Source organism: Nguyenibacter vanlangensis (assembly GCF_038719015.1).
In the GTDB taxonomy this organism is placed as follows: domain Bacteria; phylum Pseudomonadota; class Alphaproteobacteria; order Acetobacterales; family Acetobacteraceae; genus Gluconacetobacter; species Gluconacetobacter vanlangensis.
Map to the genome: position 1 here is coordinate 53,773 of NZ_CP152276.1, position 113,752 is coordinate 167,524.

The 113,752-nt window shown below is 65.5% G+C and carries 102 protein-coding genes, 1 pseudogene, 2 riboswitches and 1 other annotated feature (2 of these 106 running past the window's edge); of the genes and pseudogenes, 56 read left to right on the forward strand and 47 right to left on the reverse strand.

Features of this window, described 5'->3' with window-relative positions; all coding sequences use genetic code 11:
* The 3 genes from AAC691_RS00290 to AAC691_RS00300 all read right to left on the reverse strand — a co-directional run.
* Window positions 1-628: the 5' portion of a ParB/RepB/Spo0J family partition protein gene (locus AAC691_RS00290; RefSeq protein ID WP_342628567.1), read on the reverse strand. The gene continues 1,463 nt to the left of window position 1, outside the view; only the first 628 of its 2,091 coding nucleotides appear in the window; the start codon lies at window positions 626-628; the stop codon falls past the left edge of the window.
* A 172-nt stretch (window positions 629-800) separates the two neighbouring features.
* Window positions 801-1,997, reverse strand: a complete 1,197-nt coding sequence (locus tag AAC691_RS00295; protein WP_342628568.1) for a DUF932 domain-containing protein — start codon at window positions 1,995-1,997, stop codon at window positions 801-803.
* 224 nt (window positions 1,998-2,221) lie between these two features.
* Window positions 2,222-2,425 carry a hypothetical protein gene (locus AAC691_RS00300; RefSeq protein ID WP_342628569.1) on the reverse strand — a complete coding sequence of 68 codons (204 nt, stop codon included), beginning with the start codon at window positions 2,423-2,425 and terminating at the stop codon, window positions 2,222-2,224.
* A 218-nt stretch (window positions 2,426-2,643) separates the two neighbouring features.
* Here AAC691_RS00300 and AAC691_RS00305 point away from each other — a divergent pair, with 218 nt between their 5' ends.
* The 4 genes from AAC691_RS00305 to AAC691_RS00320 are packed head-to-tail and all read left to right on the forward strand — an operon-like array spanning window position 2,644 to window position 7,859.
* Window positions 2,644-3,237: a DUF6088 family protein gene (locus AAC691_RS00305; protein WP_342628570.1), complete on the forward strand. Its 594-nt coding sequence runs from the start codon at window positions 2,644-2,646 to the stop codon at window positions 3,235-3,237.
* Complete coding sequence (locus AAC691_RS00310) at window positions 3,230-4,246, forward strand: nucleotidyl transferase AbiEii/AbiGii toxin family protein (protein ID WP_342628571.1); 1,017 nt, start codon at window positions 3,230-3,232, stop codon at window positions 4,244-4,246. The genes AAC691_RS00305 and AAC691_RS00310 overlap by 8 nt, the downstream gene beginning before the upstream one ends.
* Window positions 4,247-4,270: 24 nt before the next feature.
* The gene (locus AAC691_RS00315) at window positions 4,271-6,055 is read left to right on the forward strand and encodes an AAA family ATPase (RefSeq protein ID WP_342628572.1); all 1,785 of its coding nucleotides are present in this window, start codon (window positions 4,271-4,273) and stop codon (window positions 6,053-6,055) included.
* The gene (locus tag AAC691_RS00320) at window positions 6,042-7,859 is read left to right on the forward strand and encodes an ATP-dependent helicase (protein ID WP_342628573.1); all 1,818 of its coding nucleotides are present in this window, start codon (window positions 6,042-6,044) and stop codon (window positions 7,857-7,859) included. Before AAC691_RS00315 ends, AAC691_RS00320 begins: the two co-directional genes overlap by 14 nt.
* A gap of 258 nt (window positions 7,860-8,117) precedes the next feature.
* Here the strand turns inward: AAC691_RS00320 and AAC691_RS00325 are convergent, their stop codons facing one another.
* Entirely contained in the window at window positions 8,118-9,038 is a 921-nt protein-coding gene (locus AAC691_RS00325) for a WYL domain-containing protein (RefSeq protein ID WP_342628574.1), read from the reverse strand.
* A 98-nt stretch (window positions 9,039-9,136) separates the two neighbouring features.
* Between AAC691_RS00325 and AAC691_RS00330 the strand changes: the two genes are divergently transcribed.
* The 9 genes from AAC691_RS00330 (at window position 9,137) to AAC691_RS00370 (ending at window position 20,986) form a co-directional block, all read left to right on the forward strand.
* Entirely contained in the window at window positions 9,137-9,580 is a 444-nt protein-coding gene (locus AAC691_RS00330; RefSeq protein ID WP_342628575.1) for a DUF2604 domain-containing protein, read from the forward strand.
* Window positions 9,577-10,122: a putative metal-binding protein gene (locus AAC691_RS00335; protein WP_287994646.1), complete on the forward strand. Its 546-nt coding sequence runs from the start codon at window positions 9,577-9,579 to the stop codon at window positions 10,120-10,122. The genes AAC691_RS00330 and AAC691_RS00335 overlap by 4 nt, the downstream gene beginning before the upstream one ends.
* Window positions 10,119-10,634, forward strand: coding sequence for a Mov34/MPN/PAD-1 family protein (locus AAC691_RS00340; protein ID WP_342628576.1), 516 nt, complete (start codon window positions 10,119-10,121; stop codon window positions 10,632-10,634). The genes AAC691_RS00335 and AAC691_RS00340 overlap by 4 nt, the downstream gene beginning before the upstream one ends.
* A 3-nt stretch (window positions 10,635-10,637) precedes the next feature.
* Window positions 10,638-12,248 (forward strand): E2 ligase fold family C protein, encoded by a 1,611-nt coding sequence (locus AAC691_RS00345; protein ID WP_342628577.1) that lies wholly within the window; start codon window positions 10,638-10,640, stop codon window positions 12,246-12,248.
* Between the two features lie 115 nt (window positions 12,249-12,363).
* Window positions 12,364-15,048: a PD-(D/E)XK nuclease family protein gene (locus AAC691_RS00350; protein ID WP_342628578.1), complete on the forward strand. Its 2,685-nt coding sequence runs from the start codon at window positions 12,364-12,366 to the stop codon at window positions 15,046-15,048.
* Window positions 15,048-18,215: a UvrD-helicase domain-containing protein gene (locus AAC691_RS00355; RefSeq protein ID WP_342628579.1), complete on the forward strand. Its 3,168-nt coding sequence runs from the start codon at window positions 15,048-15,050 to the stop codon at window positions 18,213-18,215. Before AAC691_RS00350 ends, AAC691_RS00355 begins: the two co-directional genes overlap by 1 nt.
* Entirely contained in the window at window positions 18,212-18,709 is a 498-nt protein-coding gene (locus AAC691_RS00360; protein WP_342628580.1) for a phosphatase, read from the forward strand. Before AAC691_RS00355 ends, AAC691_RS00360 begins: the two co-directional genes overlap by 4 nt.
* Before the next feature lie 355 nt (window positions 18,710-19,064).
* Entirely contained in the window at window positions 19,065-19,568 is a 504-nt protein-coding gene (locus AAC691_RS00365) for a hypothetical protein (protein WP_342628581.1), read from the forward strand.
* 189 nt (window positions 19,569-19,757) lie between these two features.
* Window positions 19,758-20,986, forward strand: a protein-coding gene (locus AAC691_RS00370) for an IS3 family transposase (protein WP_408906035.1) whose coding sequence is annotated in 2 segments (ribosomal slippage) — window positions 19,758-20,049 and window positions 20,049-20,986 — 1,230 coding nt in all. Because the reading frame shifts where the segments join, the coding sequence is not laid out codon by codon here.
* Window positions 20,039-20,155, forward strand: a sequence feature (AL1L pseudoknot). It overlaps the preceding gene by 117 nt.
* Before the next feature lie 36 nt (window positions 20,987-21,022).
* On the opposite strand, the gene AAC691_RS00375 is transcribed toward AAC691_RS00370, so the two are convergent.
* The 15 genes from AAC691_RS00375 to AAC691_RS00445 form a co-directional block, all read right to left on the reverse strand.
* Window positions 21,023-21,979 (reverse strand): hypothetical protein, encoded by a 957-nt coding sequence (locus AAC691_RS00375; protein WP_342628583.1) that lies wholly within the window; start codon window positions 21,977-21,979, stop codon window positions 21,023-21,025.
* A 46-nt stretch (window positions 21,980-22,025) separates the two neighbouring features.
* A complete protein-coding gene (locus AAC691_RS00380; RefSeq protein WP_342628584.1) occupies window positions 22,026-24,650 on the reverse strand; it encodes an AAA family ATPase in 2,625 nt (874 codons plus the stop codon).
* A 74-nt stretch (window positions 24,651-24,724) separates the two neighbouring features.
* Window positions 24,725-25,852: a hypothetical protein gene (locus tag AAC691_RS00385; protein ID WP_342628585.1), complete on the reverse strand. Its 1,128-nt coding sequence runs from the start codon at window positions 25,850-25,852 to the stop codon at window positions 24,725-24,727.
* Window positions 25,849-27,096, reverse strand: coding sequence for a HipA domain-containing protein (locus AAC691_RS00390; RefSeq protein WP_342628586.1), 1,248 nt, complete (start codon window positions 27,094-27,096; stop codon window positions 25,849-25,851). The genes AAC691_RS00385 and AAC691_RS00390 overlap by 4 nt, the downstream gene beginning before the upstream one ends.
* Complete coding sequence (locus AAC691_RS00395) at window positions 27,089-27,424, reverse strand: helix-turn-helix transcriptional regulator (RefSeq protein WP_342628587.1); 336 nt, start codon at window positions 27,422-27,424, stop codon at window positions 27,089-27,091. Before AAC691_RS00395 ends, AAC691_RS00390 begins: the two co-directional genes overlap by 8 nt.
* Before the next feature lie 1,138 nt (window positions 27,425-28,562).
* Complete coding sequence (locus tag AAC691_RS00400) at window positions 28,563-29,531, reverse strand: YncE family protein (RefSeq protein WP_342628588.1); 969 nt, start codon at window positions 29,529-29,531, stop codon at window positions 28,563-28,565.
* A gap of 58 nt (window positions 29,532-29,589) precedes the next feature.
* Window positions 29,590-32,100, reverse strand: a complete 2,511-nt coding sequence (locus tag AAC691_RS00405; RefSeq protein ID WP_342628589.1) for a TonB-dependent receptor domain-containing protein — start codon at window positions 32,098-32,100, stop codon at window positions 29,590-29,592.
* A gap of 280 nt (window positions 32,101-32,380) precedes the next feature.
* Window positions 32,381-32,719: a hypothetical protein gene (locus tag AAC691_RS00410; protein ID WP_342628590.1), complete on the reverse strand. Its 339-nt coding sequence runs from the start codon at window positions 32,717-32,719 to the stop codon at window positions 32,381-32,383.
* Window positions 32,720-32,888: 169 nt separating this feature from the next.
* Window positions 32,889-33,299, reverse strand: coding sequence for a DUF1636 domain-containing protein (locus tag AAC691_RS00415; RefSeq protein ID WP_342628591.1), 411 nt, complete (start codon window positions 33,297-33,299; stop codon window positions 32,889-32,891).
* A gap of 113 nt (window positions 33,300-33,412) precedes the next feature.
* Window positions 33,413-35,044, reverse strand: coding sequence for a sulfotransferase (locus AAC691_RS00420; protein ID WP_342628592.1), 1,632 nt, complete (start codon window positions 35,042-35,044; stop codon window positions 33,413-33,415).
* 6 nt (window positions 35,045-35,050) lie between these two features.
* On the reverse strand, window positions 35,051-36,055 hold the full coding sequence (locus AAC691_RS00425) for a LuxR C-terminal-related transcriptional regulator (protein ID WP_342628593.1): 1,005 nt from the start codon (window positions 36,053-36,055) through the stop codon (window positions 35,051-35,053).
* A 121-nt stretch (window positions 36,056-36,176) separates the two neighbouring features.
* Window positions 36,177-38,003: an allophanate hydrolase gene (gene atzF, locus AAC691_RS00430; protein WP_342628594.1), complete on the reverse strand. Its 1,827-nt coding sequence runs from the start codon at window positions 38,001-38,003 to the stop codon at window positions 36,177-36,179.
* Between the two features lie 27 nt (window positions 38,004-38,030).
* Window positions 38,031-38,666, reverse strand: a complete 636-nt coding sequence (locus AAC691_RS00435; protein WP_342628595.1) for an urea amidolyase associated protein UAAP2 — start codon at window positions 38,664-38,666, stop codon at window positions 38,031-38,033.
* A 12-nt stretch (window positions 38,667-38,678) separates the two neighbouring features.
* Window positions 38,679-39,416 carry an urea amidolyase associated protein UAAP1 gene (locus tag AAC691_RS00440; RefSeq protein ID WP_342628596.1) on the reverse strand — a complete coding sequence of 246 codons (738 nt, stop codon included), beginning with the start codon at window positions 39,414-39,416 and terminating at the stop codon, window positions 38,679-38,681.
* Between the two features lie 51 nt (window positions 39,417-39,467).
* Window positions 39,468-40,994 carry an amino acid permease gene (locus tag AAC691_RS00445; protein WP_342628597.1) on the reverse strand — a complete coding sequence of 509 codons (1,527 nt, stop codon included), beginning with the start codon at window positions 40,992-40,994 and terminating at the stop codon, window positions 39,468-39,470.
* Window positions 40,995-41,164: 170 nt separating this feature from the next.
* Window positions 41,165-41,267: riboswitch (guanidine-I (ykkC/yxkD leader) on the reverse strand.
* Between the two features lie 127 nt (window positions 41,268-41,394).
* Window positions 41,395-41,498, forward strand: a riboswitch (guanidine-I (ykkC/yxkD leader).
* A 106-nt stretch (window positions 41,499-41,604) separates the two neighbouring features.
* On the opposite strand from AAC691_RS00445, the gene uca reads away from it, so the two are divergent.
* From uca to AAC691_RS00465, 4 genes and pseudogenes are all read left to right on the forward strand, one after another.
* Window positions 41,605-45,201, forward strand: a complete 3,597-nt coding sequence (uca, locus tag AAC691_RS00450; RefSeq protein ID WP_342628598.1) for an urea carboxylase — start codon at window positions 41,605-41,607, stop codon at window positions 45,199-45,201.
* Between the two features lie 171 nt (window positions 45,202-45,372).
* Window positions 45,373-46,410 carry a sterol desaturase family protein gene (locus AAC691_RS00455; RefSeq protein WP_342628599.1) on the forward strand — a complete coding sequence of 346 codons (1,038 nt, stop codon included), beginning with the start codon at window positions 45,373-45,375 and terminating at the stop codon, window positions 46,408-46,410.
* A 48-nt stretch (window positions 46,411-46,458) separates the two neighbouring features.
* Window positions 46,459-47,133: a hypothetical protein gene (locus AAC691_RS00460; protein ID WP_342628600.1), complete on the forward strand. Its 675-nt coding sequence runs from the start codon at window positions 46,459-46,461 to the stop codon at window positions 47,131-47,133.
* Window positions 47,134-47,375: 242 nt separating this feature from the next.
* Window positions 47,376-47,782 (forward strand): annotated as a pseudogene (locus tag AAC691_RS00465) (IS5 family transposase); the annotation flags it as partial.
* 9 nt (window positions 47,783-47,791) lie between these two features.
* Here AAC691_RS00465 and AAC691_RS00470 read toward each other — a convergent pair.
* The 8 genes from AAC691_RS00470 to AAC691_RS00505 form a co-directional block, all read right to left on the reverse strand.
* Window positions 47,792-48,861, reverse strand: a protein-coding gene (locus AAC691_RS00470) for an IS630 family transposase (RefSeq protein WP_342627110.1) whose coding sequence is annotated in 2 segments (ribosomal slippage) — window positions 47,792-48,375 and window positions 48,375-48,861 — 1,071 coding nt in all. Because the reading frame shifts where the segments join, the coding sequence is not laid out codon by codon here.
* A 300-nt stretch (window positions 48,862-49,161) separates the two neighbouring features.
* Window positions 49,162-49,434 (reverse strand): hypothetical protein, encoded by a 273-nt coding sequence (locus AAC691_RS00475; RefSeq protein WP_342628601.1) that lies wholly within the window; start codon window positions 49,432-49,434, stop codon window positions 49,162-49,164.
* 40 nt (window positions 49,435-49,474) lie between these two features.
* Complete coding sequence (locus tag AAC691_RS00480) at window positions 49,475-51,859, reverse strand: TonB-dependent receptor domain-containing protein (RefSeq protein WP_342628602.1); 2,385 nt, start codon at window positions 51,857-51,859, stop codon at window positions 49,475-49,477.
* A gap of 332 nt (window positions 51,860-52,191) precedes the next feature.
* The gene (locus tag AAC691_RS00485; RefSeq protein WP_342628603.1) at window positions 52,192-53,583 is read right to left on the reverse strand and encodes a cytosine permease; all 1,392 of its coding nucleotides are present in this window, start codon (window positions 53,581-53,583) and stop codon (window positions 52,192-52,194) included.
* A 139-nt stretch (window positions 53,584-53,722) separates the two neighbouring features.
* Window positions 53,723-55,063, reverse strand: coding sequence for a hypothetical protein (locus AAC691_RS00490; protein WP_342628604.1), 1,341 nt, complete (start codon window positions 55,061-55,063; stop codon window positions 53,723-53,725).
* Window positions 55,060-56,388, reverse strand: a complete 1,329-nt coding sequence (gene hisD, locus AAC691_RS00495) for a histidinol dehydrogenase (protein WP_342628605.1) — start codon at window positions 56,386-56,388, stop codon at window positions 55,060-55,062. The genes AAC691_RS00490 and hisD overlap by 4 nt, the downstream gene beginning before the upstream one ends.
* Before the next feature lie 34 nt (window positions 56,389-56,422).
* Window positions 56,423-57,190: an SDR family oxidoreductase gene (locus AAC691_RS00500; RefSeq protein ID WP_342628606.1), complete on the reverse strand. Its 768-nt coding sequence runs from the start codon at window positions 57,188-57,190 to the stop codon at window positions 56,423-56,425.
* Complete coding sequence (locus AAC691_RS00505) at window positions 57,184-58,293, reverse strand: alcohol dehydrogenase catalytic domain-containing protein (protein WP_342628607.1); 1,110 nt, start codon at window positions 58,291-58,293, stop codon at window positions 57,184-57,186. The genes AAC691_RS00500 and AAC691_RS00505 overlap by 7 nt, the downstream gene beginning before the upstream one ends.
* A 204-nt stretch (window positions 58,294-58,497) precedes the next feature.
* On the opposite strand from AAC691_RS00505, the gene AAC691_RS00510 reads away from it, so the two are divergent.
* The 6 genes from AAC691_RS00510 (at window position 58,498) to AAC691_RS00535 (ending at window position 62,570) form a co-directional block, all read left to right on the forward strand.
* Window positions 58,498-59,766 (forward strand): alpha-hydroxy acid oxidase, encoded by a 1,269-nt coding sequence (locus AAC691_RS00510; RefSeq protein WP_342628608.1) that lies wholly within the window; start codon window positions 58,498-58,500, stop codon window positions 59,764-59,766.
* 12 nt (window positions 59,767-59,778) lie between these two features.
* Window positions 59,779-60,018: an aldehyde dehydrogenase family protein gene (locus AAC691_RS00515; protein WP_342628609.1), complete on the forward strand. Its 240-nt coding sequence runs from the start codon at window positions 59,779-59,781 to the stop codon at window positions 60,016-60,018.
* A gap of 115 nt (window positions 60,019-60,133) precedes the next feature.
* Window positions 60,134-60,880 (forward strand): glucose 1-dehydrogenase, encoded by a 747-nt coding sequence (locus AAC691_RS00520; protein WP_176638789.1) that lies wholly within the window; start codon window positions 60,134-60,136, stop codon window positions 60,878-60,880.
* Window positions 60,881-60,930: 50 nt separating this feature from the next.
* Entirely contained in the window at window positions 60,931-61,764 is an 834-nt protein-coding gene (locus AAC691_RS00525; protein WP_342628610.1) for an alpha/beta hydrolase, read from the forward strand.
* 64 nt (window positions 61,765-61,828) lie between these two features.
* Entirely contained in the window at window positions 61,829-62,179 is a 351-nt protein-coding gene (locus AAC691_RS00530) for a hypothetical protein (RefSeq protein WP_342628611.1), read from the forward strand.
* Between the two features lie 16 nt (window positions 62,180-62,195).
* Window positions 62,196-62,570 carry a DUF427 domain-containing protein gene (locus tag AAC691_RS00535; protein WP_342628612.1) on the forward strand — a complete coding sequence of 125 codons (375 nt, stop codon included), beginning with the start codon at window positions 62,196-62,198 and terminating at the stop codon, window positions 62,568-62,570.
* Window positions 62,571-62,573: 3 nt separating this feature from the next.
* Here the strand turns inward: AAC691_RS00535 and AAC691_RS00540 are convergent, their stop codons facing one another.
* The 3 genes from AAC691_RS00540 to AAC691_RS00550 form a co-directional block, all read right to left on the reverse strand.
* Window positions 62,574-63,473 (reverse strand): LysR family transcriptional regulator, encoded by a 900-nt coding sequence (locus AAC691_RS00540; protein ID WP_342628613.1) that lies wholly within the window; start codon window positions 63,471-63,473, stop codon window positions 62,574-62,576.
* A gap of 347 nt (window positions 63,474-63,820) precedes the next feature.
* Complete coding sequence (gene chrA / locus AAC691_RS00545) at window positions 63,821-65,260, reverse strand: chromate efflux transporter (protein WP_342628614.1); 1,440 nt, start codon at window positions 65,258-65,260, stop codon at window positions 63,821-63,823.
* On the reverse strand, window positions 65,257-66,237 hold the full coding sequence (locus AAC691_RS00550) for a chromate resistance protein ChrB domain-containing protein (RefSeq protein ID WP_342628615.1): 981 nt from the start codon (window positions 66,235-66,237) through the stop codon (window positions 65,257-65,259). The genes chrA and AAC691_RS00550 overlap by 4 nt, the downstream gene beginning before the upstream one ends.
* A 193-nt stretch (window positions 66,238-66,430) precedes the next feature.
* Here AAC691_RS00550 and AAC691_RS22240 point away from each other — a divergent pair, with 193 nt between their 5' ends.
* The 4 genes from AAC691_RS22240 to AAC691_RS00570 all read left to right on the forward strand — a co-directional run bounded on the left by AAC691_RS22240 (window position 66,431) and on the right by AAC691_RS00570 (window position 69,501).
* On the forward strand, window positions 66,431-66,877 hold the full coding sequence (locus AAC691_RS22240) for a DUF1259 domain-containing protein (RefSeq protein WP_408906084.1): 447 nt from the start codon (window positions 66,431-66,433) through the stop codon (window positions 66,875-66,877).
* A gap of 43 nt (window positions 66,878-66,920) precedes the next feature.
* A complete protein-coding gene (locus tag AAC691_RS00560; protein ID WP_342628617.1) occupies window positions 66,921-68,150 on the forward strand; it encodes an IucA/IucC family protein in 1,230 nt (409 codons plus the stop codon).
* Between the two features lie 132 nt (window positions 68,151-68,282).
* Complete coding sequence (locus AAC691_RS00565) at window positions 68,283-69,008, forward strand: SDR family NAD(P)-dependent oxidoreductase (RefSeq protein WP_176638782.1); 726 nt, start codon at window positions 68,283-68,285, stop codon at window positions 69,006-69,008.
* Between the two features lie 139 nt (window positions 69,009-69,147).
* Window positions 69,148-69,501 (forward strand): ArsC family reductase, encoded by a 354-nt coding sequence (locus AAC691_RS00570; RefSeq protein ID WP_323990804.1) that lies wholly within the window; start codon window positions 69,148-69,150, stop codon window positions 69,499-69,501.
* A gap of 29 nt (window positions 69,502-69,530) precedes the next feature.
* On the opposite strand, the gene AAC691_RS00575 is transcribed toward AAC691_RS00570, so the two are convergent.
* Both AAC691_RS00575 and AAC691_RS00580 read right to left on the reverse strand, forming a co-directional pair.
* Complete coding sequence (locus AAC691_RS00575; protein ID WP_342628618.1) at window positions 69,531-69,740, reverse strand: heavy metal-associated domain-containing protein; 210 nt, start codon at window positions 69,738-69,740, stop codon at window positions 69,531-69,533.
* Window positions 69,737-72,190 (reverse strand): heavy metal translocating P-type ATPase, encoded by a 2,454-nt coding sequence (locus AAC691_RS00580; protein ID WP_342628619.1) that lies wholly within the window; start codon window positions 72,188-72,190, stop codon window positions 69,737-69,739. The genes AAC691_RS00575 and AAC691_RS00580 overlap by 4 nt, the downstream gene beginning before the upstream one ends.
* A gap of 250 nt (window positions 72,191-72,440) precedes the next feature.
* On the opposite strand from AAC691_RS00580, the gene AAC691_RS00585 reads away from it, so the two are divergent.
* Entirely contained in the window at window positions 72,441-72,752 is a 312-nt protein-coding gene (locus AAC691_RS00585) for a hypothetical protein (RefSeq protein ID WP_342630096.1), read from the forward strand.
* A gap of 21 nt (window positions 72,753-72,773) precedes the next feature.
* On the opposite strand, the gene AAC691_RS00590 is transcribed toward AAC691_RS00585, so the two are convergent.
* A complete protein-coding gene (locus tag AAC691_RS00590) occupies window positions 72,774-73,343 on the reverse strand; it encodes an HNH endonuclease (protein ID WP_176641278.1) in 570 nt (189 codons plus the stop codon).
* Between the two features lie 174 nt (window positions 73,344-73,517).
* Between AAC691_RS00590 and gluQRS the strand changes: the two genes are divergently transcribed.
* From gluQRS to AAC691_RS00605, 3 genes are all read left to right on the forward strand, one after another.
* Window positions 73,518-74,462: a tRNA glutamyl-Q(34) synthetase GluQRS gene (gluQRS, locus tag AAC691_RS00595; RefSeq protein WP_342628620.1), complete on the forward strand. Its 945-nt coding sequence runs from the start codon at window positions 73,518-73,520 to the stop codon at window positions 74,460-74,462.
* 156 nt (window positions 74,463-74,618) lie between these two features.
* Window positions 74,619-75,821: a pyridoxal phosphate-dependent aminotransferase gene (locus tag AAC691_RS00600; protein WP_342628621.1), complete on the forward strand. Its 1,203-nt coding sequence runs from the start codon at window positions 74,619-74,621 to the stop codon at window positions 75,819-75,821.
* 17 nt (window positions 75,822-75,838) lie between these two features.
* Window positions 75,839-77,056 (forward strand): pyridoxal phosphate-dependent aminotransferase, encoded by a 1,218-nt coding sequence (locus AAC691_RS00605; RefSeq protein ID WP_342628622.1) that lies wholly within the window; start codon window positions 75,839-75,841, stop codon window positions 77,054-77,056.
* A 114-nt stretch (window positions 77,057-77,170) separates the two neighbouring features.
* Here the strand turns inward: AAC691_RS00605 and AAC691_RS00610 are convergent, their stop codons facing one another.
* The 5 genes from AAC691_RS00610 to AAC691_RS00630 all read right to left on the reverse strand — a co-directional run bounded on the left by AAC691_RS00610 (window position 77,171) and on the right by AAC691_RS00630 (window position 81,947).
* Window positions 77,171-77,716: a Dps family protein gene (locus tag AAC691_RS00610; RefSeq protein WP_176641635.1), complete on the reverse strand. Its 546-nt coding sequence runs from the start codon at window positions 77,714-77,716 to the stop codon at window positions 77,171-77,173.
* A gap of 83 nt (window positions 77,717-77,799) precedes the next feature.
* Window positions 77,800-79,095 (reverse strand): S-methyl-5-thioribose kinase, encoded by a 1,296-nt coding sequence (mtnK, locus tag AAC691_RS00615; protein ID WP_342628623.1) that lies wholly within the window; start codon window positions 79,093-79,095, stop codon window positions 77,800-77,802.
* 39 nt (window positions 79,096-79,134) lie between these two features.
* Window positions 79,135-80,598, reverse strand: a complete 1,464-nt coding sequence (locus AAC691_RS00620) for an MFS transporter (RefSeq protein WP_342628624.1) — start codon at window positions 80,596-80,598, stop codon at window positions 79,135-79,137.
* A 120-nt stretch (window positions 80,599-80,718) separates the two neighbouring features.
* A complete protein-coding gene (locus AAC691_RS00625; protein WP_342628625.1) occupies window positions 80,719-81,183 on the reverse strand; it encodes a hypothetical protein in 465 nt (154 codons plus the stop codon).
* A 17-nt stretch (window positions 81,184-81,200) separates the two neighbouring features.
* Window positions 81,201-81,947: a hypothetical protein gene (locus AAC691_RS00630; protein ID WP_342628626.1), complete on the reverse strand. Its 747-nt coding sequence runs from the start codon at window positions 81,945-81,947 to the stop codon at window positions 81,201-81,203.
* Between the two features lie 918 nt (window positions 81,948-82,865).
* Here AAC691_RS00630 and AAC691_RS00635 point away from each other — a divergent pair.
* On the forward strand, window positions 82,866-83,534 hold the full coding sequence (locus tag AAC691_RS00635) for a gluconokinase, GntK/IdnK-type (protein ID WP_342628627.1): 669 nt from the start codon (window positions 82,866-82,868) through the stop codon (window positions 83,532-83,534).
* 140 nt (window positions 83,535-83,674) lie between these two features.
* On the opposite strand, the gene AAC691_RS00640 is transcribed toward AAC691_RS00635, so the two are convergent.
* The 3 genes from AAC691_RS00640 to pip all read right to left on the reverse strand — a co-directional run bounded on the left by AAC691_RS00640 (window position 83,675) and on the right by pip (window position 86,072).
* Window positions 83,675-84,274: a cob(I)yrinic acid a,c-diamide adenosyltransferase gene (locus AAC691_RS00640; RefSeq protein WP_342628628.1), complete on the reverse strand. Its 600-nt coding sequence runs from the start codon at window positions 84,272-84,274 to the stop codon at window positions 83,675-83,677.
* 116 nt (window positions 84,275-84,390) lie between these two features.
* Window positions 84,391-85,005: a DUF4142 domain-containing protein gene (locus AAC691_RS00645; protein ID WP_342628629.1), complete on the reverse strand. Its 615-nt coding sequence runs from the start codon at window positions 85,003-85,005 to the stop codon at window positions 84,391-84,393.
* Between the two features lie 119 nt (window positions 85,006-85,124).
* Window positions 85,125-86,072 carry a prolyl aminopeptidase gene (gene pip / locus AAC691_RS00650; protein ID WP_323993635.1) on the reverse strand — a complete coding sequence of 316 codons (948 nt, stop codon included), beginning with the start codon at window positions 86,070-86,072 and terminating at the stop codon, window positions 85,125-85,127.
* Window positions 86,073-86,116: 44 nt separating this feature from the next.
* Between pip and AAC691_RS00655 the strand changes: the two genes are divergently transcribed.
* Window positions 86,117-86,551: a DUF423 domain-containing protein gene (locus AAC691_RS00655; protein ID WP_323990815.1), complete on the forward strand. Its 435-nt coding sequence runs from the start codon at window positions 86,117-86,119 to the stop codon at window positions 86,549-86,551.
* The gene (locus AAC691_RS00660) at window positions 86,548-87,600 is read left to right on the forward strand and encodes an SAM-dependent methyltransferase (RefSeq protein ID WP_342628630.1); all 1,053 of its coding nucleotides are present in this window, start codon (window positions 86,548-86,550) and stop codon (window positions 87,598-87,600) included. Before AAC691_RS00655 ends, AAC691_RS00660 begins: the two co-directional genes overlap by 4 nt.
* Here AAC691_RS00660 and AAC691_RS00665 read toward each other — a convergent pair.
* Window positions 87,583-87,897, reverse strand: coding sequence for a hypothetical protein (locus AAC691_RS00665; RefSeq protein WP_342628631.1), 315 nt, complete (start codon window positions 87,895-87,897; stop codon window positions 87,583-87,585). The genes AAC691_RS00660 and AAC691_RS00665 overlap by 18 nt on opposite strands.
* A gap of 160 nt (window positions 87,898-88,057) precedes the next feature.
* Here AAC691_RS00665 and AAC691_RS00670 point away from each other — a divergent pair, with 160 nt between their 5' ends.
* Entirely contained in the window at window positions 88,058-88,579 is a 522-nt protein-coding gene (locus tag AAC691_RS00670) for a thioredoxin family protein (RefSeq protein WP_176640587.1), read from the forward strand.
* A 58-nt stretch (window positions 88,580-88,637) separates the two neighbouring features.
* On the opposite strand, the gene AAC691_RS00675 is transcribed toward AAC691_RS00670, so the two are convergent.
* The 4 genes from AAC691_RS00675 to AAC691_RS00690 all read right to left on the reverse strand — a co-directional run bounded on the left by AAC691_RS00675 (window position 88,638) and on the right by AAC691_RS00690 (window position 93,980).
* Window positions 88,638-90,326 (reverse strand): M3 family oligoendopeptidase, encoded by a 1,689-nt coding sequence (locus AAC691_RS00675; protein ID WP_342628632.1) that lies wholly within the window; start codon window positions 90,324-90,326, stop codon window positions 88,638-88,640.
* 55 nt (window positions 90,327-90,381) lie between these two features.
* Complete coding sequence (locus AAC691_RS00680) at window positions 90,382-91,380, reverse strand: LLM class flavin-dependent oxidoreductase (RefSeq protein WP_342628633.1); 999 nt, start codon at window positions 91,378-91,380, stop codon at window positions 90,382-90,384.
* A 22-nt stretch (window positions 91,381-91,402) separates the two neighbouring features.
* A complete protein-coding gene (locus tag AAC691_RS00685; RefSeq protein ID WP_342628634.1) occupies window positions 91,403-93,322 on the reverse strand; it encodes an OPT family oligopeptide transporter in 1,920 nt (639 codons plus the stop codon).
* 67 nt (window positions 93,323-93,389) lie between these two features.
* Window positions 93,390-93,980 carry a hypothetical protein gene (locus tag AAC691_RS00690; RefSeq protein ID WP_342628635.1) on the reverse strand — a complete coding sequence of 197 codons (591 nt, stop codon included), beginning with the start codon at window positions 93,978-93,980 and terminating at the stop codon, window positions 93,390-93,392.
* 257 nt (window positions 93,981-94,237) lie between these two features.
* Here AAC691_RS00690 and ispH point away from each other — a divergent pair, with 257 nt between their 5' ends.
* The 18 genes from ispH (at window position 94,238) to AAC691_RS00780 (ending at window position 111,595) form a co-directional block, all read left to right on the forward strand.
* A complete protein-coding gene (gene ispH, locus AAC691_RS00695; RefSeq protein ID WP_342630097.1) occupies window positions 94,238-95,236 on the forward strand; it encodes a 4-hydroxy-3-methylbut-2-enyl diphosphate reductase in 999 nt (332 codons plus the stop codon).
* Between the two features lie 15 nt (window positions 95,237-95,251).
* On the forward strand, window positions 95,252-96,280 hold the full coding sequence (locus AAC691_RS00700; protein ID WP_342628636.1) for a homoserine kinase: 1,029 nt from the start codon (window positions 95,252-95,254) through the stop codon (window positions 96,278-96,280).
* Window positions 96,270-96,776 (forward strand): ribonuclease HI, encoded by a 507-nt coding sequence (rnhA, locus tag AAC691_RS00705; RefSeq protein ID WP_342628637.1) that lies wholly within the window; start codon window positions 96,270-96,272, stop codon window positions 96,774-96,776. Before AAC691_RS00700 ends, rnhA begins: the two co-directional genes overlap by 11 nt.
* Before the next feature lie 23 nt (window positions 96,777-96,799).
* Window positions 96,800-97,747: a nucleoside hydrolase gene (locus tag AAC691_RS00710; protein WP_342628638.1), complete on the forward strand. Its 948-nt coding sequence runs from the start codon at window positions 96,800-96,802 to the stop codon at window positions 97,745-97,747.
* Between the two features lie 193 nt (window positions 97,748-97,940).
* Window positions 97,941-98,906 (forward strand): phosphate ABC transporter permease subunit PstC, encoded by a 966-nt coding sequence (gene pstC / locus AAC691_RS00715; RefSeq protein WP_408906036.1) that lies wholly within the window; start codon window positions 97,941-97,943, stop codon window positions 98,904-98,906.
* Window positions 98,907-98,991: 85 nt separating this feature from the next.
* On the forward strand, window positions 98,992-99,894 hold the full coding sequence (pstA, locus tag AAC691_RS00720) for a phosphate ABC transporter permease PstA (RefSeq protein ID WP_323993639.1): 903 nt from the start codon (window positions 98,992-98,994) through the stop codon (window positions 99,892-99,894).
* Between the two features lie 34 nt (window positions 99,895-99,928).
* Window positions 99,929-100,726 carry a phosphate ABC transporter ATP-binding protein PstB gene (pstB, locus tag AAC691_RS00725; protein WP_342630099.1) on the forward strand — a complete coding sequence of 266 codons (798 nt, stop codon included), beginning with the start codon at window positions 99,929-99,931 and terminating at the stop codon, window positions 100,724-100,726.
* 19 nt (window positions 100,727-100,745) lie between these two features.
* Window positions 100,746-101,447 (forward strand): phosphate signaling complex protein PhoU, encoded by a 702-nt coding sequence (gene phoU / locus AAC691_RS00730; RefSeq protein ID WP_342628639.1) that lies wholly within the window; start codon window positions 100,746-100,748, stop codon window positions 101,445-101,447.
* A 180-nt stretch (window positions 101,448-101,627) separates the two neighbouring features.
* A complete protein-coding gene (locus AAC691_RS00735) occupies window positions 101,628-102,170 on the forward strand; it encodes a Spy/CpxP family protein refolding chaperone (RefSeq protein WP_342628640.1) in 543 nt (180 codons plus the stop codon).
* Window positions 102,171-102,354: 184 nt separating this feature from the next.
* Entirely contained in the window at window positions 102,355-103,740 is a 1,386-nt protein-coding gene (gene ffh / locus AAC691_RS00740) for a signal recognition particle protein (protein ID WP_323990826.1), read from the forward strand.
* Between the two features lie 65 nt (window positions 103,741-103,805).
* A complete protein-coding gene (gene rpsP, locus AAC691_RS00745) occupies window positions 103,806-104,150 on the forward strand; it encodes a 30S ribosomal protein S16 (protein WP_176641433.1) in 345 nt (114 codons plus the stop codon).
* 40 nt (window positions 104,151-104,190) lie between these two features.
* Window positions 104,191-104,799, forward strand: coding sequence for a ribosome maturation factor RimM (rimM, locus tag AAC691_RS00750; protein ID WP_342628641.1), 609 nt, complete (start codon window positions 104,191-104,193; stop codon window positions 104,797-104,799).
* A complete protein-coding gene (gene trmD / locus AAC691_RS00755) occupies window positions 104,796-105,542 on the forward strand; it encodes a tRNA (guanosine(37)-N1)-methyltransferase TrmD (RefSeq protein WP_176639966.1) in 747 nt (248 codons plus the stop codon). Before rimM ends, trmD begins: the two co-directional genes overlap by 4 nt.
* A 25-nt stretch (window positions 105,543-105,567) precedes the next feature.
* Window positions 105,568-105,948, forward strand: a complete 381-nt coding sequence (gene rplS, locus AAC691_RS00760) for a 50S ribosomal protein L19 (protein WP_176639967.1) — start codon at window positions 105,568-105,570, stop codon at window positions 105,946-105,948.
* A gap of 240 nt (window positions 105,949-106,188) precedes the next feature.
* Window positions 106,189-107,592: a 3-isopropylmalate dehydratase large subunit gene (gene leuC / locus AAC691_RS00765; protein WP_323990828.1), complete on the forward strand. Its 1,404-nt coding sequence runs from the start codon at window positions 106,189-106,191 to the stop codon at window positions 107,590-107,592.
* Window positions 107,593-107,595: 3 nt separating this feature from the next.
* Window positions 107,596-108,219 (forward strand): 3-isopropylmalate dehydratase small subunit, encoded by a 624-nt coding sequence (gene leuD / locus AAC691_RS00770; RefSeq protein WP_176639969.1) that lies wholly within the window; start codon window positions 107,596-107,598, stop codon window positions 108,217-108,219.
* A 61-nt stretch (window positions 108,220-108,280) separates the two neighbouring features.
* Entirely contained in the window at window positions 108,281-109,393 is a 1,113-nt protein-coding gene (leuB, locus tag AAC691_RS00775; RefSeq protein WP_176639970.1) for a 3-isopropylmalate dehydrogenase, read from the forward strand.
* Between the two features lie 93 nt (window positions 109,394-109,486).
* Window positions 109,487-111,595, forward strand: a complete 2,109-nt coding sequence (locus AAC691_RS00780; protein WP_342628642.1) for a prolyl oligopeptidase family serine peptidase — start codon at window positions 109,487-109,489, stop codon at window positions 111,593-111,595.
* 93 nt (window positions 111,596-111,688) lie between these two features.
* On the opposite strand, the gene rpsU is transcribed toward AAC691_RS00780, so the two are convergent.
* Window positions 111,689-111,892 (reverse strand): 30S ribosomal protein S21, encoded by a 204-nt coding sequence (gene rpsU, locus AAC691_RS00785; RefSeq protein ID WP_010506446.1) that lies wholly within the window; start codon window positions 111,890-111,892, stop codon window positions 111,689-111,691.
* 235 nt (window positions 111,893-112,127) lie between these two features.
* On the opposite strand from rpsU, the gene def reads away from it, so the two are divergent.
* The 3 genes in view from def to AAC691_RS00800 are tightly spaced (at most 51 nt apart) and all read left to right on the forward strand, a layout consistent with a single transcriptional unit that may run on beyond the window.
* Complete coding sequence (gene def / locus AAC691_RS00790) at window positions 112,128-112,658, forward strand: peptide deformylase (RefSeq protein ID WP_342628643.1); 531 nt, start codon at window positions 112,128-112,130, stop codon at window positions 112,656-112,658.
* Window positions 112,655-113,272, forward strand: a complete 618-nt coding sequence (locus AAC691_RS00795; RefSeq protein ID WP_342628644.1) for a COQ9 family protein — start codon at window positions 112,655-112,657, stop codon at window positions 113,270-113,272. Before def ends, AAC691_RS00795 begins: the two co-directional genes overlap by 4 nt.
* Window positions 113,273-113,323: 51 nt before the next feature.
* Window positions 113,324-113,752: the 5' portion of a helix-turn-helix domain-containing protein gene (locus AAC691_RS00800; RefSeq protein ID WP_323990831.1), read on the forward strand. 123 nt of this gene lie beyond the right edge of the window; the window shows 429 of its 552 coding nt (coding positions 1-429); its start codon is at window positions 113,324-113,326; the stop codon falls past the right edge of the window.

The following is a 113,752-nucleotide window of genomic DNA, read 5'->3' on the forward strand; positions in this document are numbered from 1 at the left end:
TGACATAGGGCTGCTTGTCGTAGGAGACCTTCAGGCGCTCGAACACCTGCTCCTGGCGCTCATGGTCGCCGGAGACGGTGAAGGCCATGAGCTGGTCGAGCGTCATGCCGTCCTCGGCGTAGACGTCGAGCAACGCCGGCGAGACCGACGCGAGCTTCAGCCGCTGCTTCACCACGTTGACCGAGACGAAGAACGCGGCGGCGATCTCCTCCTCGGACTGGCCCTTCTCGCGAAGCGCCAGGAAGGCGCGGAACTGGTCGAGCGGATGCAGCGGCGCGCGCTGGACGTTCTCGGCGAGCGAGTCCTCTTCGGCGATGCCGCTGTCGCGGACGATACAAGGCACCGGCGCGGTCTTGGCGAGGCGCTTCTGCTTCACCAGCAGCTCCAGCGCCCGGTAGCGCCGGCCGCCGGCCGGAATCTCGAACATGCCGGTCTCGACGCCGGCCTGGTCGACGACCGCGCGCACGCTGAGGCCCTGCAGCAGACCGCGGCGGGCAATATCGTCGGCCAGCTCTTCGACCGAGACGCCGGCCTTTACGCGTCGGACGTTCGACTGCGAGAGCAAGAGCTTGTTGAAGGGGATGTCGCGCGAGGGCGAGAGGGTGATCTTCTGAACGGTGGTAGCCATCGGGATGTACTCCGCGACGAGCGCCGAAAGCCTCTCTCTCGGCATCAACTCGTCACGAAGCGCAGCGCCGCCCTCTCACTCTGGAGGGCAGCGCCGCAGGACCGACGATCAGGAAAGACTGAAAGGCACGAAGCCGGAGACACGCCTTTCCGTATCTCCGGCTTTCCGGGACTCAGGCCGCCCGGTCGAGTAGCTTCTTGGCCCGCGCCTCCAGGTCGAGCCGCGCGTCCTGCTGAGTCTTATCCCGCGCGACCGCGGTGATGCCCTGCACGAAGTCGAAGACGCTCTCGGGCTTGCGACCTTCTTCGGCGAGCACCGTCTCGATGATCTTCGCCGTCTCCGTCTTGGAGAAGCCACGCTTGCGCAGGAAGTCGCTGCGGTCCTCGTCGCTGCGCGCCACGATCTTCTCGCGCGCCGCCTTGATGCCGTTGACGAAAGGGAGCGGTGAGGAGTTGGCAAAGCGGGTCAGTGCTGGCGCCGCCTCATGCGCGAAGCGGGAAGCGGCGTATTTCGAGTGACGGATGGTGATCTCCTCGAAATCTTCGACGCCCCACAAATTCCGGTTCTGACAGACCGCCCGGAGATAGAAGCTCGCCATGCCGAGCGTCTTCGCGCCGACCTCGGAATTCCAGCAGTAGAAACCGCGGAAATAGAGGTCGGGCGAACCGTCGGGCAGCCGGCCGGCTTCGATGGGGTTGAGGTCGTCGACCAGGAAGAGGAAGACGTCGCGATCGGACGCGTAGAGCGTGGTCGTGTCCTGGGTGATGCCGACACGCGGATTGTAGATCCCCGTCGACCAGTCGAGTACACCCGGCACCTTCCAACGAGTATCGCCCGTGCCGTTGCCGGCGATGCGCTGCACGGCCGCGACCAGTTCATGGTCGAAGATGCGGCCGTAGTCGGGGCCGGTGACGGCGCGCAGCTCGACGCGACCGTCTTCGATCTCCAGCGTCTTCACCTGCTCGGCGCGATGGGAGGTCAGCCCGTATTGCAGGTTGATACCGGCGAGTGGCGCCGGAAGCTGGCGCAGATAGGCCGCGGGCGCTCCGACCAGGCCGGCGAGCTGAGCGAAGCTCCAATGGCTCGGCGCGATCGGTGCATCCGAGCCGGGCAGCATCAGCGCCAGGCGTTCGGCATCGTCGCGGCTGGCGTCTACCCGGATCGCCGCGCTCTCGACGGTTCGGGTGCGGCTCCGCTCGGTCCGGCCACGGACGGCGGCATAGAGGTCCGACAGGGACAGGTAACGCTCGTCCGCCGGCCGCGAGAACCATTCCGACGATACCCGGCCGATCCGCTCGCCGCGGCTCACATCCACTTTGTAGCCGTCAGCGCGATCGCGAGCGGCGTCCAGAATCTCCACATGGGTCATGGCTAGTCTCCATGACGGGCGCCGGAGGCCTCTCCTCCAACCCTCAACCCGTCACGGCGAAGCCGGGCCGTCCTCTCACTCTCAAGGGGCGTTGCGGGGATCTCCCAGCAGAAGGGGTGCGTCGGCGACCGCGGCGCCGACCAGGGGGAAGGCTTTCCCCTCCAGTGATCCGTCGTCCTGTATCGGCGGGTTTCCGGCTTTCAGGGTGAGCGGTCAGCCTCGATTTACCGAGTTGCCACGGGCTCCGGGCGATCCATCGCCTCCAGGCGTTCGGGCATGTCGAGCAGTTTGAGCGCAGCGGCGGTCAAGGCTTCAGCGATCGTCGGATAGGTTTCGGCTGAGCTGATCGAAACGCCTTCGCCCGGGAAGGTCACCGTTGCTTGGAAGCCGTTGCCTTTGGGCGTGGCGGAGAGGGTGATCGTCGGCATGTCAGGGCCTCCACCTGTCTCGTTCCTCGCCGCCAGGCTCGGCGAAGGGGGCCCGCAACCTTAGCGCAACCCTCGGATCTGAGACAGCGTCGTCAAAGCTGCCCAAGCCCAGGGTGCGATCGGTCCCTATGACTCCCAAATTCCGGAGCCTTCGGTGTCCAGGGCATCAGGTTGCAAACTGTCAGAAAACCGCTTATCTTTCTAACAGGAGAATGGCCATGTCGCGTCTGAGCGAACAGATTCTGGCATATGCGGAGAGGCAGTCCGAAGGGGTGCCCATATCTGCTAAGAGCTTGCTTCACCTTGGCAATCGCGCTGCGGTGGATCAGTCCTTGTCGCGTCTGGCCGAGCGCGGGCAGCTCATCCGCGCCGGGCGGGGGGTCTACCTTCGCCCAATCACGTCCCGGTTCGGCACACGAGCGCCTTCGGTCGAACAGGCTGTTGAGGCGCTTGCCGCCCAGCGAGGCGAGGTCATTGTCTCGAATGGGGCGGCTGCGGCCAACGCCCTTGGCCTGACGACGCAGGTGCCAGTTCGGTCTGTCTATCTGACTTCGGGCCGCAGCCGGAAGATGAGCCTTGGCAAGCAGGTCGTGGAGCTGCGCCACGCGCCGCGCTGGCAGTTGACCTTAGGAAGCCGGCCGGCGGGCGAAGCGGTCCGCGCGCTCGCATGGCTGGGTCCCGACAAAGCCGAGGAAGCGCTCATGACGCTGAAGCGGAGGATGCCGCCAGGCGTCTTCGGCGAGCTGGTGGCCGCCGCGCCGCAGCTTCCGACGTGGCTCGCGCGGAGCGTGGGAAAGGCCGCCTATGGCTGACGCCTTTCTCTCCCTGCCGGTGGAGGACCGCCGTGAGGCCCTGCGCGTCGCCGCCGATCGATCCGGCCGCCCGGCGCATCTTCTCGAAAAGGATGTGTGGGTCGTCTGGGCGCTGGCGACCTTGTTCGGATCGCCCGTCGGCGCGCAGCTGGTGTTCAAGGGCGGCACCTCCCTGTCCAAGGCTTATGGCGTCATTCGGCGCTTTTCCGAGGACGTGGACCTGACCTATGACATTCGCGCCATCGCGCCCGACCTTGTCGGCGAGAACGGCGAAGCGCTGCCAAAAAACCGCAGCGAGGAGAAGCGGTGGTCGAAGGCGGTGCGCCACCGCCTTCCCGAATGGATAGCCGGCACGGTCCAGCCTCTCGTCGCCAACGCGATCGACGCGCAATCGCTTGCAGCAACCCTCAAGGTGGAAGGCGATCGGCTCTACATCGACTACGAGGCCACGTCGGCGGGCTCCGGCTATGTGGCTCCCAGCGTAATGCTGGAATTTGGGGCCCGGTCGACGGGAGAGCCGGCAAGCCTGCGCGACGTGACCTGCGACGCCGCCGGATTGATCGATGGCGTCGAATTCCCATCGGCCCGCCCCCGCGTGATGCACGCCGAGCGGACGTTCTGGGAGAAGGCCACGGCGATCCACGTCTTCTGCCTGCAAGAGAGGCTTCGCGGCGAACGCTTCGCGCGGCACTGGCACGATGTCGTTCGGCTCGACGAGGCCGGAATCGCCGCCGCCGCCCTGGCGGATCGGCAGCTTGGGGGCGCCGTCGCGCGCCACAAGAGCATGTTCTTCGCCGAGAAGGGGGCGGATGGAACGCCGGTCGACTATGACGCCGCCGTGAACGGGGGACTGCGCCTTGTCCCGGCGGGCGAAGGGCTGGCGGCGCTGGGCAAGGACTACGAGCAGATGGTCGCTGACGGGCTTCTGCTGGAGGATGCCGAGCCCTTCGAGGGGCTGATCAAGCGATGCGTCGACATTGAAGCGCGGGCCAATCGCGCGGCGCAATAGAGAAGAAAAACGGGGGAGAGAAATGTGCGCATCTCGCGGGTAAAAATCAGCAACTTCGCAAATTTCTCGGAGATTGACGTCGAAACTGGCGAAAGCATCGTCATTGTCGGCGAGAACAAGGTCGGGAAGAGCAACTTTGTCCGGGCTCTGCAGCTGATCCTCGACCCTGGCCTCTCTGAACGTGATCGGCAGCTCGGGCTTGAGCATTTCTGGGATGGCCTGGGAGAAGACAAGCTCGGCGAAACGATCGAGGTCGCAGTCGAGCTGACCGACTTCACCAGCGATCCACGGTTGATGGCGCACCTCAACGACTGCGTGGTCGATCCCGGGCCGCCGATGGTTGCGCGTCTTACCTACCGTTTTCAGCCAAAGGCCAATCTCGGGCGGGACCCTCAGAGCCTCTCTGACTATGAGTACATCGTTTTCGGCGGCGACGATCCCGAGATGTCCATTGGGCCGTCGCTGCGGCGGATGCTTCCGCTCGACGTGCAGGTCGCACTGCGCGATGCCGAAAAGGATCTGTCGAGTTGGCGCAATTCGCCGCTGAGGCCATTGATTGAGGAATTAGCGACGTCGCTCGATGAAGACGCTCGGGCTGAAATCCAGGAGCAGGTCAACGAGGCGCAAGCCGAGCTGGTCAGCCACGATGAAGTAGTCGCAACCGCCGAGCGGATCAGCGAGCGGCTGATCGCGATCGCTGGCGAGCAGCATGCGGTGCCGTTGACGCTCGGCCTGGCGCCCACGCGGGTCGATGCTCTGCTGCGCAGCCTGCGTCTGCTGATCGACAATGGTGCGCGCGGCATTCCCGATGCCAGCCTTGGGACCGCAAACCTGATCTTCCTGGCGCTCAAGAGCCTGGAGCTTGATCGGCTCGTGACGGATGGCGAGCGCGACCACACCTTCTTCGTGGTCGAGGAGCCGGAAGCGCACCTTCACCCGCACGTTCAGCGTCTGGTTTACCGCTATTTCCTCGGTAGCGGCGGAGATGGCGAGGAGCAAACGCCGCCACTCACAACCATCCTGACTACGCATTCACCGCATATCGCGAGCGTCACCCCGATCCGGTCGATCGTGCTGCTTCGTCAAGACGCGGCAGCCAATGCGACGATCGCCGTCTCGACGGCTAAAGCGCCGCTAGACGAGCGCGACGAGGCGGACCTCCAGCGCTATATCGACGTAAGCCGTGGCGAGATCTTCTTCGCTCGCGGGGTCGTCCTGGTGGAGGGCGACGCGGAGCGGTTTCTCGTGCCTGCGTTTGCGGAGGCGCTGGACATTCCGCTCGACATGCTGGGCATCACCGTATGCTCGGTCAGCGGTACGAACTTTACTCCCTACGTCAAGCTGTTGGGTCCCGAGGGCCTCGACATTCCGCACGTCATTCTTACCGATCGTGACCCGAACGGAACGAAACCCCCGCTGGTCCGGCGCCGCCTGATCAACGTCCTGCGCCTGGTGGAAGACGGTGTAAACTACACCCCTCTGGACGCCGACGCCGTCATCGCGCGTGCGGAGGCGGTCGGATATTTCGTGAACAGCAACACGCTCGAGCCAGAACTGTTCGCCGGCGGGCTTGCTGAGGCGATGCAGGAGGTCATCGAACAGGAGCTGTCGATCGGCCAGGCGACGCGAGATCTGATCCAGGGATGGGTCGATGACACCGACACCCTCGACGAGGAGCAACTGATCAAGCTCATCGAGCGGATTGGCAAAGGGCGCTTCGCGCAGGCGCTGGCGCCGCACGTGGATGAGGATACGTGCCCGGATTACATCCGGCAGGCGCTGGAGCATATCCGCGATGCCATTGCGTAGTGTCAGCGCAGCGTATCTCGCCCAAGCAGCCGATCTTGCAGGCAATCCGGGTCAGCAGGCGGCTTACGACTCCACGGGCAACTGCGTGGTGCTCGCCGGCCCCGGCAGCGGCAAGACGAAGACGCTGGTGCTCAAACTCGCCCGGATCATGGCGGAGGATGTGCGCGCACCCCGAGGAGCGGCATGCATCACCTATAGCCAGGAATGCGCTCGCGAACTGACGCGCCGACTAGAGCGGCTGGGCCTGCGCGAGGCCCCCAATCTCTTCATAGGCACGGTGCATGGGTTCTGCCTGAGGCATCTCCTCATGCCCTATGGTCGGCTTGCGGGCCTCCCGGTGCCGTTCCCGCTCACTGTCGCCACGCAACGGCAGAGCGACCAGGCGATGAAGCGCATCGGCGACCGGCTGTTCGGCGTCGGCCATCCCAACAAGCCCATGGACCTTGGGCGGCATCGACGGTCTGTCCTCGACCGGACGTCGGTCGCATGGACGAGTGAAGGAGAGCTCGCGACGTGGGCGGAGGGATATGAGGCCGAACTGCGTCGGTTAGGTCTGATCGACTTCGATGATCTTGTGATCTTCGGGCAGCGCCTGGTTTCGGAGCACGACTGGGTGCTCCCGCTGCTTCAGGCGAAATTTCCGGTACTCGCGGTCGATGAATATCAAGACCTCGGCGTGGCCTTGCATCGGATCGTCAAGCGCGTCGCCTTCGATGGCGGCGTTCGGCTCTTTGCGGTGGGAGACCCCGACCAGTCGATTTACGGCTTCACCGGCGCGGACGGAGCGCTGTTGCAGGAGCTTGCCGAACGGGACGATGTCGAGCGTGTTCAGTTGCAGCTCAACTATCGTTCAGCGTCGCGCATCGTCAGCGCCTCCGAGATGGCGCTCGGGGAAGTCCGTGGCTACCAGTCCAACGACCCGGACCGTCAGGCGGTCATAGAATTCGTTCGGTGCGACGATGGCCTTGAAGGGCAGGCCGCGCACGCGGTCGCTGAAATCATTCCGGCAGCCCTCGCGGCCAAGCCCGGACGCGCCGTGGGTGACATTGCCATCCTCTATCGTGACTACCGGGCCGGCGACGTGGTGGCGGAAGCAGTTGCTGCTGCGGGGATCGATTTCGTTCGCGTCGACACCGCGGCGCCCTATCGCAAAGTCGCGCTCACGAGCTGGATTGAGGATTGCGCCGCGTGGTGCGCCGATGGCTGGCGAGAGGCCCGGCCGCAGTTGCGTGGACTGCTCGATCGCTGGCTCGGATTTCATCGCACTCGGATCTCAGAGGTGCAGGCCCGAGATGAGTCGCAGCGCCTGACGCAGCTTCTATGGTCGCTTCGCGTCGAGGAGGGGCTCGCCCGGGATTTTGTGACGGCTGTGCGGGCTGGAATACTCGATGCGCTAATGGCGGCCGAGCCGGGTCTCGCCGATCAGCGTGAGCAGGTGGATCGCATGTCGGCCGCACTAGCGGTCGGGGGACCGCTCGCCGATCTCGACCTTGCAAGCCTTGGCGGTCGCGACGGCTCTCCGCTGCATCTGAACTTGCTCACGCTGCACTCAGCAAAGGGGTGTGAGTACGACGTTGTGATCATGGTCGGTCTCGACCTCGGAAGTTTGCCGTGGCGCAATGAATTGGCCGCCGCTCGCCGCGAGAGCCGGCGGCTGTTCTACGTCGGTCTCACGCGCGCCCGTGACGAAATCCATATGCTCTATTCCGGCTACGTCGATACTGGACGCGGCCGGATGCGTTGGGGGCGCTCGCCATTTCTCGATGAACTTGAAGCGCGGATGGACGAGGCGGAAATCGGTTGATCCCGATACTGAAGTTCTCACCAACTTCAATCGTTCGAGGCGGGTCGCGGCAAGTTGAGGAACCTCAGATAAACCACAGGGTGTGTGCCAAAACCATCGTGCAGGAGGTGGAGGCCGCCGTGTCGCGATGGCCGTCGTTCGTTGACCCGGCCGGGGTGTCGGACCCGTGGCGCGCTTCCATCGATCCAACCCTGCGGATCGGCGGGGGCGGCGCCGCGGTAGGCCCGTCGACCTGAATGCCCGTTCCGGCCGACGGCGTTAGCTTGCGATAGCCGTCAGGCCAGCGGCGGCGACAAGGGCGGCAGTCCCCGCCTTCGCAGCCGTGCGGGCTTCCGTTAGTTCCTCTCGGTTGAGCAGCACCAGCTGTTGGCGACGCACAGGGATGTGTTCGGGGTCCAGGTCGAGATTGAGTTGGCTCTCCAGATAGTAGGACGAGCAGACGCTCAGCGGGACCTCGACCTTGCCGTCCTGCATGCCGTGGTCATGTTCGACTGCCGCGCGCATGTTCTTTGGCAGACGGGGGTTCGCCGTCAGGCAAAGGTTCACCTGCACCGACCACTCCAGATCCCATTCCGGCCGCGCCGCCGTTGGCTGCGGCTCGCCCAGCTGTTCCAGGCGGCCGATCACGAACTCCCGAAAGCTCACGGTGCGAAAGCAGAAGGCGCGCACGTGCCAGCGCTGACCGTCGAAGCCCAGGGCATGGGGGGCGATACGGCGAATGGACGGCGTGTCGTCGGTGAAGGAGAGGTAGAGGGCATCAAGCTCCAGGCGATCCTGGATGCAATGCACGAGACGCCTCAGGACCTCCCGGTCGTAGACCCGGCGCAGCCTGGGCGCGCCGACGAATGAAGGGGGACGGCCGATCCACGATTCGCCAGCGGCGAGCCCGCCTGTGGCCAGCGAGCGCAACTGCGCCAGATAGCCGTCCGCCGATGGCGCTGAAATCACGGGCGCGAAGTCAGGCCCCGCGACATAGGTCTTGGCGTTCTTGTCGTAGCTCAGGTTGCCGGGCGCCAGCTCGTCATATCGCGCCAGGTCCTGAGAGGCCTGGGGCACGCTGATTCCGAAGAAATCGACTAGGTCGGCGCGATTGATGCGCCCCTCCCAATAGAGCCGCAGCTCGATGAAATTCAGCCGCCGTTCGACGTTCCACCGCAAGGCCGTCCGTTCGTCATTCATCTGTGCGTCTCCCATGGTCAGTATAGTTTCTTGACTCAGCGGAAAAATCAATCAATATAGTTTCTATACCCGTCCTGGCGGGCTGGATGGAGGCCATCATGAGCATTTCGGACGACACGGCGGATGCCGGGCATATGGAAGACGAGCGCGAACGCCTGGAGCGCGAGAAGGCGCTGCTGGAGCGTGAAGAGGAGCGCATGGAGCGGGAGCGTGAGCGACTGGATGAGGAGCAGGCCCGCATCGACCGCGAAGAAGAGCGCATCGAGCGGGAGGAAGAGCGTCTCGACCGCGACCGCAAGATCGACCTCGTGGTCCTGGTCAGCGGCGTCGAGGTGAAAATCAAGGCGCCGCATGACGAGCTGCTGCGCAAGGTCGCCGAACGGGCGCTGAAGAAGAGCGAGGACGTCGGCCAGCCGCTGGAAAACTGGGACCTGCGCAATGAGGCGGGCGAGATCCTCGATCTGGATCGCACCGTCGGTTCCTACCATCTGAAGGACGGTGCCTTGCTCTCCCTGACTCTGAAGGCGGGGATCGCCGGATGAGCGGCCAAGTGGTGGACCCCGCAGTCTCGCGCATCAAATTCGATCGCGAGGTCGAACAGTTTCGCCGCCTGGACACGATGCATCGCCAGCGCGGCTGGTGGTTGATGTCGGCGACGTTTCCGGTGGTGCAGATCGGGTTCATCACGCCAAACGTCCGGCCGGCCGCCTTGGCGGTGTGCGCGCAGATCGACTTCACGAACTTCGACCTCTGGCCGCCGTCGGTGAAATTCGTCGATCCGTTTAACGGCAAGGTGCTGAGCCTCGAAGGGGTCGGGCTGCCGTTCATCCGCAATACGCCCAGCGGCCCGCAGTCCATCCTCCAGGGCCATGGCGACGCGCCGGCGTTCCTATGCCTCCCGGGCGTGCGCGAGTATCACGACCACCCGGCGCATACGGGCGACAACTGGCTCCTGCACCGCGGCCACGGTGAAGGCGGCCTGCTCTTCATCGCCGACAAGATCTCTACCTATGGGGTGGAGACCATTACCGCCTGGCAGATCCAGATGCGCAATACGCTGCATCAGGGGCTGATGGCGGCATGACCGCGAGTCTCTCGCTCCTGGCGACCGTGCGGACGCCGCTCGCTGTGGCGGACGCGACCCAGCGCCACCTGCGCGCTAGCGGGCGCCAGGGCCTGGAAGGCATGGCGCTGTGGGCCGGGCATGTGGACGGTGACCAATTCCGGGTCAGCGAATTGATCGTTCCCCAGCAGCAGGGACACCGGACGGAGCACGGCCTCGCAGTGTCCGTCCCGGGTGATGAGCTGCATCGCATCAACATCTACCTGCACCGCCAGGGTCTGCGGCTCATCGCGCAGATCCATAGCCATCCGACCGAGGCCTATCACAGCGACACCGACGACCGTTACGCCATCGCCACGGCCTTGGGATCGTTGTCTATCGTGGTGCCGGATTTCGCGGTCCGGCCCTTCGCCCTGAACGATTGCGCGGTGTTCCGCCTGAGCAAGCGACCCTGGTGGCATGGCTCCAAGTGCGCCTGGTGGCGCGAACTGCCGCCGGCCGAGCTCACCCGCACCCTTATGCTGGAAGGCTGATCCATGGCGCTCGCCAATTTTTTCGATCGGGCGCTGCTGAGCGCCGCCCAGGCGCTGAACGGCGCCGACCTGGAGGTCATCCGTGAGCGGCTCGAAAGCCAGGTCATCGAGCTAGCGTTCGATCGCGCCGCTTTCTCCGCCGTTGAAGGCCGAGCCATCTTGGACCTGTCGGTCCGGCTGCTGGCCCGGCTCTATCCGATCTTGATCTTGAAGCCGCTCGATGAGGCCGCCGCGACCGCTCTGCCGGGGCTGCAGGCTTTGGCGCTGGCGATCAATCCCGACATCGCCTTGTCGACCACCGATCCCGCCACCGTTCGATTGGTGGTGGGGCGCACCGCGGCGCCGGCCGGCACGATAACGATCTACATCGGGTCGGATCGGTGGCTGGCCAAGGTCTCGACCCGCTCGCCGCGCGGGGTCGGCGCCAGCCGACTGTCGTTTGGGGCGGGGGCGGCGGCCTGTCAGGGGGCGGCCAATGTCTTCCGCGCGGTGTTTGCGGATCTTCTGCCTGCCGGGCGGCTCGACAGCAACACGGTGCTCTCGCTGTTCGATTTCTCCACCGGCAAGGACGCCCTGCAAGGGCCCGATCTCGAGGCGGTAAATCTGGAGTCAACCGCTCTGGTGGGCCTGGGGGCGATCGGGAATGGCGCGATCTGGGCCCTGGCGCGGGTCCCCGGGCTAACCGGCGACCTGCATCTGATCGATCACGAGCGGGTCGAGCTCTCCAACCTGCAGCGGTATGTGCTGGCCACCCAGGACGATGTGGGGAGAGTCAAGGTCGAGTTGTCCCGCCAGGTGCTGTGCGCCACGGGCTCCTTCCGCGCCACGGCGTTTGTAACGCACTGGGATGAATATGTTCAGGGCCGCGGGCACTGCGTTCTGCCGCGTGTGGTTGCGGCGCTGGACAGCGCGGAGGACCGCATCGCCGTCCAAGCCGCCTTGCCCAAGCGGGTACTCAACGCCTGGACCCAGGCTGGTGACCTTGGGGTCTCACGCCACGACTTCCTGGGCGACCACGCCTGCTTGGCCTGCCTCTATCTTCCGGACGGCGTGGTGCCCCATGAAGATCAGTTGATCGCCCGGGCGCTCGGCTTGCCTGAGGATCCCGCTAACCTTCTGCCGTTGCGCGACCTCCTGGTGTTGGGCAAGCCGGTGGGTGAAGCTTTCGTCCAGGACGCCGCTGACCGTCTGGGCCTGTCGCCCGGAAGCCTGCTGAAATTCGCCGGCGAGCCCCTGCGCCAATTTTACGCAAAGGCGATCTGTGGGGGTGGTCTCGCTCCCACGGGCGCGGGACGCCCGCCGCTAGAGGCGCCGCTGGCGTTCCAGTCGGCGATGGCCGGGGTGATGCTGGCCGCCGATGTCGTCGCGGAGGCCGCGGGGCTGCGCGCCATCGCCTTGCCAACCAAGACCGTGCTCGACCTGACCCGGGCGGCCGGAAAGCGCTTGAGCCTCAATGTCCGCAAGCCCCCCGCCGGGGCGGCCACGCCCTGCATCTGCCAAGACCCAGATTTCATCGGCGCATACCGAGCCAAACACGGGCTTCCCGCCCTGCCGCCGCCCGCGCACCAAGATGATGATCCTGTCGAAGCCGCAGGTCTTGAGGCTGTCAAATAGGGTATTCGCAGGTCGAAGCGAGGCCTCAGTGTCGGCCGGCAGGTGAAGTTGTCGCAACACGCGTAGATTGTGTCTTCCCAAGCGCCTATGATGTCGTCCCAGGGGAGGGGCCAGGATGCAGCTTTTCTTTGGCATGGCGGCGGACGGGCGAACGTTCCCTGACCACCCCGGCGGCGGCGCGGGCGCGTTGGACTGTGCGGTCGTAGGGCCTGCAGGGTTGGTCGACGCACTCGAAGCCCAACTAGGCCTGCTTGGCCCACCGGTCCCCAAGGCGATTCGCATCGCAGCCTATGTGGCGAAGCTGCGCGCCGCCGGCGACAGCCGGTTCTGGTCGGCCTCTTTCAGCAAAGACCCGTGGTCGACCGCCGTCCAGTTGCTCGGTTGGCGGGACACCCTGGCGGCTGGGGGGTGGACTGGGGCCGCGCTTGGGTCTGTCCGGCTAGATGATTTGGCTGCGGCGGAGTCGGCCGGTGCGCCAATGCCCGCCGGACTTGCCGATCGTCTGGCCGCCTTGGTCACGGCGGTGGGCGTGCGGCCGGGCCTGCGCCTCAAGAAGCTTCGCCTCCTGGAACCGCGGGCTCGCTTTGCCCCGGCCTGGGGGCGCCTCCTAGACGCCCTGCAGGGCGCCGGCGTGGTGCTGGAGGACGGGGTTGCCGAACCCGCCGCTGGCCCTTCGACGGATCTTGGCCGAGTGCAGGCCACCCTTCGTGGCGAACCGTCCGAGGCCTTGGTGGGCGACGGCTCGTTCACCCTGGTCGAGGCGGACACTGCGCTGATGGCGGCCGAGGCGGTCGCTGACTGGCTGGCGGCCGGTGACCAAGCCTCGTTGGCGGGCACGGTGGTGCTGGCGCCGGATGGCGACACGGCGCTGTTGGACCACGCCCTGGCGGCCCGCGGCCTTCCGGCGCTGGGCCTCTCCAAGCCCTCGCCCTGGCGGGGTGCCTTGCAGGTCCTGCCCCTGGCCTTCGCGGTTGCCTGGCGCCCGTTTGATCCCAAAGCGCTCCTGAATCTGCTGATGCTGCCGCGCCCGCCCATCGGACGGTTCGCGGCGGGCCGGCTTGCCCGTGTTCTTGTCGCCGAGCCCGGGCTCGGTGGCCCGGCGTGGCTGCAGGCGTGGAAAGATATCGCGGCGACCCTGCTGGAGCGCGAGGACGAGCCCGACCCAGCCGCGGCCGCGCGCAAGGTGGCGCGCCAGGTGGAGCAGTGGCGGGCCTGGACCCAGGGCGGCCAGTTTGGCCGCGCCGAAGGCATGAGCGTCGCCAATGCGCGCCAGATTGCCGGCCGCGTGGCCGCATGGGCCGTGGCGACCGACGCGGGGCGCGGCGACGCCCTGTTTTTGGCCGTCGGCGCCGCGGCGGGCGCCTTTGTCCGCGCCATCGACGCCCTGGAGCTCGAGGTCTTGCCGGCGCTGCTGATCGAACGGGTGTTGGCCGAAGTCCTGGCCGAGGGCGTCGCCAACCCAGGTCATGCCGCGGAGGCTGGGGGACTGCGCGCGATCCATACGCCAGGCGCCCTATGGGCGCCGGCCCTGCGGCTTGTCTGGTGGAGTTTCGTCGGACCCGGCGAGAAGGTGGCGCCCACCACCTGGAGCCGCGCGGAACAGGCGGTGCTGGCGGCCGCCGGCGTGGGGTTGGAGTCGGCTCCTGAGGCGGCGGCGCGGATCAGTGGCGGCTACGCCGACGCAGTGCTGCGGGCCGGCGAGCAGGCGCTGTTTGTCCGGCCGGCCCTGTCCGGCGCCGACGAGACGGTTGCTCACCCGCTAGAGCATCAGCTCCACCTCATGATCGAGCAAGCCGGCGAGCTTGTCCGCTGGAGGGCCGAGCGCCTTCTGGCGGAGCCGGCCGCGCAACTGGCTCAGCGAGTGCTGCCTCGGGCGGCCGTGGACATCATGGATGCACCGGCGCCGCGGGCCAGGTGGCGGGTCCCAGCAGCCGGGCTGGCCCGTCTGGCGAACCGCCGCGAGAGCGCCACCACCTTGGGCCGGCTGTTGAATTGCCAGTTGAGCTGGTTCGCTCAGGACGTCCTGCGCCTGCGGGCGGGCCGGTTTGCGGAAATTCCGGAGGCAAACCAGCTATTCGGCAACCTGGCCCATGAGATCGCCAACCGCCTCCTACCGCCTGGTCCGCCGCCTGCGGTCGCCGATATCCGAAGCCGGGCCACCGCGCTATTCGAGGAACTGTTGCCCAGGATGGCCGCCCCTCTTCAGCAGCCGGAGTTCGCTGGCGAGCTCGCCGCGGCGCGCGAACGAGTCCCGGCGGCCCTGGAGGCGCTGGTGCGGACCCTGCACGCGCGCGGCCTTGAGGTGGTCGGCGCTGAGTTGGATCGCGAAGGCGAGGTGGGCGGCTTGGCCTTGCAGGGCCGTTTGGATCTGCTGGTGCGCCAGGGGGCGACGCCGGCCGTGATCGACCTGAAGTGGACCCGCTCGGCACGGCGATATCGCGAGGAGATCGCCGAAGGTCGCGCCGTGCAGTTGGCGGTATACGGAGCTATCGCCGAGCCCGGCACCGCCGCGACCGGCGCCTACTACCTATTGCGACAACGGCGGCTCTTCGCACCTCGCGGATCCTTGCTGGCGGAGGAGGATATCGAGGCGGTCCGCAGGCTCGACGAGACCTTGCATGGGGTGATCGACGACGTGGCGCTCTGGCGCTCCCAACTCGATGGCGGCAACCTCTTGGCGACGGGGGTGGGTGAAGCGGCGGATCACCGGCCGGCGGAGCTGATGTTCGAAGCGTCGAAGGAGCCGTGTCGGTTCTGTGATCTGACCGGCCTTTGCCGGGTTGGCGTGGAGGCGCTCTGATGGCTGGAACGATCCAGGTGGTCACCGCCGCTGCCGGCGCCGGCAAGACCACGCGCATCGTGGGCGACATCGCCGTGGATGTGGCCACGCGACCGCCTGAGGAGGTCGTGGCCACTACCTTCACCATCCGCGCCGCCGACGAGTTGGTGCAACGGGCGCGCACCGCTCTGTTCGGTCAGGGTCGGGTGGACCTGGCTGGCCGGTTGTTGGGCGCACGCTTTGGCACGGTCAACGCCGTCTGCGGCCAGATCGTGGGCGAATTCGCCCTGGAGCTTGGCCGCTCGACCGCCACCAATGTCATCGCCGACACCCAGGAGCCGCTGATCTTCGCCATTGCCGCTGACGGGGCGATCGGGACCCATGCGGCGATCCTCAATGAGCTGGCGGAAGCCTTCGGTCATGATGATCCGCAACCGCCGGGCCGCGATCCGCCGGACTGGCGAAAGACGGTGCGGTCTATCCTGACCTTGGCCCGCGCCAACGGCCTGTCCGCTGACGCCTTGGCGGCTTCGGCGGAACGCTCAGTGGCCAGCTATTTGGAGCTGTTCACCCCGCCAGCGGCAGACGCCGCGCCGCTGGATGCGGCCTTGGCCGCCGCCCTGGCCGAGGCCGTCGCCCACGCCCCTGCGACACCGAGCGCTTCCGCGGTCAAAGGCGGGATCGACCGGGTGCGGGCCGCCCACATTCGCACGTCCCGTGGCGAAGCGCTGACCTGGTCGGTCTGGGCCGGCCTTTGCAAGGTCAGTTGCGCGCCCACCAAGGACGGCCGGGACTATGACCGGGCTTTGCAAAGCGTGGCCGCGGCCGCCGGCCGGCACGGTGAGCATCCCCGGCTGAGGGCCGATGGGGTGCGCTTTATCCGCGAAATCTTCAGCTGCGCGGCCCAGGCACTGCAGGCCTACGAGGCGCACAAGGCGGAGCGCGGCCTGGTCGACTTCACCGATCAGGAGGCCTTGGCGCTTCAGGTCCTGAGCGATCCTGAGCTAGCCGGCCGGTTGCAGGAGCGGATCAGCCGGGTCTTTGTGGATGAGTTTCAGGACTCCAGCCCGCTGCAGTTGGCGGTGTTCACGGCCCTAGCCGAGATCGCCGACGCCAGCACCTGGGTGGGCGATCCGAAGCAGGCGATCTATGCGTTCCGCGGCGCCGATACAGAACTAACCCAAGCGGCTTTTGCCGGCGCGGCCGCGGCGGCAGAAGGTGATGTGTTGTCGGTGTCCTGGCGCAGCCGGCCTGACATTGTGCGCCTCGCCAACACCGCCTTCGGTCCAGCCTTTGAGCGCATGGGCCTGCCGCCGGAGCGGCATGCCTTTTCCCGAGCGGCCCGCAGCGACGTCGGCTTCGACAAGGAGGCGCTGGCCTACTGGCCCCTGATCGGCAAGGTCGAAGAACAGGCGGCCGGCCTGGCCCGCGGCGTGCGCCGCGCGCTTGACGACGCGAGGACCTGGACGGTCGAAGAACCGACGGGCGTTTTCCGGCCACTCCGGGTCGGCGACATCGCCGTGCTTTGTCGCACCAATACCGATGTGAGGCGGTTCGCGGCGGCGCTGAGTCGGGAAGGCCTGCCGGTGGCGGTCGAGCGTCAGGGTTTGGCGCGCACGCCGCACGTTGAGCTGGCGTTGGCCGCCTATCGCTGGATCGCCGATCCCTCCGATCGCCTGGCTTTGGCCGAGATGGCGCGCTTCTTCGGCGACGACCCGGAGTCCGACGCCTGGCTGCACGCCGCTGCGGAGGAGGGCGAGGAGCAATTGCTTGCCGAGGTGCCGATTGCGTCGGCGCTGACTGCGTTGCGGTCTGACATCCTCGCCCTAACCCCGGCCGAGGCGCTCGATGCGATCCTGGCGCTGCCGCAGGTCATCGCCAAGGTCGAGGGATGGGGCGACCACGCGATCCGGCTTGACGATCTGGAGGCCCTGCGGGGGTTCGCGCGGACCTATGAGGCCGAATGTCTGTCGTCCGGCGCGCCGGCGACCCCATCGGGCTTCCTGCTGGCGCTGAAAGCCGCCGATCCGGAGCGGCCGCCAAGCCTTGCCGCCGACGCGATCCAGGTGATGACCTACCATGGCGCCAAGGGCCTTGAATGGCCGATGGTGGTGCTGGCCAGCCTGTCTTGGGATCCCAAGGCACGGCTGTTCGAGCCGGCCGCGGAGGTGGATGGTGAGCTCGATTGGCGCCGGCCCTTGGCGAACCGGTGGATCCGCTACTGGCCCTGGCCTTACGGGCTCTCCGGTTCAGGAAGCGATCTTGAGGTCAGCGCTGTGGGGTCAGTCATGGGCCAGGCCGCCTCGCGTAGGGCCGTGCAGGAAGACACCCGCCTACTCTATGTCGGGGTGACCCGGGCGCGCGACTATTTGGTGTTTGCTCCCCCGGCTAAGGGGACTCTGAACTGGCTGAAAGTTCTCGATGCGCCAGACGGGCCGCCGCGGCTGACGTTCCCGCCCGAAGGTGACAACCTGATCCAGGTGGGCGACGAGACCTTCGTCGCGGATGTGCAGCCCCTTGCCGCCGGCGATGACGCCGCAGATCGGGCTATCCAACAGACCTTTGTTCGGCCGGCAGCCCCAGAGCGGCCGGCAGCGGTGCTGCTGCATCTGCGGCCAAGTGCTGCTCAGGGGGAGGCGGGCTGGCGTATCGTTGAGACGCTGGATCTTGGCCCGCGGCTTCGGCTCGACGGCGTCAGCGACATGGCGAGCCTTGGCGAAGCCGTTCATGCCATCCTGGCCTACGACAGTCCGGCCCGCACCCTTGCCGTGCGCGAGGCGGACGCCCAGGCCATCCTCGATCGGTGGGGTGTCGCCGGGTTCTCTGCGCGTAACGCACTCGAAGCGTCTGATCGTCTTCACGAGGCGCTGAACCAAAGATGGCCGACGGCACAGCGCAGGCCGGAAGTTCCGGTGACCGCGACCCTGGGCGAGCAACTCGCGACCGGGCGGATCGACTTGCTTATTGAGACGGCCACGGGGTTCGCCATCATCGATCACAAAAGCTTCCCGGGGTCTCCCGATCAGTGGGCGGACCGGGCGATCCACTATGCCCCGCAGCTCGCCGTCTACGCTGAGGCGGTGCGGGCGGCCACCGGCCGGCCCTGTGAGGAACTCTTCATTCACATGCCGATTGTCGGCGCTCTTCTGCGGGTGGCCAGATCGGGGAATGACGGGGGCGCGCCATGATCGAGGTATATCCCAACCTCTTCGTCGGATCTCAGGACGATGAGGCGGCCATTCGCGGGCAGGCCGGGTGGTTTGTGGTGCACGCTTGCAAGGAGCCTTATCACCGCCATGCGCTCGGCTACACCGGCCAGGGGGCGCCGAAGCAGCACCCGGAATATCTGCTGGCGGAGCGCCCGGGGCGATTGATCCTCAACCTGGTCGATGTTGCGCAGGTCTCCTTCATCGCGCCGATCATCGTGGACACGGCGCTGGGCGCTGTCGACCGCCATATCGCAAGCGCCAAGGTCCTGATCCACTGCAACCAGGGCTTTTCGCGGTCGCCGTCGATCGCCTTGCTCTATCTGCTGAAGCACACCAATGCACTGGGCTCTCAAGAGCCCGCAGCGGCTCTGGCCGCCTTTCGCAGACTTTACCCGCCCTATGCGCCCGCACAGGGTATGGCGGACTATGTGCGGCTGAACTGGGCGAATTACCTGCCGCCAGCTAAATCCTAATCGCACGCTTGCTCTGGTCAGGGACGGGGTAGAGTGTCCTCCAGCTTCATTGAGATGGGCGAAGGGGGCTCCCGAAGCTTGTTTGCGATCGGAGCGCGCTTAGGGCGGGTAGCAATGCTGTAGAGAATTCGGAAATCCAGTTCCTTGACCCTGGTGGTATCGCAGTTGGATGGGTTCGGAACCTGACTTGGAAGTTGAATAGTTACAATGCGAAATTCGACCTGTTGACCATCGAGTGATGGGGATCGCCCGGAAACCCTACCACCGCTACCAATCGCTTGGGCTCAAGGTTCTCGGGAAGAGGGTCGTAAGCGTCAGCCGCAGTGGGAGATAAGAAGGAAAACGGGAGGGCCGCATGGCTGATTCAAGCGAAGCGCACCGCGCGAAAAGGAAAAAACCGTACAACGAACGATCCGACCTCGAAAAACTGCAGTCCCAATGGAACAAGTTGTCCGGACTTCACCTGCGTGAAGAACCGTCGGCGGCGATCGTGAGATGCTCGACGGCTGCGGAGATCGCCGCCAACTACGCCATAAGGCACGAATGGGCGCGGCAAACGGAGTTCGATGCCGCCATCGTTGATCAATTCCTTCTCTGGGCGAATGGGCTGCGCGGCAAGATCGATAGGCTATTCGTGCCGATCTACTTTGCCCATCCGAAGAAGAGCAAAACTGCCAAAGCGTTGATTGCTTCGGCGGAAAAGATCAATAAAGTTCGCAACGAGGTTGTGCATCAGGGTCGTTTCAGTAATCAAGGCGAGGCTGAGGAAATTATCGCTGAGGCAAAGCGCTTCATTGATATGATCGTGAGCCTATCGGTGCCCGGCTTCGATATTCGGGACCGCAAGCGGAGCGAATGAAAGAGGGGTCCCTCCTATATCATTCGTAAGGTAGTTCGCCAAACAGCCCGATCATCAGATCTCCGTCATAAAGCGAGAAGGGAATCTCGACATAGTGGTCACGATGGCGCGGCAGGGCACGCCCGTCGTTCGGGCCGTTTGAACCGCGCCGGGATTGGCGGAGACCTTTTCTCCTGAGAAGAAGGTCTGATGAGCAATTCTGTGAAGAAGTTTTCCCCTGAGGTCCGTGCCCGGGCGGTGCGGCTGGTTCTGGAGCATGAGGGCGAGCATCCGTCGCGCTGGACGGCGATGGTGTCGATTGCGGGCAAGATCGGCTGTTCGGCGCATACGCTGAACGAATGGGTCAAGAAAGCCGAGGTCGAAACTGGTAAGCGGGCCGGCGTTCCAGCCGAGACCGCGGATCGGCTCAAGGCACTGGAGCGCGAGAACCGCGAGCTGCGTCAGGCCAACGAGATCTTGCGGAAAGCGTCAGCGTATTTCGCCCAGGCGGAGCTCGACCGCCCCTTTCGGAAATGACGGCATTCGTCGACGCGCACCGCGCGGCATACGGGGTCGAGCCGATCTGCAGGATGCTGCAGATCGCCCCGTCAGCCTACTATGAGCGGCTGCGCAAACGGCGTGAGCCCGATCGGCGATCCGCTCAAAGCAAGCGCGACGAGGTCTTGAAGCCAGAAATCCTGCGGGTTTTCTCGGAGCATTTCGGGGTTTATGGCGTGCGGAAGGTCTGGCGTCAGTTGGGCCGGGAAAAGATTGAAGTCGCCCGCTGCACGGTCGCGCGGCTGATGCGTGATCTCGGGCTGCAGGGCGTGATCCGCGGCAAGCCGAAGCGCACGACGATCAGCGACAAGGGCGCGCCCTGTCCGCTCGATCGCGTCAACCGGCAGTTCAGGGCACCGGCGCCGAACCGGCTCTGGGTCTCGGATTTCACCTATGTCGCGACCTGGGCCGGATTCGTCTACGTGGCGTTCGTCATCGACGTGTTCGCCCGGTATATCGTCGGCTGGCGCGTCAGCCGGACCGCCCATGCGAGCTTCGTGCTCGATGCCCTGGAGCAGGCGATCCATGCGCGCTGCCCGTCAGGAACAGGCAACCTCGTGCATCATTCGGACCGCGGATCCCAATACGTCGCCATTCGCTACACCGAGCGCCTGGCCGAAGCCGGGATCGAGCCCTCGGTCGGCAGTGTCGGTGACAGTTACGACAACGCCCTGGCCGAGACGATCAACGGCCTGTTCAAGGCCGAGGTGATCCACAGGCGCGGGCCATGGCGATCGTTCGATGCCGTGGAGTATGCCACCCTCGAATGGGTCGACTGGTTCAACAATCGCCGCATCCTCGAACCCATCGGCAACATCACGCCGGCCGAGGCGGAGCAACGGTTCCACGCCGCTATGGCCCCCATCCCCATGGCTGCGTAACTTGTGCAAACCGGTCTCCGTCGATCCCGGGGCGGTTCAGTTCTTGGTGTGCCCACGAACCTGCTCACCACCTTCCTTGATGTAGGGCAGCACGACCAAGCGGCCGTGGTTTGTGGAGAGAATCGTCCCTTCCTTCCAGATCGTCGCGCCTTCGGACTCGCGCGTCGACGAGGTCTCTTTGACTTGCCAGCCGATACCGCCATCCGGCTCGTGCCAGAAGACGATCCCGTTTGAGACCAATACTCGTTCACCACGTGCAAGAGCTTCGGCCAGCATTCGTTGTACGCTCGCGAGCTGGAGCAGTTGATTAGCGCGGGGCAGAAGGATTTGTCGGATTGCGGCCTTCGTCTTCCCCCAATGGGCGCTGGCGCTCAGTCCGAATCCGTTGGCGATCTTGGCGCGTTCAGCCATCAATGCGGCCTTCTCGCCGGCGTGGTAGGGTTTCGACCAAACACCGTCCGGCCCAAGGTAGAGGAGGGCGTGGGTCCAACGGTTGTTCGAGCGGCCGACCTTGGCCACCCTCAGATACGGCATTGCAGCCAGTTGTTCGGCGAGATCCTGACGATAGCGTTCGGAGTCCGTCGCGAGCTTCAAGGCGTCGGCTTCCGGCCGCTCGTCGTCGGCATGACGGCGCAAGGCTTCCGCCAACATCAGCCCTTCTTCGTCTTGTAACCGCTGCTTGGCCTGCAAGGCTTTGTCGATCTTGAGTGCGAGCGAGCGCTTGACGACGAGGTCAATGTCGCGCGCGAAGAGCGTCTGCCGCAAGGAGGGGTTGAGTGCATTCGCGGCCGCGACGGCAGTTTCGCGATCGGGATAGTGGTCGGCAAAGACCGTGTCATTATCACCCGGCACCATGCGCTCGCGCCAAATCGGCGCGAGTTCTCCCTTGTCGACAAGCTCTTGCATAAACCAGCGCTCGAACAGGGGGCGGTAGTGGGGCCAGACCGCTAGGTTAACATCGGACGCCCGTTTCATCTCGGACCATTTGACCATGACAGGGCGCCTCCAGCGCGAGGCCGGGCGGCCTGAGGTTTCATCATCATGCGGCCTTCTCCTGCCGCGAACGGATATCGGCGATCCACTTTTCAAGTGCGTCGATTTCAGCCTCGATCACCGATGGCGCGGGCAGCCGGGGATTGATCTCACCGGGCTGACTGTGAAGGAGCGCCGAGCAACGGCCAAACGCTTCCCGCATGGCCGTGCAATCGACATCGGTGAGGACGGTAAGCTTGATGAGGCCCGTCGTGTCCACCTTGCGCGATAGGCGGCGGATCACAGGCCCGACAATCTCCTCGACGGCGCGTTCCCAAGTCGTGCGAAGTTGATCCTGAAAGGACGTAACTTCGCGTAGCCATTTCGCCTGGTCGCCGCGTTCGTGATGAATTTTCACGTTGCCCAGATGCGTCTTCATTCCGTCGATCACCTTGTCGAGCGGCATGACGTTGGCCGGCGGGTCCTGGTGACAATAGCCGGCGTTCTCCGTCCCGCGGCTGATCAGGCGATATGCAACGGGCGTCGCCTCACGGTCTTTGGTCGCTCGGCAGGCCTCATCGAGGAGAAGCAGGAACGCCATGTCGTGGGTGAAGACGATGACTTGGCGCGTCTGGCCGGCCTCGGCCAACCGGGCCGCCACCCTGTCGCGATGTAAGTGGTCGAGCGAGGAGACGGGATCGTCGAACACGATCGCGGATTGCGCATCGATGGTCGACAACTCGGCAAGAAAAGCGGCGAGCGCGACGCAGCGATGTTCACCTTCGCTCAGGACCTTGCCGACCGGTTCGCTTGGCTTGTTGATCAGTCGGACCTGGAAAAAGGGGACGCCAGCCGTGGTCTTGGCCTGCTGAAGCTCGATAGCGAGGCCGGCGACGCCGAGCTTGTCCACCTCGATCGCGAACCTCCCGCGCAGGCGGTTGGTGACCAACGCTTGGGCGATACGGGAGCTCTGAGTGGTGATCTTAGTCGTCGCGGTGTCCTTGCTGGCTTTCTCGACCGCCTCGATGACCTTGAGGCGATCAATCTGGGCCAGTACATCGGATTTCACCACGCCGAGCCATTTGCGATCGGCGAGGCCATCACGCTCGGCGACAAGCGCGGCGCGCTGCGGGGAGCTGGCTTCCGACTGCAGGCCTTCGATGCGCGTGGCGATGCCGCTGAGCGCCGTGCGCAGGGGATCGAGCGAGATGGCGCCTGGCGGCGGAAGATCAGGCAGGACCGCAAGGCCGTGGGTTCTCAGGATGGCGCGCAGTCGCCACGCCAACTGGAGAATCTCGCGGCGAAGAGCGCTGGCGGCTTCCTCCTGGCCGACATCATCGCGGATCGTCGCAACGATCACCATGAGATCCTTCATGGAGATGGCGTGCGCCGAGATCTCGTCGAGCTTTTCGGCATATGCGGTTGCAGCTTCCTCTTCGCGGCGCTTGCTCTCGTCCTGCACGAAAGTCTCGAAACTGCTGAGCCGCTTGGAGGCTTCCTCGCTGAGCGGCTGCTGACACAGGACGCAATGGGTGCCAATCTTGGTTACGGGGAACGGGCGATCGGGATAGGCGGAGGCGCGCGAATAATCCCGGGCCGCCTCCCACAGGGCCTTCCAGACGTCCGAGCCGATGTCGGGCAGAGGCTCGTCGGCGAACAGATTGGCTGAGGCGGCCGCGGCGGCAGAGCGTGCCGTTGCAAGTTGCGTATGGGCCCCGCGTAGCGCCGCCCGGCTTTCGTCGGTCGCGGCGGCGATCAGCCGTTCGAGCTGCTCGATCGCTGATTTGATCCGGGTTTCCTGGCCCTGGAGTTGGCGAACGGTGCGCGCCGGGTCACTGGCCAGGTCGGTGTTGAGCGTTTGAAGTCGGGTTTCTTCCTCGGCTGCCAGGCCGGCAAGTTTCTCGATGGTTTCCGGTTTAGTCTTGCCTGACAGGCCGGAGATCAGCTTGCCGACTATGGTCTCCGGCTTGCATTCGGGTTTGGAAAGAACCGCCGGGGTCTGTTCCTGGAATGCCTTTACTTCGGCAGCCAGTTTGGCTTTGACGTCCTGACAGGCCTGCGCCAGGCCCGCGAGGATGCGGAGTGGCAGCGGCGTGTAGGCGAGGTCGTTGGTGTTCTCGACATGGACGTTGGCAGTCCGCGAGTCGAACACGCTCACTGCGGAGAGCATGGCGTCGGGCGGGCTACCCTGGGTCCATGATGCACTTCGCTTCTGGGCGCCGATGAAGAAGTCGATGCTGGCGGCCGGAGTGCCCGAGCCGGCCGCATAGATGTTGGGAAGGATCGCGTCGCCCTTCGGGGATCGCGCGCGGCAGAGCTGCTTGAGGACCCGGGCGTAGCCGGACTTGCCGGCGCCATTATCGCCATAAATGACGGTGAGGCCGGATTTGCCGAAGCTCAGCCGCTCTCCAGGCGCAAGGGCATTGACGTGCGAGAGGCCATGGAGAGCGCCGAGGCTCACGACGGCGTGGCTGGCTGCAGGATCCCTGACGTGGTTCGCATCGAGCGGACTGCCGGCATCAGCGCCTTTGCAGATCGCGACGAGCGCCGTGATGTCGGCAGTCTCCAGCTTGGACTGACCGCACAGCCGCCTGAGCGCATCGCGCTGCCAGGCGGGTAGATTCGCCGACCATTTGAGAATGTCGGCAAGTGCCGCGGCTTCGTTCGAGAGGTCATTCTCCTGCGCGTCCATGTCTTCTGCCCCGATCCTGCCCGCATGGTCTGGCGGGCCGTTTCCCATGATGCTTGTCTTCCGCAGTCGTTGTCTCAGGTGCCGCCTATGATGCGCCGCTCTTGGCCAAGCGGAATGATCCAGCCGCCGGCACGGTCTGGTCGTGCAAACTCGTCCGGACTCCCTTTTTCGGCGAGACGGCTGCGAATGGCTTGCGGCTCGGCGTCGATAGCGGCGCGAATGAGCTCGTGCTCGACCCCGACGAAGACGGGCCGGAGATTAAGGCGGGAGAGTGCTTCTTGATCGGCAGGCTCAACGCCGGTGTCGGTGAGCGGTCCCGCGCGGGTGACGATTCCGCCGATCAGACCGTCCATGGCGGCGCTCGCCCTGTCCACATCCCGCACCGGGGATGCGTCGAGCAGCGAACGCGCCCGCTGGGTCTCACCTTCGACCCTTCGCGGAAATGATTGGAGTGTGAGGCCGCGGAGCGCGTCTGCCAGTTCGGCATGCCCGAGCGGTTTGATGAGATTGGCGATGTGGAGTCGAAGCATGCCGATAAAGAGCGCGTCCTTCTCCTCCTGGGTATGCGGCTCGCCTTCCTCGACGGGATCCCGAACCGAAAGGCGGGCATCGGCTGGACCGGCCGTCGCCATTCCCCAGCGCGTGGCGATCGCAATACGCTTCACCGTGACCTTGCGGCCTCGGGCGGTGACGTCGATCCGCCGTGCCTGCGCCCATGCCCGGTCCAGCGCTTTGGCTGGACCGCCGACATCGTGGCATCCCTTTGCTTCGGCGACGGTCAGCGAAGACAGGTCGGATGCGCAGGCGATCCAGTCAGGCAGGTCGCCGCGGGACAGGCGCGTGATCTTGACCTGACGGCGGCGATCGAGGTCGATCATGCGGCTGCCGAGATGGGCGAAGATCGAGAGGTTGAAGTAGCGCTCGAGGTAGGCACGCGCGACGAACCGTCCGAATAGGCCGGAGAGCGCGACCTTGACCTCCCGTGCTTGACCGAGCGGCTCCCTGAATACGAACGGCGTGCCTGCGCCGGTCGGGGTCAGCAGCGCATCGAGGATCGACCAGGCGCCATAGGCCGCGCCTGGCGTCTGCAGCACCTCCCGGATCCCGGCATCCTCGATCTCGGAGACTTCCAGATCGACGGTGGCCCCGGAGACCGGGCTTGCGGCTGGCGGATCGAAGCTATGAAAGAAGGTCCTGGTCATAGTGCCAGCGCCCGCGTGAGATCGTCATGCTCGAAGGCGCTGGCCATGCGGGTGATCTCGGCCGACCGGGCGCCGATGGCCTTGGCAGTCTCGCGCCATGTCGCGGTCACGGTCGCGACCTCTTTGATGATCGCTCGAGCCTGCGCCAGCGTGAGTGCGAAATATTCCGACGCCTGTTCGAGCAGATCGAGGGAGCAGGTGCCCTCGTCGAGGTCGATGTTCGTCGTCAGCACGCGCGCCTTGAGATCGGTGGGCACCGGATTGAGGTCATAGGCGGGCGAGAGGGTCCACCCCGCCTTGCCGAGCCAGAGTAAGCCGTGGTTGCGCAGATGATCGTCGACATTGGAGATCAGCACATTGAAGGCAACACGGCGATAAAGTGCGTGGGCGTCCGTCTTTCCCTGCGCGCCATGCTGGGCTAGGGCGTCGACGATCTCGGGATAGCTGCCACGTTCGCCGTCCCTCGCGCCCATCATCGCCATGGCGGACAGGAACGGGATGCGGATCGCGCCATCGCGATCGAAGCGTCGCGATAGCATCACCGACTTGCCGGCCACTTCGACAAGTTCGTGTTGTGGGGTGGCGATGCCGGCTTGGCCGGCCAGCCGCAGCGCGATCTCCTCCCAGGTTTCCATGCTGTAGTCGTCGGTCTCCTTCGGAAACTTGGCGATTGAGAGATGGCCATGTTGGTCGATGACGGAGGCCTTCGGCCGCGCACCACCGAGGGAGGAGCCGGGCGCGAAGATGAGTTGAAGGTCTTCGTCCGTTTCCTCGTTCCGGAGAATCCGCTCGGTGATCTGAAGCAGACGGCCAAGCTCGATCAGGGCCGGCACGCCGGCCCTGATCGGCGCCTGGAAGGTCTCTTCGCCGACCCAGCGAAACCGTAGCGCGCCGAGCCGCGTCTCATCTGCGACCCCGAGCAGGTAGTCGCTTTCCGCGAGCGTGCGGACTGCGCGGCCCTCGCGGTCGGCGAAGCGACGCTCGGCGCGCTGCATGAGGCGGCGGCCCCAGGTATCTGGGGCTGAATCGCCGATCGAGCCGAAGGTCGCGAGGCCAGCAGGAGGAGCGAACGCGCCACGCGTCAATGCTAGTGCCGGCTCTAGCGAGAAGCGGTCTGGATCTGCAAGCCATGCACCTTCGTACTCGAAGAGAATTGTTTCTGCGCCGCGGACGCGATTGCTCCTCGCCAATCCGATCGGGCGCGTGCGACCGTGCAGATCGATATGCACCTCGAAGTCAGCCATCGCGGGACGATCCGGTTGGCCGCTTGAGATGAACGTGCTTGGGCAGATCGGCACTGGCCAGCGCCTGTCCAACGCTGTCGTTGCTGATGTCGGCGATTTGGCCCAGCGCTTCGAGCAGACCGAGGGCTTGAAGAACGCTGGCATAGATGCCGATGCTCACATTGGTGTCGCCAGCCTCGACCCTCTGCAGGGTCGAGCGCGACGTGAAAGCACGCTCCGCCACGACCGCCATAGGCAGCTTGCGGCGGCGGCGGGCGTCGTGGATATCCGCGCCGAGCTTCCGCAGGGCGCGGCGCACGGCCGCTGGAGGGGTGTGTGGAGTAGGCATTTGCTACCTTTGCACTACAGATCGGCTAGATATGTAGCACGAAGATCACATTTTTTCCAGCCCCAACTGGGGCAGCCAAACGGCCCGTGTCAACCCAGCAAGGCCCTGTGTTGAGGCAGGCAAGCCCCGCCTGCGGCGGCCATCTTCCCGACGCTTGTTTGCGATACACGCACGCTTATGACAGGAGCTGCCGCCATATAGATCCGCAAATCCAGCCTCCTTGGCTTGATGGTATCGCGGTTGTTATCGGCTTGATTTTACGGTGAAAAGTTCAATGATTACAATTTCATATCAAACCAGTTGACCATCGAGTGGGAATGATTTTAGCCGATCCGAACGCCGCCGGTTTTACGTCAAAGTTCGATGTAACGGACTGAAATAAAAAACTTTCACGATGTGACCTATCGGCGTCTATCGGTAGGCATAGATCGCTTGTACCGCCATCATCGACGGCCCTCGCCCATTATGATCGCCGATGATTTTGAAAGTGCCGTCACGGGAAATGAGGCTCGTGACGGTACTTATTTGGATTGACCCCTTGGTAATGCGCGTATTTTTTCGTCGTGAGCCTCCCAAAACGTAAGCATCCGGGGATTGCGGCATGCGTGTTGGTGGCATGGGTATGTTGCCCAGACGCTGAAGTTCTCCGCGTGTACGCGCCGGATGTCGTCACGCAGCCTGGCATCGCGCTGCTCGCAGGACGGCAACCGCTGCGGATCACACGCACGCGCGGCAGGCTTGGCGCACCCAACTGCGCAGCGTCTCGCTCGATCAGCCAGTCTTGGCCGCCACCGAACAGATCGCCGCCCATTGCGGCGCATGCTCGCCTGTTGCTCCAACACCAGGCGCATCGCGCGCTCGCGGAACTCTCGTGGAAAATGGTCGATCCGCCTTCCTCGTCGTGACCCCACTCTCTCAAGAGTTGAGGTCTCCGGAAATCCCGGCGCGGTTCAATGGGGTGAATCCGGGGCTCACCCGGATGGAGGGCACTTGGTTGGCAAATATGATTCCGACCGAGCGGGAACGTGCCGTGAGCGCGCAGACTCCTCTTGGCGCATGGGCGAAATGTCGGATATCGCGCCGATCGCCGTCTTCCTTGCGTCCGACGACGCCCGCTGGCTGACGGGTGGCACTCTTATCACGGCTGGCGCGCTTCGCTGAGCGACACGACAGTTGGGGACCACCACGATAGCGTATGGATGTCGTGGGAGGTCGTCCACACCCCCGCGTTCGTATAGCGCAAGGCGCCACTCCCCGTTTGTTTTCCCGTTCGTGCAAGGATTTCGAGCGTTTCAGGATCGATCACGACATAGGTCTGGCCGTCCGTCGTCCGAAGCCAGATCCTGCCGCCACCTGCGTCGATATCTCCGTATTTCAGCGTTTCGGAGACCTTGACCCGGCCGGTCACTCGTCCCGTGTCGGGAGCGATGCGCGCTACGGTCCCGTCGCCCTGCTCCTGCACCCAGACCGCACCTTCACCGGCGACGAGAAATCCCGGATCCGCGCCAAGAGGCGTTCTCAGCGCCAGCCTGTTCGTCCTGGGATCGATCTTCTCAAGCTCCTGGAGCGTTGGTGTCGTCGCCCAGAGAGACCCCAGGCCAAACGATAGGTAGAAGCTGTCGGCATCAACGGGGATGATCGCTGAGATGCTGTTGTTGGCAGGGTCCACGCGCGTGATCGTCCCACTTCTATCGCTTGCGATCCAGATTGATCCATCGCCAATGACGACGTTCGTCTCGCCCTTGGGATTCGCAATCCCGGTCTTGACGACAGTCGAGATCTTCGCGGTCTTCAGGTCGATGCGATTGAGTGTCCCGTCGGCGCAGTCGGCCACCCAGAGCGACCCGAAGCCGACCGCCATCGCGCCGCAGGGATGATGCATCGGGACTTCAGCGAGTTTGCCGTTGCGCGACCAGTGTTCGACCCGTCCCCTGTTCGTTAGCCAGACGGTTGCATCTTCCACCGCGATGAAATCGGCAAATCCCGGAACCGACTGGACATGCTCTTCCGGCTTTTGCGGACCGTGTGCGGCGCAGGCCGCGAGCAGAAGAGAAAAGCTACCAGTAAGAGCGATCAATCTTGCCCGGCAAAACAGGCGCATTGTCATCTTTCTTTTACCCCATTCGACGAATGATCAGCCAGGGGAAAGCGCTCCTGAAGATCGGTCAGAAATTGACTGTCACTTCTGCACCGATGGCCCGCGGAGGCAGGATGCTCTCCGCGTAATAACGCTCGGTTATGCCAGTCACCTGCGCGTTGAGTGTGTTGCTCTGATTGCTGACCGCCGTGATGGCGCGCTGATTGAAGATATTGTTCACGAAGAACGATGCGTTCCATTTGCCCGCACGATAGGATACGGAGGCGCGATGGGTCACGTAGCTGGGAATGCGCGTTCCGTAGTCACGAAGGCCGACAGTCGAGTAGATCGAGCCCGAATAGGCGGCCATCCAGTTGAAACGCAGGCTGTTGTTGTCATTGATCGGCAGAATGTAGATTGCTGTAATAGCGCCGGAATTTTTCATTGAACCGGGCAGGCGATCCCCAGAATAGGCGGTTGCGACGCCGTTGACGAGGTTGGCGACACCTTCGGTCAGGTGCGCGTCGACATAGGCGTAATTGGCGGTGATGTTGAATCGGCGCGTGATGCGAAGCGATCCGGAGAACTCAAAGCCGTTCGATACCGCGCGACCGCCATTCGTGGTGATTCCCACGGCGCCATAAACTGTCTGGCTCGGTACCTGCACGTTGAGCCAGTCGATATGATAGCCGTCGATCGAGAAAACGAACCTGTTGTGAAACAGGTTTCCACGGACGCCGAGTTCGATGTTGCGGGTCCTGTCGGGCTTGTAGCTGATTTCGTTGGGCAGGGCGCAGATATTCTGAACGGACGTGTTGAGAGGCAGAATACATGGCGCAACACGGTTGTATCCCCCGACCCGATAGCCGGTGCTGTAGGTGAAGTATGTCATCAACTGCCGGCTGAATCTATAGGACGCGTTCGCTTTCCAGACGATGCCGTTCGAGCCGGTTCCACCACCGGCATTCGACAATTTGATTTCGGGATAGGGCTGGTAGAGAGGCAGACCGGACCCGCCGCTATCCGACGCGTCGTAGTCGAAATAGCGGATTCCTCCTGTAATCTGAAGGTTTTTTATCAGGTGCAGCGTGCCTTCGCTGTACAGGGCGCGCTCGGCCGTCTCCGTTTCGACGCGCGATGCATATTCGAGTTCGTCGGGCCGGTACAGATTGCCGAAGCCGTTTGCGACACCCCATTCCGAGAAGCCCGGAACGTGCTCGCGATAGACCGTGTTGGTGTTGAACTTGTTGTAGAACCCGCCTACGACCCAGCTGAAGGGGCCCTTGTGTGTCGAGACAAGTCGCAATTCCTGATTGAATTGCCGGTAATCGTCACGCGACGTGTTCCAGGAGGAGAACTGGGGAAAAGCCTGATACCCGTAGTCGAGATCCAGCAGGAGGTCAGTATTGTCATATTTCGTGTCGATGACCTGGTGCGTGAATGCCGTTGTGCTTACGAACTGCGCGATATGAAAGAGGTTCGCGTAGACTTCCGCGCTGAAAAGATCGCCGTTTCTGTTCACCGGCTCGAGGTAACGCCAGGGGCCGTCCCAGTTCCCCGTTCCCATAACGCCCGAGCCGGTGGCCGAGCGCCCGTCGGTCTTTGTCTGCTGATGGGCATAGGTCAGATACATCTTCAGATCGTCATTGTATCGCAGCAGCAGCTGGTTACGCGTCGTCAGGGTGTGATTGAAGTTCACACCGCTATGACGACTGAAGTTCTCCGCCTGCTGCGCGGAGGTGCCGAAATTGTTCGGACCGGCAGGTTGCGGGTTGGAGATACCGGGATGACGAAGAACGTAATCGTAGTCGATATAGCCGGGATCGTCATAATATCCCGTAACGGAGCGGAAGGCGATATAATCCTTCCAGATTGGCATGTTGATCGTCACGTCTTCATCGCCGCCAGGGGCTGTGGAATGATACTGGCCGAAGGCGCGTCCGTGAATTGAAATGGAATATTTGCCCGCGTTCGGACGATTGGGCATGTAGCGGATGGTTCCGCCGAGCGTTCCCAGGCCGAACAGCGTTCCCTGTGGTCCCTGCAGGGACTCGACACGGTTGATGTCGAGAAGCATGAAATCGAGATACATCGGCACTTCGCCAAGATAGACGCCGACGGCGTTGTTCTTGAAGACGCCGTTGGTGCTCGTTCCGCTTGTGGAAATGCCGCGCATGACGATGGTGCCCGCGCCATTCGGACCGGAATTGACGACAGTCACGCCCGGTAGAAGCGCGGCCAGAGACTTGATGTCGTCCAGTCGTTCGCTCTTGATCGTCTCGGCGCTGATGGCCGTGATGTTCGTCGGAGCGTTTTGCACGCTTGTCGCCCGGCGGCTTGAGGTCACGACGATCGATTCGTCGGAGGTGAATTCGATCGATTTTGCCTTGTTTGTCGTCTGGCCGCCCGGAGCGGTCGTTCCGGGCAGTTTTTGCTGGGGCTTTGTCCTGGCGTCGGTCGATTGCTTTTTCTTCAGGCCGGTTTGAGACAGAGACCGAACGGCGGCAGCTTCCGTATGTTCCGAAATAGTAACGATAGCGAAACCAACGAGGGCGGTGGCGCAAAGCAGACGCATTTTTTGCGGATAGATCACTGCCATGTTGGCTCCTTGAGGCATCGGGAGAACGCTTTGTATCACGTTTTTCAATGTGAGGGTTTCATTTTGATATGGATATATGTTGTTTGACGTATCTGGAAGAAAATATTGCAGATTATTCCATTGAATGTGCTTTCCGGCACTGCGCGAGTACCGTGGTGGAACAGGCGCCAGCAAGCTTTCGGTCGAACGGGTCCCCATATTTCGGTTCAGCGTCAGTGAAGCGTCTTTGGACGGCTCCGGCACATGCGCCACTGGTGCCCCGGAGAGGACGCGATTTCTCCTAGGAAAATGCGGAGATCATGTCTTGGAGAGGCCGGAATGGGTAGAAGCGGTATCGTCGTCTGGCGGCGTGAGACAGGGCATTGCCGAGAGACGGAGAGGCCGCGGTGGTTCCCACCTCGCCGATGCCGCCCGGCTCTTCGGAGCTATTAATGATGAACGTATCCATTCTGTGTGTTTCATTGATGCGCATGGCGCTGAAATCATGAAAATTACTTTGCTCGATGCCACCGTTTTCGAAAATGATTTTTCCATGAAGCGCGGCTGAAAGACCGAAGAGAATTCCGCCTTCGATCTGCGCCGTGAGCCCGGTCCCGGTTGAGTGCGACGCCGCAGTCAACCACTGTCGTAACCCTGCGTACGGCGATCGCCTGTCGTGGTTTCGCGCTGATTTCAGTTACGATCGTACAATACGTTTCGAACCTATTATGAAGAGTGATGCCGCATCCGCAGTGCGGCGTTGGCGATGTCGGTCCGTCGAATCGGGGATTTGACATCGGACCCGCTCCTCAGGTGTTGGCGATATCGGCCGGAAGCCGCGCGATCACCATTTCCGAAAGGGACGGAGGACGCTTGGATGCGGGCACCATGCCGATTTTCGACGCGCTGTAGAGTTTGAGCCATTCCCTGAAATCGTCCAGTTTCTCGATTCCGAGGCCGCCGAGGACCAACGTCCACTTGCCGGGCATCGACACGGTCGCGGCGCTCCCCCGAGCACAGAGCGACATGCACTCGACAGTCCGGATCACGATGGCGCCTTCGTCGGCATCTTTCATGAGAGCGTCGCGGAACTGTCGGCCCGGCACAGGCGCATCGCCGAGTTCGGCCGAAGAAAGGCCGCGACGGCATGTCACGCATATGGTCAGTACGGGTTTCGAGATAGGCTCGCTCAGAATCGGCGAGGGGGCGTTATCGGACATGGTATGCTTTCCTTCGATTGTCTGTTGTTTGCGTGGACACCGCGCAGGACGGAAGGGCTGAAGGCGGTTTTTCGGATTGTCGCCATGACGTTGAGGTTGGAGAAAATTCCAGGTCAGCCCGTCTGCCGTTCGCGGATGTCCGGGTGACCCGGACATCCGATCTGGTATGCGGTTTCGATCGAAATCCCCGCGGCGTCGAACACGTCCCGGGCGTCCGTCAGCGCCGCTTCATGTCGACGCCAGCGGGCGAGCGCGTCCCGGTAGATCGGGCGTCTGACCTGCGCCGCGCTCGGCGTGGAGACCGGAGATGCGTTCTCATGGAACGTCAGGCAGCTTTCGGACCAGGGCAGCACGCAGTGTTCGAGAATCCGACGCGTCGTTTTTTCCTGCGCCTCGACAAGATCCTCATAGCGGACCTCGAGAATCCGACCCGGGAGCGCTCGTTTCCAGAAGGCCATGAGTCGGTCGAAACGGACGTAATACTGTGCGATTTCACGAAGATCGTAGCTATACTGATAGTAACGGGACGTCGTTGCGAACAGATTCTTGAAGTTGCTCACGACCGTACCCATCGGATGACGTCGCAGACAGATGATCGTCGCGTCTGGAATGGCGCGCGCGATCAGTCCTGCGTACTGGAAATTTCCCGGAAACTTGTCGATGAAACGTGTTCGTGGTGTCGGGACGTGGGACGCGGCGCGTTCCATATAGGACCGGCCGATTTGTCCGAGGTCCTTTCCCGCCGCGTGCAGAAGCGTTTCGACGTCAAGGACGTTACGCGTTCGCGTTCCGGACGCGGCCTTGACTGCCAGCGGGAAGGCCTGCAACTCCCCCGCGCTGACGACGTCCGGGTGTGACGACAGGATGCGGTCGACGAGCGTCGTTCCGGTTCGCGGCATCCCGACGATAAAGATCGGTGCGTTCGTCGGCGGCTTCGCCACGGGGGCCGAGGCGAATTGGGGCCAGCTGGTTTCGATGGCGTCGAAGATTGCGGCATCGTGCGCGAAATCATACGAAATCCGGCTGCGGTATTCGCTGTTGGTCTTGAGAAGGCATCGAAAAGAGTCCTGTGCCTCGCCGATGTCCTCGAGTTCCTTAGCGAGGGCGTATCCGAGCAGGAGGCGCGCATCCTGATCCCGCGTTCCGGCCCTGACTTTGCGCAGACGGGCGACGTGGTTGCGGTTGGTCGTCTGGCGACGGACGCCGGCAAGGCCGTGATGGGCGCGTGCGTTGTGTGGGTCGAGGGCCAGAAGCGTTTCGAATGCCTTTTCGGAGGCGTCAGTATCGCCGACGAAACTCAGGGCAATGGCCTGATTGTAGCGGAACTGCCTGTTGCCGGGCTCGGCGCGGACGGCCGCAGCGAAATGAGGGAGGGAATCGGTATGGGAGCCCAGCCTGGCATAAGCGCATCCCATTGTGTCGTGAGTCAGCGCATCCGCCTTTTCGCCACCGGCAAGACAATCTTCCGCCTCGCGGAGTGCATCGCGGGCGTCGCCATCCTTTCGTATCATGAGCAGGCAGCGCGCGAGATGCGCGTAATATTCCGTCGACCGCGCCAGGGAAATGGCGTCGTGCAGATGGGCGATGCCTTCGCGGATCCGCCCCAGTGCAACCTGGCTGACTCCGAGAAGAAACCGGGCTTCCGCGGATGCAGGATCGCGGATCGTTTCGGACATCGCCATCGAGCGCGCATCCATCGGACGTCCGGCCTGAAGCAACGATCGCGTGCGTCGGTTATTCGGCATGTCGGGTTACTCCGTCGAGGTCTTGACGGCGATTGCCGCGGCCGAGGCACGATTTTCCACGCCAAGCTTTGCGAAGATCTGTTCGAGATGCTTGTTGACGGTCCGGTAACTGATGCCAAGAACCTCGCTGATGTCCCGATTCGATTTGCCGCGGCTGATCCAGAACAGGACCTGGGCTTCGCGGGTAGTGAGGCTGTGGCGCGCTGCAAGACGTCGCTCTTCCTCTCCGGGGCGGCGCAGCAGGAGCGTGACGCCGATCGTGCCGTCCGCCTTTGCGCCTGTGGTGAGACATTCGAGGCTGCCGTCTTCGATTGTGCTTCCCATCGTGCCATTCAGCTCGACGGTCCCGTGTCCGGCGAAGGCACCCCGTTTCGCCAGTTCGGTGCAGACCTCCCGAAGGGCGGCAGGCAGGGGCGTGTTCGGTTGCCATGACAGGAAAATTCCCGACAGCAGTGACGCGGCGGCAGGCGTATACCACGAGAGGCACCCGTCTTCGGTTACGCCGATCGTCGGTCTGTGGCAGGCATCGAGCGCCAGACGGAGCGTGCGGGCCTCGATAGCCATTCGAAGATGCGTCTTGATGCGGGCGACCATTTCCTCGACGGGGCGGGATTTGGAGATGTAATCGACCCCGCCCACTGCCAGTCCGCGAAGAATGTCTTGTGTATCCATCTGTTCGGTGCGAAAAATGAGCGGGATATGGCTGAAGGTGGGGTCGTGCCTGATCCGGCTTGCGACTTCGAACCCCCCCAGACCCGGCAGGGCGACTTCCATGACCACAAGATCGGGCGAGAGGGCCTTCAGCCTGTCGAGCATGGCGTTGCCGTTCGGCTCCGTCATGGCGGTCATTCCAGCATGCTCCAGGGCATCGGCCAGCACCCGCAGCGATGGAGAAGGCGTGTCAGCGACCAGAATACGGGGAAGTCCGGACGTCGTCCGCTCGTCTGTTCCTCCGCCTGTTCGCCTTTCTGTCTGGCCGTTGGAGGGCCTGTCGGTTGAAGCCTGAGACATTGCGCTCTCCCTGTTCGCCGCCCCCACAGATTGTCTGTTCGTGTTGCTGTGGGACTGTCGCCGGACGGATCTGCCCCGTTACCCTGGGCAGGGTTCAGAATTTACTGGACTGTGACAAGCCTCAGGCCGGTGTCGTTGAAAGGTCTTCCGAAGCGAGCCACGCGCGCCATCCGCCGGTGGCGGTGATGTCCCTTGCCGAGGACAGCACGAAACCTTCGCAGATGAAGCCGGTTTCGAAGGTGCCATCAGCCAGTTCGACCTTGCCCAGACCGAGCGGCGCTGGAATCTGTGTCAGGAACGATCCGAGTTCGGAGGACGGCAACTCCCAGACCTCGACTTCGATAGCCTGACCTCCGTCCTCACAGCGCACGAGACCCGGTCGCAGAGGAGGGTCTCCGGCAAGGGCATAGAAGCAATAGCAGGGAGCGGTCCTGGTGACGCTGACGAGGCGACCTCCCCGGTCGAGCAACTGCCAGTTGAGCGTGAGGCCGTCGAGATGGGCCCCACAGACCACGATCCGCGCGCGGTCGTTCGTGGCCACGCGTCCTGTGACGGCGGGCTCGAGCGTCTGTCCTCCCACGAGCGGTAGGCCGGATGTCCGCTGAAACGCGTCGGCGATGCTCAGCAAATACTGATCCGTGAATGCACGCCCGAAAATGGTTACGCCCCACGGCAGGCCATTTGCTATGAACGCTGACGGCACGGCGACGGCGGCATAGTCGAGCAGGTTCATGAAATTGGTATAGACGCCCAGGAGGGAGTTCGCCGCGACCGGCTGTTCCTGAAGTTCGGCAAGTGTGACGGGGCGTGGCATGGCGGGCGTCAACACGCAGTCCAGCCCGTTCATCACGGCATCGCATTCGGCCTTGATGTGCTGGAGCCTGTAGACGGCGGAGAACATGTCGGCGGCACTGTATTCCGGCGCCGCGTCGAGGACGGCGCGGATCACGGGCAGGATCGCTTCGGGATCACGCGTCAGCAGGTCCTGGACGACGAGATGCCGCTCCGCGATCCATGGTCCTTCATAGAGGAGTTTTGCGGCATCCAGAAAGGGAGAAAGGTCGATCGGAACCGCGAGGCCGCCCATTGTTTCCAGACGTGCGACAGCCTGCGCGAACAGGGCTTCGTCTTCGGAACGCCCGGCGAAATCCAGAGTTTGCGGAACGCCGAACCGAAAGCCCGGTCTGATGCGTCCGAACGCCGTTGATCCGTTCCATTGCGGGTTCTTGCGGCTGTAATCATCGGCAGGATCGAACCGGGCGAGCAGTGAGAACAGCATGCTGGCCTGACTGGCCGAGGCCGTCAGAAGGGTCGTGCAATCGAGCGTGCGGCAGGCCGGAACCACGCCATGCGTCGAAATCAGTCCGCGCGTGGCCTTGAGCCCGACGAGATTGTTGTAGGCGGCCGGGATGCGCCCGCTGCCCGCTGTATCGGTGCCGAGGGCAAAGCTCGCCACGCCCAGCGCGACTGCCACGGCGGAGCCGGAACTCGAACCACCCGAAGGATAGTCGGGCAGGACGCTGTTGCGGCACACGCCGTAGGGAGACCGGGTGCCGTTCAGGCCGGTCGCGAACTGGTCCAGATTCGTCTTGGCGACGGGAATGCCGCCGAGTTCGATGATCCGACGGACCACGGTCGCGCTTTCGTCCGGCGTGTAGGCGAATGCCGGACAGGCGGCGGTCGTCGGGATTCCGGCGAGGTCGATATTGTCCTTGACGGCGAACGGAATGCCGTAGAGTGGAAGCGTCCTGTCGTCCGTTGCGCCCAGCCGAAGGAGATAAGGCTCGGTTTCCTCCGCGTCGAGGATGTGAATGAACGCGCGATATTGTTCGTTGAGCGCTTTTGCCTTCTCGCGCAGCGCGTCGATCAACTCTCGGGGCGCGAGCGTTCCATCGCGATAGGAAGCCAGCAGAGTCTTCGGGGCGAGGTCGGGCAGGGTGGTCAACATCGTCCAGTCCTTCGTTTGTTGTGGGATTCAGTCCCAGATGAGCACTTCCACCGGGGTGGGATTCCACGCGTTGCAGGGGTTGTTGAGCTGGGGGCAATTGGAGATCACGACGATCAGATCGATGTCGGCTTTCATCTCCACGTATTTCAGCGGAGCCGAGACGCCATCCGCGAAGACCAGCGTGCCGTCCGGCGTTACGGGAACGTTCATGAAGAAATTGATATTAGGGGCGAGATCACGCTTCGTCAGACGACCATCCTGAAGGCAGCCGCATAGGAAGTTGTTGCGGCAGCTGTGCATGTAATAGCGATCCGTCGCGTAGCGGACCGTGTTGCTCTCCTGCGAGCATGCTCCGCCGAGTGTGTCGTGCTGCCCGCAGGTGTCGGCGGTGATCGTCGCTAGCGCATTCCCGAGATTGGAATACAGAACGGTGCCGGTGGTCAGGAACAGCGCCTTCTGCCGCCGGATCGTGCGCTGTACATCATAGCGTTCCCGTGTGTTCGTGGCATTGTAGAACAGGGTATCGATGGCTTGATTGCCTTCGAGGTCGAGCAGGCGGAGGGTCTGCCCTTTTTTGACATCAAAGACATAGGGCTCGCCCGCTCCGATGACGTGGCGGGAGAGGGCGTCCGCCGGGTCGAGCGTGCTGGAAATGATCGACATCGTTCCGGGTCCTTACAGGCAGAAGAGTTCCGTGTTGTAGAAGGCGCGTCCGTTCTCAGCGCATGACAGGCGGCAGGCCGCGGTGATGCTGGTGTCCCGTACGTCTTCCACCGAGAATTCAATGGGTCTGGGCGCGTAATGCGGGGCCGGATCCATCGGATGCTGAAGGGCGGTCATGACGATGAGCGTGTTCATCGGGGCATAGAGATCGACGTAATTCCCCGGCGCCGAGTTGTCGGGGACGTAGGAGAGATATCCGCCGTCGGCGACCGCGATCTTGCTGAAGAAATTGACGATCATCTGGATGTCGGGCGCATCCAGATCCCATTTCCCCATCTCGATGAGAAGGTTTTCGAAACCGTTGCGATGAAAGCCGTTGCGCAGGTCTTCGAAGCGCCCAGCGCCGTATTTCTCCTGTACCTCCACCGCGTTCAGAACGCCGCCGAAGCAGTCGTGCCAGCCGCAGGTATCCTCGGTGATGGCGAGGAGCACTCGCCCCATATCCGAATACAGGCAATGGCCTTCCGTCACGAACGCGGTGTGTTGCGCCTTCAGGGAATCCGGCAGGTTCAGCCGCTCGGTCATCTGTTCCGGATTCAGAGCCATGAGAGACAGATTCGCGCCACCCTCGATGTCCGTGAGGCGAAGTTTCTGCCCGGCGCGCAAAATGAGCGAGCGATGTCCTCCGCCGGGAATGGTTTCCCTGTAGAGGGTGGAGGAGAGTGTCGGAAATTCGGCGGAACTAATCACGGAATGGTTTCCTTATCGGTGGCGACCGCTCTGACGGCGCTGGAAAGAGGCCTAGGATGCGGACTTCGTTTTCTGGAATTTTCTTACGATGAACCCGCTCGCGAGGGCGATCGTCAGGAAGGCGGCGGGGAACGCCACCATGTACGGCCGTTCTCCACCCGGATCGAAGACTTCCTTGCGTGGCCAGAGCGTGTTGAGGAGAAACAGTGCTCCGCACACCACGGCGCAGAGATTGACCGTCGCGCGGCGGATGCGTCCTTTCGTCTCGAAGCCGAACGGCGACGGTCCGGGCGATTTCAGCCACTGCCAGCGCCGGAGCAGGAGCGGGACGGTCACGAGGAGATAGGCGAAATATGTCACGCCGACAGCCGAGGAGGTGATGGCGCCGAAGAGGGATGAGTCGCCGTAGTTGACGCCGAGAAACGCCGCGCTGAGCACGCCCACGAAAACCGTCGCGGCGACTGGGGTGCCTGTACGCTGAGAAATCCGCGCGAGCGCGCTGCATGCGGGAATGACGCCGTCCCGCGCCATCGAGAAGAGCACGCGGGAGGCCGAGGTCTGGATCGCGATGGTTGCCGAAAAGACCGAAACGGCGACCGTGGCCAGCAGGAGATGTCCGGTGACCCCCGATGTCATGGCATTGATGACGTAGGGTACGCCGATGGTGGTGAGCTCGCCGGACGACAGGGAGGGCGCGGCCATCAACGTGCCGAGAATGACCAGCCCGCCCGCGACGAAGGAGAGCAGAAGGCACCGCACGATCGCGCGGGGTGCCGTGCGCGCCGGATTATGGGTCTCTTCCGACAGTTCGGCCGCGCTGTCGAAACCGTACATCACGTAGACGGCCATGAGCATCGAGGCGAGGAAAGCGGCTGAACCGGATATCCCTGGAGCCATATGCGTGGTGTCGAGGGTAACCGCGAAGCCGCGTTGGGCATGCAGGAAGAGCGTCGCGACGAGCAGGCACAAACCGACGATTTCCGCGTAGACCCCGGCGACTGTGACGAACGCGGAAATGCGGACGCCCGCGCAGGAGATGAGCGTGCTTGCAAGGATCGTCGCCGTACCCAAAATGACCGCGTTTTCCGCGCCGGTGAGCGTCGTGACGTCGGGGTTCGCGCCGATGACCTGAAAGCCGCTCCACAGGCTGGGAAGGATCGACTGCATGGCGATGGCGATCGCGGAAACGCTGACAATATATCCGATGAGCGTCAGCCAGCCCGCGATCCAGCCCACATCGCGCACGGAGAGCCGCGAAGACCACTGATAGATCGCCCCTGCTACCGGAATATGCGCTGCGAGTTCTGCAAAGCAGAGCGCCACGCAGAATTGTCCGACGAAAACGAGGGGCCACGTCCAGAAAAATGCCGGACCGCCAAAGGCATAGCCGACGGGAAACATTTCGAAGACGGTTGTCAGGACCGAGACGAACGAGAAACCGGCCGCAAAGGAGGCGAAGGGCCCGAGGTCGCGCCGTAGTTCCTGTCGATAGCCAAGGCGCGCGAGCTGTTCGCTATCCACGCCGGGACAGATGGGCGCCTGAAACGTTGCCCCGACAGTCGGACCGGAGGGGTTCATGGCGCGTTACGCGTCATGAACGGACAAATCACCGGAGCCCGATTACGCCGGGCATAGGCGTTTGCGAGAAGACAGAGATATCGTTTCAATGTCGTTCTTCTCCGGTCTGTTCAGACGGAGATGGCGCACACACCTCAAGAGATATGTGACGCCATTTCCGGCATCTCATTATCTCCCGGGCTTTTGTCCCGCCGTGTAACCTCGAAGCCGAGGTCGCGCGCTCTCGGACCAGTCATCCAGCAAAAACTGGATCGGAACCCTAGCGGCTTTGAAAGTTTCATATTTGTTATGGTGCGAATGTGCAAGGATTATATTGCGAAAAAAACAGACTCCGATGCAGGTTCGGAATGTGATTGTCGATTTTCCCTTGACCCGTTTTTAGATCGGAACAAGATTGATGCCAATGGCGCGCTAGGGTTCCGCCCCGACGTATGTCGGGAGTCTGGTCCGAGAGCACGCGGCCTCGGCTTCGAGGTTACACGGCGGGACAAAAGCCCGGGAGATAACGCCGCAACGGTTCGAAAGACCGCTCGGCTTATGTGTAATCGGAGTTGCAGGGCCATGACTCATTCCTTTTCCGCTACCCGCGTGTCATCTGGATTGTCGTGCCATGTTTGATCGTGTTCTCATCGCCAATCGTGGTGCAATTGCGTGTAGAATCATCAAAACGTTACGAAAAATGGGGATCGGTTCGGTCACCATTTATATGGAGGCGGATGCTGCGAGTCTGCATGTTCGCGACGCGGACATTGCTGTATCTCTGGGCTCCGGTGGACCCGCGCAGACCTATTTGAATGTGAAACGAATCATCGAGATCGCACAGGAAACCGGGGCTCAGGCGATTCATCCGGGATATGGCTTCCTGTCGGAGAATGCGGCTTTTGCCGAGGCGTGTCGTGCCGCGGGCATTTGTTTCATCGGGCCCGAACCGGCCCAACTCGTCGCGTTTGGCCTGAAACACGAAGCGCGCGCGCTTGCCTCTCGCGAAAATGTGCCGCTTCTGCGGGGCTCACTACTGCTCCAGACGTCCGATGACGCCCGCAAGGCGGCCGCCAGTGTTGGGTACCCCGTGATGCTCAAGAGTACGGCCGGGGGGGGCGGCATCGGAATGCGCGTTTGCCGGAGCGAGGCGGAACTCGTCGGAATCTTCGAGACCGTGCGTCAACTCGGAGAAAATAATTTCAGCGATTCAGGGGTCTTCGTCGAAAAATACATCGAGCATGCACGTCATCTCGAGGTCCAGATCTTCGGGGACGGGCAGGGGAGCGTGATTTCGCTCGGTGTGCGGGATTGCTCGGTTCAGAGGCGCAACCAGAAAGTCGTGGAGGAAACGCCGGCGCCCGGTCTGCCTCCTGGAATGGCGCAGGCGCTGTGCGATGCGGCGATCCGCCTTGGCAGGGCGGTCCGGTATCGGAGCGCCGGGACCGTTGAGTTCGTCTATGATTCAGACGCCAAGGCGTTTTATTTCCTCGAGGTCAATACGCGTCTTCAGGTCGAACATGGTGTAACCGAGGAAGTCTGGGGCGTTGATCTGGTCCGCTGGATGATCGAGCTGGCGGCAGGCTCCCTTTCGCCGCTCCCTTCGCTTGTGGCCGGACTGAAACCTAGGGGGCATGCGATTGAGGCGCGGATCTATGCCGAGGACCCGGGAAAGAATTTCCAGCCCTCTCCGGGTGTTCTAACGGAAGTCGTTTTTCCGCCAACGGGCGAAAACGGACTGCGTGTCGATACATGGCTCGAAGCCGGCGCGGAGATTTCATCGTTCTTCGATCCGATGGTCGCTAAACTCATCACCTGCGCGCCGACGCGCGAGCAGGCGATCAAACGACTCGATGAGGCGCTGGCAAAGACCTGCCTGTACGGTGTCGAGACGAACCGGGATTACCTGAGGCAGATCCTGTTTGAGGCGCCGTTTACCTCCGGCGCGCCGTGGACCCGTTGCCTCGAACAGATCGTCTACCGCCCCTCCACGATCGACGTTCTCGCGGGTGGGACGCAGACGACGATTCAGGATTTTCCTGGGAGACTCGGATACTGGGCGGTCGGTGTTCCGCCGTCCGGGCCAATGGACAGCCGGGCCTTCCGGCTTGGGAACGCGCTGCTGGGAAACCCCTCGGACGCTGCCGGTCTCGAAATCATCATGACCGGCCCGACTCTGAGGTTCAATATCGATACTTATGCGGTCGTCACCGGCGCGGACATCGCGGTGAGCGTCGATGGGGCGCCGCGTGACATGAACACGGTCTTTCAGATCCGTTCGGGCGAGACGCTGCGGCTCGGCTTGCCGCGAAACGGCGCCCGTTCGATGCTCTGCGTGAGCGGCGGCATCGACGTCCCGCTCTATCTCGGGAGTCGCTCCACTTTCACTCTCGGAAAATTCGGCGGCCATGCGGGTCGCCCGCTGCGGGCCGGAGACGTCCTGCATATCAGGGCCGCAGGCGAGGCGTCGGTGGCGAAGGAGCTTGCCCCTGAACTCCGCACGGTGTCTGCCGGGACGCGCGCGATCCGCGTGATCTATGGGCCGCACGGAGCGCCGGAATATTTCACGCCGGCCTATATCGACAGTTTCTTCGAGGCGGAATGGGAGGTCCATTTCAATTCGAACCGGACTGGCATCCGGCTGATCGGTCCGCGGCCCGAGTGGGTACGTGACAGCGGAGGCGAGGCGGGGCTGCACCCCTCCAATATCCATGACAATCCCTATGCGGTCGGGGCGGTCGATTTTACGGGCGATATGCCTGTCATTCTCGGTCCTGACGGTCCGAGTCTCGGAGGGTTCGTCTGCCCGGCGACGGTGATCGAGGCTGATCTCTGGCAACTCGGGCAACTCCGGGCGGGAGATCGCCTCAGATTCGTTCCTATCACCGTGGAAACCGCGCGCCAGATTGCTCAGGCGCAGGACGCGGAAATTGCGTCGCTTTCTCCTGTTCCTGTGCTCTGGTCCCGCTGCGCGCTCCGCTCTCCGATCGTCCTGGATTCGGGAGAAGGAAGCGAGCGCCTTGTCGGCCGTCTGGCGGGGGACACGTCCTTACTTCTGGAAATCGGTGACGCCAGACTCGATATCGCGTTGCGCTTTCGCGTTCATGCCCTGATGGAAGCAATGACCTGCGCCTGTCCGTCGGGAGTGATTGATCTCACGCCGGGGATACGCTCGCTTCAGGTTCACTTTGTTCCCGAACGCCTGCCTCTTGCCGAGTTGCTTGCGTATCTCGCGCGGCTCTGGCGTGACGTGACGGAGCGCAAGGACATCAGGGTGGCCTCCCGTACGGTCTACCTTCCGCTGTCCTGGGACGATCCCGCCTGCAAGCTGGCGATCGAGAAATACATGACTACGGTCAGGCCCGACGCCCCGTGGTGCCCCAGCAACATCGAGTTCATCCGTCGGATCAACGGCCAGAAATCGATCAATGACGTGCGGGATATCGTGTTCGACGCGCGGTACCTCGTCATGGGTCTCGGAGATGTCTATCTGGGCGCTCCTGTCGCAACTCCGCTCGATCCTCGTCAGCGACTCGTGACGACGAAGTACAATCCCGCGCGGACATGGACGGCCGAAAATTCCGTCGGGATCGGCGGCGCGTATCTGTGTGTCTACGGAATGGAGGGGCCGGGAGGCTATCAGTTCGTCGGACGCACTTTGCAGATGTGGGCTCGCTACACGCTTCCGAAGGCGTTTGAAGGTAAACCATGGCTGTTGAGATTTTTTGATCAGTTGCGCTTTTTTCCGGTTTCCGCGGATGCGCTTGAGACGATCCGGCGGGATTTTCCGATCGGACGGTATGATTTGCGGATCGACGAAGGTGAGCTTTCCCTGTCGGATTACGAAGCGTTCCTTACGCGTGAAGCGCATGAAATCGTTGCTTTTCGCGCGCAACAGGCAAAGGCGTTTGAAGCTGAGCGGCGCTATTGGATCGAGGCCGGTCTTGACCACTTCGAAAGTACCGAATTCGCGCCGGAAGGTGACGAATGCACGCTGTTGCCGGACGGTGAGACCGCGATTGAAAGCGATATCGCAGGAAATGTTTGGCTGGTGTGCGTAAAGGTCGGGGATCGGGTCGAGGCGGGACAGACAGTCGTGATTCTGGAATCCATGAAGATCGAGATCTCGGTGCAGTCGCCGTTCGGAGGGACCATCCGCGAAATCAGGGCGTTCCCCGGAAAGCCGGTTCGTGCGGGGCAGACGATCGCTGTTCTTGCTGACGCGTGATGTAGAAATATCCTTGGTGCATCTGGAATCATCGTGTCTGACGGCGTCGAGAAGTCGCTGCACATCGGTTGCGGTGCGGATTTGTTTCCATAAAGAGCATATTCCAGGAAATTATACGTCGATTGACGTAATGACCTCGAACTCAAGTTTCTGCTTAACTTCGAATCAATCTTGATCCGTACCAACCTGGCTGAACGCCTCTGGGAGATGATAATGGACGGAATTCGCGTCGGAAAACGGGTGATCGGAAGACAGTCTCCTGTAACCATCGGCTGGGAGAACATCCCCAAGGTCGAGGGCGGCCCGATAAAGCTTTTTTTCTTTACCTATTTTCAACCAATAGTGCTATTCGGGCTGATTCTGTTTTGGCTTTATGCGCCGAATTCTATAGCAAAAGCCTCGACTGCGGTGTGGATTTCAGTCGGTTTCAAGGCGATTCTTTTGGGACTGGAATGGGTTAATCCGCGGTACAGAAGCTGGCAACTGACTTGGAAAGAGTTGGTTACGGACCTCTTTTATGTCGGGCTGGGCTATACTCTTATAAAGTATATCGAAAATTACGTCGGCAGCGACTCTATTGCGGAATATATCCGGGACTATTTTCATTTCAACAAATTGAACTGGTTCATGGGGCTTCCCATACTGACCCAGGCTTTCCTTATTTCGTTCATATTCGACTTCGGTCAGTACTGGATGCATCGGGGAATGCACAACTGGTATCCTCTGTGGCTACCGCACTCAGTTCATCATTACATTACTCAACTGAATGTGAATAAGGGGGCTGTTGGCAACCCGCTTGAATTGTTTCTGATTGGATTGGGTATGGGCGGATTTTTCGACTTTGCGCCTAGGGCTTTTCTTCTTGCTGGTGCGATGACAATGGCAATCTCCATCTACCAGCATATCAATGTGCGCTTTAATACGCCGAGGTGGTGGAGGTATTTGTTTAATACCGTGGAGCATCATAGTCTTCATCATTCGCTGGACTTCGAGGCCAGCCGGAGTAATTTCGCCAACACCTATATTTTCATTGATCGCATATTTGGCACCTGTGTGGACGGTGAAGCCGAACTCTTGGGGATGGAGGGTGGCCGCCGGATGTCTGTACGCGAACAGATGACCTACCCTTATCTGCAGGCGTTCAAGGCTGTCAGGGAAAAGATCAGAAAGCGGTTTGGAATACAGCCTGCGCCGGCTCGCGGGCACTAGAACCGTGACAATTTTCCAAGGCTGTTATTTTAAGGAAAGGGACGATAATTGAATTTGCGTTTCATCGACTGGATCTGGCGTGTCAGGGGAAGTTTGCCACTTTCCCCGGAACTTTCGACAGACAGGACGTTCGAAAGACTTGACGTCTTGTTTCAGGTTCCTGGTACGACTTATACTCGGGACCGGGGGAAATTGATTTTTCGGAAAAAAAATCAGCCTGCCCAAGACAAGATGTCAATATTCGACTCTGGAACCCTGAGCGTGGAAGATTATGGTAAGGGAAGAAGATTAAATTATAACCTGCTAAGTCGAACATTATTGCTGTGTTTCTTAGCCCCGGCCTTATTTTTCGTGTTCGCAAAAATTTTTGAATTTACCAGAGACCATCAGAAGCTGACACACACTGCGACAGTCCTTCACGCAAACTCGGCAACGACGGCAACTGATGGCAAGGCGAATGCAACGCTGAAGAAAAATGCCATTGTGCCGATGAGCCCCATTGATAAATTCCTTGGAGTTCCCGAACCGGATAAAAAGGATCCTTCAAAGGATGACGATGAAGAAAAGGCGAAAAAGAAATTTTCTTCCACCCCGGCATATGTCTTTTGTGGTCTGTTTTCTTTCCTTTATGTTGTTGGAAGGATACTTGAGAATTACCTGATAAAGCGAGAGATTGTGAAGGCAATAAGCATTTTGCCTATTATTTTATTCGTGTTTTATTGAAGTGTATCGATCTTGTGCCAAATTCTCTTTTTTAGAATCCATTCGTCCAGTTTCATAGTCCGAGAGACATGACGCGCCATGGGCTTGTCCCAGGCGTGGCGGCAGATATCGACGATATTGTCGTGTGTTCGGAGGATCTTGCGACAGCCAGGTGTTGCGCATGAACTGCTAATGCCGGTCTGCATTCAGGGATTTCCTTTGAATTGACGTTCTGATTCCAGGTTGCCGATGGAGGGCGAGCCTTGAGCAGACGGACGCTGACAGACGAGCAATGGAGCCGGATCGAAGGCCATCTCCCGGGCCGGATCGGAACGCCTGGACGAAGCGGGGTCGACAACCGGCTGTTCGTGGATGCCATCCTATGGATGGCCAGCAAGGCGGCGCGCTGGCGTGATCTGCCGGAGATATTCGGCAACGGACTGCGGTCCATGCCCGCTTTCGATGCTGGTCACATGCAGGAGTGTGGGAAAGGCTTTTTCACGCCTTGGTCAACACCTGACTTCGAATACCTCCTGATCGCAGTACCATTTTAAAAGTCCATGCTGATGCAACGGGCCCGAAAGGGGCTGAAGCTGCTGCCATCGGCCGGTCACGCGGCGGGCGGACGACCAAATTGCACGTTGCCGTTGATGTGATCGGCCTACCGTTATACCAACGGTTATAGACACAGACTTGTGTGAGCCCATTTTCTGAGTCCGATGGATCGGATGGTTTCCGGGAGGGCGGCGAGATTGTTCCAGGCGGAACAGGCGGCGTCGATGATGTGATCGATGCCGTCGAAGACGGTGTTGGACAGCCAGTTGGCGCGAAGGAACTGCCAGATATTCTCGACCGGGTTCAGTTCGGGAGCGCGGGACGGCAGGAAGATCAGGCTGATATTGCGGGGCAGCTTCAGCTTGTCGGTGGTATGCCATCCTGCGCGATCGAGCAGCACGACAGCGTGGGCACCGCGGGCGACGCAGCGTGAGATTTCCTCGATATGCAGTTGCATGCCGGCCGTGCCGATGAACGGTAGCGCCAGGCCGGCGGCTTTGCCGCGCGCCGGGCAGATCGCCCCGAACAGCCAGGCATTCTCGTAGCGCTGGTCGGCCGGCTGGCGTGGCCGCGTGCCGCGCCGGGCCCATTGTCGGACGATCCCGTTCTTCTGGCCGATCCGGGCCTCGTCCTGGAACCAGATCTCGATCGGCTTGCCCTTAGGCAGATGGCCGATATGGGCGTTCAGGATGCGGGGGAAGTTTTTTTAAACGCCTCCATGACGCCAGCGTCCTGACCCGGATGGCGTGGCCGGGCGCTGACATGGGAAAAGCCAAGCCGTTTCAGCAGAGTGGACACGTGCCGCTCGTGGTAGACGACGCCGAAGCGCTCCTCGATCACGCGTTGCAGATCGACCCGGCGCCAGCGCACCACGCCATCGCGCTGCCGATCCGGGCCCGCCTCGACCAGGGCCTTCAATTCGGCCTGCTGTGCCCCGTTCAATCGGCAGGCTGGCCCCGCGTGCTGATGATCGCGCAGGCCATCGGGTCCTTCGGCATTGAAGCGATGAACCCAGTCTCGCAATGTCTGGCGATCCATGCCGCCTACGCGGGCCGCATCCGTCCGGCTGGACCCGTCACGGATCGCCGCCAGGGCCAGAAGCCGGCGCGCAGCGTTCGCCTGCTGGCTGCGCGCCGCAAGTCGCCTCAGATCAGAGGCCGAATAGTCATCTCGTAGCTTTACCGCCGCCGTCATCAGCCAGATCCTCCCGCATCAAGAGAATCAGAGCCGGCGCCGTTCGTCACTTCACACACGAGTCAGTGGCTACGTCCTTTGGTATTACGCATCCACCCGACGCCGGGACAATATGGTGGCCGGTTGCAGCCCGAGGCGCTCCTGTCCGGTTAGCAGGGCGTTGGCCAGGTCGTCGCCGACGCCGACGCCGCATATGATGCCGATCCTCTCCGCGCTTTCATCACCGACGACCTTGGCGCAATCGCCCAGATCAAGGCCAATCCCCAGTCGTGCCGCCGTTCCGCCGATCGATTGGAAGCTCTACTCAGTTCCGCGCGTTCCATCGAATGCTGCCCGAGACAGAACACCTCGTGCGACTTTGATGCTTTCGCAGAGAACCCTGAGGGTCTGACCGAAAATGAGTTGAGTGATTTCAGCGGGAATGCGGATGCGCGGGATGCGGTCGTCGCTGCCGGCCTTGATCAGGCAGACGCGAAAGTGCCCATCTGCGCTCAGGCGGTTTACGGTCACGCAACCTGCCGAGCCCGCACCGACGACGATGAAGTTGTACATTCCGGCTTCTTCGTCCTTCATGCCCGTTCCTGCGACCTGGTCCGACGCGCCTCGCATGGCCTTAGAACCCTGTCGAGACGGTCATGAGCGCGGCGAAGGTCGGTGCGACGTAGTAGGTCGAGGTTCCGGCAGTCGGGCCGGTGCTGTAGACGCCCGAGAGGTAGTGGGCGTCGTTGAGATTGACGATGTTCAGGCGGATGCTGGGCGTCTTCATGAACCCGATGTCCGGCGCACGCGCGCCGAGCATCAGGTCCACCTGCTTGTGGCCGGGAATGCGCTCGTCATTCATAAACGTGCCGTATTCCTTGTCGACATATTTCATCGAAACACTGCCGAAGAACGTGCCGTCATCGTACTGGATGCCGATCGCAGCCATCCAGCGCGGTGCCGACGTGGCGACCTTGCCCTTGGTGTTGTAGGTCACGCCATCGAGGGTGATGTTGTTGTCTGTGGTGGCGTAGAGGTATTCGCCCGAAAAATACGGCGAGAAATGATGCCACGGCGTCAGGCCGAGTTCCGCATCCACTCCGCGCGATGTCATGCCGCCGGCGTCGAGGAAGTATGGGACGGCGTTGATGTATTCGTTGATGGCGTGATGGACGAAATTGTAGTTGAACAGCGTGACCGAGCCCGTCACCCACCTGTCGTGGTAACGTGCCCCGACTTCCTCGGCGATGCTGTATTCGTCCTTCAGATGGGTGTTGGCCGTCTGGTAGAGGCTGGCGTCATAGGGGCTGTTATACTGGTTGTAGAACGCCGATCCCATCGGAACACGGAAACTCGTGGTGGTGTTGGCGAAGAGCTGGATTTCGTCATTCACCTTGTAGCTGATCGAAAAGCGCGGCAGCGGTTCGGCGGAGTTGTAGCTCGCGCCATATTGCGGGCCCGGCTGGTTCAGCGTGCCGTCACGTGCGGTCATGACTTCCTTGAAGCCGGCATTGATGATCAGTCTGTCGTTCAGAAGGTGAACCTCGTCCCCGACATAAAGCCCGACCATCTGCGTGATCGTGTGATACAGCCAGCCGTTGAGCACCGTTCCGTCCTCAAGCTTGACCAGCGAGTTGGAGACGTTTCCGGCGGCATCAAGCGCCGAGAACGGCTCGCTGACATGCATGTCGCTGTAGCCATACCACGCGCCGAACACGAGGTGATTGAAAGCCGTGTCGTAATGAGCGGCCGCGTTGATGCCGGTGTAGCTTTCACGTCCGTACCAGTCCCACTTCGCGGCGATGTTGCCATCCTGGGCGTAGTCGTTCCCTGCGAGCGATCCGTTCACGGCCTGCGTGCCGTTATAATAGGTGCCGCTCGTCGGAATCGTGTAGACGCCCAGCGGGTAGTTGCCCGATCCGTGGTAATAGTACGGTGTGACCTCGAGCGACCATTGGTTGTTCAGTTTGAAATGCGACTGACTGCTGAGGAAGTAGTCGGTCCAGTTCGTCTGGAATCCCTTGTAGTAGTTGGGATCTCCGAACTTGTAGACGCCGTCGAGGTTGATCCCCCCGCCGAGGCCGTAGGTCTTCCAGTCGGACAGCGTCGGTGTGCTGTACCAGGCCGTGCTTTCGTTGTTGTAGGTGAAGGAGAGGCTGGTGCTGCTTTCGGGTGTCCAGTCCTCGACCGCCTTGAAATCCACGTGACGGCGGTTATTGCGGCCCGGCCCACGCCATGCGCGGCTTGTGAGGTTCGAGAAGGATGCGAACATGCGGAGCCCGGTGCTGCCGATCTCCCCCGAATCATAACGCAGGAACTGGCGGTTCATCTGATGGGAGCCATAGCTGACGTCGAGCTGGCCCTGGCGCGTGTATTCCGGGTTATGCAGGCGGACGTTCATCGTGCCGCCAGCGGAATACACGGTCGGAATCTGGATATCCGGCGCGCCCTGCTGGAGCTGGACGCTTTCCATATTCTCGCTGTCGACCCACTCTGAGGAGTTCGGAGTATAGTTGTCTGGGTCGTTCATCGGCGCACCTTCGAAGATGTAGCCGATTTCCTGCTGGTTCAGTCCGCGCACGCTGACGGCGGACTGATCGGTCACACCGAACGGGTCACCCATGGCGACGTTCGCGCCGGGAGAGAGCGTGACGAGGGCCAGCGTGTTCGACGCGGGCGACTGTTTCGAGATGAACTCGCGAGAGATGGTGCTGACGGAACGCGCGGCCGTTTCGGGGCGGATCAGACCACCGCCCGCGTGATGACGGCTCGCCGAAACGCTGATCGTCTCGGCCGGCCCCGTGCTGTTGAGCGCGGTATGTCGGGGGGCAGCGCCGCGAGGCGCCGCGGCCCGGGTCGAAGCCGGACGGGTGGTTGAGGCGGAATGGACTGCTGTCCCGGTCGTGTGGAGACCCTGTCGTCCATGCGTGGTCGTGGCCGCTTTCGCTGCCCCCCCGAGCAGGAGGATCGTCGACGAAAGAAGCAAACAGCGACGTGAGAGCGGAGATTTCGTCTGCATGTTGGGTACCTCTGCTGACGGGACCCGAAAGGGCGGGTCGGGGGCGTTCGGCCCAGTACGCGATAGGCGCCTTCGCGGTAGTGGCTATCCGTCAGATGGTCTGCTCGGGACAGGTGTCTTTGGTGTTGAACGGGCGGATCCGCTTATGGACGGGCATGGGCGTGTTTCCTCAAACTCTTCGCGTCTGCCAAGGGGTGCCTGTCATGGATCGTCTGACAGGATTTTGGTGCGATGCAGGAATGGTCGCAATTTGATGCGTATATTTAAAGAATGGTTCTACAGGGCTGAGCTTCGGAAAAACCTAAGAAGGGGTGTTGCTGGAAAAAAGCCGTTCAGGTCGAACGGCGTGCCCAGGTCCAGTAGAGCAGTCCGGGGACGAAAATTCCGATGATCCATGACAGGTCGATCCCCCCCAGCGACTGTGCGATACTGCCGACATACAGCCCGGTCGACAGGAACGGGATCTGCACGATCACGCCGATCGCGTAACAGACGAGAGCCGGGCGGTTGGCGCGGCCATACACTCCGCCATCGCCGCGAAACAGGGACGGAATGTCGTAATTGCCGTGGCGCACGAGGTAGTAGTCGGCGAGGTTGATCGCGGTCCAGGGTGAGAGGACCGCCAGCAGAAGGGCAATGACATTGTCGAGGATTTCCAGCACGCTGCCGCTGAGATTGATGGTGATGATGGCGCCGGCCAGAAGCAGGATGGCGGCGGCGATCGCGCGGGATCGGCTCGTTGGGTTCCAGTCCGGGCGAAAGGTCTGAAGAAACGTCAGGGACGACAGCGCCGCGCAGTAGATCTGCATCGTGCAACTGACCAGCGTGGAGATGATCATCACCGCGAACAGCAGGATCGGCAGAATTGGGGAATAGGTACGCACGGCGTCGTACATGTTGCCGGAAAAGCCCGTGCTGCCGAGATAGGCGCCGATGAATGTCGGGAAGGCCGTTCCCACGATGCTGCCCGTAAGGCAGACGAGAAATGCCGTACGCTCTCCGGTGCGGGAGGGAAGGTAACGTGTATAGTCCGAGACATAGGGCGCATAGGCGATCTGCCACAGCACGCCGAGCGAGAGCGCCGCCAGGAACTGGTACGCCGTCGGCGTGGCCCAGATCGGGAGCGCGAGCTGTCCGTGAGAGGCGCCGAAATAGGCGAGGGCCAGCAGAACGGATGTCAGGGCGGCAACGGGGATGAAGCCCGAGATGAACCGTTCGATGACGTCATGACCGATGGCACAGAGCGTGGCGACCACGATGACCGCGCCCCAGATGGGGATCTGGCCATAACCGGGACCGAAGACCTGAGCGGACTGCTCGCGGCCGATCGCAAAGAACGTCGCGGTAAAGCCGACATACATCAGGATGATGATCGCGATGATCAGGAGGCTGCCGGTCGAGCCGAACTGCCCGCGCGTCTGCTGCATCTGCGGGATGCCGAGATGCGGCCCCTGCGCTGCATGCAGGGCCATGAACACCCCGCCCATGAGGTTGCCACACAGGATGGCGACGAATGACCATCCAAGAGCAAGGTGGCAGATGCCGGGGTAAAGCATCCCGGTCATGATGGCCATGATGTTCTGGTTCGCGCCGATCCAGACCATCAGCAGCGACCAGGCGTTTCCGTGGCGGCGCTCTTCGGGAATCGGGAAAATGGTTTCGTTTTCGATGGTGAACGGAGAGGCTTCTGCCGCGTGGGCGCTCTTGTCTGCGAACTGCGTCATGACGCGGATATGTCCTTTCCGTTCCGGTTCGTTCGAACGTGCCTATCGTTCCGAAATTGTACCGACGTTACGGTGACCGGTCGCAACTGTCTTGAGCGCCCGCTGTGCCGGCCCTGGAATATGCTGGGAATATGCCGGCTCAGGAAACCGCCGGATCGATGATGTCGAGAAAGCGGGAGACGACGTCCTGGCCGCCCGATCCGCGCTCGGGTTCCGCGCCGCACATCATGGCGATGGCGAGGCCCGTGAGGGAGGACGCAGGCGTGTGACGGCTGTTCGGATCGGTGTCTGACCGGGCACAGAGGTCCATGACCAGCGTCGGGCAGCAGAACAGGCCGGAGCGGATGGTTTCGCGCCAGTTGCCGGGGAGCGCGTTGCGTTCGGACAGGGCTGTAAGCAGCGGTTTCCACAGAAGGCGGGCCTTGTCTGTCAGGAAGGTCTGCCGCAGCGGTGTGAGAGACCAGTTGCTCGTTACGAACGCCGTGCCGTCGCGAAGCGTGATCTGCGGGATGCTGCGGAGTTCAGAGGAATGGTACAGCCAGTCGGGATGGGCGAAGATGTTGTGAAACGTGGCCTTGATCTCGGCGAGAAGAGCCGGGATGTTGCGACCTCCAAAGGCCGGGTCGAAGAAGGTCAGCCCTCCGGGTTCGGCGTTGTGTTCGTCTTGGGGAGCGAACCAGACATTGGCGTTATGCGCATCGCCGTGAGCAATCACGCCGCCGGACGCGACAAGTGTCGCGGGTTCGAGGCGTGTCAGGGCGTTCTCGAAGCAACTCTGTAGCGTACGGTCGTAGGCAACGCCGTCGATCACCCAGCGCAGATGGCGCAGCTCGGCACCGCTGACGCTGAGGCCGGGAAAGGCGAATATCCGGTCGTGGGCGAAGAACGTGGCTGCGCGGCCGCCCAGCGTGTCCGACGGGGTGCCGGGCGTCGTCAGGCGGTGGTGAAAGAGTTGGTGGATCGGCTCACCGGCGCTCTCGGCTGCGGTGATCGGGTGCCATGTTCGCAGATAGATCTCGGCGCTCGACCGGTCGAGTTTGCGTTGCGCTTCGATCAGGGCGGGGCCGTCGGCCCCTGGCAGCGGCCGTCCGTGATCGACGGCGCGGGCGGCGTCTGCGAGTTTGGGGATGGTTCGCAGGGGATAGAGCAGGATCTGCCGCCCTATTCGGCGAGAGACATAGGTGGGCATATCGACGGGAAAACCTGCATCGAGCAGGATTTCGCCGCGATAGAATTCCTGAAGGACGGACTCCTCGTTTTCCTCATGATGGAACTTGAAGAAGAAGCGTACCCCATCCTCTCTCGTCAGGAAGCCGTTGACCGAGTTCAGGCTGTAATCGTCCGCTCCAAGCGTAACCTCCCGGACCGGAAAGCCGAATTCCTCCGCGATCATGCGCGCCAGCAGCGACTTCGCGAGGTCGGGCTGGCCACGGCGGGCTGCGGCGAGAATACCGGCGGCACTGACGGAGGGATCGGTCATCGCGGTTCGACCTTCGGCATGGGGCGTGCGGCGGAGACGGCGCGAGCGTGGCCGGTGAAGTTCTCATAGCGCGCAAAGCGTTCAGCGTGCCGCGCGGCTTCGGGATAGGCTTCCGGCGAGACACGGGCGAAGGACATGCGCTTCATGAAGTCGTGCACCGACAGCGGAGAATGTGTCCGTGCGGCGCGGTTGGTCGGCAGGACGGCATTCGGGCCGAGGACGTAGTTGCACAACGTCACCGGGGAAGCCGTGCCGAGCAGGACTTCACCGGCATTGCGGATGCGTCCCAGATCGGCCATCGGATCTGTGGTCAGGATTTCCAGATGCTCGGGTGCATAGGCGTTGGTGAAAGCGACCGCGGCCCGAAAATCCTTCGTCAGGATGACGCCCCCATGTTTCCCGCCCAGAACCGCCCGGGAGAAGCCGGCGCGCTTTTCGTCCATCTCGGCCCAGTGCGCGGGGAGTGCGGCGATTACGCCTTCGGCGACGCGGCGGCTGCTGGTGACGAGCCACGCCGAGGAATCCGGCCCGTGTTCCGATTCGATGATCAGGTCGAGCGCGGCAAGAACGGGATCGACGCTGTCGTCGGTGAGGATGATGCTTTCGCTCGGTCCCGCCGGGATGCCGGGATCGATCCAGTCGGACAGCAGGCGTTTGGCCGCGACGACATATGGGCTGCCGGGCCCGACGATCTTGGCGCAGGCGGGGACGGTCTCGGTTCCGAACGCAACGGCGGCAACGGCCTGTGCGCCACCGCATTTGTAGACGTCCTCGACGCCGATCAGCCGGGCCGCCACGAGCGTTCCCGCGTCCACTGTTCCATCGGGAGACGGAGGGGTCACGATGACCAGGCGCGGTACGCCCGCGACCTTGCCCGGGATGGTCGTCATGTTCACGACGCTCGGGAAACAGCCCTTGCCGCGGGGGACATAGCAGGCGACGGAATCGATCGGGACGTTTCGGTCTCCGGCCCAGATGCCGGGGCGGACCTCGATCATCCAGTTGTCTTGCGGTTTCTGGGCTTCGTGGAAGCGACGGATATTGTCGATTCCGTATTTGATGGCGTCGAGCACGTCTGGCTCGATGCTGGTGAAGGCGGCGTCGAACTCCTCCGGTGTGGCTTTGATGCTCATCTGGGGGTCGGTGACCTGGTCGAAGGCCTGCGCGAAATGGCGCAGCGCTGCGTCGCCCTCGGTTCGCACGCGTTCGATGATGGGCGTGACGCGCTTCAGAAAGACCGACAGGTCGCTCTCGGTCCGTTGCAGGAGCGCTTCGGGTATGGTGGTTGTCTGAGTGAGATCGTGGAACGTGACGTGATCTGGCATGAAGAACAGTCCTGAAGCGGGAAGGTGAGAGAAATCAGAGAGCGGCGAGAGTTCCGCCGTCCACGTAGAGCACCTGCCCGGTGATGTAGGCCGAGGCCGGGGAGCAGAGGAACTGAAGCGGCCCGATGAGATCGTCGGGCAATCCGAACCGACCGAGCGGAATTTGCGCGAGCATCCGCGCCTGCCAGTCTGTATCGGCGAAGAACGGGGCGGTCATGTCGGTGTGGAAATAGCCCGGTGCAAGCGCGTTGACCCGGATCCCGCGCGGTGCCCATTCGACCGCCAGACTGCGTGTCATGCCAAGGATGCCGGATTTCGAGGCGCTGTAGGGCACGGCTTTTGCCACGCCGGCCGCCGACGTCAGGGAGGCGAGATTGATGATGCTGCCCCCGGCCGTCATGAGGCGTGCAGCGTGCTGGGCGACGAAGAACGGACCCTTGAGGTTGGTATCGAGCAGCCGGTTCCACAGGGATTCGTCCACCTCGTCGCTGGCGCGAAGGCTTTCGTCACCGGCGTTGTTGACGAGAATGTCCAATTGCGGGCTGGTGCGGGCGATGTCCATGAATGCCGAACGGATCGCGTCCGGGGACCCGACATCCATGATCGCGGCGTGGAGGCTCAGGCCGGTTTTTGCCGTGTCCGCGCACGCGCGCTCGAGGGTTGCAGCCGTGCGGCCCGCGATCCAGACCTCTGCGCCGCACTGCGCCAGATGGAGCGCCATCGCATATCCCAATCCCCTGCCTCCGCCTGTGACGAGGGCGGTCTTCCCGGCCAGGGAGAAGAAGTCGGGCGTGGTTACCATGCGTCGCTCATGCCGTTGGGGGTGATCAGGGTTTTCAGCCGGACTTCCATGCCTGCGAGCAGGGCGTCGTAGCGCTGCGGGAGGTCCTGGAGTGGGGTCGGACTGCTGATCAGCGCGTCGAGCTTCGGGGCGATGGAGGGCAGGAATGCGATGGCCTGCGGCATTTCGTTCGCGAAGGCGCTGACGCCGAAGAGTTCGGTCTCATTTTCGACGACGCGGTTGAAGTCGATTTTCGGCTTCTGGTGAAACAGCCCCGCGAAGACAAGCCGACCGCCAGGCGCGATGCGTTCGCAGGCGAGTTCTATGACCGGCGCCGCGCCCGTCGCATCCAGAATGAAGCGCGTGTTCCAGCTTTCGGTATCGGGCGAGAGGGGGCGGGTGCCGAGATGGGCTTCGAGCAGGGCCTGCCGCGCCGCGTTGCGTTCGAGAAGCGAGACCTTATGTCCGCGTTCGCGCAGGATGAGCGCTGCGAGGCCACCGATCGTGCCTCCGCCGCAGACGACGACACGTGCGCCCGGGGTGGGGGCAAGGCGGTGGACGGCGTGAAGCGCGACGGAGAGTGGCTCGACCAGCGCGCCGTGCCGGAGCGGCATGTCGGGTGGCAGGGGAAGAAGTTGCGTCGCGGGAAGGACGGCTTCCTGCGCGAAACCGCCGTCGCAGACTTCGCCGACGAAACCGAGCTTGCGGCACAGGTTCGGTTGTCCGGAGTGGCAGGATGCGCAGCTTCCACATCCGACCCGCGAGTCGGCGACGACGTGATCTCCGGGCGCCAGGCCCGCGCAATCGCCGCAGGTTTCCGTAACGATGCCGGCAAATTCGTGCCCCGGCGTGACGGGGCAGCGTGAGAGCCATTGACCCGTCCGGAAATTGTGCAGGTCCGATCCGCAGATTCCGGCGGCTTCGATCCTGATGCGGACAAACCCCTCTTGCAGACCGGAAGGGGGAGCGATCGGCATGACGCGGATGTCACCGATTCCGTAGAAACGTGCAGCGAGCATGGGATCTGCCCTCCGTTTCAAGATGAGACCGCGTGTCGGCTCGGCGTCCGGTATATAGATATGATGGAAGTGGAATGAAAACCCTGTCCGGGCGCATTTCAGCATAGATTTTTCCGGGTCATGGCTTCAGGAAATATGCAGCAGAAATCCATTACAAATGTGGAAGATGTTATGATCTACTGATGCGCCGTCATCGGCGAACGGAAGAGGACACGGCATGGGGGATGCGGTGAGCACACTGGAATCCGAGGCGATCTATCCCGTCCTCGCCGCGCGGCGATACGGGATGGCCCGGGACCTGTTTATGGTATGGTTCGGGCCAAATCTGATGATGCTGACGGTGGTGACCGGTGCACTCTCGACGACGGTCTTCGGTCTCTCCCTCGTCCCGGCGGTGGTCGGCGACGATGCTTGAAGGGCGCGTGGTGTATGACGGTCGTTGATGATGGTGCGTTCTCGGGCTTTGCGGAGCGGGCGCGTCAGAGGCTGCCGCGCCTTTTTGCGGATTATGTGGACGGCGGCGCGCATGGCGAGCGAAGCATGGTCCGCAATCGTGCGGCGTTCGGAAAGTGGGGCGTGGTGCCGCGGGGGCTACGGGATGTGTCACGCATCGAAACCGGCGTGCGATGTTTTGGACAGGACTGGGCGGCGCCGATCATGCTGGCGCCGGTCGGCTTTGCGGGAATGCTCCATTCGGACCGCGAAACCGGAGCCGCGCGCGCGGCAAAACGTTCGGGCGCCGGGTTTGCCGTCTCGACGTTTTCGATTGACGCGATGGAAGATGTCGCGGCCGTCGGAGGGAAACCGTTCGCGCAGATCTATGTCTTCCGTGATCGCGATCTGACGCGTGACATGCTCGCCCGTGCCGCGTCCTGTGGGATCGAGGGGATCATCGTTACGATCGACACGGCCATTACGCCTGTTCGCGAACGTGATGTCCGCAATGGATTTCGCCATCTGGCGCGTCCCAGCGTCCGGCAGTTGATCGGGCTTGCCGGGCGTCCGCGATGGTCGGCGGGTATGCTGAAGCACGGAATGCCGCTGATCGGAAATCTTAGACCTTATACGATCGTGCGTGGTGTGATGGGGCAGGCGCGGGAGATGGCTGCCCAGATTGATCCGACCCTCGATCAGGCCGGGCTGGAATGGCTGCGCTCCGAGTGGAAAGGGCAGTTGGTCGTCAAGGGCGTGATGCACCCGGATGATGCGCGCCTGTCGCTCGACGCCGGTGCCGATGGGCTGATCGTGTCCAATCACGGCGGACGGCAGATGGACCCGTCGCCCGCCACGATCGAGGTTCTGCCCCGGATCGCCGAAGTGGTCGGAGGAAGGGCCGATATCGTCCTCGATAGTGGAATCCGGCGCGGCGGCGATGTGGTGACGGCGCTGGCGCTCGGTGCGACGGCGGTATCCGTCGGGCGTCCGTGGGCGTGGGCGCTGGCGGCCGATGGTGAACGCGGGGTCGTGTCGGCGATCGAGACCCTGACGCAGGAAGTGCGGGACGTGCTGGGCCTTGCCGGGCTTCGGGATATTGCATCCCTGCGCGCGGCTGGTCCCTGCGCCTTGTGGCGCATGTGACAAGCCGGGCGTGTGCCGTATGCGGGCGCGAGCAATGTGAAGCAGGTCTGGCTGGAGACCGGCGGCAAGAGCCTGTGCCTCGTCTTCCCGGACGCCGATCTGGACGCGGCAGCCAGGCAGCGGCGCTGGCGAACGGATGTACGGTCAGCTTCCTGGCTGAGCATCTCGTCCCGGCCTGCGGGTTGCTTCGTGAGGGCTTCGCACATGGGGCCGGTGGGCCGTCCATTCATCCCGGATCGGGATAGATCATAGCCATTTTGCCTGGCTAATTTTGAAGCCGGAACCCGCGCATATCCACTCCAACGAGGCTGCAAGAGCGGCGATTGGCGCCACTTCGAAACTGGCATCGGAACTGGAGGGGCATTTCATGTCCAAGCTCGACGGTAAGATCGCAATCGTCACCGGCGCCTCGAAGGGCATCGGCGCCGCTACGGCCAAGGCACTGGCCGCGCAGGGAGCCTGTGTCGTCGTCAACTATGCATCGAGCAAGTCCGATGCAGACGCGGTCGTCGCAGCCATAACCGGAGCGGGCGGCCGCGCCGTTGCCGTTCAGGGCGACGTGTCGAAAGCGAACGAGGCGCAGGGCATCGTTGATGCCGCCATCAACGCCTATGGCCGGCTCGACATCCTCGTCAACAATTCGGGCGTCTATGCCTTCGGGCCGCTCGAAACGGTCAACGAGGCTGACTTCCATCGGATGTTCAATATCAACGTCCTCGGTTTGCTGCTGGTGACCCGGGCGGCCGCCGCGCATATGGGTGAAGGCGCGAGCATCATCAATATCGGCTCGGGCGTGACCGCGATCACGCCGCCTGCGACATCGATCTACACGGCCAGCAAGGGCGCCGTGGACGCCATCACCGGAGTGTTGGCCAAGGAACTCGGCCCGCGGAAGATCCGGGTCAATTCGGTGAACCCCAGCCTCACCGAGACGCAGGGCACGCACAGCGCGGGCATGCTTGCGACCGATTTCGAAGCCGGCATCATCGCCCAGACGCCGCTCGGCCGTCTCGGCCAGCCGCAGGATATCGCCGATGTCGTCGCCTTCGTCGCCTCGGACGATGCGCGCTGGCTCACCGGCGAGCGGATTATCGCGGGGGGCGGCCTGCGCTGAGCGCGAAGGCCGACATCGCAAATGTTTTTCTATCTCGAAGTGAGAATATCATGACTTATTCGCATGACACCGCCCCGACCCAGTATGTCGAGGCCAATGGCATCCGCTTCGCGTACCGCCGCTTCGGCAAGGCGGGCGGCGTGCCGATCGTGTTCAACCAGCATTTCGTTGGCACGATGGACCATTGGGATCCTGCCGTGACCGACGGCCTGGCCGAGAGCCGCGAGGTGATCCTGTTCAACAACGCCGGCGTTTCCAGCTCGTCCGGCGAAACGCCGAGCAACTTCCAGGACATGGGCGCCAATGCGATCGCCTTCATCCGCGCGCTCGGTCTCGAACAGGTCGACGTGCTCGGCATCTCGATCGGTGGTTTCGTCGCGCAGGAGATCGCCCTGCAGGGTGGCGACCTCGTCCGCAAGATCATCCTTGTCGGCACTGGCCATCGCGGCCAGGATATGACGGCCAGTCGTTCGAACGAGATCTTCTCGCAGAGCTACGATCCGCCCGAGCATCTCTGGCTGGCAGTGCACTTCAAGCCGACCGCGCGCAGCCAGAAGGCCGGTCTCGCCTTCCTCGAGCGGAAACTTCGCCGGCAGGATCGCGATCCCGACACGACCGAGCAGACCATGAACGCGCAGGTTGAGGCGATCGGCAAGTGGATCGCGCCGGAGAAGGACGTCCTTGCCTATCTGCATTCGATCGAGCAGCCGACGCTGATCGCGCAGGGAAGCGACGACGTGATCATCCCGACCATTCACTCGCTGACGCTGCAGCACGAACTGCCGAACGCGCAGCTCATCGTCTACCCGGACTCGGGTCATGGCTCGATCTACCAGTACCCCGAGCTGTTCGTGACCCACGCGACGCTCTTCCTCGACGCCTAAGCCCGTCATCCCAGCGCTCCCCGTCGCCATGGAGGTGGGAGCGCTACTCCAAAGGAGACCGATCATGCTCGCCAGCAACGGTAAGACCATTGCGCTCGCCGAAGCCGGCGCGCAGGTCCTCGTCCACTACGGCACGTCGATTGACGACGCGCGCAGCGTCGTCGAACGGATCCGCGCGAAGGGCGGCAAGGCGGAAGGCGTCGGCGCCGCTCTTGCCGATGCGGAAGGGCCGGCCAATGTCATGGTTCATGGCCGCTTTTCCGGCACCGGCCGTCCGTCGGCCTGGATTGCGCTCGACATTCTGCGGATCGAAAACGGCCAACGCGCCGAGCATTGGGACGTGTTGCAGGACGAGGCGACCAGCGCCAATTCCGTTAGCGGCCTGCCGATGTTCGGCACCGCCTTTCCCGGCTGAATAGAGGAGACTTTCCATGCCTGACCGCGTCGTGAAAATTCCCGGCCCCGACCACCCCATCACCATCGAACCCAATGCGCACCGTGTCGTCGTGAGGCTGGGCGACAAGGTGATCGCCGATACCACGCGCGCGCTTACGCTGCGCGAGGCGAACTATCCCGCAGTGCATTACATCCCGCGCGGCGACGTCGACATGGCAGCGCTAAAGCGGACTGAACACAGCACCTACTGCCCGTTCAAGGGAGATGCTTCCTATTTCAGCATTCCCAGCGGCGGCGAACGATCCGCAAACGCGATCTGGACCTATGAGGCGCCCTATGACGCTGTTGCCCAGATCAAGGCTTACCTCGCCTTCTACCCCGATCGCGTCGACGCGATCGAAGAGCTGTAGACGTCAGTCGACGGGGCGCAACCGCCTCTCGTTCAGTTTGGCCGCGAGGAAGTCGATGAAGGCTCGTGCCGCGAAGCGCGTGGCTTTTCCGAGCGGGAAGTAGGCATGGACTTTGATCGGCACCGTCTCCCACTCGGTCAGCAGGCGGACCAGTCTTCCATCGCCAAGCTCGCTTCGACAGGACCAATAACCGATCGATGCGATGCCCATGCCTGCGGCCGCGGCGGCCACCGTCCCCTCATTGTCGCTGAAGAGGGCGGTCGGCTTTGCGACTACCGCCTCTTCCGATCGGCCGTCCCTTACGAATGTCCATGCCGTGCCGACGCTTCCGGCAGGACCTTGGACGATCCTGTGATTGCGAAGCTCCGCGGGGCTTTGGGGATGGCCAGACCGCTCGAGATACGACGGAGCGGCGACGATGATGCGGGGATATGTCGTGAGCAGGCGCGCGGTGGCACTGGAATCCGGCAGGCTTCCTATCCGAATCGCTACGTCAACCGCCTCGCGGACCAGATCCTGGTGCTGATCGCCCATGATGATCTGAAGCTCGAGCTTCGGGTGCTGCTCGGCGAAATCGGGGATGCGTGGAATGATCTCTCGGGCACCGGCGCTGGTCGGCATGCCCACCCTCAACGTTCCTCGCAGGTCGCCCTGCCGCACGCTCTGCTCGGCTTCGTCCAGTTGATCCAGAATCAGCTCGATCCTAGCGAGATACTCGGCGCCGGCTTCCGTGGCGATAACGGCTCGGGTGGTGCGCGCCAGCAGCGACACGCCAAGTTCCGCCTCGAGTTCCGCTACCGCCCGTGACGCCTGGGACTGCGAAATCGAAAGTTCGCGTGCGGCGCCGGAGAAGCTGTTCAGCCGCGCAACTCGGGAGAATATCTTGAGTTGCGCGACGTCCAATCGAGAACTCCGATCCCCTTCCGACATTCGGTCCGCGAGACTATCTCACTCGCGAACGTGCCGCTCCCATCAATCCCGATCCTGCATAGATCATAACCATAGAGCGTGGCTAGAGCATCATCCGACCGGATGGACTCATTCGGTCGGATAAAGATGCTCGATATAACAATGGGCTAGAGCCATATCCGTGAACCGGTGTGAACGGATATGGCTCTAGTGATGTCCTGCATGCCACCGCTGTGCGCCGCATCTATGCCGTGGTCGGCGACAGCCTCGATGGAGGCGGGCGATTGCTGCTTGCGACCGAGTCACCCGCGATGGGCCGAAGACAGTGTGAGGCAATTCGCCTACAATGTTCCAGAAGCCAATCCGTACAACAGGCCGAGCCCCGAGCACAGTGCCAGGGCCGGCAAGATCCCGATCTTCAACCGGAAGAGCGCGACCATGGCGATCGCGGTCAGCGCCAGCGACGGGAGGTTGACGGACGCGAACACGGGCACGTCCAGCGTCATCCCGAGCGCATGCGTCCGGTGCAGCGTGCGGAACAGGACATGCAGGGCAAACCAGACCGCCAGGTTCAGGATCACCCCCACCACGGCGGCGGTGATGGTCGCGAGCGCCGCCGACAGCGCCTTGTTGCCCCGCAGCGCCTCGATATAGGGTGCCCCGAGAAAAATCCATAGAAAGCACGGTGTAAAGGTCACCCAGGTTGTCAGCAGGCCGCCCAGCGTGCCGGCAACCAGCGGATTGAGACCGCCTGGCGCCCGAAAGGCGCCCATGAAGCCGACGAACTGCGTGACCATGATGAGCGGACCAGGTGTCGTCTCGGCCATCCCAAGCCCGTCGAGCATCTCGCCGGGCTTCAGCCAGCCATATGTGTCGACCGCCTGCTGCGCGACATAGGCGAGGACGGCGTACGCCCCGCCGAATGTGACGACCGCCATCTTGGAGAAGAAGACCGCGATGGTGGCGAAGACATTGGCCGGTCCCAGAAGGACAAGCAGGCTGAGGACCGGCGCCAGCCAGAGCAGGGCGAGCGTTGCGCCGATCGTCAGCGCCCAGCGGATGTCCGGCCGGGCATGGGCGGGGATCTCTTCGCCAAGCAGGCTGTCGGCATCCGAAACCGGATGACCGGAACCGGCCTTGTTGTGCCCGCCGCCGGCCAGGAAGGGGGCCAGTCCTGCCCGGCCACCCAGAAACCCGACGAGCGCCGCGCCCAGAATGATCAGCGGAAACGCGATATGGAAGAAGAACATCGCCACGAACGCCGCCGCGGCAAACCCGACCATCATGTCGTTTCGGAGTGCCCGCCTGCCGACGCGCATGACCGCTTCGAGCACGATGGCAAGAACGGCGGCCTTGAGCCCGAAGAACAATGCCTGCACCGCACCGACATGGCCGAAGATCGCGTAGATCCAGCTCAGGACCATGATGGCGATGGCGCCTGGCAGGACGAACAGGGCGCCGGCCACCAGCCCGCCTCGGGTCCGGTGCATCAGCCAGCCGATATAGATGGCGAGTTGCTGCGCCTCCGGGCCGGGCAACAGCATGCAGTAATTCAGCGCGTGCAGAAATCGCGCCTCGCCGATCCAACGCTTCTCCTCGACGATGATGCGGTGCATAACCGCGATCTGGCCGGCGGGACCGCCGAAGCTCAGGGCGGCGACCCGCGTCCAGACGCGAACCGCTTCACCGAACGGCACGCCGTGGGGTGGGGCGCTGCCGGCTGTGCCATCGTCATGTCGCGGCTCTTCTGGCTGTCCATGGGCCGGGTTCCTGCTGGTCATGTCTGTCGTGCCCGGAAATAGGCATATAAATTGTCGAAAATCGTGGCCCCCAGTGCGATCCGCTGATCGTCGTCCCGGTTGGCCATGGCGATGCCGGAGACGAGATGAGCGATGCCGGGCGCCTCCTCGCGGCCGAACTTGTTGTCCTTGAGGTCGATGTCGTGGACGATCTCGCCGATCGCCCGGAGCGCCGGATCGGCGAGTCCGGCACGCGCCGACAACACCTCGAAGCTGCACTGATCGCCTTCGTGGGTGAATTCGCCCTCGAACATGTCGAAACGCAGTTCGCCTTTCCTCGGCGCGTCGCCCTTGCCCGCCACGAAGCGGATGCGCGCCTCGGGATCGATGAAACGGCGGATCAACCAGGCACAGGCGATGCGATCGACATGCACATCCCGGCGTGTCACCCAGGCATGCCCCTGAAGCGTCCGTGTAGTCGTTCGTGCCGCCTTTGACGTGCCGGCCGCCGTATCGTCCGCCGCCTGGGCCTCCAACCCGTCCAGAACGACCTCCAGCGGTTCGCGGCCGCCGGCCCCGAAGAAATCGATGCGCGCGACCGCCGCGACGCGTTTGCGCAGCCGGCGGAGCTGGGTGCGGATGTCCGCCCGCTTGTCCTCGGAGCAGTCGGCAGCAAGTGCGCGGCCGAGGTCCCGCGCCTCGTCAGCGATCGCGTCATAATCGGCGTTACGCGCGGTATCGAACAGGGCGCGCACCTGGGCGTCGGACAGGCCGTCGAGCAGCCGTGCTTCGCACATCATCGCCTCCCCGCCGCCTTCGACGATTTCCTTCAGGAGCCATTCCAGGTCTTCCTGCGTTTCGGCTCCCGCCGGCAGCGCATAGACCGTGCTCTTCACCGCGACCGCGCCGATGCCCTGCAGCCGCCGCCAGATCTTCACCCGGAAATAGGCCGGCTTCGGCGGCAATTGATGGATCAGGAGCAGCCAGGGCTGTCCGGTTCGGGAGGACTCCGCGCTCATGAGGTTTATTTTAGGAGCGCCCCTTGCGGGGTGCAACTGCTGTATCATTTTTCGTTCTGGTGTTGCGGAAACATGATGCGGCCTCCGACCAGCGGAGGGCCACATCACGCGGTTCGTCGACCGGGCGGCGGCGTTCCCGTCGTCCCGCCGGAAGAGGTGTGATCCATTTCTGACGGGCACGGCGCTCATGGCGATGCTCTGGGCTGCCCCGGCCTCTGCCGCGCCCGGTTCCACGCCTGGTCCTGTGCCTGCTTCCGTGTCTGTTCCCTGGGCGGCCGTAGGCGAGACCCTCGGTAAAGCCGGCACTGGCGCTTGGCTCCTGGCTGGCCTTCCTGCCGAAAGGAGGGATGCCATGACGGCGCTGCCGGTCGCCATGGGAACGGGCATCGCGATCAATTTCAAGCCGACAGACGGCGGCAAGGCCGCGATCGCCGGTGATTTCGTGCTGGTCGCATCCGAGGTCAATCCGGTGCTCCGCACGTTGCGGGAGCATGGCATCGCGGTCACGGCGCTGCATAACCACATGCTGAACGATCAGCCCCGCCTGTTCTTCATGCATTTCTGGGCGAACGACGATGCGGGCCGGCTGGCGCGGGGCCTGAAGGCGGCGCTGGACCAGATGAACCTGAAGAAAGGATAGGACCGCCGATATCGCGTGCCGTTCCCTTCGGTGAGGCGTGTCCATGAAACTCGACGCCGTCATCCAGGATCGCCAGGCGCTGCTCTCCATGGAGCGTTATGTCGGCCTGGGCACGAAGACGTATAGTCCGCTGGCGGCACGAACCGAGGCAGGGCCTGCCTACCAGCCGGAAAGCGGGGTGGCGTCGTTCGATCTCGTCACCGTCACGGTGCCCCGGGAGCGGGTCTCCGTGTTCCAGGCGGCTCCTGCCGGACATCTGGCCGAATACTATCTGCGGCCGGACGGCATCCGGTTTGCGATCCATCCCGCGACCTGGGTCATGGAAGGGGTCAAGGAGGGGATTGCGCATCTCGAAGACCTTCGTGCCCTGCCGCGCGGTGCGGCGATCCGGGTCGCGCCCACGGCATCGACCCGCACCGTGCTGACAGTCGGTCCGGAAATGGCGCCGCATTTCCTCAAGCTCCATTATCCGGTGCGGATCTCCCGCTTCAATCGCGGGCTGTTGCGGCGCAACGTCCAGAACAGCGTCGCCATCACGGCGGAGATGGCGCAGGCGCGGTCGGAGCGGTTTGCCTATCTGCCGGAGACGCTGGGCTTCGCTTTCGGCACCGACGAGAAGGCCTGGGGTTTCCTGGTGCGGGAGGTCATTGCCCGGCCGCCCATCGCCGGCCGCTTTCTGATTCCGTGCTTTGCGCTCTATGGGCGGGATATCCGTGCCCCGGACGATCCGCCGCTGCTGGTGCAGATGATCGCGCGGCTGCGCGTCGATCCGGCCGCGTTCGTGGTCAACGAGATCATCGTTCCCGTCATCGCGTTCTGGTGCTGGGGCGCACGTCGTGGCCTGCTGCTGGAATCCCATGCCCAGAATACGCTGATCGAGATCGACCGGGACTTCAGGCCAAGGCGGATCGTGTTTCGCGATTTCGACATCTGGATCGATACGGAAACACGGCGGCGCTGCGATCTCGGCCTGCCGTTCCCCGGGGCGGGGCTTGTGCCGGACGCCGGCCAGTCGATGGAACAATATTACAGCATCGTCTATGACCGCTTTATCGGCCACAATTTCTTCGACTATCTGCTCGATCTGTTGCGACGCTTTTATGATGTGGAAGAAGAGGTCGTTCGACAACGGGCGCGGGCTGCCTTCCACCAATTCTTTCCCGAAGCGCAGCATTTCTTTCCGAAGGACACGGTATTCTATTTCTCGAAGGACGCGCCGCCCGGTCACGAGTTCATGATCGAGGACCTGCGACAGCCTCCGGAATGGCGGTAGCGATCAATCCGTCTCGATTCCTGCATTTCTCTCCGATTTTGCACGTCGGTGCCGATGATGCGGATCCGGTTGCGCATTGGCGTGCGCGGCGTAAAAATGTTGCAGATATCGTGGGAAATGAGGAGTGGCGGTATGGTGGAGAGTGCGACGGGGGATGGGGCCCAGGGCGGTGCCGGGCGGGTGGTCATGATTTCGGGGGCCAATCGCGGGATCGGGCTGGTGCTGGCCGAGGAATTGCGCGGACAAGGGTGGGTGGTCAGCGCGGGGGTGCGGGATCCGGCCGCGTTCTCGCTGGGGGCGCCGCATCTGGTGCATGGGTTCGATGCGACCGCGGGCGGGGCGGAGCGGGACTGGGTCGAGGCGACGGTGGCGCGCTATGGCCGCGTCGATGCGATCATCGCCAATGCGGGCGTGATGATTCCGCATTCGATCCTCGATTGCAGCGAGGACGAGATGAGCCTGATGCTGGAGGTCAATCTGCGGTCGCCGATCCGGCTGGTGCGCGCGGCGTGGCCGCATCTGGCGGCGTGCGGTGCCGGGCGGGTCGTCGTGATTGCCTCGCTGTCCGGCAAGCGGGTGAAATCGGCGGAGTCGGGGCCTTATGCGATGACCAAGCATGCGGCCGTGGCGCTGGCGCACAGCATCAAGCGGACCGGCTGGGCGGCGGGGATCCGGGCGACGGCGGTCTGTCCGGGCTTCGTCGCGACCGACATGGCGCGCAGCATCACCACGCGGGCGGACGAGACGATGACGCAGCCGCAGGACGTCGCGCGCATGATCGCCGCCGTGCTGGACCTGCCCAATACGGCCAATGTTTCGGAATTGTGCATAAGCTGTTCCGAGGAGGATCTTTACTGACCGGGGGAGGGGCCGAGCCGGAGCCGGCACGGTCCGGGCAGGGGATCGTGGCGGGTTGGATGTTGCGCTATAAGGCCGTGCGCGGCCTGATTCGGGTTGGGCGCGGATCGTGGTGAGCGTGACGGAGGGCGGACGGTTTATGGCGCGGTCGGTTGTGATCCATGGGATCAAGGCGTGCGATACGATGAAGAAGGCGCGGTCGTGGCTGGAAACGCATGGCGTGGCCTATGATTTCCATGATTACAAGAGCGGGGGAATCGCGCGCGGCGTGCTGGAGGGCTGGGTGCGGGCCGTGGGCTGGGAGGTCCTGCTGAACCGGGCCGGGACGACGTTTCGCAAACTGCCCGACTCCGACAAGGTTGGTCTGGACGCGGCGCGGGCGGTCGCGCTGATGCTGGCGCAGCCTTCGATGATCAAGCGCCCGGTCCTGGACGTGGACGGGGCGCTGACGGTGGGATTCAAGCCGGAGCAGTACGAGGCGCTGTTCGGCTGAGGATCGCGGCGCCGCGATGACAATGCGGGTTACGCGTGGACGTCGAAGCCGGCGTCCTCGATCGCCGCGCGCAGGGCGGCGGGGCCGGTGCGAGACGGGTCGTAGCTGATGCTGGCCTGGGCCGGGGTGAGGGTGACGCTGGCCGTCGCGACGCCCGGCGTGCGTTCCAGGGCCTTCCGGACCGCGTTGGCGCAGCCGTCGCAGGTCATGCCGTCGATGGACAAAATCAGGTCGGTCATGCCGGGTTCCTTGTGATGGCGGGGATGGCGGGACGCGTGCGGGGTTTCCAGCGATTGAGCAGAAGCGCGTTTGAGACGACCGAGACCGAACTCAGGGCCATCATCGCGCCGGCGATGGCGGGGTTGAGCAGGCCCAGGGCCGCCAGCGGGATGCCCAGCACGTTGTAGACGAAGGCGAAGAACAGGTTCTGCCGCACCTTGGCGAGGGTACCGCGCGAGAGGTCCATGGCGTCGACCAGGCCGCGCAGTTCGCCGCGCATCAGCACCATGTCGGCGGTTTCCAGCGCGATGTCCGTGCCGCCGCCCATGGCGATGCCGATATCGGCGGCGGCCAGCGCCGGGGCGTCGTTGATGCCGTCGCCGAGCATGCCGACGACCTGGCCCGGGGCGCGGCGGCGCTGCACCTCCTGCGCCTTGTCCTGCGGCAGCACGCCGGCGATGACGTCGTCCAGCCCCAGCCGGGCGGCCACGGCGGCGGCGGCGCGCGGATTGTCGCCCGTCAGCATGACCAGGCGGATGCCGCGCGCATGCAGGGCGGCGATGCTGTCGGCGGCGTCGGGGCGGATGCGGTCGGCCAGGGCGAGATGGCCCAGCAGGGTCGTGCCGCGCGTGACGCCGATCAGCGTCTTGCCCTGTCCTTCCAGTGCTTCCAGCCCGTCGCGCGTTGCGCGCGCGTCGCCAGGGCCGTCGGTCCCGCAGCCATTCTCGGCCAGGAAGCGGGGGGAGCCGAGGCGCAGCACGGCGCCGTCCCGGTCCGTGCCCTGGATGCCGTGGCCGGGGATGGCGCGGACGTCGCGGAGCGGCGCGGCGGCCAGGCCGGCCGCCGTGGCGTGGGCGACGATGGCGCGGGCCAGCGGATGTTCGGAATCCCGCTCCAGCGCCAGGGCGGTGGAGAGCAGGGTATCGCGGGACGTGCCCGGGGCCGGGAGGATGTCGGTGAGTTCGGGCTGGCCCAGCGTCAGCGTGCCGGTCTTGTCCAGGATCAGGGTGGTGATCTTGTGCAGCCGTTCCAGGGATTCGGCGGAGCGGAACAGCAGGCCGGCGCGCGCGCCCAGGCCGGTGCCGACCATGATCGCGGTGGGTGTGGCCAGGCCGAGCGCGCAGGGGCAGGCGATGACCAGCACGGCGATGGTGCCGGTCAGCGCGCCCGCCGGATGGCCGCTGACCGCCCAGCCGGCCAGGAAGGTCAGGGCGGCGATGCCGAGCACCACCGGCACGAAGACGGCGGAGACCCGATCCACCAGATGCTGGACCGGATCCTTGCTGCCCTGGGCCTGCTGGACCATGCGGACGATGCGGGCGAGCGTGGTGTCGGCGCCGACCCGCCGGGCCCGGACGCGCAGCACGCCGTCGCGGTTGATGGTGGCGCCGAACACCGGGTCGCCCGCGCCCTTGCCGGCCGGTACGGCCTCGCCGGTCAGCATGGATTCGTCGATGTCGGAGCTGCCTTGCAGGATGGTGCCGTCCACCGGGATGCTTTCGCCCGGGCGGACGATGAAGACGTCGCCGACATGCAGGCTGCCGGCCGGCCGGTCCTGGATCGTGCCGTCGATGTCGAGATGGGCGATCTGCGGCTGCAGGCGCATCAGGCTTTCCACGCCCGCGCGCGTGCGGTCGCGGGCGCGGGTTTCGAGCAGCCGGCCCAGCAGGACCAGGGTGATGACCGTGGCGCCGGACTCGAAATAGAGCGGTCCGGCATGGCCCAGCAGCAGGGTGGCGGTGCTGGCCAGCCAGGCGACGCTGGTGCCCATGACGACCAGCACGTCCATGTTGGCGCCGCCGCCGCGCAGCGCGTTCCAGGCATGGCGGTAGAAATCGCGGCCGCAGATGCCCTGCACCAGGGTCGCCAGCACCCATTGCGCCGGGGGCGGCAGCAGGTCGGGCCGGCCGGCGAACATGGCCCCCATGCCGGCCAGCAGCGGCGCGGTGAGGGCGAGCGACAGCAGGAACTGCCCCGCCTGCCGGCGCCAGGCGGCATGGCGGGCGGGCTGGTCGGTTGTCGCGGCCGGCGCGGTGTCGTTCGCCGATGGCAGGGTGGCGCCGTAGCCGGTCCTTTCCACCTGGCGGATCAGGGCGTCGGGATCGGCCAGCGTGGGCAGATAGTCGATATCGGCGTGGCCGGAGGCGAAGCTGACCTGGGCGGAGACGCCGGGGAGGCGGTTGAGGCCGCGTTCGACCCGCCCGGCGCAGGCGACGCAGGTCATGCCGTCGATCGCCAGGGCGACATGGCGGGTCGGGACGTCGAAACCGGCCTTGCGGATGGCGGCCACCACGTCGTCGAGCGGCGGGGCGCCGTCGCCGCGTTCGATCGTCGCGGCCCCGGCGGCGAAATTCACCGCGGCTTTCGTGCCGGGCAGGCGGTTGAGCAGCCGTTCGATCCGGGCGGCGCAGGCGGCGCAGGTCATCCCTTCGATCGGCAGGGTCAGGGATCGCCCGGTTGTGACGGTCACGGCGTGGCCTCCTGGATTCCGGCGGGCCCATGTGACGGCCGCATGGAATAGGTGCGGTCCGTTGGTCGCGTCGTCAACCGGGGCGGGGGATCCGGCATGGCTGTATTGCGCGAGCGGGTGAGTCGCCGTGCCGCCGGTGCCTGTCGCCGGGACTGGCGCCATGGCGGGCTGGGCGGATGGCATGTGCCGTGCCAGAGATAAGGTGTCGAAAATGAGGTGCCACGGAAAAATGGACAGGCGGGGCAGGGTGATGAAGCGAGCGGGCGGGCTGGGGGTTGCGATGCGGGTGGGCGGGATGTCGTTCGGCGGGCTGGTGCTGCTGGCGGGGTGCGCGCCGGAGATGGGGCGCCGGCCCGGGGACACCGATATTGCCTGCCTGCGGGCGCAGATGGGCACGCCGGTGGCGCAGAGCTTCCCGCTGGCGGCCAATATGTGCCAGCGCATAACGGATCATGGCCTGGTGATCGGGTCCGAAAAGCCGCGGCCCATTCCGTTGAACCTGCGCGGGGCGCCGGACCTGCAGCAATTGGCGGCGTGGTACGGCTATCGCTACACGCGATGAGGGATGATGGCGGCGGACGGGTCAGGTATCGAGTTCGCTGTCCCAGTAGAGATAGTCGCGCCAGCTTTCATGCAGGTAATTGGGGGGAAAGGCGCGACCGTTTTCCTGCAATTCCCAGGTCGAGGGCTGGGAAGGCGTGCGGCGGGGATACATGTGCAGCTCGTGCGGCATGCGCGAGCCCTTCATCAGGTTGCAGGGGCTGCAGGCGGTGACGACATTTTCCCAGGTCGTGCGGCCCCCCTTGCAGCGGGGGATGACGTGGTCGAACGTCAGTTCGTGGGTCGGCAGGCGGTCGAGGCAGTACTGGCAGGAAAAATTGTCGCGCAGGAAGACGTTGAAGCGGGTGAAGGCGGGGCGGCGGGCGGCGGGAATATAGTCTTTCAGCGCGATGACGCTGGGTAATCGGAGGGAGCGGCTGGGGGAGCGGACTTCCTCGTCATATTCGCTGAGGACCGAGACGCGGTCGAGGAAGACCGCCTTGACCGCGTCCTGCCAGGACCAGAGCGAGAGCGGGAAATAGGAAAGCGGCCTGAAATCGGCGTTCAGAACGAGGGCCGGGTAATGCGGACTGCCAGCAAGCAAGGGGCGCATCCTTTCGTGATGCCGCCACACCGTCACCTGGCGTTGTACTCCAAACCGAACGCCAAATGATATGCGCCGTTGAGAACCTGGCGCCTATATCGCAAAATTTGCCCGCTACCGCAAGGGATTGTGCGGTCCTTGGGATGCCGGCAGGCGGCATCGCCGGGCGGGAGAGGGGGAAGAATGGCGGCATCGTCCTGTTTTTGCGATCGAAAGCCGGGATGGGTGACGCGTTTCGCCCCCAGCCCGACCGGGTATCTGCATCTGGGGCATGCGGCGTCGGCCCTGGCGGGGTGGCGGGCGGCGCGCGAGTCAGGGGGGCGTTTCCTGCTGCGGATCGAGGATATCGACTCCGGCCGCTGCCGCCCGGAATACGAGGCGGCGATCATCGAGGACCTGGCATGGCTGGGCATCGGATCGGACGGGGACGTGCGGCGGCAGTCCGACCATCTGGCGGATTATGGGCGGGTGCTGGACGAACTGGCGTCGCGCGGGCTGCTGTATCCGTGTTTCTGCACCCGGGCCGATATCCAGCGCGAGGCGCTGCAGGCGGCGCATGCCCCGCACGCCGCGCCGGACGGGTCGCTGGCCTATGGCGGGACCTGTCGCGGCCTGCCGGCGGCCGAGCGCGCGGCGCGGATCGCCGACGGGGTGCCGCACGTGCTGCGCCTGGACATGGAGGCGGCGGTGCGCCAGGCGGGGGCGGACGTGATGCGCTGGCACGAGCGGGGGGCCGGGGGACGGCGTGAGCGCGTCGGCGCGTCGGTGCGGCCGTTCGGGGACATCGTGCTGGCGCGCAAGGATCGTCCGGTGTCGTACCATCTGTGCGTGACCCATGACGATGCTTTGCAGGGCGTCAGCCTGGTAACGCGAGGCGAGGATCTGCGCCCCGCCACCGCGCTGCACCGGCTGCTGCAGGAGCTGATGGGCTGGCCGGCGCCGGACTATGCACATCATCCCCTGAAACTGGACGCGCAGGGGCGGCGGCTGGCGAAGCGGGACCGGGCGCTGACGCTGCGGGCCATGCGGGCGGCGGGGCATGATGCGGAGGCGGTGCGGCGCGCGGCGCTGGGGCAGGACGCGCCGTCGATCGGGGGAGGGCCGGCCGCGGCGGGGACGGCGGCCTGAGAGGATGGCTGCCCGGGAGAAAGAAGGGCACGGGGGAATGGCTGGGGTGCGGCGATCCGCGGTTTCCTTGGGCGTGGGTTCGCATTACGGTGGCGGGGACGGGGCCGGGTGCGGAGCCCGCCGCGTTTCCCCCTGATTTTCTGGATCTTCGGTATCATGGACCTTATCGCCGCGCGTCTGAACAAGATCAGCCCCAGTCAGACGATCGCCATCTCGACCAAAGCGCGCGCCCTGAAGGCTGCCGGCAGGGACATCATCAGCCTGTCGGCCGGCGAGCCGGATTTCGACACCCCGCGCAACATCAAGGATGCGGCGATCCGCGCGATCGAGGGCGGAGAGACGAAATATACCGACGTGGCCGGGACGCCGGCGCTGCGCCAGGCGGTGGCGGAGCGGTTCCGCATCGATTCCGGGCTGGATTACACGTCCGACGAGATCATCGTGTCGTCCGGCGGCAAGCAGGTGATCTATAACGCCATGGTCGCCACCCTGAACCCGGGGGACGAGGCGATCATCCCGGCGCCGTGCTGGGTGTCCTATCCCGACATCGTGGCGCTGGCCGACGGCGTGCCGGTGATCGTGCCCTGTGCCGCGGAGAACGGGTTCAAGCTGCGGGCCGCGGACCTGGAGGCGGCGATCACGCCGCGGACCAAGTGGTTCTTCCTGAATTCGCCGTGCAATCCGACGGGGACGGCCTATTCCGCCGAGGATCTGCGCCCGATCTGCGACGTGCTGCTGCGGCATCCGGATGTCTGGATCTTTACCGACGATATCTATGACAAGCTGGTCTATGACGGGTTCGTGCCCGCCACGATCGTGCAGGTCGAGCCGAAGCTGCGCGACCGGACGGTGACGATGAACGGCGTGTCCAAGGCCTATGCCATGACCGGCTGGCGCATCGGCTTTGCCGGCGCGCCGGCGGTGCTGACCAAGGCGATGAACAAGCTGCAGAGCCAGTCGACCTCGGGCAGTTCGTCGATCAGCCAGGCGGCGGCGCTGGAGGCGCTGTCGGGGCCGCAGGATTTCATCGCCGACATGGTGCAAGCCTATGTCGCGCGGCGCGACCTCGTGGTGGGGATGCTGAACCAGGCCAGGGGCCTGACATGCCACCGGCCGGAAGGCGCGTTCTATGTCTTTCCGTCGATGGAGGGCTGCCTGGGCAAGGTGAGCGCCGGGGGGACGGAGATCGTGGATGACGAGGCCTTCGTCACCGCGCTGCTGGAAGAGGAGGGGGTTGCGGCGGTGCATGGCGCGGCGTTCATGTTCGCCGGGCATTTCCGCGTGTCCTATGCCACCGATACCGAGAGCCTGCGCGAGGCCTGCATGCGCATCCAGCGCTTCTGCGCCGGGCTGCGCTGACGGGGGCGGAGGCGAGCATGACCGATGCAGGGGGCCCGGGGTTTGCCGGGCGGATGGCGCGGCTGGAGGCGCCGGCCACCATCGCGATGTCCATGCGGGCCCGCGCGATGCGCGCCGAGGGGCATGACGTGCTGTCCCTGGCGCTGGGCGAGCCGGATTTCGCGACCCCGGCGGCGGTGATCGAGGCCGCGCATCGCGCGGCGCTGGACGGGCAGACCAAATATCCGCCCGTGGACGGCACGCCCGCCCTGAAGGCGGCGATCGCGCGGAAATTCGCCCGCGAGAACGGGCTGGAATACGCGCTGTCGGACCTGATCGTGTCGAATGGCGGCAAGCAGGTGATCTTCAACGCCTTCATGGCGACGATCGACCATGGGGACGAGGTCGTCATTCCCGCGCCGTACTGGGTGAGCTATCCGCTGGCGGCGCGGCTGTTCGGCGGCGTGCCGGTCTTTGCCGAATGCCGCGAGGCCGACGGGTTCCGCCTGACGGCGGCGGCGCTGGAGGCGGCGATGTCGCCGCGCACGCGCTGGGTGGTGCTGAATTTTCCCTCGAACCCGACCGGGGCGGTGATGGGCCTGGCGGACATGGAGGCGATCGCCGCCGTGCTGCGTCGCCATCCGGGGGCCTGGATCCTGTCGGACGAGATTTACGAGCATCTGGTGTTCGACGGCGCCCGGCATCATTCGATCGCGGCGGTGGCGCCGGACCTGAAGGGGCGTATCCTGACGCTGAACGGGGTGTCGAAATCCTATGCCATGACCGGGTGGCGGGTCGGCTATGCCGGCGGGCCCCCGGGCCTGATCCGCGCGATGGCGCGGGTGCAGGGCAACGCGACCTCGGGCGTGTGTTCGGTGGCGCAGGCGGCGGCGGCGGCGGCGCTGGACGGGCCGGCGTCGCTGGTGGCCGAGATGCGCGACACCTATGCGCGGCGGCGGCGCATGGTCGTCGAGGCGCTGCGGGCCGTTCCCGGCCTGACCTGCGCGATGCCGGACGGGGCGTTCTATGCCTTTCCGGGCATCGCGGCCTGCATGGGCCGGACCAGCGCGGGCGGGCGGATGCTGCGCACGGACGAGGATTTCGCCATCGCCCTGCTGGAGGAACAGCGCGTGGCCTGCGTGCAGGGCAGCGCCTTCGGGATGGGGCCCTATCTGCGTCTGTCCTGCGCGACCGGCGACGACGTGCTGATGGAATGCTGCGCGCGGATCGCGGAATTCGTGGGCGGGCTGGACTGAGGACTCCGCCCCGGCCGCGCACGAAATTCCATCTATTTTCTTATGGAAACAAAAGGTTTCCAAAGGCCCCCGGCCTTTGGCGGGGTCCAGGGGCAGCGCCCCTGGGTCGAAAGATCAGCTATTGGCGCCGAAGGCGGGACGGGTGGATTCGAAGAGGAACCAGGTCCGGCGTTCCGTCTCGTCGATCCAGTTTTCCAGCAGGCTGGCCGTCGCCACGTCGTTGCCCTCGTCGCAGAGGACGTGGACTTCGCGCATGCGCGCGGTCAGGGCGAGATTGTCCTCGCGCAGTTCGGACAGCATGTCCTCGGGCGTGACATACTCGGCGTCATTGTCGGCGATCTTCGTCAGCCGGCCGATCTCGCCGACCGAATGCAGGGTCGTGCCGCCGATCTTGCGGGCGCGTTCGGCCAGCGGATCGGTCATGGCGAAGATCTGGTCGCTCTGTTCGTCCAGCAGCAGATGGTAGTCGCGGAAATGGCGGCCGCTCATGTGCCAGTGGAAATTCTTGGTCTTGATATAGAGCGCGAAGACGTCGGCGAGGAGCGCGCGCAGTCCGGCGCTGATATTCTGCACCGCGATCGGGTCCAGATTGGACGGCGTTCCCAGATAGGTGTGGGCGTGGGCCTTGCCCGCGTCGGCAGTCTTGAATTTGTTCGTCACAGCGACCTCCCTTGAACGGCGTGTGCCTGCAATAACTGGAATGGCGCGGGGCAGTTGGCAAGCGGGGCGGTGCGTTGCCGCCGCTATACCTTGGTATGCCGGGCGGCTTGGGCGTGCCGGCGGGCGAGGGCGAGGAGCGCGTCGGTGGTGCCGGTCCGGTCCGGGTCGGCCAGCAGGTCGCGCGCCAGGCGCAGGGCGGCGTTTTGACGGTGTGCGCGGTGGGCGCGGTCGGGGGCGAGGTCGAAATCCGGGACATGGGCGTAGCCGAGGATGCGGCGGATGATCTCGGTGGCGGCGAAGCCGACCATGTCGGATTCGATGTCGCGCAGCAGGTCGTCCTGGGCCTGGCGCAGCAGGGACGGGTCGTGCCCGAACAGGTCGGCCGGGACGGCGTCGCCGGCGGTCCCGGCGGCGATGGCGTCGCGCCACAGCGTGGTGAAGTCGGTCCGGAACGTGGTCCAGAATCGCGCCACGTCGCGCAGGATGCGGGTTTCGGCGTCCGCGTCGCCGCGGGCGAACAGGTGCATCAGCAGATTGCCGACGAACAGGCCGCAATCGAAGCCGATCGGGCCGGGGAGGGCGAATTCGCCGTCGATGATGCGTGTCTCGGCCTGGGTTTCGGCCTGGTTTCCGCCTGTGGAGACCATGACCGAGCCGGTGTGCAGATCGCCATGCAGCAGGGCCTGGCGGCAGGTCAGGAAGCGTGCCTGAAGCGCACCGACGCGGCGGCGGACCGCCGGGTCGGCGCGGATCTCGGCAGCGATGGGGTCGAGTTCGGGGCTGAGCCAGTGATTGCGCGGGTGGACGCGATACGGGTCGGTCAGGACCAGATCGACGGTGATGCGGGTCAGGGTATGGTTGCGCGCGAAGGGTTCGAGCAGGTCGAACGCGCGTTCGAACGGCAAGGCGAGGGGAGAGGTGTGGAAACAGGCGCGGGCGACGAAGGCGCCTACCGCGCGGGCCGCGTCGGGCCAGTCGCCGCCCTGCATCAGCCCGTGGCGCAGCACCACGTGCCGGTCGAGGCTTTCGACCACCAGCACGAACAGGTCGGGGTCGAAATGCAGGATGTCGGTCGTCAGGTCCCCGACATGCGGGCGGACGGCGCGGAGATAGGCGGCTTCGAACGCGGTGCGGTCGAGCGGCATCTTCCAGTCCGGATCGACCCGGACATGGGGCAGGGATTGCTTGACGCACACCCCGCCCGCCGGGCCGCCGATGAGGAAGACGTTGTTGAGATTGCCGTCGCTGACCTCGCGCACCCGCCATGCGCCGGGCGGGCCGCCCAGCCGCGCCGCCAGGGCCGGCTGGGCGGCGAGGACGGCGCGGATGCCGTCGGCGTCGAGCGTGCGGTAGGCGGGCGGAGGCGCGTGTCGGGTCATGCGCCCCTCTTTACTTCACCGGCGGCGCGGCGTCATGCGCTACAGCATGCTGGACAGGGGCGGGGCGATATGTTCCAGCGAGCGGCCTTCGGCATCGACGCCCCAGCGGACGGCGACGGCGGCGGCGGCCAGCATCAGCACGGCGGCGGCGGCATAGCCGGCCGAGAGGGCCCCCAGGCTGCCCTGCCCGATCAGCCAGCCGAACAGCAGCGGCGCTGCGACGCCGCCGAACAGCGTGCCCAGCGCATAGAACAGCGCGATGGTCAGCGAGCGGATTTCGAGGGGGAAGATCTCGCTGGCGGTCAGGTAGGCGGCGCTGGCGGCGGCCGAGGCGAAGAAGAAGATCGCGACCCAGAACAGGGTGAGCAGGCGCGCATCCAGCGCCCCGATGGAGAACAGCCAGGCGACGGCGGCCATCAGCAGGCCGGCCAGCAGGTAGGTCAGGCCGATCATGTAGCGGCGCCCCACCGTGTCGAACAGGCGCCCGAGCAGCAGCGGGCCCAGCAGGTTGCCCATGGCCAGCGGCAGGATATACAGCCCCACCCGGCCGTCGGGGACGTGGCCGTAGCGGGTCAGGACCAGGCCGTAGGTGAAGAACACGGCATTGTAGAGGAAGGCCTGCGCGGCCATCAGCACCAGCACGTAGCCGGCGCGGCCGCGATAAGGGCCGATGATGACCCGCAGCGCCTCGTGCAGTCCGAACGTGCCGGCGGGGTAGATCGACACGGTTTCCAGCGTTTCGGTGATATGGCCCGGGCCGCCGTGGCGGGTTTCGATCCATGAGACGATGCGAGTGGCTTCGTCGATCCGGCGGTGGGTCATCAGCCAGCGCGGGCTTTCGGGGACCCAGCGGCGGAGCGTGACGACCGCCAGCCCCAGCAGGGCGCCGAGGGCGAAGACGACCCGCCAGCCGGTGGCCACCGGCAGAACGCTGCCCTGAAGCAGCACGGTCGAGGCGCCGGCGCCCAGCGCGGCGCCCGCCCAGAACGTGCCGTTGACGATCAGGTCGATCCGGCCGCGCAGGCGGGCGGGCATCAATTCGTCGATGGCCGAGTTGATCGCCGAATATTCGCCGCCGATTCCGAGCCCGGTCATGAAGCGGAACAGGGCGAAACTGGCGAGGTTCCACGACAGGGCGGTCAGTCCGACGCCCGCGATATAGAAGGCCAGCGTGACGGTGAAGATCTGGCGTCGGCCGAGCCGGTCGCTGAGCCAGCCGAACAGCAGCGCGCCGATCACGGCGCCCGCGACATAGGCCGATGCCGCGCCGCCGATGTCGGTGGCCGAGAGGCCCAGCGTGTCGTGACGTTGCAGGACGGGCGCCACCGAGCCGACGACGGTGACTTCGAGCCCGTCCAGCACCCAGGTGATGCCGAGCGCCACCACCACGAGCAGGTGGAAGCGCGACCAGGGCAGGCGGTCGAGGCGCGCGGGGATGTCGGTGATGACGGGGAGATGCGGAAGCGCGCGGTTGAAGCGCGACCGGGTGGATGTTCCTGTCATGTATGACGTGATCCTGACGAGGGCGTTACGGTTGCTTGTTGCTTGGAGGCTGTTTTCGTAAGCCTCTTATGTCTTATTTCGCCAACAGGTCATGTAGCGGGTCGGTCGCGCCGGGCGGCATCATGTTCGTGTGAGCGGCCGGGCCGCGACGCGGATTTCCGCGATCAGGCCGGGCAGCAGGACAAGGGCCACGGCCGGGCCGCCCAGCCAGCCGGCCGCCAGCGCCGTCGCCGCCGCGCCCCCCGTCAGCAGGCGGGCGCCCGTGCCGGGTGCCTGCGAAAAATGGGCCAGCAGGAACAGCACGGCATTCAGCGCGCAGAGTGCCGCGGCCCCCAGCGCGCGCGCCGGGTGGCGCGGCAGGCCGGCCCCCATGCCGCCCATTACATGGTCCAGGCGCGCGGCATGGTCGCTGTTGCCGGCCATGCCGAACAGGAAGGAGAACGGCAGCGCCAGCACGCCGAACACGTCGCGCAGCAGCAGGAGCAGCCCGTCAAGCAATGGACCCATCATCAGCATGGCGATGGCGGCGGCCGTGCTGGCGACGACCGTGACGATGGCGAACCGGCCGCCCGGAGCGGGAATCATGTCCGTGTGAAGAGCGGTTATTTCTTCTTGATCCACCATTTCACCGGCTCGGGTTCTGGCGCCTCGACCTGGGCGACGACGCGGCGTGGACGGCCGACCCGTGGGAGGGGCGCCGGCATGGCCGCCGGGGCGAATCCATGAGCGACGCCGGGAGCGACCTTGGGGGGAGCGACCTTGGCCGACGCGGGGGCCGGCTGCGGCCGGCGGGCCAATTGCTGTTCGAGGCGCGCGATGTCGGCGCGGGCGGCATGCAGGCTGGCCTTCAGGGCCAGGATTTCCTCGTTGCGGCTTTCGATGCCGGCCTGGGCCTCGGCCAGCACGATGTCGGCATGGCCGGCGCGGGTTTCCATCGAGCGCAGGCCGGCCTGGGCGTCGTGGCAGGCGCGTTCGGCATCCTCGCGCAGTTTCTGTTCCTGGCGCAGCAGGTGGCGGAGACGTTCGAGTTCGGCATTCTCCTCGGACGGCGCGTGCAGCGCGCGGGGCGAGGGGCGGGCGATGGCGTGATGCTCGACCCGGACCTCGCCGTCCTGGACGAACTTGCGGCGGCGCTGCGCCGGTTCGAACCCGCGGGACGGGCGCGACGCCGGCTGGGCGGCCGCGGATTGGTGCGTCGACGGGGACGGCGGCTGGGATGTGGCCGGCCGCTTGGAGCCGAGACGGGCCAGGGCGAGACGCAGGGCCTCTTCGCTGACCTCATCGCGATCGTCGACGTCGGCCGGCTCCGTCTCGCCGGATAATGGATGCGTTTCGTTATATACGGACACTGTAAAACTCTCGAAATATCAAAGAGGGAGACATAATCCGGTTTCGGCCCGGGACAGGGTCAGGCGGTACGCGCCGTATGGCCTGGATTTAGTCGATCACTGTGTCAATCACTGTCTGGCACTGTCACTGTCTGGTGGGCACTGTCTGGTGGGATCACGGTGCGTGACGCCTGAATCACTGATTCCGGTGTGTCGTGGCCACAGATCATACGGTTCTTTTGAACCTTGAACCGCTGCGGCCACGTGCTTGGCTAGGGGCGAGCACTTCAACGCCTGCCCTGTACGAATCCGGGCACGAAGCCGGACGTCGGGAGGCGAGTTGCCCTAATGATTCTTTTCTACACCGTTTCTCTAAGAAAATGCAAGGCCGTTATGACCGAAATTCTTGGGTTTTCGGGCGCGGGAGCCGCCAAATATGTGCAGATTGTCATCTGCGGGCAATTTGTTGCAGTCGGTGGTTCATGGTCTCGTTCCGTCTTTACGGGCGCGTCATGGACAATGCGCGGCCGGATGTAGGTGCGTATGTAAACGATGCGTGTCTTGTGGAACGGCAGGGCGGCCCTGTGCAATGAAAGGCGGGCATCGGGCGGAAATTCCGGGTGGTCATATGCATCGCCGTGATGCGATTACCTGGATGTCCGCTGATCTATACATGATCTGTCCATGGATCGGGGGTCGTCGTCATGGCCAGTCCGGTGTGCCCAGGGACGTGGCGGCCGGGATGGGCAGGGTCACTTTTGGGTGACAATCGCGCCTAGCGCTTGCCCTGTCCGGCGGGGAGGGACACCACTATGCGGGTCGGTCCGGCGCCCCCGGGGGGATGCCCTCGGTTCGGGCGGCCTTGCCCTTCGGTTCGCCTGGGGCTTCATCGCGGCGGAAGACACTTAGAAGACGAGCAAGCAGGGAAATACGTCCATTATGTCACAGCATGCCCCCTTGAGCGCGTCCGCAGCGCCGCGCGCCTTTCCGACCGTTCCGCTGGCCCGGGCTTCCGAGCGCCTGAAACAGGTCGGGGCACCGCGCGTCCTGGTCGTCATGGGGGTGTCCGGGTCGGGAAAATCCACTCTGGCGCAATTGCTGGCCCGGCGGGTCGGCTGGCCCATCGTCGAGGGCGACGAACTGCATCCGGAGGCGAACATCGCCAAGATGAGCGCCGGCATTCCGCTGACCGACGCCGACCGGGCGCCATGGCTGGAGAAGATCGGCGCGGTGGCGCGCGACTGGCTGCAGGGCGGCGGGTGCGGGATCGTGACCTGTTCGTCGCTGAAGCGGCGCTATCGCGATGTGATCACCGGCGGCGATGCGCGGGTGTGCTTCGTCTATCTGAAGGGCCGGCCTGAGGATATCGCGCCGCGTCTGGGCCAGCGGACCGGGCATTTCATGCCGGCCTCGATGCTGACCAGCCAGTTCGCGGCCCTGGAAGAGCCCGACGATTCCGAGGTGCTGCTGGAACTGGACGTCACCGCCAGCCGGACCAGCCTGGTCGAGGCGGCCTATGAGACGTTGCTTGAGCTGGCGACGCCCGACCATCCGCTGTGCCGGCCGGCGGATGGTCGGGCCATCGCGCCGAAGGCCGCGCTGGGATAAGGGCGCCGGGCTGGTTTCCGGGGCCAGAGCAGATCCCGTTCAAACGGACTCGTTTGAACGGATGATGCTCGACGAAATAACAATATAGAGCATTTCCAGTATAGAGCATTTCCAGTGAACCGGAGTTCAGTGGACATGCTCTAGCCTTGTGAGGCGCTGCCGGGGACCCAGAGGATGTCGGCGCGTCCGTCATCGTTGAGGTGGCGGCCCAGCACGAACAGGTAATCCGACAGCCGGTTGAGGCAGCGCAGCACCGAGGGGCTGATCGGGGCGTCGTGACGCAGGGCGGCGACCCGCCGTTCGGCGCGGCGGACCACGGTGCGGGCCAGGTGGGCGTGGGCCGCGCCCGGCGTGCCGGCGGGCAGGACGAAGCTGCGCAGCGGTTCCTGGCCGGCGCGCAATTGTTCGGTCGCCTGTTCGATAAAGGCGACCGCCGCGTCGCCGCCCCGGAAATTGTCGGACGTGCCGGCCGAGGATTCCGTTTCGGGGGATTCCGTTTCGGGCACGCACAGCATGCCGCCGATATCGAACAGCAGCGATTGCAGGCGTGCGAGCGTGGCGTCCAGCGGCGAGGCGGGCGGGACGTGCAGGCGCAGTACGCCGATCGTGGCATTGGCCTCGTCCACCGTGCCCAGGGCCTCGATCCTGGGACAGGATTTATCCACCCGCGTGCCGTCGCCCAGGGCGGTCTGTCCGGAATCGCCGCCCCGGGTGATGATGCGATCGATCCTGATGTTCATGCGCGCAATGCCTTTCGGCCGGAGGATGGAACCGGGGGAAAGCGCTCTTGCGGCGTCACGTGCCGAAGCGACGGTCCCCCGGCTGGCGTTCTCCCCGGCCGGCACGCGCCGCTTCTTCAGTGGTGGTGCCGGTCATGATGACGTTTGTGTTGGACCAGGGCGGTCGCCATGTCCAGATGCGACTGGATGACGGGGGCCGTGTCGGCGGCATAGGATTTCAGCGCCGGGTCGGTAGCGTTTCGGGCCGCGGTCTGGAACAGGGGCAGGGCCTCGCGATGGCCTTCGATCTGGATATGGATGAAATCATGGTCGAAGGCCCGGCCCTTTTCCGTCTTCAGCCTGTTCAGCACGTCGTTTTCATCCGACGTGAGATCGGTCGGCAGAGTCGCGCCGTGCTGGTCCGCGATGGTGCCGAGCCTGTCCCGGTTCGCCGTATGGTCGGTGCCCGTGCGGGTCGCGTAGGACTTGATCTTCGGATTGGCGGATTGGCTGGCGGCAAGCTGGGAGATGGCGATTTCGAAGGTGTCGATGTGGGCGGCCTTGCCGACGAAATCGGCGTCGGCCTCGGCGAAGGGCGGCGGCGGAGGGGGCGCCGGCGGGGGCTTGGGCTGCGTGGCGCAGGCGGCCAGGGGCAGCAGGGCGACCCAGGTCCATCGCAGTGGGATCCATCGCGGCGAGGCCCATCGCGGAGCGGGCCATTTGGGAGAGGGACGGCGTGCATATGAGTTCATTGTCGTGGGCCCGTTATTGTGATTATGGGTCGTCGTGACGAGGCGAACGCCGAGCGAACGCGCCGCGCACGGCGCGGTTCGGCCGGTATTATGTCTCGCGGCGTGCGCGGGGGCGTTCGTCATGCGTCGCGGAACTCTTCCACGCAGGCGATCAGGCGGCGGCGGATGCCGGGTTCCAGGGCGGAATGGCCGGCGTCGGGGACCAGGCTGAGGGTCGCGCGCGGCCAGAGGCGCGACAGGTCCCATGCCGACTGGCTGGGGCAGACCATGTCGTAGCGGCCCTGGACGATGTGACCGGGGATATGCGCGATGCGCGCCATGCCCGCCAGCAATCCCCCGGGCGGCAGGAACAGGTCGTGGCGGAAATAATGGGCTTCGATCCGCGCCAGGCCGACGACGGCGCGGTCGTGCACGAAGCCGGTGACCAGGGACGGGGCGGGGATCAGGGTGGAGCACGTGCCCTCGTAGGACGCCCAGGCGCGGGATGCGGGCAGGTGGATGGCCGGGTCCGGGTCGAACAGCAGGCGGCAATAGCCGGCCAGCGGGTCGTTCCGGTCCTGTTCGGGCAGGTGGGACAGGAAGGCGGCGTGGGCGTCGGGGAAGACATGGGCCAGCCCGTGGAAGAACCAGTCCAGTTCGCGCGGGCGGCCCAGGAAGATGCCGCGCAGGATCATGGCGCGTACCCGTTCGGGGTGGGCCTGGGCATAGGCCAGCGCGAGGGTCGAGCCCCATGAGCCGCCGAAGAGCAGCCAGTCCGCGATGTTCAGGTGGCGGCGCAGCATTTCGATGTCGGCCAGCAGGTGCGGCGTGGTGTTGGCGGCGACCGACGCGTGGGGACGCGAGCGGCCGGCGCCGCGCTGGTCGAACAGGACGATGCGCCAATGGTCGGGGTCGAAGAAGCGGCGATGCACCGCGCCGGCGCCGGCGCCCGGGCCGCCATGCAGGAACAGCACGGTCCGTCCGGACGGGTTGCCGGCCTGTTCCCAATAGAGTTCGTGCCCATCGCCGACGGCGAGGAAGCCGCTGTCGAAGGGCGCGATGTCGGGAAACAGGTCGTAGCGTGGCATGGGGCGACTATACGGCATGCGGGCAGTGCGGGTAGATGTCCGTCATGATGTCTTCGCCTGCTTCCACCCCTGCTGCCCCCCCTGCTGCTATTGCGGCGCGGCCGTGCGCGGCGCGGTTTTTCCAGGTGGCCGGGGGTGTGCTCGGCCTGCTGTCGGTGGCCGGCGGCGCGCTGGTCGCGCACCTGCCCGATGCGATGTTCGCCCCGGCCGGCCGCGCGCTGGCGCGCGAGGCGGTGGAGATGGGGATGTGGCACGCGCCTGTCCTGCTGGTGGTCGGGCTGCTGGCGGGCCGGGATGGCGGGCGGCGCCGGCTGCTGTTGCTGGCGGGCGGCGGGTTCGTGGCGGGGGCGGTGCTGTTCTGCGGCGCGGTCGCCTGGACCGGGGTGACGGGGCGGCATCCGGGGCCGGTGGCGCCGACCGGTGGCAGCCTGCTGATGCTGGCCTGGCTGATGCTGGTGCTGGACGGCGTGCGGCGATGAGCGGGAGCGGTGCCGAGATCCGGGACATCCGGGCGAAGCAGGGGATTGCCCTGCCGGACGGGGCGGGCGCGGCCTGTGGCGCGGCCTATCTGGCGGCCGAGGGGTTCGAGGAGGCGCTGACCGAGGAATTGCGCCGCAAGGGCGTGCGCGTGACGGGGTGGCACGGGCGGCTGGCGCTGTCGCCCGACGTGCCGGTCGAGGCGGCCTGGGCGCTGGATACCTGGCTGGAGCCCGAGATCCACCCGATCGCCTCGATCGGGGCGGCGGCCGCGCTGCTGCGCGGACGGCAGCGCAACTGGGCGTGCCATGCGGTGCTGCATCATCGCCGGGCGGCGCTGATCGCCGAGCGGCTGCCGCCGGTCTCGGCGCGGAAGCTGGTCTTTCCCGCGGCCGCGCCGGGCGGGCATCTGGGGGCGTGGACCCTGCTGGCACCGGACCGGATGCTGCTGTCGGCGCGCAAATCCTCGCCCTTCGTGAACGGGGCGGCGCAGTTCGTCGAGGACCGGGAGGGGCCACCCTCGCGCGCCTATCTGAAATTATGGGAGGCCTGTGCCCGGCTGGGGCGCTGGCCGGTGCCGGGCGAACGCTGCGTCGATCTGGGCGCGGCGCCGGGGGGATGGACCTGGGTGGTGGCACGATGCGGTGCCGAGATCGTCGCGGTGGACCGCGCCGAACTGGCCCCGGAGGTGGCTGCGATGCCGGGGGTACGGTCCCTGCGGGGCAGCGCGTTCGGGATCGCGCCCGAGGAACTGGGGCCGGTGGATTGGCTGTTTTCGGATATCATCGCCTATCCGCCGCGTCTGCTGGCGCTGGCACGGCGATGGATCGCGGCGGGGATGGCGCGGCGGATCGTGCTGACCATCAAGTTCCAGGGCGAGACCGATCATGAGACCGCCGAGGCCTTTGCCGCGATCCCGGGCGGATCGGTGCGGCATCTGTGGCACAACAAGCACGAGCTGACATTCTTCTGGGACCGGGACGCGGCGGGGGATGCAGGGGCGGGTTCGGCCGCGGGCGGCGCGTCGCCGGGATCAGTTCCCGGTCCGTAATCCCGCGCGGCGGGCGCGGAGCCGGTCCACCGCCCATTCGCCGGCCTGGACGAGGGGGAGGGCCACCAGGAAGCAGGCGACGGTGACGCCCATCAGGATCAGCCGCTCGCGCTGCAGGGCGTCGGATGCGCCGGCCAGGCTGTACAGGGCGCTCCACAGGCGGGTGCCGGCAATGTGATCGACCCAGTGCGCGACCGTGGCGCTGTAGCGCAGGCTGGCCATCAGGCCGGCCGTCAGCGCGACCAGGGCGGCGGTCTTGGCCAAGGTGCGGGTGATGCTGGGCGGGGACTCTGTCATCCGGGGGCGGTTCCTTCTGTCCTGATGTCCTGTCGGCGGAGTTGTATGGCGGATGACGCCTGTGGTCCATCTTGACGGGATATTATCGCTCGTTCATTCCCGCCGTTATCTTGCTCCATTTGCCTTTTCTGCCCTTTCTAATCGATGGACCCGGAACATCATGAAACTGCGCCGCCTGCTTTCCGCCGCAATCCTGCCCGCCATGCTGCTGGGCGTGCTGTCCACGCCCGCCCTGGCGGAACTGCCGCCGACGCCGAAGGTGGGGCACGCGGTGCCGCACCCCGTCGCCGCGCCCTATGGCCCGCCGGAGGGCGCCCAGGCGCAGGTCGATGAAGCGTTCGCCAGGGCGCGGGCGTCGGGCAGGAACGTGCTGATCGATTTCGGCGGGAACTGGTGCCCCGATTGCCGCATGCTGGCGGGTGTTCTGGCGCTGCCGACCGTGGCCCCCTGGGTGGCCGCGAGCTTCGAGCGGGTGAACGTCAATGTCGGGCATATCGACACCAATCTGGACATCGCGCAGAAATATGGCGTGACGATCAAGGCGGTGCCGACCGTACTGATCGTTACCCCCAAGGGGCAGGTGCTGAATCCGGATGGGGCGCTGGCGCTGGGCGATGCGCGGCGCATGTCGGCCCAGGCGGTGGTCGACCTGCTGGCCGGCTGGGACACGCGGGGGCATTGAAGCCCCCGCCATTCATTTCCGCGCCGTCACGCCGCGTCATCCGGCCCGCCGGCCTGTTTCAGCGCATCTGCAGGTAATTTTCCGCCTCGGCCACGATATCGGTCAGGGTGCCCGGGGCGAACGGGCTTTCGAGCCCGGCGGCGGCCAGCAATCCGGTAAAGGGCTGGGCGCCCCCCAGCGCGCAGAGGTCGGTGTAGGTCGCCATCGTGCCGTGCCGGTCCTTGCGGGCGCGCAGCCAGAACTGCATCGCGCAGCATAGGGCCAGCGCATAGTCGATGTAATAGAAGGGCGAGCGGTAGATATGGCCCTGGGCCTGCCACCGGCCGCCCTTGGCCGGCCATGCCAGGTCGCCCCAGTCGCGCCAGGGCATGTAGAGCCGTTCGAGCTGCAGCCAGGTCGCGTGCCGATCCTGGGGCGACATGTCCGGGCGGGCATAGACCTCATGCTGGAAATGATCGACGCAGGCCCCATAGGGCAGGAAGGTCAGGGCGCCGATCAGGTGGGCGCGGCGGAACCGCTCGGCCGCGCCGTCCTCGACCATCAGGTCGATATGGGGCCAGGTGAGGAATTCCAGCGCCATGGAATTGATCTCGGCGGCCTCCATGGTCGGCCAGAGCAGGTCGATCCCGGGCAGGTCGCGGCTTTTCCAGTTCTGGTAGGCGTGGCCCATTTCGTGCGTGAAGACGGCGATGTCGTGCGGCGTGCCGTTGAAATTGGCGAAGATGAACGGCATGCCGATGCTGGGGAAGGCGGTGCAGAACCCGCCCCCGGCCTTGCCCGGGCGGTTCTGCAGGTCGAGATAGCCGCCCTGGACCATCCCGGCATAGAACGGACCCAGATCGCCGCCCATGCGGTCGAACATGGTCCGGGCGCGTTCGAGCAGCAGGTCGTGGCCGCCGGCCGGACGGGGATTGCCCAGCGGGTCGATCAGCGGCTCGTCCCATGCGCGAAGCCGGTCCCAGTTCATGGTCAGGCGGCGATTTTCCATGATGGCCGCGACCAGGGGGACCACATGGGCGCGGATTTCGTCGCGGAAGCGCGCGACGTCCTGGGGGCCGTAATCGACCCGGCGCATCCGGCGATAGCCCAGCGCCACGTAATTGTCGTAGCCGAGTGTCCTGGCCATGCCGTCGCGGACGTGGACCAGGCGGTCATAGAGCGTGTCCAACTGCGCGCCATGGCCGGCGAAGACGTCCCAGCGCGCGCGTTCCGCCTGGTGGCGGACGGTGCGGTCGAGATCCTCGGCGAACGGGGCGAGGCCGGAGAGATTGACCGTGCGGTCGCCGATCGTCACCCGGGCGGCGGCCAGCAGGGCGGTATAGTCGGCGGCCAGGCGGGATTCTTCCTCGAGCGCCGGGCGCAGGCGCGTATCGAAGGTGGTGATGTCGGTTTCCCACAGCCGGACGGTATGCGTGCCCACGGCATGCAGCAGCCCGGCGCGGTTGGGATCGTCCAGCAGGCGGCGCTTGATGCCGACCTCGTGCTCGGTCACCAGGGGGGTCAGGCCGTCGGCCAGTTCGCGGTCGGCGCGGGCCTGGGCCGAGCCGGTATCCTGCGCGAAGCGGAGCGCCACCATGGACGCCCAGCTTTCGTAGGCGCGGCGTTCGGTATCGAACAGCGCCAGCGCGCCGTCACGCTGACCGGCATCGAGCAGGGCGTTCACCGCGCCGAAGGCCCGGGTCAGGCTTTCGGCGGTGGGGGCAGGGAAAGCGAGATCTTTGAACGGGATGCAGAATGGGATAGGCATGGGCGGATCATCGCACCGGCGATGCGGGCCGTCCATCGTTCCGTGTCAGCTCATGTCAGCCCGTGTCGGCCAATTGCCGGTGGGCGGCGGCGGCGAGGGAGAAGGAGTGCAGCCGGGCCGCGTGGTCGTGGATGGCGCCGACCAGCATCAGTTCGTCGGGGCGGTGGCGGGCGATGAAGCGCGCGAGGCCCGCGCGCAGCGTATCGGGACCGCCGACCACGGCGCAGGCCAGGGCGCGTTCGACGCCGGCGCGTTCCATCTGGCTCCATAGCCCCTCGGTCGAGGCGACGGGCGGCGGAAACTGGCCTGGCATGCCGCGGCGCAGGGCCACGAATTGCTGCTGGTGCGAGGTGAAGAGCATGCGGGCGGCGTCGTCGCTGTCGGCGGCGATCACGTTCAGCCCCAGCATGACATAGGGCTGCGCCAGCCGGGGCGAGGGGGTGAAGAGCTGGCGGTAGAGGGTGACGGCCTGTTCCATCTGGTCGGGCGCGAAATGCGACGCGAAGGCGAAGGGCAGGCCGAGATGGGCCGCAAGCTGGGCCGAGAACAGGGAGGAGCCCAGGAGCCAGACCGGGATGTCCAGCCCGGCGCCGGGAACGGCCCGTACGCGCTGGCCGGGGACGGGTTCGTCGAAATAATGCAGCAGTTCGACGACGTCCTGCGGGAAGCGGTCGGCGCTGGCGGGGTCGCGCCGCAGCGCGCGCATGGTTTCCTGGTCCGAGCCGGGGGCGCGGCCCAGCCCCAGGTCGATCCGGCCGGGGAAGAGGCTTTCCAGCGTGCCGAACTGTTCGGCCACGGTCAGCGGCGCATGGTTGGGCAGCATGATGCCGCCGGCGCCGACGCGGATGCTGCGCGTGCCCGCCGCCAGATGGCCGATCAGCACCGCGGTCGCGGCCGAGGCGATGCCCGGCATGGCATGGTGTTCGGCCACCCAGTAGCGGTGAAACCCCAGAGCCTCGGCATGGCGGGCTAGGTCGAGGCTGTTGGCGAAGGCGGCGGCGGCGGTGCTGTCGCGGACGATCAGCGACAGGTCGAGGATCGAGAAGGGAATCACCGGGATGGGACCTCCTGAGATGTCATTCGCGCCGGATCGAGCGTCCGAACCAGATGCATATGGCGACGAAGACCAGGAATCCCAGTAATTTCGGCACGTCGCCGGCATGGGACGGCAGGATCGAGAGCGTGTCGTCGCGCCCGGTGGCGCCGGCGACCGCGGCGAGCAGCACGCCGGTCAGGCTTTCGCCGACGATGAAGCCCGAGGCCAGCATGGTGCCGATGCCGGTTTCGGCCCGGAGCGCGGGGCGGCCGCGGGTGCTGATCCAACCGATGACGGCGCCGATGGCGAGCGTGACGCTGACCGAGGGCGGGAGATACAGGCCGATGCCGACGGCGAGCGGCGGCAGCGCCGCGCCGCGCCGGCGCAGCAGCAGGTCAGCCGCGATCAGCACGACGCCAAGGGTGGCGCCCAGCGTGATCATCGTCCAGTCCAGCCGGTGCAGGAAGATGCCGTTGACGAGGGTGACCAGCAGGGCCGGCTGCGGCGCCGCCAGGGCGTGGGCGGGGTCCATGCCCGGGCGGGGCAGGGCGCCGACGAAGCCGTACGCCTGGTAGAGCAGCTCCAGCACCGGCGGGATGACCACGGCGCCGCTGACGCAGCCGACCAGCAGGGCGGCCTGCTGGCGCCAGGGGGAGGCGCCGACCAACTGGCCGGTCTTGAGGTCCTGGAGATTGTCGTTGGAAATCGCCGACGAGGCGACGATGGCCGACAGCACGAACAGTGCGAAGGCGACCGCCAGCCGCTGGCCGCCGGCGGAGAATTCGGCCGGCATCCAGCCCAGCCGTTCGAGCCCGAGCAGGAAGGCGGCGATCATGACGGTGGCGATGATCGCGATGCCGGACAGCGGCGAGGAGGACGAGCCGACGATGCCGGCCATGTAGCCGCAGGCCGCCGCGACCAGGAAGCCGAACAGCCCGCAGAACAGGGTGGCGGCGAGGGCCGCGGCGAGCATGCCGCGCGCGTCCGCCGTTCCCGGCAGCAGGAAGGCCGCGAACAGGCCGAACAGCACGCCCAGGGACAGCAGGGTCAGCAGCGCCAGGGTGCGGGGGGAGAGGTCGCGGTGACGGTCGCCGTCGCCGACCGACCGGCCGGCGCGCAGCATGTCGCGGATGCCGGCGGCGACGGGGCGGGCCAGCGCGGCCAGGGTCCAGACGGCGGCGACGGCGATCGTGCCCGCGCCCATGAAGCGGACCTTCTGCGCCCAGAGCTGGGTCGCGTAATCGGCGGCCGGCAAATGGGCGGTATTGGGCAGCAGCAGGCTGAGCACCGGCACCGCGGCGCCCCAGGCGATGACGGCGCCGGCGAGCATGGCGATGCCGCCCGCGATGCCGACCAGGTAGCCCGCGCCGAGCAGCGCCAGCGAGAAGCCGGCCGAGGCGCGGAAGACCGCGCCGCCCCAGACCGCGGTCGCCGACGCGCCGTCGGCCAGCACCCGTAGCCCGCCAGTGGCGAGCGTGACCACCGCCGAGACCAGGCCGCCGGTCATGAGCGCCTGCAGGCTTTCGGGACTGCCGCTGTCCGAGCCGGCCTTGAGGATTTCGGCCGCTGCGACGCCCTCGGGGTAGGGCAGGCTGCTGTGCGTCACCATCGCCCGGCGCAGCGGCACGGTGAACAGCACGCCGGTCATGCCGCCGGCCAGCGAGAGCAGCATGACCTGAAAATAGGGGAAATGCTGCCAATAGCCGATCAGCACCAGGCACGGGAACGAGATGAACACGCAGGACAGCGTCCCGGCCGCCGAGGCCTGGGTCTGGACCAGGTTGTTTTCCAGGATCGTGCCGCCGCCCAGCGCCCGCAGCACCGACATCGAGATCACGGCCGCCGGGATCGACGAGGCGACCGTCAGCCCGATCTTGAGCCCGAGATAGACGTTCGAGGCCGTGAAGACGACGGTGATGAGCGCGCCCAGGATCAGGCCCCGCACGGTCATTTCGCGCATGCGGGCCGATGCGGGAGCCGATGGGGGGGCCGGTGCGGGTGTGATGGCTGTCATATCCGCTTCGGGATCAGAGCGGGTGGAAGGCGGGGGCGAGCAGGTGGGCGCGATTATAGTCGAGCTGCGCGCGGGTGAGCTGGAAGCCGACCTCGATATGATAGCTGTCGACCGTGACGTGGTGCCCGATGGGCAGCGTGATCGGGACGATATGGGTGAAGATGTGCGTCTCGGTCACGTTGGGCGGGAAGGTGACGGTTTCGACGAACTGCTTCTTGCTCTTGATCTCGCCGTCCTGGACGACCGCGATGAAATACGGAATGTCCACCGCGTGGCCGGTCGCGGGGCCCCGGCTGACGGTCAGGCCCAGGCTGATGTCGGTGACGATGTCATGGGTGTGCCGGCCGGCGGCGCGGCAACTGCCGCTGACGCGGGTCAGGCTGGCGCGGGCGACCAGGTGGCCGACATCGTGCGTCTCGCCATCGTAGGCCGCCAGGTCGGCGGCGGGGCCCGGGACCTCGACGAGCGGGCAGGCGGGGGCGAAGGCGTTCGGATTGTCGGCGTCGCAGGCAGTCAGCAGAATCGCGAGCGGCAGGAGCGCCAGGCCGCAGAGAAGGGCGGGACGGCGGGGGCGGCGCGGGCCGGTCGGAATGACGATGGTCATGCTGGGGTCCGGGGTCTCGTTTTCTCGGTCAGGTTGCGGGCGGCCGTGGGGACGGATGGTCCGCGGCGTGTGTTTCTGTGGCGTCGGTCGGACGGGTATGTCCAAATGCGCCGGAGTCGCAGGAAAATGGCTTGCGCCATGTCCCTGCTTTGCGTAGGGCCGAACCAGCATCGGGATGCAGCGGCCGGCCGGAGGCTGCCCTCGGCCCGTATCCTATACCGCCCGCCGGACGTTTGGGGAACACCATGCCAGATCAGATGATTCACACGCCCGATCCCGCCCCGGCCCTGGAATCGGCCGACGCGCCGACCCGGTCGCTGAAGGTCCTGCTGGCCGGTCCGCGCGGGTTCTGCGCCGGTGTCGACCGGGCGATCCGGGTGGTCGAGGAGGCGATCCGCCGCTATGGCGCGCCGGTCTATGTCCGGCACGAGATCGTCCATAACCGTACGGTGGTCGAGGCGCTGGAGGCGCAGGGGGCGATCTTCGTCGAGGAACTGGACGAGGTGCCGGCCGACGGTCATGTCGTCTTTTCCGCCCATGGCGTGCCCAAGAGCGTGCCGGCCGAGGCCGAGCGGCGCAACCTGCTGTATCTGGACGCGACCTGCCCGCTGGTATCGAAGGTGCATCGCGAGGCCGAGCGCCATTTCGCCGATGGCGGCCCGGAGAGCCGGCATATCCTGATGATCGGCCATGCCGGGCATCCGGAGGTGGTCGGCACGATGGGCCAGTTGCCGCAGGGGGCGGTGACCCTGATCAATGATGCCGAGGAGGCCCGCACCGTGCGGCCGGCCGACCCGGCGCGCCTGGCCTTCATTACCCAGACCACGCTGTCGGTCGACGACACAGCCGAGATCGTCGAGATCCTGCGCCGCCGCTTTCCGCTGATCGAAGGGCCGAAGCGCGAGGATATCTGCTATGCCACGACCAACCGGCAGGAAGCGGTGAAGGCGATCGCGCCGGGCTGCGACCTGGTGATCGTGATCGGTTCGCCGAATTCGTCGAACTCGCAGCGCCTGCGTGAGGTGGCGGAGCGCTCGGGCGCGCCGCGCGCCCTGCTGGTGCCGCGCCTGGGCGACCTGGACTGGTCGGTGCTGGACGGGGTGAGCACGCTGGGGATCACCGCCGGCGCGTCGGCGCCCGAGGCGCTGGTGCAGGAGATGGTGGCGGCGCTGGCCAAGCGCTTTACGCTGGAAATCGAGGAACGGACGGTCAAGGAAGAGAACGTGATCTTCCGCCTGCCGGCGCCGCTGGGCTGAACAGAACCCGCTTGCATGGCTGTCTATACGGATGTGTCCGACGAGGCGTTGCGCGCATTTCTGTCGGCGTACGATATCGGGGCGCTGACGGCGTTTCGCGGCATCGCCGAAGGGGTCGAGAACAGTAATTTCGTCCTGCGCACCACGGGGGGCACCACGGGAGGCGCCGCAGGGAACGCCAAAGGGGGCGTTGCGGGGAGCGACTTTATCCTGACCCTGTACGAGCGGCGGGTGAATCCCGAGGACCTGCCCTGGTTCCTGGGGCTGATGGGGTATCTGTCCGACCATGGCCTGTCCTGTCCGCGCCCGGTGGCGGCGCGGGACGGGGCGGCGCTGCGCGTGCTGGCCGGGCGGCCGGCGGCGATCACCACTTTCCTGCCCGGCGTCTGGCCGCGCGCGGTGACGGAAGCGCATTGCGGGCCGGTCGGCGCCGCGCTGGCCCGGCTGCATCTGGCCGGGCAGGGATATGACGCCGTGCGCCCCAATGCCTTGGGCCCCGGATCCTGGCCGGGCCTGCTGGATTCCTGCCGGAGGGACGGCGATTCGGTGCAGCCGGGGCTGGTGGCCGAGCTGGATGCGGCGCTGGCGGAGATCCTGCCGGCCTGGCCGGCGCCGGGCGCGCTGCCGCGCGGGCAGATCCATGCCGACCTGTTTCCGGACAATGTCTTCTTTCTGGACGGCGCGGTGTCCGGAATCATCGATTTCTATTTCGCCTGCACCGACATCCTGGCGTACGACGTCGCGATCTGCCTGAACGCCTGGTGCTTCGACGCGCAGGGGCGGTTCGACGCGGCGCGGTCGCGCGCGCTGATCGCGGGGTACGAATCGGTTCGGCCGCTGGGTGAGGCGGAGCGCGCGGCGCTGCCGGTGCTGGCGGCAGGGGCCGCGATGCGGTTCCTGCTGACCCGGCTGTATGATTGGGTGAACACGCCGGCCGGCGCGATGGTGACGCGCAAGGATCCGCTGGATTACCTGCCGCGCCTGCGGTTCCATCGCGCGGCATCGGCGGGCGCGTTGCCGGGGGCGGCGGATCATGGTTTCTGACACCGAGCGGCCGGCCGAGGCGGATGCCGAGACGGATCTGTCGCTGGTCGAGATCTGGACCGACGGGGGGTGCAAGCCCAATCCGGGGCCGGGCGGCTGGGCGGCGCTGCTGAAATTCCGGGGCAGCGAGCGTGAGATTTCGGGCGGCGCGGCCGAGACCACCAACAACCGCATGGAACTGACGGCGGCGGCCGAGGCGCTGGAGGCGCTGAAGCGTCCGTGCCGGGTGGTGCTGCATACGGACAGCGAATATGTGCGCAACGGCATCACCCGCTGGCATACGGGCTGGGTGCGGCGCAACTGGCGCAACGCCGCGGGCGATCCGGTGGCCAACATGGATCTGTGGCGGCGGCTGCTGGATGTGAGCGCCCGGCACGAGGTGAGCTGGCGCTGGGTGCGCGGCCATTCGGGCGACGAGAATAACGAGCGGGTCGATCGCCTGGCCACCGAGGCGCGCGACGCGCTGGGGGTGGCGTATCCGACGCGCCGGCGCTGAGTCCTGACGGGGAAGGCTGGGGGATGATCCGTCCCATCATCATCGATACCGATCCGTCGCCGGACGATGCGGTGGCGTTCCTGATGGCGCTGGCCTCGCCCGACGAGCTGGAGGTGCTGGCGCTGACCACCGTGGGCGGCAACGTGCCGCTGGCGCTGACGACGCGCAACGCGCTGATGGCGCTGGAACTGGCGGGGCGGGGGGACGTGCCGGTCTATGCCGGGGCGGCCGGGCCGCTGATGGGCGCGCTGCGGACCGCCGAGCACGTCCATGGCGCCACCGGATTCGACGGCTACGACCTGCCGCCGCCCGGCCTGCGCGCGGCCGAGGGATTCGCGCCGGACCGGATCGTCGAACTGGTGATGGCGCGGCCGAAGGGCAGCGTCACCCTGTGCTGCCTGGCGCCGTTGACGAATGTCGCGCTGGCGATGGGCCGCGAGCCGCGCCTGGCGGAGCATCTGCACGGGATCGTGCTGATGGGCGGCGCGCGCGCCGAGGGCGGCAACATCACGCCGGCGGCCGAATACAACATCCATGTCGACCCCGAGGCGGCGGCCCGGATCTTCGCCTCAGGCGTGCCGATCACGATGATCCCGCTGGATTGCACCCACCAGGCGCTGACCACGCAGGCCCGCATGGCGCGGCTGCGCGCCATCGGCACGCCGCTGGCCGAGGCGTTCTATCACCTGCTGCTGTTCAACAAGGACTACAACGCCCGCCAATGGGGCACCGACGGCGGGCCGCTGCATGATCCGACGGTGATCGCGGCGCTGTTGCGGCCGGACCTGTTCAGCGGCCGGCTGGCGCATGTGGGGATCGAATGCCACGGCGCGCTGACCCGGGGCATGACGGTCATCGACTGGTGGGGCGTGAGCGGAGAGGCGGCGAACGCGCTGGTGCTGAACCGGCTGGATGCCGAGGGATATTTCGACCTGGTGATCGAGCGACTGTCGCGCTTTGGCCGCGCCTGAGCGGAAAGCGCCCGGGAGGCGCGATCGGCGGTTGCGGGGGCGGGGGGCGGTCCAGTAATGGTCGCGCGGACAGGCCGCGCCCGGCATGAGGCCGGGTGTGGCCGATTGCCGGCGCGGCGCAGCCCGCGCGCCTGATTCTGACGATGCGTCCGGGGATTCCCCGATTCCGGGCGCCCATTCCAGCGGAGCCTGCATGGAGCCTTCGACGCTGTCACCCCCTTCGACCATGGTGGCCGCGCGGCGGGCGGCGGGCGGTGTGGGGGATGCGATCTTTTCGGCTGCGGTGCGGCTGAGCGGGTGGTCGCTTCTGGCGCTTCTTGGGGGTCTGATCGGGGTTCTGGCGTGGGGCGGGGCGCAGGCGTGGGGTGCGTTTGGCCCCGGCTTTGCGTGGAGCACGGCATGGAACCCGGTGTCGGAGCATTTCGGGGCGCTTGCGCCGGTGTTCGGTTCGGTGATGACGACGGTGCTGGCGCTGCTGATTGCGGTGCCGCTGGCGTTCGGGATCGCGTTCTGGCTGGTGGAGATGGCGCCGGGGTCGGTGGCGGGGCCGATCGGCATGGCGGTGCAGCTTCTGGCGGCGGTGCCGTCGATCATATTCGGGATGTGGGGCTTCTTCGTGATCGTGCCGGTGATGGCGCGGGTGGTGCAGCCGTGGGCGAACCGGCATCTTGGGCATGTGCCGGTGCTGGGGGTGCTGTTTCACGGGGCGCCCTACGGGACGGGGCTGCTGACCGGTGGGCTGGTGCTGGCGGTGATGGTGACGCCGTTCGTGTGCGCGGTGATGCGCGACGTGTTCACGGCGATGCCGGCGCAGATCCGCGAGAGCGCCTATGGGCTGGGTGCGACGCGGTGGGAGGTGATGCGCAGCGTGATCCTGCCCTGGTCGCGTCCGGCGCTGGTGGGCGGTGTGATGCTGGGGATGGGGCGGGCGCTGGGCGAGACGATGGCGGTGACCTTCGTGATCGGCAACACCAACCGGATCGGCTGGTCGCTGTTCGCGCCGGGGAACACGATCGCGTCGCTGATCGCGCTGGAATTTCCCGAGAGCGCGGCGGGCAGCCTGAAATTGTCGTCGCTGCTGGCGCTGGGCTTCATCCTGATGGTGATCTCGTTCGTCACGCTGGCCTGCTCGCGGGTGCTGCTGCGGCGGGGGGCGTGAGATGGCGGACCGGGAGAACGGGACGATGAGCGGCGGCGCGGCGCCGGGTGAGGCGCCGCCGGGTGACGCGACGTCCGGTGACGCGATGTCGGGGGAACTGGCCGGGGTGCCCGCGGCGCCGTCCGGGGCGGGCTGGGGGCGCGGCGGCCGGCTGGCGGCACGGCGTCGGCTGGCGGACCGTCTGGCGACGGGGCTGAGCCTGGGGGCGACGGGGATCGTGCTGCTGGCGCTGGGCTCGATCCTGCTGACGTTGCTGGCGCGGGGGCTGCCCGGCCTGTCGGCGGGGACGCTGGTGCGGGTGATGACGCCGCCGGGCGGCGGCGGGGGGCTGGCGAACGCGATCGCGGGCAGCCTGGTGCAGACCGGGCTGGCGGCGGCGATCGGCACGCCGGTGGGGCTGCTGACGGGGATCTACCTGTCGGAATACGCGACCGACGGGCGTGTGGTGGCGGTGGTGCGGTTCGTGTCGGACATGATGCTGTCGGCGCCGTCGATCCTGGTGGGTCTGTTCGTGTATCTGGCGCTGGTGGCGCCGGTGGGGCATTTTTCGGGCCTGTCGGGGGCGGTTGCGCTGGCGATGCTGTTCGTGCCGGTGGTGGTGCGGACGACCGAGGACATGCTGCGGCTGGTGCCGCTGACGATGCGCGAGGCGGCCTATGCGCTGGGGGCGCCGAAATGGCGGGTCGTGCTGCAGGTGTGCCTGCGGGCGGCGCGGGCCGGGGTGCTGACGGGGATCCTGCTGGCGGTGGCGCGGGTGTCGGGGGAGACGGCGCCGCTGCTGTTCACCTCGCTGGGGAACATGAACTGGTCGCTGTCGCTGGACGCGCCGATGGCCAGCCTGCCGGTGGCGATCTATCAATATGCGGGGTCGGCGTATGACGACTGGGTGCAGTTGGCCTGGACGGGCGCGCTGCTGATCACGGCGGGGGTGCTGGTGCTGAACGTGGTGGTGCGGATGTGGCACCGGCGGCTGGGCGCGGGGCAGTAGGGCCATGGACGGTGCGCCGATGGGACATCAAGAAATGAGGGACGGGGTGATGCAGGACGTGCCGGCGGCGGATGCCGCGGCGCCGGCGCTTTCGGTGCGTGGGCTGGATTTCTGGTATGGGGCGCACCGGGCGCTGCGGGACATCACGCTGGATTTTCCGGCGCGGCGGGTGACGGGGATGATCGGCCCGTCGGGGTGCGGCAAGTCGACGCTGCTGCGGGTGCTGAACCGGATGTATGATTTGTATCCCGGGCAGCGGGCGACGGGGGAGGTGACGTTCGACGGGCGGAACATCCTGTCGCCGGAGATGGACCTGAACGTGCTGCGGTCGCGGATCGGGATGGTGTTCCAGAAGCCGACGCCGTTTCCGATGTCGATCTACGAGAACATCGCGTTCGGGGTGCGGCTGCACGAGACGCTGGGGCGGCCGGAGATGGATGCGCGGGTCGAGGACGTGCTGCGGCGGGTGGCGCTGTGGGGCGAGGTGAAGGACCGGCTGGGGACGTCGGCGACGGCGCTGTCGGGGGGGCAGCAGCAGCGGCTGTGCATTGCGCGGACGATTGCGACGCGGCCCGAGGTGATCCTGCTGGACGAGCCGACCAGCGCGCTGGACCCGATCTCGACGGCGCGGATCGAGGAATTGCTGGACGAGCTGAAGGCGGAGTTCACGATCGCGATCGTGACGCACAACATGCAGCAGGCGGCGCGCTGCGCGGACCGCGTGGCGTTCTTCTACCTGGGGGAACTGGTCGAGGTGGACAATGCCGACCGCATGTTCACCGCCCCGCGTGAGCGCCGCACCCAGGACTACATCACCGGCCGCTTCGGCTGACACGGGAAGGAGGGGCAGCGTGGTCAAGGAACAGGCGCATACCGTCAAGAGCTACGAGCAGGAGCTGACCCAGTTGCGCGGCATGACCAGCGCCATGGGCAGGCTGGTCGAGCGGCAGAGCGCGCTGGCGATCGCCGCGATCGTCGACAGGGACGAGCAGGCGTCGCGCGAGGCCCAGGCGCTGGACCCGCAGGTCGATGCGCTGGAACGCGACGTCGAGGCGCTGGCGATCCGGCTGCTGGCGTTGCGCGCGCCGATGGCCGGCGACCTGCGCGAGATCGTGTCGGTGCTGAAGATCACCGGCGACCTGGAGCGGATCGGCGATTGCGCCGCCAGCGTCGCCAAGCGCGCGCGGAAGGTCGAGGCGCAGCCCACCGACGTGCCGGTGGGCGGGCTGCGCGCCATGGGGCGGCTGGTGCATGAGAATCTGTGCCGGGCGATCGACGCGATGGCCCGGCGGGACAGCGAGGGGGCGGTCGCGGTCTGGTACTCCGACGCCGCGATCGACGAGCTGTATACCGCCATGTTCCGCGAGCTGGTGACCTATATGATGGAAGATCCGCGCACCATCCGGTCCTGCACGCACCTGCTGTTCATCGCCAAGAATTTGGAACGGATCGGCGACCACGCCACCAATATCGCCGAGCGCGTCTATTATGCCGCCACCGGCGAGATGCTGCCGGCCGACCGGCCGCGCGGGAGCGCCAAGGCGGCCAAGTGACAAGGCCGGCCGTGACAGATGCAGCTCTGCGGCGGCTCTCGCCCGGTTGCAGGGTTTGCGATACAGCCTCTTACATTTCGTAGCATATTCGCCGGATTTCCGGACGGTCGGGCGTGATTACATTCCCATCGTCACCCCGGGACCATGGTTCCGGTTCATGGGAAGAGGAAAGGCCCGACGATGTTCAAGAAGACGATGCTGGCCATGACGGTCCTGGCGAGCCTGTCCGGCGGCGCGGCGCTGGCGCAGGACATGCCGCCCGGCCCGGGCATGGGCGATTACGGCATGGGCGATCATGGCATGGGCGGACCCGGCATGCATGGTGGTTTCGAGGGGCACGGCATGCACGGCGGCATGCATGGGGAGATGGCGCTCCTGGCCGGGCTGAAGCTGACGCCGGCGCAGCACAAGCAACTGCACGAGATTTTCCAGGACGCGCGGCACGCGCATAAAGGCGACTGGAAGCAGCTTGGCGACCTGCATCGGCAGATCGAGGACGTGCTGCTGGCCCCGGGAGCGGTCGACAAGGCGAAGCTGACGACGCTGACGCAGCAGATCGAGGGCCTGCGCCAGGCGGAGGCCGCCCGGCGGCTGGACATCGCGGTGAAGATCCACGACATCCTGACCCCGGATCAACTGGCCCAGGCCAGGGCGCGGGTGGAGAAGATCCGCGCATTGCGCCAGGAGATGCATGACGTGATGAAGCCGGTCCCAGGCAAGTAAGGGGCGGGCCAGGGCCGCGTCGGGGCGCGATTCGTCCCCCGGCGCGGCCCGTGCGGTCGATTTCGTTGACAAGGAAGGGGGAGGCGGGTAAAGCCACCCCCATCATCAGGAACGCCACTCCGCGAGTGCTCGCGCAGTGGCGCGACGTCTTTTGGGGTGACAGTCCCCTTGGAGTGACGGGCCTTTGTTCGAGACGCTTTCCAGCAAGCTCTCCGGTGTGTTCGATGGGCTCGCCAAGCGCGGCGCGCTGTCCGAGGCCGATGTGGCCGAGGCGATGCGCGAGGTGCGTCTGGCGATGCTGGACGCTGACGTGGCGCTGCCCGTCGTCAAGGATTTCGTCGCCAAGGTGCGCGAGCGCGCCGTGGGGCACGAGGTGCTGGGCAGCATCTCGCCCGGCCAGGCGGTGGCCAAGATCGTCAATGACGCGCTGATCGACGCGCTGGGCGGCGCCGGGGCGGTGCCGCTGAACCTGAATGCCGTGGCGCCGGTGCCGATCCTGATGGTCGGCCTGCAGGGATCGGGCAAGACCACCACGTCGGGCAAGATCGCGCTGCGCCTGGCGACGCGCGAGCGCCGGAAGGTGCTGCTGGCCAGCCTGGATACCCAGCGCCCGGCCGCGCAGTTGCAGTTGCAGCAGCTTGCCGAGCGCGCGGGCGTGCCGTCGCTGCCGATCGTGCCCGGCCAGAGCCCGGTCGAGATCGCGCGCCGTGCGATGGATACCGGCCGGCGCGAGGGGTTCGACGTCGTCATCCTGGACACGGCCGGGCGCCTGTCGATCGACGAGGCGCTGATGGACGAGGTGCGGGCGATCCGCGCCGAGACGTCGCCGGCCGAAACCCTGCTGGTCGTCGATGCGATGACCGGCCAGGACGCGGTGAACACCGCGAAGGCGTTCAACGAGGCGGTGGGCGTGACCGGCGTCGTCATGACCCGCATGGACGGCGATGCCCGCGGGGGCGCCGCGCTGTCGATGCGCGCGATTACCGGCGCGCCGATCAAGCTGACCGGTTCGGGCGAGAAGCTGGACGCGCTGGAGGAGTTCCATCCCGAGCGCGTGGCCGGCCGCATCCTGGGGCTGGGCGACATCGCGGGCCTGGTCGAGAAGGCCGCCGATACGCTGGATCATGAAGAGAGCGAGAAGATCGCCCTCAAGATGATGCGCGGGCAGTTCGACCTGGACGATTATGCCGCGCAGATCCGCCAGATTTCCAAGATGGGCTCGCTGTCCGGCATCCTGGACATGCTGCCCGGCATGGGGAAGGTCAAGCAGGCGCTGGGTGACAAGGACCTGGATACGTCGGTCCTGAAGCGCCACCAGGCCATCATTTCGTCCATGACCAGGGCGGAGCGCAAGACGCCCGCCATCATCAAGGCGTCGCGCAAGAAGCGCATCGCCGCCGGGTCGGGGACCACAGTTCAGGACGTCAACCGGCTGCTGAAGCAGTTCGACGACATGTCCACGATGATGAAGCGGATCAACAAGCTCGGCATGAAGGGACTCATGCGCCAGGGGATGTCCGCTCTCATGCCCAAGGGGGCGAAACCGCCGGGCGGCCGTCCGTTCGGCTGACGGGATCGTCCAATCCGTTTCGCCTTGGTCCGTATCCAGAGTTTTCTTTCGGAGTAGTGTTTCAAATGAGCCTGAAGATCCGCCTTGCCCGCGCCGGTGCGAAGAAGCGTCCGTACTACCACATCGTGGTGGCCGACAGCCGTTCGCCCCGCGATGGCCGCTTCATCGAGAAGGTGGGCGCCTACAACCCGATGCTGCCGTCCGACCATGCCGACCGCGTGCGGCTGGTGAACGAGCGCATCGCGCACTGGCTGTCGCAGGGCGCGCTGCCGACCGACCGCGTGGCCCGCTTCCTGGGCAATGCCGGCCTGGCGCCGAAGCCCGCCTATAACGAGCAGCCCAAGAAGTCGGCGCCGAAGAAGCGCGCGCAGGAACGTGCCGCCGCTGCCGCGGCTGCCGCCGCGGCCTGATTGCGGACGGCGCGGATAGGATTACGGGCAGGCTGAACCGGTGGATCGCGATCGTATCCTGATGGGTGTGGTGGGACGTCCGCATGGCGTGCGGGGGCTGGTGCGCGTACACAGCTACGCCGCCGTGCCGGAGGACCTGGCCGCCTATGGGGTGCTGACCGACGACCGGGGGCAGGGCTGGACCCTGCAATGGCGGGGCGACGGCATTGCCGAGCTGCGCGATGCGGCGGGCCGGGCGCTGGCCGGGCGCGACGCCGCGCAGGCGATGGTGAACCGGCGGCTCTATGTCGCGCGGGCCAGCCTGCCGGAGCCGGATCAGGACGAGTTCTATTTCACCGACCTGATCGGCCTGGACGTCTGCCTGGAGGGGCGCGACGCGTCGTGCGGCGCGTCCTTGGGGCGGGTGCTGACGGTCCATGACTATGGCGCGGGGGTCAGCCTGGAGATCGGCGGGAGCGGCCATGCGCCGCTGATCCTGCCCTTTACCCGGGCGTGCTTTCCGGTCATCGACGTGGCGGCCGGGCGGATCGTCGCGGTGCTGCCCGACGAGGTCGAGGTCCAGGGCGACGTCTCGCGTCCGGATGCGGTCGAGGTCTCGAAAGTCGAGATTTCGAGGGCCGGAGTCCCGGAAGTCGGGGCGGCGTCATGACCTGGCAGGCCACGATGCTGACCCTGTTTCCGGACATGTTCCCCGGTCCGCTGGGCCAGTCCCTGGCCGGACGCGCGCTGGCGGACGGGCTGTGGTCGCTGCGGACATGCAATCTGCGCGAGTACGGGCTGGGGCGGCATCGCACCGTGGACGATACGCCGTTCGGAGGCGGGGCCGGCATGGTCATGCGTCCGGACGTGGTGTCCGCGGCGATCCGCGACGTCGCGCTGGCCGGCAGGCCGCTGGTCTATCCCACGCCGCGCGGCCGTCCGCTGCGCCAGGAGGATGTCCGCCGCTATGCCGGCGGGCCGGGCCTGGTGGTGCTGTGCGGCCGTTATGAAGGGGTGGACGAGCGGGTGCTGGAGGCCAGCGGGGCCGAGCAGGTTTCGATCGGCGATTATGTCCTGTCAGGCGGGGAGATGGCGGCGCTGGTGCTGCTGGATAGCTGCGTGCGGCTGATCCCCGGGGTCATGGGTTCCGACGCCAGCGGCACGGAGGAGAGTTTTTCCGACGGGTTGCTGGAATATCCGCATTACACCAAGCCGGCGAGCTGGGAGGGGCGCGAAGTGCCCGACATCCTGCTGTCCGGTCATCATGCCGCCATCGCGAACTGGCGGCGGACTGAATCCGAGATCGCGACCCGGACGCGCCGGCCCGATTTGTGGGCGGCGCGCCTGGAGCGCGCCGGCCAAGATCGCGCCCGCCCGGCCAGCCCGACGGCTGAGCCGAAGCGGACGCATTGACTGTTTTCAAGCGAAGGACTCGATCATGAACATCATCCAGCAATATGAGGCCGACGAGATCGCGCGTCTCTCGGCCGCCCGCGCGGTACCCGAATTCGGCCCCGGCGACACGGTCCGCGTGTCGGTCCGCGTCGTCGAAGGCGAGCGCCAGCGCGTCCAGGCCTATGAGGGCGTGGTGATCGCGCGTTCGAACAAGGGGCTGAACAGCAACTTCACCGTGCGCAAGATCTCGAACGGCGAGGGCGTCGAGCGCATCTTCCCGCTCTATGCGCCGGCGATCGCCGAGATCAAGGTCGTGCGCCGCGGCGCCGTGCGCCGCGCGAAGCTGTATTATCTGCGCGGCCGCCGCGGCAAATCGGCCCGTATCGCCGAGCGCGCGCGCGAGACCGTGGCGGCCGGGGCCTGATCCCGCGGCCCGGCCCGTTCGGCCCCCGAAATGTTTCCTGCGGGGTGATTGCCGAGGGGTTTCCCGGGGCCGGGCCATGTGGCGGCGCATTCGCGTCTCCCCTTGCGGGGGGACGAGGCGCGTCACGATATCGACCGGGTTCGTCGTCCCGCCGCCCGTCCGTCACGACGGGCGGCGGTGTCGGCGTTTCCGTATGAATTCACACGTTTCCGTGTGAAAGCTGTGCAGAGAGGAAGACCGATGGCCGCACGTACGCTGTTCGACAAGATCTGGGACAGCCATGTCGTGGAGCGGCTTCCGGACGGTACGGCGATCCTTTATATCGACCGCCACCTGGTGCATGAGGTCACCAGCCCGCAGGCCTTCGAGGGGCTGCGCATCAGCGGGCGGCGTCTGCGGCGGCCGGATGCGACGATCGCGGTGGTGGACCATAACGTGCCGACCTCGGACCGCACCCTGCCGATCGAGGAGCCGGAAAGCCGCAACCAGATCGAGACCCTGGAGCGCAATGTCCGGGCGTTCGGCGTTCCGTATTTCCCGCTTCTGTCCGAAAACCAGGGTATCGTGCACGTGGTGGGGCCCGAGCAGGGGATTTCGCTGCCGGGCATGACCATCGTGTGCGGTGACAGCCATACCTCGACCCACGGGGCGCTGGGCGCGCTGGCGTTCGGCATCGGCACGTCCGAGGTCGAGCATGTGATGGCGACCCAGACCCTGCTGCAGAAGCCGGCGAAGAACATGAAGGTGGTCGTCGAGGGCACGCTGGGCCCGGGGGTGACCGCCAAGGACGTGATGCTGGCGATCATCGGCAGGATCGGCACGGCGGGCGGTACCGGCCATGTGATCGAGTTCGCCGGCTCGACGATCCGCGGGCTGGACATGGCCGGGCGGATGACGATCTGCAACATGTCGATCGAGGCCGGCGCCCGGGCCGGGCTGGTGGCGCCGGATGCGGTGACGTTCGACTATGTGCGCGGCCGGCCCTATGCCCCGAAGGGCGAGGCGTTCGAGCAGGCGGTGGCGTACTGGAAGACGCTGGCGGCGGACGAGGGCGCGCAGTACGACAAGGTGGTCGAATTGCGCGCCGAGGATATTCCGCCGGTCCTGACCTGGGGGACCAGCCCCGAGACCGTGATCCCGGTGACCGGCGCCGTGCCGGACCCCGCGGCCGAGGCCGACGAGGCGCGGCGCGCGCAGATGCAGCGCATGCTGGATTACATGGGCCTGCAGGCCGGACAGAAGATCGCCGGCGTGCCGGTCGACGTGGTCTTCATCGGGTCCTGCACCAACAGCCGGATCGAGGATCTGCGCGCGGCGGCGTCGGTCGTGGCGGGGCGGCACGTCGCGGACGGCGTGCGGGCCATGGTTGTGCCGGGGTCGGGCCTGGTGAAGGCGCAGGCCGAGCGGGAGGGGCTGGATCGGATCTTTCGCGAGGCGGGGTTCGAATGGCGGGAGGCCGGCTGTTCGATGTGCCTGGGCATGAACCCGGACAAGCTGACGCCGGGCCAGCGCTGTGCCTCGACCTCGAACCGGAATTTCGAGGGGCGGCAGGGGCCGGGCGGGCGGACGCACCTGCTGTCGCCCGCCATGGCGGCGGCGGCGGCGGTGACGGGACATCTGACAGACGTGCGGGAGCTGATCTGAGCCATGGAAAAATTCACCGTCCTGACCGCGATCGCGGCGCCGCTGCCGGAAGCGAACATCGATACGGACAAGATCATCCCGGCGCGTTTCCTGAAGACCACCAAGCGGTCGGGCCTGGGCGTGCATGCCTTCGACGGCATGCGCTACAACCCGGACGGATCGGAACGCCCGGATTTCGTGCTGAACCAGCCGCCTTATCGCGATGCCGGGATCCTGATCACCTATGACAATCTGGGGTGCGGGTCGTCGCGGGAGCATGCGCCATGGGCGCTGCTGGATTTCGGCATACGCTGCGTGATCGCGCCGTCCTTTGCCGACATCTTCTTCAACAACTGCTTCAAGAACGGCATCCTGCCGATCCAACTGCCGCGCGAGACCTGCGATGCGCTGATGGAGGATGCGCGGCTGGGGGGCAACGGGCGGCTGACGGTCGATCTGGAGCGCCAGGTGGTCATCCGCCCGGACGGGGCCGAGATCGGCTTCGAGATCGATCCGCTGCGCCGGCACCTGCTGCTGGAGGGACTGGACGATATCGGCCAGACCCTGCAGCACGAGGCTGCGATCGGGGCCTTCGAGACGGCGCGGGAGCGGGCGCAGCCCTGGCAGACGCATATCGTCGTGGCGTGATCCGCCAGGCCTGTCTGTCCGGCCCTGCCTGTCGATAAAAAAAACGGGAGAGAACGACGAGATGAGCGCGACCAAGAAGCTGTTAGTCCTGCCGGGCGATGGGATCGGCCCCGAGATCATGCGCGAGGTCGCGCGGGTTGTGACGTGGATGGAGCGCGCGCGCGGCGTGGTCTTCGATATTTCCGAGGACCTGGTCGGCGGCGCGTCGCTGGCGGTGCATGGCGTGCCGATCCGCGACGAGGTGATCGCGGCGGCGAAGGCGGCGGATGCGGTGCTGTTCGGTTCGGTGGGCGATCCGCGATGGGCGTCGGCCGGTTTCGACCGGCGGCCCGAGATCGCGATCCTGAAGCTGCGCCAGGAACTGGAGCTGTTTGCGAACCTGCGTCCGGCCAAGGTGTTCGATGCGCTGGTCGATGCCAGCACGCTGAAGCCCGAGATCGTGGCCGGGCTGGACATCATGATCGTGCGCGAGACCGTGGGCGGGATCTATTTCGGCGAGCCGCGCGGGATCGAGACCCTGCCCGACGGCAGCAGGCGGGGCATCAATACCGAAATCTATACCACCGCGGAAATCGAGCGTGTGGCGCGGGTGGCCTTCGACCTGGCGCGGCAGCGCGGCAACCGCGTCTGTTCGGTCGAGAAATGCAACGTGATGGAAAGCGGGCTGTTGTGGAAGGAGGTCGTCACCGACCTGCATGCCCGCGACTATCCCGATGTCGAACTGAGCCACATGCTGGCGGATAATTGCGCGATGCAGCTTGTGCGCAATCCGCGTCAGTTCGACGTGATCGTGACCGGCAACCTGTTCGGCGATTTGTTGTCGGACTTGGCCTCGATGCTGACGGGCAGCCTGGGCATGCTGCCCTCGGCCACGCTGGGGGCGGTGGACGCGTCCGGCAGGCGTCCGGCGCTGTATGAGCCGATCCACGGCAGCGCGCCCGATATCGCGGGCAAGGGAATCGCCAATCCGCTGGCGCAGATCCTCTCATTCTCGATGCTGCTGCGCTATTCGTTCGGGATGGAGGCGGAGGCCGTGCTGATCGAGACCGCCGTGGCCAACGTGCTGGCCAGCGGGCTGCGTACCGCCGACATCATGAGCCCGGGCACGGCGCAGGTCGGCACCGCGGTGATGGGCGAGGCCGTGGTGCGCGAGCTGGACAAGCTGAACGGCTGACGCGGCGGCCGAGGTCGGGACTCTTTTAAGCCAGGGGATTCTTTAAAAGGAATTTGCCTTTCCGGGCGCCGGGATCTCTGGAATTGTTCCGTGATGAACATGATCCGAGGCATCCTGGCCTGTGCCGCCCTGCTGGCGGCGTGGCCCGTCCGGGCCGCCATGCCCGCGCATTTCAGTACTCCGGCCTATCTGTCGGACGTGACGGGGGCGCAGGCCCTGGCGTGGGTGCGGCAGCAGAATCGCCGCACCGACGACACGCTGGCGCGTGACCCGCGCTATCGCGCATTCCATGATGCGGTGCTGCAGGTCGAGCAGGATCGGCATCGGATTCCCGAACCCTCCTTTATGGCCGGGAAGATTTTCAATTTCTGGCAGGACGCGGCCAATCCCCGCGGGATCTGGCGCCAGACGGACCTGGCGTCGTTTCTGGGCGGTCGTCCGGCCTGGATCACCAGGCTGGACGTCGATGCGCTGGCCCGGCAGGAGCATCGCGACTGGGTCTTCCAGGGCGCGGAATGCCTGGAACCCGGGGATTCGCCGTGCCTGGTGCGTTTGTCCGACGCGGGCGAGGATGCGGCGAGCCTGCGCGAATTCCTGCCGCTGAGCGGGCAGTTCGTGCCGGAGGGCTTCGTGCTGCCGCGATCGAAGCAGACGGCGGTCTGGGAGGATCGCGACACGCTGCTGGTCGCGCGTGACTGGGGCGCGGACCGGGGTGGGGTGACGGCGTCCGGCTATCCGTTCGTGGTCAGGCGCCTGCGCCGGGGCCAGGCGCTGGACCAGGCGGCGGAGGTGATGCGCGGGACGCCCGGCGACGTTTCGGTGGAGCCGCTGGCGCTGGCCGACGGGCAGGGGCGCCGTATCGTGCTGATCCGCCGCGCGGTCACGTTTTTCGAGGACCGGTACGGGGTGGTGACGCCGCAGGGCGTGCGGATGCTGGACCTGCCGTCGCGCATGGACCTGCACGGGTTCGCGGGCGGGCGGCTGATCCTGTCGGTCAACCAGGACTGGACGCCGCGCGGCGGGACGCGGATCGCGGCGGGCAGCGTGGTCGCGGTCGATCCGGCGGGGCAGGCGGCGGCGCAGATCCTGTTCGTGCCGAACCCGCGCCAGGCGGTGGACGAAGTCGCGGTGACGGGCGCGGGCGTGGTGATGACGGTGCTGGATTCGGTGCGCGGCCAGGCCTGGATCTTCCGGCGAGCCGGGGGGGACGGCGGCGCCTGGCGCGGCGTCCGGCTGGCGATGCCGGACATGATGTCGATCCATATCGTCGATGCCGACCGGGAGTCGGGCCGGGCGTTCCTGTCGGTTTCGGGCTTTCTGACGCCCTCGCAACTGTGGCTGGTGGATTGCGTGGGGGGCAGTGCGCGCAAGATCATGGAATTGCCGCCGCAATTCGATGCCGCCGGTCTGGAGGTCGGGCAATCCTGGGCGGTATCGGCGGATGGGACGCGCATTCCCTATTTCCTGGTCCACCGGCGGGGCATGAAGCCGGACGGCACGAACCCGACGCTGCTGACGGCCTATGGCGGATTCCAGGTCGCGTCGGTGCCGGACTACAACCCGGTGGTCGGGCGGCTGTGGCTGGAGCGGGGCGGGGTCTACGCGGTGGCCAATATTCGCGGCGGGGGCGAGTTCGGGCCCGCCTGGCACGAGGCCGGGCGCACCGTCCATCGCCAGCGCGTCTTCGACGATTTCGCCGCCGTGGCGCGGGACCTGATGGCGCGGGGCGTGACGACGCCCGCGCGGCTGGCGATTCGCGGCCGGTCGAACGGCGGGCTGCTGATGGGGGTGGAGTTTACCCAGCACCCCGAATTGTGGGGCGCGGTCATTATCGGCGTGCCGCTGCTGGACATGGAACATTTCGAGACGATGGCGGCCGGCGCGTCCTGGGTCGGCGAATATGGCAGTATGGACGAGCCGGCGCAGCGGGCCTTCCTGCAGCGTATCTCGCCCCTGCGGGCGCTGCGCGCGGGGGTGCGCTATCCCGAGCCGTTCATCTTCACCTCGACCCGCGACGATCGGGTGGGGCCGGTGCATGCGCGGCGTTTCGCCGCGAAATTGCAGGCGCTGGGGGTGCCGTTTCTCTATTACGAGGATGTCGAGGGCGGGCATTCCGGTACGGTGAATGCGCGGGAGATCGCCCATGAGCGGGCGCTGGAGGCGGTCTATCTGTCGCGGCTGATGGCGCCGGCGGGACAGTAGGGGAAATCAGGCATGAAAAAAGGCCGGCTCCCCTGAGGAGCCGGCCTTTTTTCGGAACTGGGACCCCCTTCGGGGCCGCGTTCATGGAACAGGTCAGAACCCTTCGCGTTCCAGGCGCTTGCGCTCCATCTTGCGGGCGCGGCGGACGGCCTCGGCGGCCTCGCGCGCCTTGCGCTCGGAGGGCTTTTCGTAATGGCGGCGCAGCTTCATCTCGCGGAAGATGCCTTCACGCTGCATCTTCTTCTTGAGCGCCTTGAGAGCCTGGTCGACATTGTTGTCGCGAACGAGAACCTGCACTTGGTCGTCAACTCCTGCTTTGTGGCCTTTCGGATCGGCCACGAAAACTGCCGTGGCGGGATGTCCGCCGGCGGCTATGGCCCGCGTGCGATTCCCGAGTGGGGCGGACCTATAACATGGGGTCCGTGCGGAACACAAATCATTCCGCCCGTTTCCTGGCGGAAACAGGCGGACTATTTTGCGGGACATGCGTGGCCTGCGCGTTATGGCCTGCACGACAGGAAAGGGTGGGATCGTGACCTTGCTGAAAATCGCCCGGATGGGCCATCCGGTCCTGCTGCGCCGCGCGGACCCGGTGGCGGACACGCTGAGCCCGGAGATCGGGCGGCTGATCGACGACATGATCGAGACGATGGAGGATGCGCGCGGGGCGGGGCTGGCGGCGCCGCAGGTGCATGTGTCGCTGCGGCTGTTCGTCTATCGCGTGCCGCAGGAGCGCAGCGCGGGCGACGACGATCCGCCGCGCGGCGCCAGCGTGCTGATCAACCCTGTCCTGCGTCCCGTCGATGACGAGATGGTGCTGCGGCCGGAGGGGTGCCTGTCGATTCCCGGCCTGCGCGGCATGGTGCCGCGTCATGTGCGGGTCGCCTATTCGGGGTTGGAGCGGGACGGCACGCGGGTGGAGGGGATCGCCGGCGGCTTCATGGCGAATGTATTGCAGCATGAATATGATCATCTGGACGGGATTCTCTATCCGATGCGCATGACGGATTTGGGGCAGATGGGATTCGAAGAGGAAATCGCGCGCCACGGGGTGCGGGAATGATCGCGGCGCGGCTGGCCGCCTGTGTCGCCGCCTGCGCGCCGCGCCGGCTGGAGCGCAGTGCGGCGCGGGACGAGGTGCTGGGGCGCGTCGAGGCCCTGGCGGGCGGCGAAGGGTGGACGATGCGGACCCTGCGCGCGGCCGGCGGGCCGGATGCGGACCTGCTGTTTCCCGGCGGCCCGGCGGAGATGGTCGAGGCCTGGCTCGACCGGGCCGACCGCGCGATGATCGAGGTCGCGCACGACCTGGACGAGCCGCGGCTGAGCCGGCGGGTGCGGGCGATCATCCTGATGCGGCTGCGGACCATCACGCCCGACCGGGCCGCCATGCGCCGCGCGCTGGCGGTGCTGATGCTGCCGGGGCGCGCGGGGGCGCTGGCGCGGAGCCTGGCGCGGACCGTCGATGCGATCTGGGAGGCGGCGGGGGACCGGTCGGGCGGGCTGAGCCGCCAGACCAAGCGGATGACCCTGGCATCGGTCTATGTCCAGACGCTGCTGTTCTGGATGGCGCGGGGGGACGACCCGGATGCCGTCGCCTCCTTTCTGGATCGGCGGCTGGAGGCCGTCGCGCGGATCGGCCGGATCAGGCAGCGCCTGGCGGCCGGGCGTGCGGCCTGAGCGGCCGCCCGTGGCGGAAGCGGCGTTTTCCCGGGCCATCGCAGGGGCGCGATGACGGATCGCAAGGGGCCGCCGCGACGGCCGGCGGGAGCGGCGGGGGCCGGGAGCGGCCTGCTGTTCCTGCGCGAAGACGAGATGCGCCAGGCGCAGGAACTGATGACCCTGGCCTGGCGCGATTTCGGCGCGGTGGTCGATCCGGTGCTGGAAGAGCTGGGGCTGGGGCGGGCGCATCACCGGATATTGCAACTGGTCGGGCGCCATCCGGGCATCGCGGTTGGCGCGCTGCAGGACCTGCTGGGAATCACGAAACAGAGCCTGGGCCGCGCGCTGGGGGAACTGCAGGCGCGGGATTATGTCGCGCAGGAGGTGGGACGGCGGGACCGCCGGCTGCGCCTGTTGTCGCTGACCGCGGCGGGGGCCGCGGTGGAGCGGCAATTGTTCGATCTGCAGCGCGAGAAGCTGGTCGGCGTGTATCGTGAT

What these genes read in the sequence shown, in the direction of transcription:
- AAC691_RS00480 (WP_342628602.1), bottom strand. Translation starts at nt 51,859, where the DNA reads ATGCAGACGAAATCTCCGCTCTCACGTCGCTGTTTGCTTCTTTCGTCG.
- AAC691_RS00510 (WP_342628608.1), top strand. Translation starts at nt 58,498, where the DNA reads ATGGTTCGGGCCAAATCTGATGATGCTGACGGTGGTGACCGGTGCACT.
- AAC691_RS00670 (WP_176640587.1), top strand. Translation starts at nt 88,058, where the DNA reads ATGAAACTGCGCCGCCTGCTTTCCGCCGCAATCCTGCCCGCCATGCTG.
- AAC691_RS00425 (WP_342628593.1), bottom strand. Translation starts at nt 36,055, where the DNA reads ATGTCTCAGGCTTCAACCGACAGGCCCTCCAACGGCCAGACAGAAAGG.
- AAC691_RS00335 (WP_287994646.1), top strand. Translation starts at nt 9,577, where the DNA reads ATGAGCGGCCAAGTGGTGGACCCCGCAGTCTCGCGCATCAAATTCGAT.
- AAC691_RS00475 (WP_342628601.1), bottom strand. Translation starts at nt 49,434, where the DNA reads ATGAAGGACGAAGAAGCCGGAATGTACAACTTCATCGTCGTCGGTGCG.
- AAC691_RS00385 (WP_342628585.1), bottom strand. Translation starts at nt 25,852, where the DNA reads ATGACCAGGACCTTCTTTCATAGCTTCGATCCGCCAGCCGCAAGCCCG.
- AAC691_RS00445 (WP_342628597.1), bottom strand. Translation starts at nt 40,994, where the DNA reads ATGAACCCCTCCGGTCCGACTGTCGGGGCAACGTTTCAGGCGCCCATC.
- AAC691_RS00400 (WP_342628588.1), bottom strand. Translation starts at nt 29,531, where the DNA reads ATGACAATGCGCCTGTTTTGCCGGGCAAGATTGATCGCTCTTACTGGT.
- rpsP (WP_176641433.1), top strand. Translation starts at nt 103,806, where the DNA reads ATGAGCCTGAAGATCCGCCTTGCCCGCGCCGGTGCGAAGAAGCGTCCG.
- AAC691_RS00485 (WP_342628603.1), bottom strand. Translation starts at nt 53,583, where the DNA reads ATGACGCAGTTCGCAGACAAGAGCGCCCACGCGGCAGAAGCCTCTCCG.
- AAC691_RS00330 (WP_342628575.1), top strand. Translation starts at nt 9,137, where the DNA reads ATGAGCATTTCGGACGACACGGCGGATGCCGGGCATATGGAAGACGAG.
- AAC691_RS00375 (WP_342628583.1), bottom strand. Translation starts at nt 21,979, where the DNA reads ATGGTCAAATGGTCCGAGATGAAACGGGCGTCCGATGTTAACCTAGCG.
- AAC691_RS00305 (WP_342628570.1), top strand. Translation starts at nt 2,644, where the DNA reads ATGTCGCGTCTGAGCGAACAGATTCTGGCATATGCGGAGAGGCAGTCC.
- atzF (WP_342628594.1), bottom strand. Translation starts at nt 38,003, where the DNA reads ATGTTGACCACCCTGCCCGACCTCGCCCCGAAGACTCTGCTGGCTTCC.
- AAC691_RS00795 (WP_342628644.1), top strand. Translation starts at nt 112,655, where the DNA reads ATGATCGCGGCGCGGCTGGCCGCCTGTGTCGCCGCCTGCGCGCCGCGC.
- AAC691_RS00625 (WP_342628625.1), bottom strand. Translation starts at nt 81,183, where the DNA reads ATGATTCCCGCTCCGGGCGGCCGGTTCGCCATCGTCACGGTCGTCGCC.
- AAC691_RS00585 (WP_342630096.1), top strand. Translation starts at nt 72,441, where the DNA reads ATGAAGCGAGCGGGCGGGCTGGGGGTTGCGATGCGGGTGGGCGGGATG.
- AAC691_RS00590 (WP_176641278.1), bottom strand. Translation starts at nt 73,343, where the DNA reads ATGCGCCCCTTGCTTGCTGGCAGTCCGCATTACCCGGCCCTCGTTCTG.
- AAC691_RS00345 (WP_342628577.1), top strand. Translation starts at nt 10,638, where the DNA reads ATGGCGCTCGCCAATTTTTTCGATCGGGCGCTGCTGAGCGCCGCCCAG.
- AAC691_RS00420 (WP_342628592.1), bottom strand. Translation starts at nt 35,044, where the DNA reads ATGCCGAATAACCGACGCACGCGATCGTTGCTTCAGGCCGGACGTCCG.
- AAC691_RS00380 (WP_342628584.1), bottom strand. Translation starts at nt 24,650, where the DNA reads ATGGACGCGCAGGAGAATGACCTCTCGAACGAAGCCGCGGCACTTGCC.
- AAC691_RS00295 (WP_342628568.1), bottom strand. Translation starts at nt 1,997, where the DNA reads ATGACCCATGTGGAGATTCTGGACGCCGCTCGCGATCGCGCTGACGGC.
- AAC691_RS00505 (WP_342628607.1), bottom strand. Translation starts at nt 58,293, where the DNA reads ATGCTGAAATGCGCCCGGACAGGGTTTTCATTCCACTTCCATCATATC.
- AAC691_RS00525 (WP_342628610.1), top strand. Translation starts at nt 60,931, where the DNA reads ATGACTTATTCGCATGACACCGCCCCGACCCAGTATGTCGAGGCCAAT.
- AAC691_RS00435 (WP_342628595.1), bottom strand. Translation starts at nt 38,666, where the DNA reads ATGTCGATCATTTCCAGCACGCTCGACCCGGCGGACGCCCTCTCCCGC.
- AAC691_RS00550 (WP_342628615.1), bottom strand. Translation starts at nt 66,237, where the DNA reads ATGAGCGCGGAGTCCTCCCGAACCGGACAGCCCTGGCTGCTCCTGATC.
- AAC691_RS00635 (WP_342628627.1), top strand. Translation starts at nt 82,866, where the DNA reads ATGTCACAGCATGCCCCCTTGAGCGCGTCCGCAGCGCCGCGCGCCTTT.
- trmD (WP_176639966.1), top strand. Translation starts at nt 104,796, where the DNA reads ATGACCTGGCAGGCCACGATGCTGACCCTGTTTCCGGACATGTTCCCC.
- AAC691_RS00405 (WP_342628589.1), bottom strand. Translation starts at nt 32,100, where the DNA reads ATGGCAGTGATCTATCCGCAAAAAATGCGTCTGCTTTGCGCCACCGCC.
- AAC691_RS00340 (WP_342628576.1), top strand. Translation starts at nt 10,119, where the DNA reads ATGACCGCGAGTCTCTCGCTCCTGGCGACCGTGCGGACGCCGCTCGCT.
- AAC691_RS00500 (WP_342628606.1), bottom strand. Translation starts at nt 57,190, where the DNA reads ATGGTAACCACGCCCGACTTCTTCTCCCTGGCCGGGAAGACCGCCCTC.
- pstB (WP_342630099.1), top strand. Translation starts at nt 99,929, where the DNA reads ATGAGGGACGGGGTGATGCAGGACGTGCCGGCGGCGGATGCCGCGGCG.
- leuB (WP_176639970.1), top strand. Translation starts at nt 108,281, where the DNA reads ATGAGCGCGACCAAGAAGCTGTTAGTCCTGCCGGGCGATGGGATCGGC.
- AAC691_RS00365 (WP_342628581.1), top strand. Translation starts at nt 19,065, where the DNA reads ATGGCTGATTCAAGCGAAGCGCACCGCGCGAAAAGGAAAAAACCGTAC.
- mtnK (WP_342628623.1), bottom strand. Translation starts at nt 79,095, where the DNA reads ATGACCCGACACGCGCCTCCGCCCGCCTACCGCACGCTCGACGCCGAC.
- gluQRS (WP_342628620.1), top strand. Translation starts at nt 73,518, where the DNA reads ATGGCGGCATCGTCCTGTTTTTGCGATCGAAAGCCGGGATGGGTGACG.
- AAC691_RS00310 (WP_342628571.1), top strand. Translation starts at nt 3,230, where the DNA reads ATGGCTGACGCCTTTCTCTCCCTGCCGGTGGAGGACCGCCGTGAGGCC.
- pip (WP_323993635.1), bottom strand. Translation starts at nt 86,072, where the DNA reads ATGCCACGCTACGACCTGTTTCCCGACATCGCGCCCTTCGACAGCGGC.
- AAC691_RS00360 (WP_342628580.1), top strand. Translation starts at nt 18,212, where the DNA reads ATGATCGAGGTATATCCCAACCTCTTCGTCGGATCTCAGGACGATGAG.
- AAC691_RS00600 (WP_342628621.1), top strand. Translation starts at nt 74,619, where the DNA reads ATGGACCTTATCGCCGCGCGTCTGAACAAGATCAGCCCCAGTCAGACG.
- AAC691_RS00735 (WP_342628640.1), top strand. Translation starts at nt 101,628, where the DNA reads ATGTTCAAGAAGACGATGCTGGCCATGACGGTCCTGGCGAGCCTGTCC.
- ispH (WP_342630097.1), top strand. Translation starts at nt 94,238, where the DNA reads ATGATTCACACGCCCGATCCCGCCCCGGCCCTGGAATCGGCCGACGCG.
- leuD (WP_176639969.1), top strand. Translation starts at nt 107,596, where the DNA reads ATGGAAAAATTCACCGTCCTGACCGCGATCGCGGCGCCGCTGCCGGAA.
- AAC691_RS00350 (WP_342628578.1), top strand. Translation starts at nt 12,364, where the DNA reads ATGCAGCTTTTCTTTGGCATGGCGGCGGACGGGCGAACGTTCCCTGAC.
- uca (WP_342628598.1), top strand. Translation starts at nt 41,605, where the DNA reads ATGTTTGATCGTGTTCTCATCGCCAATCGTGGTGCAATTGCGTGTAGA.
- AAC691_RS00645 (WP_342628629.1), bottom strand. Translation starts at nt 85,005, where the DNA reads ATGAACTCATATGCACGCCGTCCCTCTCCCAAATGGCCCGCTCCGCGA.
- AAC691_RS00665 (WP_342628631.1), bottom strand. Translation starts at nt 87,897, where the DNA reads ATGACAGAGTCCCCGCCCAGCATCACCCGCACCTTGGCCAAGACCGCC.
- AAC691_RS00700 (WP_342628636.1), top strand. Translation starts at nt 95,252, where the DNA reads ATGGCTGTCTATACGGATGTGTCCGACGAGGCGTTGCGCGCATTTCTG.
- leuC (WP_323990828.1), top strand. Translation starts at nt 106,189, where the DNA reads ATGGCCGCACGTACGCTGTTCGACAAGATCTGGGACAGCCATGTCGTG.
- AAC691_RS00675 (WP_342628632.1), bottom strand. Translation starts at nt 90,326, where the DNA reads ATGCCTATCCCATTCTGCATCCCGTTCAAAGATCTCGCTTTCCCTGCC.
- hisD (WP_342628605.1), bottom strand. Translation starts at nt 56,388, where the DNA reads ATGCCAGATCACGTCACGTTCCACGATCTCACTCAGACAACCACCATA.
- pstC (WP_408906036.1), top strand. Translation starts at nt 97,941, where the DNA reads ATGGAGCCTTCGACGCTGTCACCCCCTTCGACCATGGTGGCCGCGCGG.
- AAC691_RS00490 (WP_342628604.1), bottom strand. Translation starts at nt 55,063, where the DNA reads ATGACCGATCCCTCCGTCAGTGCCGCCGGTATTCTCGCCGCAGCCCGC.
- AAC691_RS00415 (WP_342628591.1), bottom strand. Translation starts at nt 33,299, where the DNA reads ATGTCCGATAACGCCCCCTCGCCGATTCTGAGCGAGCCTATCTCGAAA.
- AAC691_RS00530 (WP_342628611.1), top strand. Translation starts at nt 61,829, where the DNA reads ATGCTCGCCAGCAACGGTAAGACCATTGCGCTCGCCGAAGCCGGCGCG.
- AAC691_RS00605 (WP_342628622.1), top strand. Translation starts at nt 75,839, where the DNA reads ATGACCGATGCAGGGGGCCCGGGGTTTGCCGGGCGGATGGCGCGGCTG.
- AAC691_RS00565 (WP_176638782.1), top strand. Translation starts at nt 68,283, where the DNA reads ATGGTGGAGAGTGCGACGGGGGATGGGGCCCAGGGCGGTGCCGGGCGG.
- rplS (WP_176639967.1), top strand. Translation starts at nt 105,568, where the DNA reads ATGAACATCATCCAGCAATATGAGGCCGACGAGATCGCGCGTCTCTCG.
- AAC691_RS00355 (WP_342628579.1), top strand. Translation starts at nt 15,048, where the DNA reads ATGGCTGGAACGATCCAGGTGGTCACCGCCGCTGCCGGCGCCGGCAAG.
- AAC691_RS00640 (WP_342628628.1), bottom strand. Translation starts at nt 84,274, where the DNA reads ATGAACATCAGGATCGATCGCATCATCACCCGGGGCGGCGATTCCGGA.
- AAC691_RS00690 (WP_342628635.1), bottom strand. Translation starts at nt 93,980, where the DNA reads ATGACCATCGTCATTCCGACCGGCCCGCGCCGCCCCCGCCGTCCCGCC.
- AAC691_RS00535 (WP_342628612.1), top strand. Translation starts at nt 62,196, where the DNA reads ATGCCTGACCGCGTCGTGAAAATTCCCGGCCCCGACCACCCCATCACC.
- AAC691_RS00520 (WP_176638789.1), top strand. Translation starts at nt 60,134, where the DNA reads ATGTCCAAGCTCGACGGTAAGATCGCAATCGTCACCGGCGCCTCGAAG.
- AAC691_RS00710 (WP_342628638.1), top strand. Translation starts at nt 96,800, where the DNA reads ATGATCCGTCCCATCATCATCGATACCGATCCGTCGCCGGACGATGCG.
- AAC691_RS00300 (WP_342628569.1), bottom strand. Translation starts at nt 2,425, where the DNA reads ATGCCGACGATCACCCTCTCCGCCACGCCCAAAGGCAACGGCTTCCAA.
- AAC691_RS00655 (WP_323990815.1), top strand. Translation starts at nt 86,117, where the DNA reads ATGATGTCTTCGCCTGCTTCCACCCCTGCTGCCCCCCCTGCTGCTATT.
- AAC691_RS22240 (WP_408906084.1), top strand. Translation starts at nt 66,431, where the DNA reads ATGCTCTGGGCTGCCCCGGCCTCTGCCGCGCCCGGTTCCACGCCTGGT.
- pstA (WP_323993639.1), top strand. Translation starts at nt 98,992, where the DNA reads ATGTCGGGGGAACTGGCCGGGGTGCCCGCGGCGCCGTCCGGGGCGGGC.
- rnhA (WP_342628637.1), top strand. Translation starts at nt 96,270, where the DNA reads ATGGTTTCTGACACCGAGCGGCCGGCCGAGGCGGATGCCGAGACGGAT.
- chrA (WP_342628614.1), bottom strand. Translation starts at nt 65,260, where the DNA reads ATGACCAGCAGGAACCCGGCCCATGGACAGCCAGAAGAGCCGCGACAT.
- AAC691_RS00390 (WP_342628586.1), bottom strand. Translation starts at nt 27,096, where the DNA reads ATGGCTGACTTCGAGGTGCATATCGATCTGCACGGTCGCACGCGCCCG.
- AAC691_RS00395 (WP_342628587.1), bottom strand. Translation starts at nt 27,424, where the DNA reads ATGCCTACTCCACACACCCCTCCAGCGGCCGTGCGCCGCGCCCTGCGG.
- AAC691_RS00660 (WP_342628630.1), top strand. Translation starts at nt 86,548, where the DNA reads ATGAGCGGGAGCGGTGCCGAGATCCGGGACATCCGGGCGAAGCAGGGG.
- AAC691_RS00325 (WP_342628574.1), bottom strand. Translation starts at nt 9,038, where the DNA reads ATGAATGACGAACGGACGGCCTTGCGGTGGAACGTCGAACGGCGGCTG.
- AAC691_RS00570 (WP_323990804.1), top strand. Translation starts at nt 69,148, where the DNA reads ATGGCGCGGTCGGTTGTGATCCATGGGATCAAGGCGTGCGATACGATG.
- AAC691_RS00320 (WP_342628573.1), top strand. Translation starts at nt 6,042, where the DNA reads ATGCCATTGCGTAGTGTCAGCGCAGCGTATCTCGCCCAAGCAGCCGAT.
- AAC691_RS00575 (WP_342628618.1), bottom strand. Translation starts at nt 69,740, where the DNA reads ATGACCGACCTGATTTTGTCCATCGACGGCATGACCTGCGACGGCTGC.
- AAC691_RS00685 (WP_342628634.1), bottom strand. Translation starts at nt 93,322, where the DNA reads ATGCGCGAAATGACCGTGCGGGGCCTGATCCTGGGCGCGCTCATCACC.
- AAC691_RS00560 (WP_342628617.1), top strand. Translation starts at nt 66,921, where the DNA reads ATGAAACTCGACGCCGTCATCCAGGATCGCCAGGCGCTGCTCTCCATG.
- AAC691_RS00780 (WP_342628642.1), top strand. Translation starts at nt 109,487, where the DNA reads ATGAACATGATCCGAGGCATCCTGGCCTGTGCCGCCCTGCTGGCGGCG.
- AAC691_RS00620 (WP_342628624.1), bottom strand. Translation starts at nt 80,598, where the DNA reads ATGACAGGAACATCCACCCGGTCGCGCTTCAACCGCGCGCTTCCGCAT.